Raw genomic sequence first — 85,104 nt, 5'->3', positions numbered from 1 at the left:
TGGTCGAATTTTAGCTCGAAATATTTATTTTTTTATTCCGACAAAAACCGATAAAGACAGAGAGACAAAATTAGATTATATTAAATTAGTGGGTACATTGGTCTGGGCGATCAAAGTTCATGTCAGAAAAGAAGATCTAGAAACTGAACTTAAAAATTTACTCACACCTAATCAGTTTATAGAACTTCAACAGATTCAGCAACGACCCTTAAGAATTGCCAATTGGTTAGCGGATTATTTAATCAGAATGTATGAACAAAATCTGATTAACTATCGCTTTTTAATTGAATTAAATCAGTCAATGGATCGAATTTTAGAGGCGATGATTGCTTGCGATCGCATTGCTTCGACTCCCCTACCCAAAGCTTATTCTATTCACTTAAAACATCTGTTGCTTATTTATTGTTTGAGTGTACCATTTACTTTCGTTGAGGAGTTGAACTGGTTAACAGTTCCTGCGGTGGGAGTGATTACTTTTTCTTTACTCGGAATTGAAGAAATAGGCTTAGAGATTGAAAATCCGTTTGGAAATGATCCCAATGATTTACCCTTAGAGAAGTTTTGTTATATTCTCCAAAGTGATATTGCTGAGTTAATCGAGTATGAAAGTCAATCAAGTTTCGATCAAATTATCAACGAATCGTCCGGAAAAGTATGATCAAAAAAGATAAATCAATCAGTCGAAAAAAATCTAAAAATAAACCCAATTCCTGGCTGTTTAAACTCCAACTCCAACTGCAAATAATTTGCAACTTTCCCTAAATTATCACCCTCATATTTAGCAGCCAAACAAAGCTTGAGTGAAAATCTTTAATCTTCCTCAAAAACAATCACCTATTCTTCACTCTCAAGTTCACTGTCAGGTTTGGCGTTTAAATCAGAAGGAGGTATTTTTTGTAGTCCAATTAAACCTTCCATCACGGATTTAACAATAGGCGCTGCCACCCTTCCACCACTGGCACCCGGAATCTGGGGTTCATCAACGACTGCAACCACAACATAACGAGGATTATTAACAGTTAAAATTCCGACAAAACTGGTAATTCGAGCATTTTCTGAGTAACCCCCGGTCGCAGAAGCTTTTTGGGCTGTACCCGTTTTTCCAGCGACTCGATAACCTGCAATACGTGCCGCTTTACCCGTACCATCTTCTGCGGCGACCACAGATTCCATCATTTCTAAGACTGTATTCACTGTTTTAGAGGAGAAAACTTGTCGAGATTCAGGTAAAGAAGTTTCCCAATAAAGTTGTCCTTTACTGTTATATAGTCCTTTGACAACATGAGGTGTGACCAGTTTTCCACCATTGGCTAAAGTTGCATTTAATTGAGCTAATTTTAGAGGTGTAATTGAAAGTCCTTGACCAAAAGCTGCGGTTGCAGATTCTACTGGAACATTAACAAATTGATGACGTGTTTTCAGTGTACTTGCGACTTCAAAAGGTAAATCAACACCGCTCAATTCTCCGAGTCCTAATCGTCTTAATCCCTCATAAAAAACTTCAGGTTCTATCTGCTGCATGATGTTAACCATGCCAATATTACTCGAATATTTAATCACATCAGTAATGCTGATTGAACCCCGAGTCCCAACATAATTGTAATCGGCATTTTGAATCGTCCATCGACCCATCTTAATCCGACCTTCATCATAAACCATAGTATCTTGCTGAATACCTCCTGCTTCTAAAGCAATCGCAACATTAATCGGTTTGAAGGTAGAACCGGGTTCATATTGATCAGATAACGCCCAATTTTTGAAGCGATCAAGACTCGATTTCCAATACTCATTTGGATCGTAGGATGGCTCATTGACTAATGTCAATATTTCCCCATTTCTGGCATCCATGACAACCACAGTACCGCGTTTTGCTTCATTTTTCTCAACATTTTCTTTGAGAATTTTGCGAGCCATTCTTTGAAGACGAGTGTCAATTGTCAGTCGCAATTCTAAGTCGTCAAGCTGAATAAACCCAGAAGCGAGTTGAGTCGGTACCCAATTACCATTGACTGAACGTTGAAACTCTAGAGAAGGCATGACTCGTTCGAGTAATTCTTGTTGACTATGTTCAACTCCGGCTTGACCTTTGCCTTCGCTATCGACATAACCGACAATATCGGCAGCAATATTTTGTTGAGGATAAAGGCGTTTTCGCTGTTGGATAAGTTCTAATCCATCAATTCCTAAATTGGCGATGTGATTGCCAACTTCTTCGCTAATAGACTCAGCAATTTTAATGCCACTATCTGCTTCTTGAAATTGTTCTAGGAGTTCGTTTGCTGTAGGATTTTTTAAATCATTTAGCACTAATACCTTAGATAATTTCTCCGCGATTTCCGCAGGAAGTTGTTGAAATAATTTAGGATGAGCGTAAAGTGTATAAACAATTTTATCAATGGCTAAAATATGACCATTAATATCACTAATCGGACGACGCGGAACAAAAGGAAGATCCCGTTGACTTTGTTGAAATTGGGCTTGCTGTTTGAGCATTGGCCCCATCGTAATTTGTAGGCGAAATAAATTCACTAATAGCCCGAATAATCCCCCCACCAAAATCAGCCACACTATTCGCAGACGGGAGGACTTGCATTTTTTGATTTTGGCAGGTTGACGAGCAAAGGGCTTGTGAGGATCACGACGATTTTCGGGAGGGCGAGGATTGAAATCTGAAAATCGAGATAACAAATTAGCAGGCTTTTTAGTCTGTATAGAACGAGAAACACGAGGTCTATTCAAACGTGATCTAGAAGGAAAATCCATGATAATTCAGTTAATCGTTTTTTCAGTGAATCGTCACCCCGGAGATAATTTTTGATTGATTTTTACTCTAATGATCTGGCTAATATCCTAAAGGTTTATTGGAGGTAGAAGTCGGACTTAAATTAAGTTCGAGGGGGGGAACTTCCGGCGAGACTTCTGGGCGAGGGGGTGCTGGACGTAAAAAGATCATATCTAGGGGTTCTCTTTCGACTAATCCGGTGTTGGGTTGTTGGGCGCCTTCAGCGATTTGATGCTTGAGAACTTCATTTGTGGCTCGGAGTTGTTGTTCTTGAGTTCGATAATGTTCTAGAGTCTGATATTCTTGAGTCCAAGCCGATTCTCGATAGGCTGTTAAGCTGTAGACGCTGAGAGTAATGCCGACAACAGCTCCAGTGACAATAGAGGAGACTTGTTGTAGAGTAGTCAGCGATCGCAACCAAAGCGGTTGAGGGGGTTGAGGAGGTAAAATTTCAACAACATCAAGCTCGATGATTTCCGGAGTCGAATTTGATTCGGGTTGAGCAAGCGGTTGAGTTCGCGGCTTCCGTTGAAGTCTGGCTCGTTCGAGGGGGATGATATTTCCCGGAGTCGTCGGCGTAGTCAGAGATGGAGACAGGCGCTTAGAAGTAGAACGGGTGGGTCGGTATGCAGTAGTCATAGCTCAGGTTAGACAATCACGATCGCTAGTCAGTTATCAAGTTCAGGTATTGAAGCTGAAGTCAGTCAAAAAACTCAGATCGGCAGTAGAATTTCTTTCTCATATTACCATTAGCAAGTTTCAAGCATTACAGCGGAATTGATAGTATTTTTGAGTCTGACTGTTTTTTTTAGATTTTCTCAAGCTTCAAGCTCAATCCTAACTCTCTATACTTATGCTGTTGTTACAATTCAGTACCTCTCATTATTGTCGTAAAGCCCGTTTAGCTCTGGGTTATAAAGGGATTTCCTACCAAGTTCAAAATTTAACACCCGGATTGCACCTTTTGAAACTCAAACCCATGACGGGTTTAACGACGGTTCCGGTATTAGTCCCACAATTAGACAATCAACCGAGTGTGATTGCAGATTCGAGTCGAATTTTCCAGTTTTTAGACGCTTATTGTCCGACTCCGCCCTTATATTTTGATGATCCACAACAGCAAACTCAGACGTTGATGCTGGAAGACTGGCTAGACGAAAGTATTGGCACCGCGACACGATTTGTTTATTATCAGTTTCGTGCAGGTGCAGGCAAACAGATCGATCCGTCTTGGTCTTCTCAAGTGGTGATTCAAGTGGTGCGTCGTCAATATGGGATTGATCAAGCGTCTGCGGAGTTAGCCACCCAACGCTTAAAAATCGCCTTTGAGGTGTTGCAGGTTTGGCAGGAGCGTCCCTATCTCGTCGGCGATCGCATCAGTGTAGCCGATCTAGCGGCGGCAGCATTATTGAGTCCTCTGGCGTTAATTCCCGACTATCGAGAAAACTATCCTTGGCTGTTTGAAAATATCACTCGGATTCATCAATTGTGTGGGGAAGCGTTACCACCGGGTTTATCCTCGCAAAGCTAGATTCCCCTTTTTTGTTACAGATCATTAATGCTTTATGCAATAATATCAACGACTTCCCAATTATCATCCGTATCGTTTAAAAGAAATATGAGAGAAACTTCCTATAGAGGTCATCTGAATTTGTATACTTGTGATCAAGCATTTGTGCATAGAGAAAGGCTTGATCCCCAATAGATCTGCCTAATTTTTTAAAGCTAGAGCTAGGGATAGATGACAAATTCCTGAAACTGGCTAAAAAATGTATTGTAATATAACCTGCCCGTTTGAGATTAACCTGTTTGTAGTAGTAGTAGCGTGTGAGACCCATGACCACTATCGCACATGATCAAATTGACCGGATTGTTTGGAATCATCATAGCGATCCCTTTGAAGTTCTCGGCCCCCATCAGATCGAAAAAGATGGCAAAACGGTATGGGTAGTGCGAGCCTACCTCCCCAATGCGGAAGCAGCCTGGGTCATTTTGCCGGAGCAACGAGAAGAATATGCAATGGAGTCGGTACATAACCCCCATTTCTTTGAATGTATTCTTGATCTCGATACCCCCAAACTCGCCAATTATCAAATTCGTTACAAAGAAGGAGAACATGAGCGAGTCACTTATGACACCTATGCTTTCCGCTCTCCGAAACTGACAGACTTTGATATTCACCTGTTTACCGAAGGAAATCACCATCGCATCTATGAGAAACTTGGCGCTCACTCGGATACGATTGATGGAGTCAATGGCGTTTACTTCGCGGTTTGGGCACCGAGCGCTCGTAACGTTTCTGTACTCGGTGATTTCAACTTCTGGGACGGTCGTAAACACCAAATGCGGAAGTTTGGGAATGGTGTTTGGGAACTGTTTATCCCGGAAGTCACAGTTGGCGCTCACTACAAATATGAGGTCAAAAACTGGGAAGGACACATTTACGAAAAATCTGATCCCTACGGTTTTCAACAGGAAGTCCGACCCAAAACCGCTTCGATTGTCACCGATCTCGATACTTACCAGTGGAATGATGCTCAATGGATGGAGGAACGTCGTCACACTGAACCCCTAAGTGGGCCGATTTCCGTCTATGAATGTCATATCGGATCGTGGAACCGGGCATCGATGTCTGAACCCCACAAGTTACCTGATGGCACGGTAGAACCTGCTATTCAAGCGATTGAACTTGATCCGGGTGGTCGCTTTTTAACCTATCGAGAAATGGCTGAGACGTTGGTTCCCTACGTTAAGGAACTTGGCTATACTCATATCGAAATGCTCCCGGTTGCAGAACACCCGTTTGATGGCTCTTGGGGTTATCAAGTTACGGGTTATTATGCTCCGAGTTCCCGCTTTGGTACCCCCGAAGATTTTATGTATTTGGTGGATAAATGCCATGAACAGGGTATTGGCGTGATTGTAGACTGGGTTCCCGGACATTTCCCCAAAGATGGACATGGTTTAGCTTTCTTTGATGGGACTCATCTCTACGAACACGGCGATCCGAGGATTGGGGAACACAAAGGTTGGGGAACCCTGGTCTTTAACTATGGTCGCAACGAAGTCCGTAACTTCTTGGTTGCTAACGCCATCTTCTGGTTTGACAAATTCCATATTGATGGAATGCGGGTGGATGCGGTGGCTTCGATGCTTTACCTCAACTATTGTCGTGAAGATGGAGAGTGGGTTGCTAATAAGTATGGCGGTTGCGAACATATTGAAGCGGCTGATTTCATTCGTCAAACCAATCATGTTTTGTTCGGCTATTATCCCGGTACATTGATGATCGCCGAAGAATCCACAGCATGGCCGATGGTCTCCTGGCCGACTTATGTGGGCGGTTTAGGGTACAACCTGAAGTGGAACATGGGTTGGATGCACGATATGTTGGATTACTTCCACATGGACCCTTGGTTCCGGCAGTTCCACCAAAATAATATTACTTTCAGTATTTGGTATCATCACAGCGAAAACTTCATGTTAGCCTTGTCTCACGATGAGGTCGTACATGGTAAGAGTAATATTTTGGGTAAAATGCCTGGGGATGATTGGCAGAAATTTGCCAACGTCCGCTGCTTATTTGCCTATATGTTTGCTCATCCCGGTAAGAAGACGATGTTTATGGGGATGGAGTTTGGTCAAAGGAAAGAGTGGAATGCTTGGGGAACTCTAGAATGGGAACTGCTGCAATACGAAGGTCATCAGAATATTCAGCGCTTCTTTAAGGATGTGAACGCTCTCTATCGTTCTGAACCTGCACTCTATGAACAGGACTTCGCTGAGGAAGGGTTCCAGTGGATTGATTGTACTGATAATCGTCATAGTGTGGTGTCGTTTATTCGTCGAGCCAAAGATACCGATGAGTTTATCGTCACAGTCTGTAACTTCACCCCTCAACCTCACAGTCATTATCGCATCGGGGTTCCAGAAGCGGGCTTCTATACGGAGTTGTTTAACAGTGATGCTCGTGAATATGGCGGGAGCAACATGGGGAACTTGGGCGGTAAGTGGACAGAAGAATGGTGGTTCCACAACTATCCCCAGTCGTTAGATTTGTGCTTACCTCCGTTGGGCGTGTTAATGCTGAAGTTAAATCGAGAAAAAACAACCGCAGCTTTAGCTGAAGGTCAAGCGTCTCAAGCTTAAGTATGCTACGTCATATGATCTAGACTTTGCTTAGGACAATTACCCAGTTTCTTGGAGAGGCTGGGTTTTTTTTGGGTTAATATTAGTGTTAATAATAATCTGATTGCGTCCTTGTTGTTTGGCTTGATAGAGAGCGCGATCCGCTGCATTGACTAACTGCTCTGAACTCATCTTACAACTCGGAATTATACTCGAAATCCCTAAACTTAGGGTGATATATGGACTAACATCAGACTTGACATGAGGGCTTTGAAGTTGTCGAATTTGCTCTTGAATCAATTGGGCGACTTGAACCGCCCCCGAACCATCTGTATTCGGTAAAATCACCACAAATTCTTCACCCCCATAACGAGCGACTAAATCGGCTGGACGTCTAACGACTTGACTGATGGCTTGAGCAACTTGGATTAAACATTCATCGCCTTGTAGATGACCATAATAATCGTTGTAGGCTTTAAAATAATCTACATCACAAAGAATTAAAGACAAAGGTTGTTGTTCACGAGTTGCTCGACACCATTCTCGATTTAGAGTTTCATCAAAGCTGCGACGATTGGCAATTTGAGTCAAACCATCAATATTCGCTAAATACTGTAACTTTTTGTTGGCTTCTTCTAAAGCGGTTTGAATTCGCTGACGTTCAGTAATATCAGTTTGAATACCAATATAGTGCGTAATATTTCCTCCAGCATCTCGCACCGGAGAAATCGAGACTTCATTCCAAAACAGAGTTCCATCCTTACGATAGTTCCGCATGATTACTAAACAATCTTTTTCATTTTTTAAGGCATTCCGAATAATGTCTAAATTGGGTTGATCTCGATCTTCTCCTTGTAAAAAACGACAATTTTTACCGAAAACTTCTGATGCCGAATATCCGGTAATTTTTTCAAAAGCTTGATTAACATAAATAATCGGATTATTGGGTTGAGTGGCATCGGTAATAATCACACCATTGCGACAAGTAAAGATGGCTTGATTAAATAAACTTAACTGAATTTCTACTTCCTGTCTTTTAGTAATTTCTTGTCGAAGTTTCTGATTTTGTTCTTCTAACTGTTGTTTTTGGTGTTGTAGTTGTAACTGAAGTTGAACTCTCGCTAAAACTTCTTTAGTCTGAAAGGGTTTTGTAATATAATCAACTCCTCCGACTTCAAAAGCTTTCACTTTATTAAAAGCTTCATCAAGCGCACTCATAAAAATCACAGGAATCTCAGATGTGATTGGATTTTCTTTGATTTGTTGACAAACTTGATAACCATCCATCTCGGGCATGACAATATCGAGTAAAATCAAATCAGGTGGCTTAGAAAAGGCTGAGTTTAAAGCCATTTTCCCATTAATTGCTTTTCGGATCTTATAATTTTGCTGAGATAGCATCTGAGTTAAAATTTTTAGATTTTCGGGATGATCATCAACAATTAAAATATTTTCAGGTTGGGAAGATTCTAAAGAGTTACTCATTTTGTATAACTTCAATTAAATCAATAATTTTATCCAAACGAAAATTCTTAACACAATAGGTTAAAGCAGTTGCCAGAGAAGCTTGATTTTCAGGAATTTGAGTAATCAGTGTGAAAACCCTGTCATTATCTAAATCCATTGAGGCTTGATAAAGTTCCTCTAACCAATCTGCGGGCATAACTTTTAAGCTGTCTACATCTAAAGTAGAACTCATTTCTTTTTTCGTAGAGACATGGATTTCTTCATAAATAAAACGAACTCCTAAATGTTTTTCCAGCATTTCAAATATTATAGATTCTTGAAAGGGTTTCCGCACAAAGTCATCACATCCGGCTGAAAGAATAATATTTCTATTATCTTCTAATACACTAGCCGTAATCGCAATAATAGCCGTTGCTTCTCCTTTGGTTGTGGTTTTAATTTGTTTTGTAGCCTCAAAACCATCCATTACAGGCATTCTCATATCCATCCAAATTAAATGCGGTTCCCAATCTTGCCAAATTGTAATAGCTTCTTTGCCGTTACTTGCCTCTTGGAGTTCAAATCCTAAAGGATTCAGCAGTTGAATTAACAGTTTGCGGTTAATCAAATTATCATCAACAATTAAAAGCTTATAACAAGGTTGATTGGGTTTGAGGGCAATAATTCGACGCTGAAAGGTTTGGGTTTCTACTTCTATAGATTGAACTAAGTTTACCTGAATATTAAAGCTAAAAACAGTTCCAACTCCGACTTGACTTTGAACATGAATATCACCACCCATGAGACGTACAAACTTCTGACTAATCGCCAATCCTAAACCTGTTCCAACCTGGGCTTTTTTTCCGCTTTGAGTCTGACTAAAGGCTTCAAATAGTTGACTGAGTTCTTCTGAGGCGATTCCTACCCCTGTATCTTCGACTTCAAAGTAGAGGGTTTGATTTGAGGGTTCTGTTTCGGGAGTTGATAAGCTTTTAACTCTTATGAATACTCCCCCTTTCTTAGTGAACTTGATGGCGTTACCGAGTAAGTTTATTAAAACTTCCCGTAACTTCAACTCATCAGTTTGTACATACTGAGGAACATCATCTCCGCGTTGAAAATCTAATTGTAATCCTTGATTGATAGATTTCAGCTTAAATAAGTCTTCAATTTCATCTAAGAGTCGATACAGATCAAAATTATTAAGATTGAGAGTAATTTTTCCCGCTTCGATTTTCGACAAATCTAAAATATTATTAATGAGTGTGAGCAAATATTCCCCACTGTGATTAATAATATTAATACTTTCTTGATGTTCACTTGGAATATTTTCTGAACGAGCCATAATTTGAGAAAATCCCAGGATAGCATTGAGTGGTGTGCGTAATTCGTGGCTCATATTAGCAATAAAGGTACTTTTGGCAAGGTTAGCAACTTCGGCTTTTTCCTTGGCTTCTGCGAGTTCGGAGGTGCGTTGAGTAACTTGTGCTTCTAAGGTGCGGTTGTAGTCTGCTAAGAGTTGTTCGGCTTGTTTGCGTTGAGTAATATCTTGAAAAGCGGCGATCGCATAAATAATCTTACCTTGTTCATTATAAATCGGAGTTGCCCAAACTTCTATGGGTAAAATTTGATCAAGGTAGTGAAATTCCAGATCTTCTGTGTAAACAATTTCTCCTTTTAAAGCCCGAACAGCAGGTAAAGCAGTTGTGGGATAAAGTTTTCCGGTTCCAGCTTGATAAATTTGGTAAGCTTGACTCAGTTCGTGGGCATCCGCATTCAGAGGTGCTTGAATGTTTAAAAGTTGTCTACTGGTTTGATTTGCATAATACAGTTTTCCGGTGATATCGTGAACAGAAACTCCCACAGGTAAGGCTTCTAGATATTGAAATAGGCGACTTTCACTATTTTTGAGTTCTGCAAAAGAAGCTTGCAGTTGATGTGCCATTGTGTCAAAAGAATGGGCGAGTTCTCCCAGTTCATCGCTGCGTTTTATGTCTGTCGTTTTATCCCATTTTCCCAGGGCGATATCTTTAGCAGCTTGGTTTAATTTTAGAATCGGTTTGATCACCCAACGAGTTGTGATCATGCCTAAAATTAGGGCTACGCTTAAAGCAAGAATACATAAAATAATGGTCGTGCGAGTATTGGCATAAATCCTTGCCATAAAATCCGATTCCGGCACAACAATTATAACTAACCAATCTAATCCTGATTGGTTTTTGAAAGGAAGAATTTGAGCATAATATCTCTTTCTTTTATCGGTATATGCTATCTGTTTTGTCGTTGAAATTTGGGATAAATCTTTGTAGTGGCTTTCAAGATACTGACCCGCTATTTTAACAATTGGAGTATTGCTGTCTTTGAGTTTTAATCGTTGATACTCTTTTTGAAGGTTTTGGGTTTCTTTAACTTTGAAGGGAGTTTCATTGTTTGAACTTGCAATCAGTAACCCATTGCGTTCAATAATAAAAACTTCTCCAGACTGGCTGACTTCAACAGAACTTAGGAAGTTACTAATATTGATTAAACTCAGATTGACAGAAAAAACCCCGATTAATTCAGAATTTTTTTGATCGTAAAATGGATGGTAAGCATTGATAGCGAGAGAGGGATCGGCACCAATTTGAAAGAGTTCGCTCCATCCATAACTTTGGGTTTCAATGGCGGCTTTATACCAAGGTCGATCTCGAACATCAAAGGGATATAATGTCTCCAAGGGAGCAATAGGCTGACCTTGATTAAAAAGATAAACATTTAATGTTTTAGGATTACTAGAGTCGGCTATTCCCAGTTCAATTTGACCCTCTTTTAAAAGATTTCGATGAATTGTTCTAAATTTTCCTTGAGAACTTCCAAACATAATGGAAGTTACCGAGTCAAATTGTAAAATTTGAGTATATAGATGTCGTTCTAATTGTGATAAATTTGTTAAGTCAAGCTGACCAGTACGAACAGCATCTGCATTAATGCGATTAATCAGTTGAGGAGTGGCTAAGTAAGTATCTAAATAGAGTTCAATTCGATCTCCCACCTCATCCATTAACTGCTGTGCTAAGTCTTCAACGGCTTTTTGTCCGTTTTTAAAAGAAAGATACCCCACCAGTCCAACTGTTCCGAAGATTTGCAGCACAAAGGGAACAATCAACACAATTCGCAGGGGTAGTCTAGTAAAAATCGGAGTCAACAGATGAGGAAACGGTTTCATTGACAGAGCTGCCAATAGATTTGATCGGATTTAATTATTCCTATGATAACCCTGAGTCATGGAGTTCAGGTGTTTTTCGTACAATCAAGAGAGAGTTGAGGCTATATTATAAAACAAAACTCCCAGACAATAATCCGAGAGAGTGGTACTGAACTCTAGAAAAAATCTTTAAGCTTTGCTATAAGAAGCAGTCGTTTGGGCGATAGAAACTAGAGGTAATCCGGGTGGATAATTTCCTTCTGATTTAATGCGTTTAATCTCACCTTCAGGCACCGGAACTTTCATTTCAGTTAACACAGCCCGAACAATATCACCGCGATCAATCATACCGGCTACAGCCCCAGCCGGAGATAAAACGGTAATCCGAGAAAGTTTGTGTATTTCTAGATAATTAATCACCTCAAATAAAGGTGTTTTTTCCAAGATCGTGACTAATTGATCGAGGGGAGTCACCACATCATGTAGGGTTTGAGTATTCCATTGACTACGTTCAATGACTCGTAGGGAATCAATCGAAACCAACCCTCGATAACGACCCTGAGAAGCAGCAAAATAGACGGGAACAGTGTCCGGTGTAATTAGATATTCGTCGGCAAATTCTCGTAGGGTTAAATCTGCATCAACGACTCTAAATTCTCGGGTCATTGTTTTTTCTGCGGTGACATTGATCAAGATTTCTTGCAAATCAGTCATGCGATTATAAGAGGTGGCATTCCGCACCGCAAACCATCCAATAAAAGCAATCCACAAACCGCCAAATTGATTTTCTAATAAGAAGATTGTTAGTCCTAAAGAGATGGCGATCCAACCGATAGCTTGACCTGTTCTCGCCGCCCAGCGAACCCCTGCAAAACGACTTCCTGTGAATTTCCAAACGGCTGCTTTTAACACCTGACCCCCATCTAAAGGTAAGCCGGGAATCATATTAAATAAAGCTAAAACGAGGTTAATTCCTGCCAGGCGACCCGCTAAAGCACCTGTTAAACTCGATTCAGGCAAAACCTGAGCCATTAAACTCAAAACAAAAAACAGTCCTAAACTAACTAAAGGCCCAGCAATTGCGACTTGAAAAGCTTGACCTGGTGTTGTGGATTCGCGATCAATAGATGCAATTCCCCCGAATAAAAATAAGGTGATAGAATTGACTTGAATTCCTTGAGATTTGGCAACTAAACTATGCCCTAGCTCATGCAATAATACAGAGCCAAATAGTAATAGTGAGACGGCAAACCCGGCACTCCACGACAGAATTTGCCCCCACTTCAAGTAATCCTGGCTATTGGCAAGGGTTACAAGTAGTAAAATCAAAAACCAAGAAGAATCGATATAGAGCGGAATCCCAAATATTGATCCAATTCGCCAACCTGCTTGCATGAGCTTTATATCCTTAACTCTCGCTATTCCTGTTGTTGATACCCAGGATTGATAATGTTCTCTTTCTAGTGTACCAACAACGCTCGTCAGCTTGGGTTTAGAGGACGCCAGCATTCCCTAATCCGAGAATCATTCCGGCACCTAACAAATGTCCGAAACTGGCTGTTGCTAACAATTCTGGAACACCGAAGCCTGCAAATAAACCGGGTAACTGTACCGGAAGATCGGGGCCTTTACCTCGATTTTTTTGAGGAATCGCATAAAATCCAATGGCGATCGCAAATAAGTTACAGAGAATCATAACGAGTGCTACTTTTGGCGACCACTGCGGTGTGGAAGGAACGGTAGATTGCACAGCCAGAAGTAAAGATGAGTAAATCAAATTGGGTTCTCCTTTGGAATTAACTGATGTTAAAAAGGTTGTCAAATCTAATGATTATTTAGTATTATAGGAACTTGTTTTTGATCAGTATCAATTTGTTGAAATAATTAACATATTCGTTAAAATTCGCAACAATTTCAGACTAGATTAATAAATTTTTTCATCTAACTTCCGATAGATTTATCAAGGTCGTGATTAGGATTTGAGTTTAAAATTAAAAAATAGAGACTCAGGTATTGAAATGCGGGTTAAAATTTGTGGAATTACGAAACCAGATCAGGGAAAAGCGATCACTGAGTTGGGGGCGACGACTCTGGGATTTATTTGTGTTCAGAGTTCACCTCGGTTTATCACTCCTCAAGACATTCAAGCCGTGATTGAACTTTTACCGATAACAGTGGAACGAATCGGGGTTTTTGCTAATGCTAGCCTAGAGGAAATTCGTCAAACTCTAACTGAAGCGGAATTGACAGGAATTCAACTGCATGGTAATGAAACTGTAGAATTTTGCGATCGCCTACGTCAATTATTTCCCCATTTAGAAATCATTAAAGCCATTCGAGTGAAAACACCAGAAGCGTTATTATTAGCCGAAACTTATATTCATCACGTTGATAGTTTGCTCTTAGATGCCTATCATCCTCAACAATTGGGAGGAACAGGTCACACTTTAGATTGGAATAGTTTACAACAATTTCGTCCGGCAGTCCCGTGGTTATTAGCAGGCGGTTTAACCCCAGATAACGTGTTAGAAGCGTTGAATTTATTAAAGCCGGATGGGATTGATTTATCGAGCGGTGTTGAACAGTCTCCCGGTGATAAAGATTTAGCCAAAGTTAGGCAATTATTTAAAGTTCTATCTGAGAATTAACGAGGATTCAAACTATATCTGAGAATTGATTCTCAATCCAGTCGGGGCGCTCTTGTTTGCGCCCTAAATCCCAAAACGGATTAAAATTAATCCAAATAGTCTTCTCCAACTTCTTCAATTGCGGGCGGTTCATCACCGGGAGTTCTTAACTCCTCAACCAACCTTTGAACTGACTCCGGTGGTGGTGGTGTTACGCGAGAAACCCCAAAGGTGACGATGAAGTTGAGAATCATCCCTAATGTGCCAATTCCCTCCGCCGAAACCCCAAAAAACCAGGGTTCCATGTTGTAGAATTTCACCCCAAGAATGTAGAACATTGTGAAGGCTAAACCGACAATCATTCCGGCAATTGCTCCTTCTCGGTTTGTGCGTTTATCAAACACTCCCAGAATAATAACCGGGAAGAAACTTGCTGCTGCTAACCCAAAAGCAAACGCCACAACTTGAGCCACAAATCCAGGGGGATTTACCCCAAAATATCCAGCAATTGCGATCGCAAATCCGACCATAATTCGACCCACCATCACCCGCAAAGATTCCGAGGCTCCGGGGTTAATCATGCGATAATAAACGTCGTGAGCAACCGAACTAGAGATGACAAGTAATAAACCGGAAGCTGTTGATAAAGCGGCGGCTAATCCTCCAGCAGCAACTAATGCAATTACCCAAGGGGCTAATTTGGCGACTTCTGGAGTGGAAAGAACGATGATATCCCGGTCAATTGTGATTTCGTTGGTTTCGGGATCAGGGGTGAGTTGAAAGCGTCCGTCTTGGTTTTTATCATCAAAGGCTAAAAGTCCGGTTTGTTCCCATTTATTCGCCCAATCTAACTGACGCACTTCTTGGATAGGTTGGTCATGTAAAGTGGTAATTAAGTTATAACGAGCAAAAGAAGCAAGTGCAGGTGCAGTAGTGTATAAAAGGGCAATAAATAATAACGCCCAACCCGCAGAATATCGAGCAGCACGAACATCAGGAACGATCTAAACCGGACGATAACATGAGGTAAACCTGCGGTTCCCACCATTAACGCAATGGTAATAAACAGCACGTCTAACATGGATTTATTCACAAAGGGTTGGGTGTATTCTTGAAACCCTAAATCCGTTTGAATTTGGTTGAGTTTGGGAATGATATCGCCGAAGGGAAAACTGACTTGGGGAATGGGATTTCCGGTTAGAAGCAGGGAAATGGCGATCGCCGGAATTAAGAAGGCAAAAATCAATACTACATATTGAGCAACTTGTGTCCAAGTAATGCCTTTCATTCCCCCCAAAACCGCAAAAAATCCGACGATAACCATGCCAATTACAACACCCGTTTCGATGTTGACTTGCAGGAAGCGACTAAAGACAATTCCCACCCCCCGCATTTGTCCGGCGACGTAGGTTAGGGAGACAAAAATTGCCGCAACAACAGCCACCAAACGGGCAATATTGGAGTAATAGCGATCGCCAACAAAATCGGGAACCGTGTACTTTCCAAACTTGCGTAAATAGGGGGCGAGAAGCAAGGCTAACAACACGTAACCGCCCGTCCATCCCATCAAATAAATTGAACCATCGTATCCCAAAAAAGAGATTAATCCCGCCATCGAAATAAATGAAGCGGCCGACATCCAATCCGCAGCGGTGGCGGCACCATTTGCCAGGGAAGGAACCCCTTGTCCGGCGACATAAAATCCTTTACTATCTCGAACTCTTGAACTCCAACCAATATAGAGATAGAGAATAAATGAGATGAGAACAAAAATAGTCGTCCAAACTTCTACAGACATGATTTAATCTCTCCTGTTAATATTATATTTGCGATCAAGTTTATCCATCTGATGAGCATAGACAAAAATCAGAATAACAAACACATAAATTGATCCTTGTTGGGCAAACCAAAAGCCTAACGGGACGTTACCAAGAGAAATGTTATTCAACACAGGAACCAGAAGAATTCCGCATCCTAAAGAAACAAAAGCCCAAATCAGTAGGAGTGTGATAATTAATTTGGTATTGGCACGCCAATAAGCTTGATGCCGTTCTTGAGAGTCTTGATTCATGGTATTCTAGAGAGTTGGGAAAAACGAACCCCGGAACTTTTTCAGGGTTCAATATTCTACTATTTTTAATCAAAGGGTTAATCGTCAGACTAAATACTATAAATCAAATTCAACTCTATTCAATACAATTTAATCAAATTTAATCAAATTCAGTCTTTCTAAAGCTCAAATTTGCACTCAATTTGCATCAAAAGTTGTTGAATTGTCCCATTGAGAACAACAATTCTACCCTTGAGGCACTATACTGATGGCTTATAATACCAGTAATCTGTTCTTGATTTACAAAAAAAACTGAACTGACCGGGGAATGGCTATGGAGAGAATTCTGAGACAAGGATACAAGGCACAGAGGTAATTTATGAATTCCTCTGACTGTTCACTTCCCACTCTCTATCAATCATTAGTCGGCAATATTTAAGTATTTTTTATTCAGAAACAATAGTCGGAATTTCTGATAAATTGTCTTTAACTGTAGAGAAACGTTCTATCGTCATCTGTTGCAAAACTTTTAAAATAAACTGAGGATGAAACAAAGCTGTTGGTGGCTTTAGCATATAAATAACTTTCATCTAGGTATAATAAAGATGATGATTTTCGTTGGTTATTTTAAAGAGTTGATCGATATATTTTTGTAAAATTAAAGTCGAGAGAGGAGATTGCATCACCTGTTTATAAACAATCTCCTCCTGAAAATTACCTGAATTGACTCATTTATAAATCTGGTTTATAGTAGTCTTCAGATTTAATATCTCCGATCAAATTCGGATCTTTATTAATGCACCCATTCTTTTTTACGAACTGACAAACCCGTGCTGATAACCTGGATCTTGTTCCTGGAGGCCCAGAAGAAAATAAGACTTTATCTCCTCCTGCTGCTTTAACGATTCTCACCTTACAAACAGGGCAAACTTGAGCTTGCTGGTCAGGCATAGATATTTACTCATCCATCTTGACGTTTGAGATATCCTAGCATGATTTATTGAAAATAATGTATATCTAGAGACAGATTTCAATAAAATTTTGCAAGTAGGATCTTATCTCTTGGGAAAATAATCTCTTATAATTGTAGCCATTGATTTAATATTTTATAAATTTTAACTAAGCCCCGTAAATGAGATTTATCCGAACGTCCGTAGAGAAAATCAGACAGACTCATTTTATAATTTTGTTGAACTGCTAAATCTAACCAGAGGTTATTAAAAGCTTGTCCGCGAACATAATTAGGAACGTTTTCTTGATAATAAGAATAGTGATCGAGACAGGTATTGAAAAAGTTTTTACGTCCTCGATTTTGAAGGTACGTTAAACGAGGTTTGAATGCTGTTTGATTTTTTAAAACCGTATGAATAGTATCCGCTAAAGATTCCGAATCAAACTTTGCATATAAACCTACTCCTTCAGGAAAGGCACCATCTTGACCTCGCAGATATTGATTAAACTCATCAAAACAAATTACCGGAAGATTACAACTCATCGCTTCACTCAAAAAGCGATTTTTTCCTTCTAAAAGAGAACCCAATACCCCAACTTTTGCACTAGAATAATAAACGGGCATTTGTTGATAATAATCAGCCCAAGGAACTAAATTAATATACTCAAATGGATCACCTAAAATGGCTTCAATTTGCCTCCATTCCCGGCGAGCATGAGAATCTAATTGCTCAACTCCGTTAAAATTATGTAAACCGGGAATCAAAGTCATCTTGATTTTTGTGCCATATTTATGATGATAAATTTTTAATGCTTTTGCAATAATTGGAATATTTTTTTCTGCTGACAGTCGAGAAACACATAAAACATCAATATCTTTTTGAGGAACAGATTTAGGTGCGATTACATATTCATTAATAAAATCGGAGTCATAGCAAGAAAAGAGAATTTTATTAGCCCGTTCAGGATAGGTTTGACGAAACCAATGATTTCGATGAGGATTATCATAAATAGAAGAATAGGAATCAGCCGTATTGGACCAAGGAAAAGCCGCATACATTGAATAAGCATGAGCGAAAAAATATTGCGACAGTTGGGGTAATACTTTGTTCAACAAATCGACTGATTCACTCAAATACAAACCTTTAATTAATCTTCCTTCATAGCGAACAGGAGGTAAAACGACAAAAAAACTAACAGTGTTAAAGCGATCAGGTTCATTTTCAAAAATTTCATAGGTATAAGCATCTAAATCTGCATAGATTTCTTCTAGAGGCTTATTTACATTCGGATTATGAAAATATTGGCGCAGACGTTCGTAATTTCCTTGTCCCATAAACTTTAACAATTTATGATTAATTTTAGGTAATAAAGTCGCTCAATAAATAATGTTATACATAAAACAATAATTTTGTCAACTCTCAAATTCAGTTAAAGTTAAACTGTTTCTCAGGTAAAACTCATCTAACTCATCTTAAATTGAAATTGTAATGTACCTAAATTTAGCATAGATTTGTGCAGCTTAGACTCAGTGCGAATTGTCCTCAAAATTTTCCCGAAGACCACCAGAATTCACTGGATTTAGATCGGGTGATTGTTATCATTCCAGTCTTGAATGAAGAAACCACAATTGCTACAGTAATTAAGTCCTTACAACAGTTGGATTTGACTCAAATCCGAGTGGTTGATAATGGGAGTATTGATCATAGTGTAGCAGAAGCAAAACAGGCTGGTGCAGAGGTTTTTATTGAACCTAAACCCGGTTATGGTCGTGCTTGTTGGCGAGGATTGCAACAACTTCCTTCTCATATTGAATGGATTTTATTTTGTGATGGAGATGGTAGTGATGATCTCAGTGAGTTACCGCAATTTTTTACCGATAAAACTACAGATTTTATTTTAGGAAATCGTCGGGCTACTTCTCAAGGACGGGCGGCGATGACTCCGGTTCAAAACTTTGGAAATGGACTCGCAACATTTCTGATTCATTTAGGTTGGGGTTATCGTTATTATGATTTAGGGCCTTTGCGATTAATTCGTCGTTCCGCTTTAGAATCTATTCAAATGCAAGATCGAGGCTTTGGATGGACAGTAGAAATGCAAGCGAGGGCGGTAGAATTGGGTTTAAGTATTCGGGAAATTCCGGTTAATTATCATCATCGCCAAGGAGGAAAATCTAAAATTTCAGGTACATTATCAGGAAGTTTAAAAGCCGGAACAATCATTCTCACAACGCTAGGTAAGTTGTATAGCAAAAATAGATTAGAAAACACCAAAATAGAAAAAATTAAAGTTAATTATCCTATTCTTAAGGTGTTAAGTTCTCTGCTATTAATACTCGGTTGTTTTTGGATTATTCCCTATGGAGACTTTCGCCAAGTTGGGGCAGTTCCTCAATTTTGGATCGGGATAACCCTGATGAGTCTCGGATTTATTTTGAGTTGGGGAATTGAATGTATTTATGGAATTTGGTTTTGGGCAATCGCAATTCTTTCTCGGTTGTTATTATTACCCATGTATCCCGGTGATGATGTCTGGCGATATCTCTGGGAAGGCTACATTCAAAACCTCGGATTTAATCCCTATCTTTTACCTCCTAATGCACCTGAACTTATTCCCTATCATACCGCTTGGTGGTCATTGATAAATCATCTTGATCACGCGGCAATTTATCCTCCTTTAACTCAGTTAGGCTTTAAGATTTTAGCTGCAATCTCTCCTTCAATTCTTTTGTTTAAAATTGCTTTTATTGGTGCAGATTTAGGGATCTGTTGGCTTCTCAGTCGTCGGTTTAACTATACAAAAACACTGCTGTATGCTTGGAATCCTTTAATTATTTATACTTTTGCAGGAGGCGCTCACTACGATAGTTGGTTCATCTTACCCTTGGTCGCAGGATGTTTAATTTCAAATTATAAAAATCAAAGTTGGATTGCGGTTTGGATTGGAATTAGTATTGCGATAAAATGGATGTCTTTACCCATTTTATGTTTATTAGCTTGGTTACAGCTTCCTCGGTTTAAATCTGCTATAATGGTATTATTATTAGGAACTTTACCTTTAATATTGAGTGCGATTCCCTTCTGTTCAACGGTAAGCTGTCCTATCATTCCTACAGGTTCCAGTTTTGTGAATAACGGACGCAGTGCAGAATTTTTTCCCTTTATTCTTCATTTATTTTGGCAACCGAAAACTCTAGCAAACTCCATTTATTTGATGCCGTTAACTTTAGTATTAATCGGGGGATTGTTATATTTCCAATCTCAAAAAAATAAACTATTTAATGGCTGGTATTTTTCCTCTAATCACTTATTTTACTTCTCTGAATTTTATCTAATTTCTTTACTCATAGTTTCTCCCATTATTCATGCTTGGTATTTTACATGGCTCGTTCCCTTTGCCGTTGTTAGTCGTAATTTAGGAACTCGTTTGGTGAGTATTTCAGCATTTATTTATTTCGTATTACAACACCGTAAAGCATTGGGAGATTTGAGTTGGTATTTGACGTTAAACGAACGACTTTTAATGTGGCTACCTTTTATTTTAGGTTGTGTATGGATGGTTTTTAAACCTCATCTGTTCAAGCCTAATCCATCAATTGACTCAAAATAATCTCAATCCAATTGAACCTCTACTCATAACGATGAATAACTTCAAAACTTTAATTATACTCATTCCAATCCTGTTTTTAATCTCCAGTTGTGCGACGGAAACTACACCCTTAAATCTGGACACAAATCATTCAAACTCAATCGAGTCTAGCGTAACTTTAGCTGCAACTAAACCCTTTAACTATCAAAAATATCAACAAGTTCTTTCTACCTATGTCGATCAAGAAGGAAAAGTTAACTACAAAGTCTTGAAAGAAAATCGTCAAGTATTAGATACATTTAATGCGTCTTTAGCGACTCTTTCTCCTGATACTTTTGCCAACTGGACAGAGAAAGAAAAAATTGCATTTTGGATTAATGCTTATAACTCATTAACGTTACTGGCTATTATTGAAAACTATCCTAGTAAAAGCATTCGTGACATTCCTGGAGTGTGGACAAGAATTCAATTTAAGGTCATTGGAAAAGAGGTGACATTAGATGAAATTGAACATAAAATATTGCGTGTTCAATTCAACGAACCTCGCATACATATGGGATTAGTTTGTGCTTCTATTGGTTGTCCGATATTACTTCAGGAACCCTATATCGGAGATAAACTTGACGAACAACTCAATAAACAAACCCGTAGATTTATAGCCCTTAATCAGAATTTTAAAATTGATAAACAAGACAATAAAGTTTATCTATCCTCGATCTTTAAATGGTTTGGTGAAGATTTTATTCCCAGTTTCAAGGTTCAAGAAAAATTTACAGGCAGTGATAAAGAACGTGCGGTCTTAAACTTTCTCAGTCAATATCTCGATGAATCAGAACAAGAGTATTTGATGAATGGAAAATATCAGATTAAATATCTTGATTATGACTGGTCACTTAACGATCAATAAATAGTTGATGTGGATGGGGTACATCAGAAGATGGAATAAGTAACTTTATTTTAACTTTCCAATCTGATGCCCCCTACAATAAGTTTTTATTCGGTAAAATAACTAAACGGTAGTTAATTCTCGATGTTCAATTGTTGTACCTAATACTTTCAGAAATTCCGCCAACCAACGAGGATGAGCAGGCCATGCGGGTGCAGTGACTAAATTACCATCAACCACCGCTTCATCAACAGGAATCTCTACATATTCTCCGCCTGCCATTTTTATATCAGGATGACAAGCCGGATAAGCTGAACAGCGTTTTCCTTGAATTACATTAGCTGCGGCTAACAGTTGGGCACCATGACAAATTGCGGCAATTGGTTTATCAGTTTGGGCAAAATGTTTGACCATTTCTATTACTTGTTGATTTAAGCGAATGTATTCAGGAGCGCGTCCACCGGGAATCACCAAAGCGTCATAATTTTTAACATTAATCTGATCAAAGGTGGCGTTTAATTTAAAATTATGACCGGGTTTTTCGCTGTAGGTTTGATCTCCTTCAAAGTCATGAACCGCAGTCCGAACCGTTTCCCCCGCTTTTTTGTTGGGACAAACCGCATGAACTGTATGACCAACCATCTGTAACGCCTGGAAGGGAACCATACATTCGTAGTCTTCCACAAAATCACCGACGATCATCAAAATTTGTTTTGCAGTCATATTAAACCTCTGCAATTTGGCACTGATTTATTCTTAGCACGAATTTCCGAAAATTGGCGATCGCAATTTGTAGTAACGTTTAGTTTATTTTCAGCTTGGGAATGACGACGAATTGAGAAAAAGCCATGAAACTCAGAATTTTAACCGCAATCTTCTTGTTCCCGTTGGCGTGGACTGAACCTGTTTTTGCAGAAACTTCGCCCGGACAACACTTTGATTCTTTAACTGCACAAAACTCAATAATACTGGCTCAAAATCCCTCTATAACGTTGGGAGAAGCGGCCGATTTGGTGAGTGAATGGTTGGACGCAAAATCTAGGATTTTTGCCCCTCCTTTTGACCGTCGAACTTTAGAACAGTTTACCACGGGCGAACTGTATCAAGATACTTTAAAATCCATTGATTTTTTAATTGAAAACGATGGCTATTATGAATACGGCGTGCAGAAAGTAGAAACCGTTGAACGATTTGCAGCGGCTGGAAATAAAGCAACAATTGAAGTTAAGGTAACAGAAGATACCACCTTTTACCAAAATGGTGAGGTCAAAGACAGTAATTTTAATACTCAAAAAGTTCGCTATAAACTTGAGTATCGAGATGGAATTTGGAAGATAGCTAATTTTCAAGTCCTTAATTAAATTCCATTTTTAAAGGGCTTTTTTCTGGGGTGTTTTGCTTCTATAATATGTTGATCGAGTAGAGTTAAATATTCATCTCTGAGCCATTCAATTAATTGGGGACGGTTATTTTTTAAAATCTCATCTAGATCACCTGACATTAGTTAGCGATCTCATAATCGATTTCACCTTGAGAAATTGTTTTCAGAATTTGTATGGATAAAGCATCCCCCGATGTGGCGGTTAAACTCCATTCTAAAAATTCTTCGACCAAACTTTCAGCAATCACTTTAAATTGAACTATCGGCTTCTGTAAATAACTGATTTTGAGATGCACTGACACTTTCTAAATAGTGAATTAATTGTTTATTTCCTGAGTCCAAAGCCTGATTAAATTGACTGACTAAATTTTGATAGTCACTCTCAACTCGCTGCACTTGTTCCTGTTCGGCTTGCAAAGAAACGTGCAACTGTTCAACTAAATTTTTATAAGTATTTTGCAGGCGTTCACCCTCGGTATGCAACTGTTCTACCAAGTTCTCATAGACGCTTTCAACCCGTTTAACTTCCTCTGCGGTGATCTTCGCCAACTCTTGCAATTGAGCCATGCGATCGCTTGCATTTAACCCCTTTAAATATGGGTTGTAATTGCCGATAAAAAAGCGGATACTATAATTTAGGGGATAGATTAGTGACTCAAGCTATCCCCGGATCGCCTATGAGAAAACAATCATAACAGATAACAATCGAGAAAGTTCATCTGACTGATATTAATTTACTATACAGTTGATAGAAATTCAAAAACCTTCTCCAGCTTTCAGATCCCTATACTCTATCTTCTGTTACCTCTATTTTCTGTAATTAACCCCCTATAAGGAGATATCGTAACTCCATTAACAAGTGCTGATTGCAGTCACCTTAGACGGAATATAGTCATAAATTGTCTCCTCATATCTCCCATCTAAATATTCACGGCGTAAGCGAATTCTTCGGATTTCGTAAACCGCTCTATCAGGAATAAATATAATCCAAACATCCCGAGTAAATGCCCCAAATGTCGGATCACAGTATTGCAGTTTATGGGTAATATTCCAGTTGTTTTCTTGATGGTAATAACAGTTTTTACCCGTTGGAATATGACTAAAGTTATAAAACGGATTTCGTCTTACACAGTTCATTCCTGTTCCGATAAACACTCGATCTTGTTCTGTAAAGTAATCCGTTAATATTTCTAAAGTTCTCATCCAAGAGGCTTTAGTTCGGAAGTCCAGAAGATATCCTAACTTTTGCATAACGGACTTAATATATGATGTCGTTATATCATCAGGATGACAGGCTAAAAGTTGGGCAATTTTTTTCTTGATATCATAGAGATTCATAACCCGTTTCTCTTACAACACTCCATCCTCATAATATACAGTATGAAGGAAAAAAATAGAAGCCTTTATTTAAAGATTTTTGATCGGATTTAGTCGGCTTGATCGTTGATCATATTTATTGGGATCAACTTTCAGAAAGCTGGATAAGTAAACGGGCCAATTCTCTAATTTATTCTATGATCATCATCAGCTCGATAATCAAGAAAGTGATTCATGCTTCCCGTTTGTTCTGGAGACATATAAGCCAAGGTTCCTTTTAATACACTTAGATTTTTGAGGGAAGGATTTTTGAGGGATAACAATGTGTAAATCTCAAAGTCATTCATAAAAATAGTGAAGACTTGTCCCTCACACGCTTCAATTCTTTTAGAGAGTTGCAGTTTGAATAAAGATTTTCAAAAAATCTTCATTATTTCCCTTCAATACCCATCCTGATACAATGCTCTCATACCCGGTTTTCATCCTCCTAATTTATATAATAGATAAAGCGACAGCTACACCCTGGCTAGTTTAGCTATCATACCAAACCTGTTCCAGGTTAGATCAAAAATTAATTTATCTCTGTGAGTCAATCCTTTCTCTATTCCGTAGCCAACTTAATAATATTGTTGTCCTTTATGATACAGAAATAATGAACCAACTTCCTCTGTTCTTAGCTGTTAGTATACTTTCCGCCAATCCAATATTGATACATCCTGTTCGCTTTGAAGGGCCGGCTGTGGGTAATTTTGTCTGTAAATATAAATATAAAATTGGCGACGGGGATTGGACATATGTTAGCAGTGGTGGTTCAACTCGCGCTCAAGCTAGAATCAGACGCACCAGAGATATTCAATACTTAGAAAGAAAAGCACAGGAGGCGGGTTTGAGTTTTGAGGCGCATAAACTTTTTTGTGAAAATCCTTGGGGGGGTGACAGCAATCGGGGAGATTGAGGATGAAGTGAGAAGGATGCCAGAAATTAGCCCCTTAAGCTTTTTGAGATAATTTTTAATTAAGTTTCAGATCAAAGATCTGTAGAATTATTTTCCGTATTTGATATAAGATAATTGAAATTGATTATCAATTGATAAAAATGTAATCTGAGGATAATTAGGTGTTGTTGTGACTCTATATCATCTAAAATCGGCACAGTTAGCGGGAATGGCAGCGGTTAACTCTATCTCTATCTTGAGCACTTTCTTTCAGAATCAGAGTAGATAAAATAGCATATTTTGCTCAGAAAAACGATCTCTATACAAATCGTGACATAGACAACCATTTTTCCCTTAAAACCCTTTGTAGGAGGGCATTCTCTCAATTAAATTTACTGTTGAAAATCCCTCAAAATCCCGCTCTTACGACCGAAGAAGCAAAGGACAATCAAAAGCTAAATTTTTATAAAAAATAAACTGAGTAGAAATACAGAGATGTTAATTTAATAAATACAGCTAGATAGGAATAGATTTCAAAAGGCTGACGCGAACTCTACTCAACAGGAGTTAAACAATTGAATAAGAATGAAAATCAGCCTCAACAGGGTCAAAAAGGTAAAAGCTGGAGCTTTAGATACTTTGGAGGAACTCGCACCCCCTCCCCAACCTCGGACTCACAGGAACCGACGGCGCCAAAGTCTTTCCCTCTAACTCAAGCCCGGTCTGGAACGCGGGTGTGGGTGGTGGGTTTTCGCGGCAAAGGCGGAATGAGCCGGATGTTGGGAATGGGACTCACTCCCGGTATCGAACTGCAAGTTTTAAGCACGCAAAACAGCGGCTCCGTCGTGGTAGCCATTGCCGATAACCGCCTGGGGTTGGGGGCGGGAATGGCAGAAAAAATCATGGTGACAGACGAACCCCTCAACACTCAACAGGAGGAACCCAAAATGGAAACTCAAGAAACTTCTATTTATCTGCGAGAAATCCCCTCGGGAACCGCCGGGCGCATCCTGGGCTACGAAAAAGCGTACCGGGCCTACAAAAGCAAACTGCTCTCGATGGGACTCACCCCCGGAACCGAATTTACGGTGATTCGGGTTGCCCCCTTTGGCGATCCGATCGAAATCAACGTGCGGGGGTTCAACCTCAGCCTCCGCAAACAAGAAGCCGATGCCTTAATTGTCGAAGTCCTCAGTCAAACCTAAACCCGAAAGGAGTTGAAGATGGCACCCCTCAAACCGATAATTGCCCTAATTGGCAACCCCAACTGCGGCAAAACAACACTGTTCAACGCCCTCACCGGATCGAACCAGCGCACCGGCAACTGGCCCGGAGTCACCGTCGATCGCAAAGAGGGACAATTCAAATATCAAAATACAACCATAACCGTCGTCGATCTGCCGGGAGTCTATTCCCTCGACGCCGAAGACACCGCCACCGGGATGGATGAACTGGTCGCCCGGGATTATCTCCTGTCGGGAGAAGCGGAACTGGTAATCAATATTGTCGATGGTTCCAACCTGGAGCGCAACCTTTATTTAACAACCCAGTTAATGGAAATGCGCCTGCCGATGGTGGTGGCCTTAAACATGATGGATATTGCCGAAAAAAGGGGCATTACCATCGATCCCGAACGGCTCGCCCAACGCCTGGAACTGCCCGTGATTCCCATTGTCGCGGCCGAAAGCCGGGGCGTCAAAGGCCTGATCGAAACCATCGGCCAGATGTTCAAACAATTAACGCGATCGCCCCATTATGTCGCGTATCCGGCGGTGATCGAAGACGCGATCAACGAACTGATCCCCTACATTACCGAACACAGCCACCTCCGCATCGTCGAACCCCGTTGGACGGCTTTAAACCTCCTCCAATACGATGAACGGGTCGCCCCGGAACTGGCAACGCCCCAACTGACCAATATTGTCGCCCGACACCGCCACACCATTCACCAAGTTCTGGGCGAAGATATCGATATATTAGTTGCTGACAGCCGCTACGGGTTCATCCAAAACCTCACCCAAGACGCCACCGAACGGGTCGGACAGGCCAGCGGCCACCTCTCAGACAAAATCGACAGCATCGTTCTCAACCGTTGGCTGGGGGTGCCGATTTTCCTGGGCGTGATGTACCTGATGTTTTTGTTTACCATCAACGTCGGCAGCGCTTTTATTGACTTTTTCGATATCCTGGCGGGTACGATTTTTGTCGAGGGTTTGGGGCGGGTGTACAACAGTATCGGTATGCCGGGATGGTTGGTGGCCCTGTTGGCTGACGGCGCCGGGGGCGGTATTCAAACCGTCGCCACCTTTATTCCCGTGATCGGGTTTATGTTCCTGTTTCTGTCGATGCTGGAAGATTCCGGCTACATGGCCCGGGCTGCGTTTGTGATGGATCGGGTGATGCGGTTTATCGGACTCCCCGGTAAGTCTTTTGTGCCGATGCTGGTGGGGTTTGGCTGCAACGTTCCGGCGATCATGGCAACCCGCACGTTGGAAAATTCTCGCGATCGCCTGATGACAATTATGATGAACCCGTTCATGTCCTGCGGGGCGAGATTGCCGGTTTACGCGCTGTTTGCGGCGGCTTTCTTCCCGGTTGGCGGTCAAAACGTGGTTTTCGGACTGTATCTTTTGGGCATTTTGGCGGCGATTTTTACCGGGCTGGTGATGAAACACACCATCCTGAAAGGGCAAATTTCGCCGTTTGTGATGGAGTTGCCCCCCTACCATTTGCCCCGGATGAAAGGCGTGTTGCTGCGAACTTGGGATCGCCTGCAAGCCTTTTTGTGGAGGGCGGGAAAAATCATCGTGCTGATGGTGATGGTTTTGGGTTTGTTGAATTCTTTGGGAACTGACGGTTCTTTCGGAAATCAGGATAGCAAAGATTCCCTTCTCAGTGTCAGCAGCCAGGCGGTGACGCCGATATTTGCGCCGATGGGTGTGACTCAAGAAAATTGGCCGGCGACGGTGGGGATTTTTACGGGCGTGTTTGCCAAAGAAGCGATGGTCGGGACTTTAGATGCAGTATACGGTCAATTAGCAATTCAAGACAATCCCGAACTGGCGGCCGAGGATGAATTTAGTTTTTGGGGCAATGTCGGGGAGGCGTTTGCGAGTATTCCCGCGAATTTGGCCGAACTTCCGAGCGCCGTACTCGATCCGTTGGGGTTAAATATTGGCAGCGTTGATAATACAGAAACCGCCGCCGCAGAACAAGAAGTTACCCTCGGAACGTTTGGGGCGATGGCGAAGCGGTTCGATGGCAAGGTCGGGGCGTTTGCCTATTTGCTGTTTGTATTATTGTATCTTCCCTGCGTTTCGGCGACGGCGGCCGTGTACCGGGAAACGAATCTGAATTGGACGGTATTTGTGGCATTTTGGACGACGGGAATGGCTTATATTGTTGCCACGAGTTTCTATCAAATTGCCCGCTTTGGCGAACATCCGGTTTTCTCTTCCCTCTGGTTGTTGGCGATGGGAATACTAACGGTTGGAACCCTGTTTGTGTTGCGGATGGCGCGTCCGGTTCGCCGTCAAACTTCCCCAGAGGCAACTGCAATGGATTTGTAATCAATTAAGGGAAAGTTACGATGATTTTAACCGAATTGCAAAATTATCTCGCCCAACGGGGTAAGGCGTCGTTATCTGAAATGGAAGTTCATTTTCGCACCGATGGCGAAGCGTTGCGGGGAATGCTGAACCGGCTCGTTCGTAAAGGTAGAGTTCACAAACAATGTATCGAAAAATGTGGCGGGTGTAGCCACTGTCAAACCGAAAGCTTTGAACTTTACGAATGGGTGGGAAAAAATAATTGATTTTTACCCCCTCGGCTTTTAAAGAATGGGTCTAATCGTCAGGCCCATTTTCGTTTTTAAAGATCGTTATCGATGTGGTTTGGGTATGAGTTGGAGAAGCAAAAACTACGTTTCTTTCCACTCGCTAAGAACTCCAACCCCACTTCAATTGTTTTTTAATCTTTCCTTTTTGACTTCCGTTCCAAATATTCAGAGAGTCGCTTAACCGCCGATTCCAACCCCGGCAAATAATTGGCTTGAGCATCCCAAACTCGCTCTAAATCAATGCCGTTCAAATAATCGTGGACTAAAACATTTCTAAATCCAGATCATGCCCGCCAATCAACATCCGGCGCTTCTGCTTTTCAATCATCCGAAAGCTGTTGTGTTGACTCCGCCATTGTTTGCAACCTTCTTAATACTGCATCCTGCACCAAAGAATTATTCATAAAATTTTCCCGAACGTTGCCTGTATAATCTCGAATGCGATCGATACACTCCAAAATATGCACCAAATAAACGCGATCGCGTTCCGGGTTCATAACGGTTTTGCCTCGCTCAATACTCGTTCTTTAATCAAAGGACTTAACCCTTGTTCCGTCACAATATCCACCCGACAGCCCAACAAATCCTGCAAGTCCATCAGTAACCCACCCGGAAACCAAGGAGTCGTTTTTTCCAAATCATAATCAATCAAAAAATCAATATCGCTTGTTTCTTTTTCCTCTCCCCTTGCTACCGAACCAAACACCCGCACATTAAACGCGCCATGTCGGGCGGAAATTTTGATAATTTCATCGCGTTTTTCTTGTAATAATCTCATTAATGACATGGCTTTTTTAGAAATGCAAAAAGTACACTACATTAACAATCTCAACTGGGAACCTGTGGGGGATTTTTCAACTTCTATTCGGGCTTGAAAGGCTTCTTTTAAATGGGGCATATGTGTCACAGTTAAAATGCAAGCAAAATCGGAAGAAATGGCATTAATAGCCGCAATTAAACGGCTACATCCTTCGGCATCTTGAGTGCCAAAACCTTCATCAATAATCAGCATTTGTAGAGCGGTTCCCGCCCGTTGAGCGAGTAATTTGGCGAGGGCTAACCGAATGGCAAAGTTAATCCTAAACGCTTCCCCACCCGAATAGGTTTCATAGGGTCGAGTTCCTTGGGCATCTGCAATTAAAATATCTAAAGTATCGATTAATTTCGCCGTTTTCTTTTTAGAAGATTTGTTACTGCGTCCAGCTCGCTGGGTGATAAATTGAATATGTAATTGATTAGCAGATAATCGTGAGAGAATTTGATTGGTTTCTGCTTCTAACTGTGGTAATATATTCTCGATCATTAAGGCTTGAATGCCATTTTTTCCGAAGGCTTGTGCTAGTTCACTATAAACGCGATATTGACGACGAGCAGTTTCAAGCTGTTGTTTTTGTTCACGTTGTTGAGTGTTTAAACTCTCTAAATAGGCTTGCTGCTGCTTCAGACTGCCCAACTGACTTAAGGTTTGATCCATCTGTTGACGACGTTGCTGAATTTGTCGTTCTAACTGCTGAATTTGTTCGTTTAAATCAGGCGTTTCTTTGAGCTTTTGTTCGAGAATGTAAATTTTAGTTTCAACCGCTTTAATATCCTGAGCTTTACTGGTTTTTAACTGCTGAATTTGTTCTAAGCGTTGTTGAACTTGTGGATATTGTTGTTGGGCTGAATTTAACTTTTCTACCCGAGTTAACCATTGTTGGGCTTGACGTAACTGTGATCGCACTTGATTATGTTCTTCTAAATTATATCCAATTTCAGCAAGAGAACGATCTAAAGCTACAATTTTTTGGTGTAATTCTGAGTGATTTTCTTGTTGAGTTAACTGTTGTTCTAATGCGGCTTTATTGGCTTCTAACTCAGGTTTTTTAACTTGAATATTTGAGAGCTTACTTTCAGCACTCTGGAGTTGACTTTGCTTAATTTCCGCCCAGCGCCAACGCTTTTCTTCATTCCGAGCTAAAACATGACTTTGTTCATGATAATTAAGCTGCTTTAACTGTTGATCAACCTGTCGCAATTCCCGATACAATTCTGCCGCAAACTCACCTGTTTGTAGCAATTGCTCAATTTCTTTCGCCTCTAATTTCAGTTTTTGAAACCTTAACTGAGATTCTTCTATCCCCTCTAATTTTGCCTGAATTTGACCTCGTTGTTCTCGACATTCTTCATACTGCGCTAATTCCCGATCTAACTGACGATACTCATCTCTAAACCCTTGAATTTCTCGCTCGGCTAAGGCTAACTGTTCATTCACAACCCACATTTGATCGCGAATTTCTTGCTGCTGATTACGATGTTTTCCAACAACTAAATTCCAGCCATGTTCATCTAGAGGGCGATCACATAACGGACATAAAGGCATCGAAGAATCATCAGTTTTCTGCCCATTTGACGGAATTCCTAACAGGCTAACTTTATGATCCAATTCAGAGAGTTGCATTTCATAATCTCGTTGTCGCGCACATAACCGCTCCATTAAATTATGCCGTTCTAATCCTTTTTCTCGGACTCGTTGTTGATAAACTTTCTTTTTTTCTAACTCTTTAATTTGAGTATTAACTTGTTGTAAAGTTTGCTGTAATTCGGGATGAGTTTGTAAACTGTGTTGCACTTGACGAATGGACTTCGATAACTCCTCCAAACGCGCACTACAACTCGCCGAAGCCCGATCAATTTGGCTTTGTAATTGTTGGCGTTGTTGTAATATAGGCGTCACCTTAACCTGAAGTTCATCGAGTTGACTTAAATGGTTACGAGCAGCTTGTAATTCGAGTAAAGCAGCTTCTACTTCTGAACGTTGCTTTAAGACTTCTAACTGTTCATTTTCTTGCTGGACTAACCCCTCCGACTGTATATTTATATTTTGTATTTTTTGCTGCAATTGCTGCAAAATTTGCCGCTGTTGTTCCTGAAGTTGCTGACGGTTTTGTTGGGCTTCTTGATAGGCTTTAAACTTTGTAGACAAGCATTCTTCTGTTGCTTGTAGAGTTTGAAATTGAGTGTATCCAGCTTGAATTTCTGAGGCTTGTTTTAAGATAGCTTCGAGTTCTTGCTGTTGCTGTTGAGTCGTATTAAATTCTTGCTGAAGTCGTTGATAATCTTGAGAGATTGTTTGATATTGTTGTTGTTCACCTTGACGCAATTTTTCCCAGGTTTGACGATGGTGTTGACTGGCTTGTAGCTGTTGTAATTGCTCTCGTTCGGTGTTTTGTTGGGTGTTGAGTTGGTTGAGAGTGGTTTCGAGTTGAGTAATCTTTTGAGTAATTTCATTTTGCTGTTGAAGCTGTTGCTTTGTATTGTCTATTGTTTGTTGCAACAGTTCAATTTTTCCTTTATATTGTCGAGAGAAATCTTTAGCACGATCGGCTAAATTATCATATTCATTAAGTTTCAGTAAAGTGGCTAAAATTTCTTTGCGTTCCGTCGGACGTTTGAGCATGAATTCATCCGCTCGTCCTTGACGCAAATAAGCCGAATTAATAAAAGTATCATAATCGAGTTTAATCTGATCTAATATCTTCTGCTGCGTCGCTCGCATTCCCCGTTCACCGATAGGGCGAAACTCAATTTTTGCACCGTTTTGAATTTCATTATAGGGTTTAGTTGCAACCTGAAAATCTAAGCTTCCAGACTGACCTCGGCGACGGTTACGAATCACTCGATAGAGGTTTCCTTCACCAATAAAAGCAAAGTCAACTTGAGCTTCCATTTCTCCGAGATGAATGATATCATCTTCTGTGGCGGCGCGACTACTGCCCCAAATTGCCCAGGCGATCGCTTCGAGTAGCGAAGATTTTCCCGCCCCATTTGGGCCGCAAATGCAAGCGGTGTGCAGTCCGCTAAAATCCAGGCTAGCTTCTCGATAGCTGAGAAAGTTTTTGAGCGTCAGTTTATATGGAATCATAGAGTGATTTTAAGACTATTTTTCGCCTGTTGTCACGAGTTTAATCCAGATTTTATAATTCTTTACAGTTTGGTTCAAGATTTGGGGAGTCTGATCTTTGCAGTTCAATCAGGGCAGGATACGCTATATTTAGAGTTGATATCCGGATAAAAACACTAAAATTAGTGTTACTTGACTCACATAACTTCTTAGTTTTATTATAACCGATGACTTCATTAACTCAAAACTCCATCATTCTGGAAAAAGCAATAAAATATGTCTTAAAAAAATCGCCGGACAAGCCTAAGACTGAAGCTGTTGTAGAGGCACTTATTGAACAAGAAAAAACCGCTAGCAAACTGAAAGAACCGTCAAACTTTAGTCAATTTTTGGGAACTTGGCGGTTATGTTTTATTACCGGAACCCAAAAAACTCGCCGCAAAATCGGTACCGCTTTAGGCCCCGGACGTTATCTTCCCAACTGGGTGAAAATTTATCTCTCTTATTCTGATTCTTCGGCTTCTCCTCAAGTCAATTTAGAACAAGCTTTTGAAGCGGGAAATGTTGAAAATTCGGTGAAGTTGGGGGGATTGAAATTAACACTCAGCGGGCCTGTCAAATTTCAAGAAAAAAAGAATATTTTGGCGTTTGACTTCACCCGCATGAAAGTGATATTATTCGGAGTGAAGTTGTATGATGGCTATATTCGTGGCGGCGCAGAAAGCGAAGAAAAGTTTTATAGCGATCGCATAAACAAACAAGCATTTTTCGCCTATTTTTATATCCAAGAAAAAGCGATCGCCGCCAGAGGACGCGGAGGTGGACTGGCCCTCTGGGGTCGGGAGAGTTAATTTTATCTTCTTCTGTTGTTGCCGCTTTTTTCGGCCATCACGAAGGCATTACCGACACTGCCAATCAACATTCCGGCGCTGCCAACAATAAACAGCCAAACCCCAGCATCTTTGTGAGATTAAAACAAGAATAAAATACTGCCAATCACAAAACAAGTATTACCTAAAATACCAATGGCGGTATGAATCCACCTGTACTTATAAATAATTTGCTTGAGCGGTTTCACGGTCGGCTTTACCCATTCAACATCGGTGATTAAGTTGATCAAAATTTTGATCGAGTTGGGATTAAATTGTCATTAAGTTTGGGCGTTAATTCGAGCTAAAAAAATTTAATTAATTAAATATACCCGGTTCATTCATTAAGCCTCTAACTCAAGTCGTACCTCTTATTATGAGTCGATATCTTCCTTAGGAGGGATGAAAACAGAGGGGAAAAGTTTAATATTATTTAATAAGAAGGTGAAATCAAGCAGAGTAGCCAGCAGCAAAGAAATTGAAGGAATTTACATCTCTCCTATTATGACTGGCATAGCAACATTTGATAGAACATTAGAACAAACTCACACATGGGTTAACGATATTGCCAAAATATTGGAGTGTGAAAATAAAGAACAGATATTTCAAGGACTGCGAGTTACACTACATAAATTGCGCGATCGCTTAACCGTAGAAGAAGCGACTCATTTGGGCGCCCAATTCCCGGTATTGCTGACCGGATTTTACTACGAAGATTGGAAACCCGCAACCAACCCCGATCAAACCCGTTCTCAAGGAAAATTTTTAGATTCCATAGAACAACAATTACCCGCATGGGAATCAACAAATATTAGCATTGAAAACTTAGTTCGGGCGGTTTTCAACGTAATCTCAAGTCGGGTTTCAGCAGGCGAAGTTAAACAAGTCATTAACATGATGCCGACAGAAATCAAACAGCTTTGGCCGCAACCCATGCAAGCTGAAGCCGCTAACCGATAGTCATTAACAAACACTAAACTCATGGTAGATAAAACCGTCAAAAAAGTAAATTCTCAATATTCACCCCAAGGTGAAATGGATCAGAAATATTTAGTTTCTGGTCGCACAATGTCGATGCGGTTGTGGGAAAATGAACAGCCCCACGAAGGAAAACCCATCGTTGAACGGGACTATGAAACGGTCGGTTTTGTAATCAAAGGTAAAGCGGAATTGTACCTGGAAGGACAGAAAGTCATTCTGGAAAAAGGCGATTCTTGGGTCGTTCCCAAAGGCGCCCGCCATACCTATAAAATCATCGAACCGTTTACCGCAGTAGAAGCCACGAGTCCCCCGGCAGAAATGTACGGACGCGACCAAGTTTAAAGTCAATATAAAATTCAAAAAAGGAGGACTAAATTTATGAGTACCAGCGAACAATCAAGAGAAATAATGACTCAAGAACGTCATAATTCTCAGCAGCGTAAAGAATCAATGGCGAAACGGGCAGAACCCCAAGCTAATAACGCGGACGAACAAGCGGACATCACTCAAGAAAAAGCGCGAGAACTGGTGAACGAAGCCCATCTCCAAGAAGAAAAACGTCAAGAGTCCATGTCAGAACGCATGGAAGAAGCGATAGAAAAATCTCCCGTTTCCAACCCAGATAATCCTGATTAATTGGTGATGAATCAAACTTCCGAAAAATATCAGCCGGGAACCGTTGTTTCTATCCGAGGTAGCGTAATTGACGTGAAATTTTCCCCGCCCTTACCGGAACTTTATACCCGCTTAAATGCGGGTGAAAATGATCGGATTGTGATCGAAGTTGTTTCTCATATCGATAGCGAAACTGTGCGGGGAATTAGCCTGACTTCAAGTTCGGGACTCGCCCGAGGTTCAAAGGTAAAAAACACCCAAAAATCCCTACAAGTTCCCGTCGGTGAACGACTGTTGGGGCGGGGGTTTAATGTATTCGGTGAAACCATCGATCATCAAGACCCAATTGAAGGGGGAGAATGGCGATCAATTCACCAGCATCCGGTGCCTTTGGACGAGCGTTCAACCCGTTCGGAAATCCTGGAAACGGGAATCAAAGCTATCGACCTATTAACCCCCTTAGAAAGAGGGGGAAAAGCCGGACTTTTTGGCGGTGCGGGGGTGGGAAAAACCGTGCTAATTACTGAAATGATTAATAACATGGTTTCTCATCACGAAGGAATCAGTTTGTTTTGCGGAGTGGGCGAACGCAACCGCGAAGCTGAGGAACTTTATCGGGATATGAAAGAAGCCGAAGTTTTAGACAATACGGTGCTGGTTTTTGGACAGATGAACGAACCTCCCGGCGCCCGTTTTCGGGTTCCTCACGCGGCGTTAACAATGGCAGAATATTTTCGGGATGACGCCAAACAAGACGTGTTATTGTTGATGGATAATATTTTTAGATTTATTCAAGCCGGACAGGAAGTTTCGGGGTTGATGGGGCGTTTACCGTCTCGCGTTGGCTATCAACCGACTCTCGGAACCGAACTTTCACAATTGCAGGAACGCATCAGCAACACGGCGACGGGGGCGATCACTTCGGTACAGGCGGTTTATGTTCCGGCTGATGATTTTACCGATCCGGCTGCGGTTCATACGTTTGGGCATTTATCGGCGTCAATTGTACTGTCTAGAAAACGCGCCAGTCAGGGTTTATATCCGGCGATTGATCCCTTACAATCGAGTTCTAAAATGTTATCTCCAACGGTTGTTGGGGAACGGCATTATCAAGTGGCTCAAAACGTGCGACAAACCCTAGCAGGTTATGAGGATCTTAAAGATATTATTGCGATGTTGGGGATAGAATAACTTTCGCAATCTGACCGACAAACGGTGGCTCGGGCGAGGCGGTTAGAGCGGTTTTTAACTCAACCTTTTTTCACCACAGAACAGTTTACCGGGAAGAAGGGAAAATTGGTGAGTACAGAGGAAGTAATAGAAGGATGCGATCGCATTCTTAATGATGAATTTTCTGATTATTCCGAGCGTTCTCTTTATATGATTGGTAAGATTGATGAAGCTCAGAAAAATAAAAATAATAACAAGAATAAAAAGAAATAATCCTAGGGTTGATTAACTTTTGCCCACTCTAGATTATGTTAATAATTAATGGAATTGACAATTTTGTTGCCGACCAAGATTCTGTTAGAAGAAACTGTTGATAAAGTAACCGCATAATGATAGATAGATGTATCCTATTTAGAGCCATGAATATAAGTTTACTTCAAAAATATAATTGGGTGATTGCTGTTATTGTCTTAGCGTTAATGGCTGTCGGTATTTTGCTCTTACCTGAACCGTTTTCGGCGGGCCAATTTGTTCGGAATTATTTTGCGGCGGGTAATTTTGCTGCCGGAGTCTTTGCTGCTGGTCAATTTTCTGTCGGAATCTTTGCGGTGGGTATTTTTTCGGCGGGTATTTTTTCGTTCGGTCTGTTTTCGTTCGGTCTGTTTTCAACAGGCTTGTTTGCATTGGGTTTAATTTCCTATTCGGTTTATGCCTCTCGAAAACTATCCGAGAGCGAAAATCAACAGTAACTTACTTTAGATCCTATGAAAAAATAATGAGATTGACGATTTTATTACCGATAAAAATTTTGTTAGAAGAAACCGTTGATAAGGTAACCGCAGAAGCCGAAAATGGGTCATTTGTTTTGCTACCGAATCATATTGATTTTGTCACCGCAATTGTGCCGGGAATTTTATCTTTTGAATCTCAGAAAGGGGAAAGGTTTGTGGCGGTAGATCGGGGGATTTTGGTTAAATGTGGGGGTGAGGGTTTTGTTTCGCTTCGCCAAGCCATACTGGGAGAAAATTTAGACAGCTTACAACAAACTGTTAACGAAGAATATCGCCGTTTAGATGATAAAGAAAAACAAGCTCGTTCTGCGGAAGCCCAATTAGAAGCCGGATTTATTCGCGGATTTATTAAGTCAGGAGGAAGCCAGTGGTAAAGCGATCGCGTCGATTATAACCCAAAAAGAAGGCTGAAGCTTACAAAGCGTTTAAACAGCAATTTGATCAAAAATATAACCGCAGAATTAAAGCCAGAACCGAAGAAGAACGGGGCATTTGGTACAGTTTGGCAATGTTTGGGTTGGTGGGTTGGGCGATAGCGATTCCCACATTAATTGGAATTTTTATAGGGGTTTGGATTGATACGAATTGGCCGAGTCCCTATTCTTGGACGCTCATGTTGTTATTTTTGGGTGTGATTTTGGGTTGTTTTAATGCCTGGTATTGGGTACAGCGAGAAAGTCAACAGGATTGAATTATTAGCTAAACACTAACTCTAGAGGAGGAATTTAAACATGGGTAGACTAGACAATAAAACGGCATTAATTACGGGTGGAGGTTCGGGAATTGGTAGGGCAACATCGATGTTATTTGCTTTAGAAGGTGCGGATGTTATCCTGAGTGATATCGATGAAAATCAAGGTCAAGAAGTTGTTAATGAGATCCAGAAAAGTGGCGGAAAAGCTCAATTTGTTTCTCAAAATGTTGCCAAAGAGGAAGATTGGCAGCGAGTATTACAGGAGATTTATAATCATCAAAAATTGCCCAAGATACTAATTAATAATGCGGGTCTGTTGTTGTACAAAGAGCTAGAAAATACGACCATTGAAGATTGGTACAAGCTCATGGATGTCAACGCTTTGGGGGTGTTTTTGGGGATGAAACATTGCGCTCCGGCGATGGCAAAAGAAGGCGGAGGTTCGATTGTAAATCTATCTTCAACTGCGGGGTTAGTTGGGGTCGCCCGTCAAACGTTGTACGGAGCCAGTAAAGGCGCCGTTCGCACGATGACAAAAGATGCTGCTATCGAATTGGCACCCAAAAAAGTCAGAGTCAACTCAATTCATCCGAGTATTGTTGATACTCAAATGGCCGATTATGGAGCCGAAGAACGGCATAAATCTAAAGAATAAATCGGCAAATTGTATCCACTGGGGCGCATTGGAGAACCCCTAGATGTGGCTTATGCCGCTTTATTTTTGGCTTCGGATGAATCGAAGTTTATCACGGGTTCTGAACTGGTGATTGATGGCGGTTATACTGCCCAATAATTGAGTGTAAACTTTAGGTTAGAGGTCTAAGAAATAACGATGAATACTTGGGATATTATCTTAGCTGGACTGGGGGGGATTGTCTTAGGAACCTTCTATTTTACCAGTCTTTGGATTACCGTTCAACAACTCCCCACAACGCTTTGGCCCCTGCGTTTAACCATTGGCAGTTTGCTCGGTCGTATGGGGATTGTTTTACTGGGTTTCTATCTAATCATCGATGGAGAATGGCAACGGGCTTTAATTGGATTAGTCGGATTTTTAGTCGCCCGCACCCTGTTAATTCGTCGTTGGCAACCGAACAATAAAATCAAATTTGACCTCTAGAATTAAAATCTAGAATTGAAACTATGGAGATTAGTCCTGACAATATTATTATCTGGCAATGGGGATTTATTGTTCTGAATGCAACCATTTTATATACTTGGTTGGTGATGGCAATTTTGGTGTTGGGGTCTTGGTGGGTGACTCGTCATTTATCGGTTGAACCGCAGATGTCGCCCTGGCAAAATGGCTTAGAAATTATCGTCAATACCATTAACACCCAAATTCGCGGTGCTGCCCAACAAGACCCCAGTAAATTTTTACCCCTAGTTGGAACGCTATTTCTGTTTATTGCCTTGGCCAATATTCTGACGATTTTTCCCGTTTATGAATCCCCCGCCGGTTCATTATCAACCACTGCCGCGCTTGCTCTGTGGGTGTTTGTTGCGGTTCCTTGGTTTGGGATTAGAAATAGCGGTTTAAAAGGCTATTTAAAGCATTTTATTCAGCCTTCACCCTTTATGTTACCGTTCCAAATTATTAGCGAAATCTCGCGGACAATTTCTCTGGCGGTTCGCCTGTTTGGGAATGTGATGAGTACAAGTCTTTTGGTCGCAATATTGTTATCAATTGTACCGCTATTTTTTCCGGCAGTGATGCGAATTTTTGGGGTGTTAGTTGGCGTGATTCAAGCCTACGTGTTCGCGATTTTAACGCTCGTTTATATTGCCTCCGGAATGCAAGCTCAAAAACAAACTCAACAACATCAAGAAAATGGATAATCTCGGATTAGTAGGAATGGTTTCGATTTTTACCGCAGGTTTGTGCATCGGATTGGGTGCAATTGGGCCGGCAATTGGGGAAGGACTCGCCCTCGCAAATGCCATGAGAGCCTTGGCTCAACAACCCGATAAAACGAATACCATTACCCGCACATTATTTGTGGGAATGGCATTAATTGAATCCACAGCAATTTACTGTTTTGTTGTGTCGATGATTTTGATTTTTGCCAATCCTTTTTGGAACCATTTTCAACAAGGAGGGGCATAACTCGTGTTAATCAATTGGTTTACAGTTATTGCCCAACTGATTAACTTCATCATTTTAGTTTTCTTGCTGAAACGGTTTCTTTATCAGCCGATTCTGAACACGATGCACAAGCGTCAAAAACATATAGAATCCCAATGGCAAGAAGCCGAACAGGAGCGAGAAAAAGCTAAAAAAGAAGCGAGTTCCTATCGCCGTCAGCAACAACAATTAAACGAACGACGGAACGCATTGATGTCGGAAGCGAAGGAAAAAGCCGAACAGCATCGCCAAACTTTGGTAAAAAATGCTCGAGATGAAGTCGATCAAATTCAAGCCAAATGGCAGGCTTCTGTTCGACGAAAACAGCGATTATTTTTTGATCGCTTGCAAGAAAAAGTCAGTGAAAAAACCGTCGAAATCACCCGAAAAATATTATTCGATTTGGCTGAAATTTCTCTAGAACAGCAAGTTGTATCCCGGTTTATCGGCAACTTGCAAAACTTAGAGAATTCCGAACGAGAAACCATCGCTCAAGCTTTAGAACAGTCCCCCGAACCGATTTTAATTCGCAGTCGGTTTGAACTATCTGAAGAAACCCAAAACCAGATTTTTGATCTGTTACAACAGCAGATTTTTCCCGATCAATCTCTCACGCTAGAACCGGAAGATATTGAAGATCAAAATAGCGAAGATCAAAATGGTCAAGCCGAACCGACAGAAGCGGAAGAAGAGGAGGAAGAAAAAATTTTGGTTCAGTTTGAGCCATCTTCCGATCTCATCTGTGGAATTGAACTGTTAGCGGGAGGCTACGAACTGGCTTGGAGTTTTCATGATTATCTCCAGCAAATACAGCGGGATATTTCTGAAGTTATACAGGCGGAAATACGGCAAGCCAATCAACAAAAAACAGCCCGTTCTTCGGAAGAAAAACTTCAGCAACAGTTGATCGAATATTCTTGTGAAGTTGCCCGTCACGCTTTAAAAGATATTGTTGATGCTTCCTTAGAAGAACAGGCGATCGCCACTTTCCTCAAACGTTTACAATCTGTGAACTTTCCCCAGCAACAACAACTCGCTCAAACTTTACAGCAGTCCGATTCAGATTTGATGATTCGCAGTAGTTTTGAAATTCCTGACGCTCAAAAACAAGAAATTATCCAAACTCTAGAGCAAGTAATGTTGTTCAACGGAAATGAACAGGAAATCAAATTTAAGCGATCGCCCGATCTCATCTGCGGAATAGAATTACAACTCGCCGGGAATGAGATTGTTTGGAGTCTCGATCGCTACGTTCAAAACCTGGATGAACGCTTCTCCATGCTTCTCAAGGAAGAGGATCGCGCTCCCTCTTTCCGGGGTTAGAGTACAATTTACCAATTTAGATAGATGGATCTAAATCATTATTTTCCTAAGATAAAGCTAATTGGGTTATCACGTTTAACCCTAGAATTTAGTTTTAACAATGTAGACAGGAGGAATTCATTATTATGAATCTTAACAGTTTAAAATCGGAAAACAAGGAAACGAATTTAATTAAACGGATTGTGACTAACTGGAAAAAGAGCGGATCGGCAGTGGCAATGGTCTTAATATCCGGCGTTTTAGTTGCTTGCGATGGGTACGAAAATAACGCTGTAAATACCCCAGATGACAATCTGATCACAAACGACACTGAAGCCGTAGAAACCGTAACCTCCGTTGAGGAAGTCAAAGAAAACACCGAAGAATATATCGGCGAAACGGTTACAATTAGCGGTGAAGTCGAAAACGTCGTCAGTCTAAATTCCTTCGTATTGGAGGATGAAGAGAACTTATTTGACGAAGATGAGGTGCTGGTGATCTCAGTCGAGAATCAATTAGAACCGATTGTTGATGGCGAAAACGTGCAAGTTACCGGAGAGGTTCGTCGGTTTGAAATCACAGAATTGGAACGCGATTACGATCTAACTTGGGACTTAGATATTCAACGAGAACTGGAAGCAGAATATAAAGATAAAACGGTTGTCGTAGCCGACTTTACTCGCGTTCTGTAGTGAATTTTATTAACACTGATGACCCCAAATTCTGAATCGTTGCAATCCATTTTAGATGAAACTTTTTACTCGTTTGATCGGGTGTTGCAGGAGCATGAACCCCAGCTTAAAAGTCAGGAAGTTGGTATCGTACAATCGGTTTATAGCGGGATTGCAACGGTCTCCGGCTTGCCCCATGTAAAAGTAGATGAACTGATCAGTTTCCCCGGCGATTTGCTCGGAATTGCGTTTAATTTAGACGCGGACAAAGTGGGGGTAATTCTCCTCGATGATAGCGAACATATCGAAGCAGGAAATAAGGTGCATCGAACCGGACGGGTGATGGATGTACCCGTCGGGGAAGGCTTGCTCGGTCGGGTGGTTAATCCGGTGGGCATTCCCCTCGATAACGGGGAAGAAATAGATGCCGAAGAACGCCGTTCTATCGAACAGGAAGCCCCGGCAATTATGGATCGCGCCCCCGTAAAAGTTCCCCTACAAACGGGTTTAAAAGTAATAGATGCTTTGATTCCCATTGGTCGCGGTCAACGGGAATTAATTGTCGGCGATCGCCAAACCGGAAAAACGGCGATCGCAATTGATACGATTTTAAATCAAAAAGATCAAGATGTAATTTGTGTTTATTGTGCCATCGGTCAACGGGCTTCTGCTGTTGCAAAATCGATAGAAAGTTTGCGTTCAAAAGGCGCGATGGAATATACATTTGTTGTTGTTTCAGCCGGAGAAAATCCCCCCGGTTTAAAATATATTACCCCCTACGCCGCCACCACAATGGCAGAATATTTTATGAGACAGGGGAAAGATGTTTTGATCGTTTATGATGACCTGACGCGCCACGCTTGGGCTTATCGATAATTATCATTATTATTGCGCCGCCCGCCCGGCCGGGAAGCTTATCCGGGGGATATTTTTTATATTCATTCCCGAATGTTAGAACGTTCAACTCATTTACGCGAAGAATTGGGGGGCGGTTCGTTAACAGCATTGCCAATTGTTGAAACTCAGGCGCAAAATATTTCCGCTTATATTCCGACGAATTTAATTTCAATTACAGACGGACAAATTTATTTATCGCCGGAATTATTTCAAAAGACAGTTTTACCCGCAGTTGATGTGGGAAAATCCGTGTCACGGGTGGGCGGAAAAACCCAACTCCCCGCTTATAGTGATATTGGCGGAGATTTGCGTTTATCCTATTCTCAATTTGAAGAAGTCGAAGTTTTTGCCCGTTTTGGGACTCAGTTGGATGAAGACACCCAACAAACCTTAGAACGGGGTCGGCGCGTGCGTCAAGTTCTCAAACAACCCGAGGCGCAACCGATGCCAGTTTCTCAACAAATTGCTGTATTATTTGCGGTTAATGAGGGTATTTTTGATGATATTTCCTTAGAACAAATGGATGCAGCCCAACAAGAAGTATGTCAAACGGTAATGGAACAATGTTCGGATATTTGCGATCGCATTGAAGCCGGAGAATCCCTAGAAGATCAAGACTGGGATAAGTTGCGTCAAGTCTGTGAAAAAGCGGTGGATTCTTTCAAACCCGAGGAGGAAAATCAAGGGGAAAATCAACAGGAAAATCAAGGGGAAAATCGGGAGGAAAAACGTGGCGGCGACACCGGAAGCTCTGAAAGCTAAAATTGGCAGTACCGAAGATTTACAGTCGGTTGTTAAAACAATGAAAGCGTTGGCTGCGGTGAGTATTCGACAATATGAACAGGCAGTTAAATCGCTTTATCAATATAATCGCACCGTAGAAATGGGGTTGCAAATTGTTCTCAAACAGCAATATTTTAACGGCGATTCTTTTGCTCCCCTCTCCCAAACGTTAACCCAATCCGCCCCAACAAATCGGGTGGGAGTTTTAATTTTTGGTTCCGATCAGGGGTTGTGCGGACAGTTCAACGAACAGATTGCTACCCATGCAATGGAACAGTTGGAAGACTTAGAAATTCCCGCAGAAAATCAACATATTGCCGCAATTGGGGCGCGAGTGGTTCCGGTTTTAGAAGCGAATAAAAAATCAATTGAAACCCTATTTTATGTCCCGAGTTCGGCAACCGGAATTACCGCAGTTGTACAGGATATTTTGCTGACTTTGGAGCAGTGGCGATTTGAAAAACAGGTGCATCGGGTGATATTATTTTATAATCAATCCACTTCCGGCGCTTCTTATGAATCCCGTCAATATAATCTTTTGCCTTTGGATGCGGAATGGTTAAAAGAGTTGGAAAATAGAGAGTGGCAAACCTCGATGATGCCGATATTTACGATGAACTGGGAAGCGTTATTTTCGGCTTTAATTCGCCAATATTTATTTGTATCTTTATTTCGAGCCTTAGCAGAATCTCTCGCCAGTGAAAATGCCAGTCGTTTGTCTTCCATGCAAGCAGCAGAAAAAAATATTCGCGAACGCTTATCGGATTTAACCGCTCAATATCGTCGTGAACGTCAAAGTTCAATTACCGGAGAATTACTCGATATTGCATCGGGATTTGAAGCCTTAACTTCGGGAGAATAAAATACTCGATTGATAACTTTCAAGGCTCAGAAATACTACACACTTGATTACGTCCTTTCGCTTTCGCTTGATACAAAGCATTATCGGCTCGTATCCACATTTTATCAAGTTTATCGTCATTAATATTATAAGTTGTGACTCCCAAACTAATTGTAATTTTAATTTTAAGATTAGAGGAAGAATTAGGGTCATTAATAGGAATATAAAAATCAGCGATTGCTTGACGGAGACGTTCTGCTATTTTCAGAGCTATTTTTAAATCAGCCATAGGTAAAATAATTGCAAATTCTTCTCCCCCAAATCGCCCACAACGATCCCTCTCTCGAAGTAAGCTTTGTACCTTTTGAGTGATTATTTTCAGAACTTGATCGCCGACTATATGTCCGTAAGTATCATTGATTTTTTTAAAGTGATCAATGTCAAGCATAATAATAGAAAAAAAACTGTTATAATTAACAGCCTTCTGATACTCTATCTCTGAAATCGACATTAGATAACGACGGTTAAAAATTTCAGTTAAGGGATCAGTAATAGCTAGCTTTTCAAAAGCGGCTGATTTTTTTTTGAGTTCATCTTTAGTATATTTTAGTTCCAGGTGGACTCGCACACGAGCTAAGAGTTCTGGAGCATAAAAAGGTTTGGTAAGATAATCTACAGCACCTTGTTTAAAGGCTTCTATTAGATGTTCTTTTTCTTCACTTGCTGTCAGAAATATAACAGGAATTTCACATAATTTTTTATCATCTTTTAACTTTTGACAAACTTCTAAGCCGTTCATCTTCGGCATCATCAAGTCCAGCAAAATTAAATCGGGTTCAGCAACTTTGGCTCGTTCTAGAGCTTGTTGTCCGTTGGTCGCAAATGTGACTTCATAGCTCACTTGCTCTAACATATCACCAAGCACTTGTAGATTTCGAGTGATATCATCAACCACTAATATGAGAAAATTCTGGGGATTAAAACTCATTCTTCTTACTATCAAGTTGTTTTAAAATTATAGAAAAATGTTCTATAGTTTCAGGAACTTTATTCCACTCAAAAGCCTCTAGTTGAGCAGATAAATCTTGTGCATAATCTAGTAATATCTGACATTGATGATCCATTCCATAGGTTTGTAAACGTTTAGCAAATTCTTTGACTTCACGCTTTTTTAGGGTGATTCGCAACTGTTCCCAAACGATTTCTTCTTGATTCAACGTCTCAAGCAATTGAGGAAGTTGTTGTATGTGTTCAGTTTTATTAACTTGAGAGATGGGAGGCTCAGAAGTAATAGTTGATTCGCACTTAGTAGAGGGCAGAACAGTTTTTAAAGCACTAACCAGTTGAGCGCGATTAGTCGGTTTGTGAAGCACACCTTGACACAATAATTGTACATCAAGATAGTCTTTTCTGAGAACAGAAGCCGTAACAATAAATATAGGAATATTTTGAGTTTTCTCATTTTCTTTGAGGGCATTAAATACACCTCGCCCATCAATATTTGGCATTCGCCAGTCTAGCAAAATTACATCCGGTTGTTCAGCTTGAGCAAGTTGAATTGCACTTTCACCATCCTGTGCCAACAGCAAACGATGTTGAGTTCCCTCAAAATAACCTTGAATCAGTTGTAAATTTGAGTATACATCATCTACAGCTAATATTGTGGAATTGTAAAATTGGCTTAAGTCTTCATCAACTAATGAAACAGTTTCAGGTTCTAGGGATGTATCACTAACCTCGATTTCTGGAAAGATAAAAATAAAGCTACTCCCATAACCAAGTTCGCTTTGCAGTACCAGCGTTCCCCCTAATAAAGTCGTCAGGCGACGAGTAATTGTTAATCCTAATCCCGTTCCTCCGTATTTGCGTGTACTTTGACCTTCACTTTGAACAAAGGCTTCAAAAATATCATCTTGTTGGTCTTGAGCAATACCAATTCCTGTATCTGTTATTGTAATTTCTAGCCAGACTTTTTTGATTTCTTCTTGAGTATAAACTTGAGCGCGAATCGAAATTTGAATCAATCCTTGCTCAGTAAACTTAATTGCATTTCCTAAAACATTAAAGAGAATTTGCCGCAAACGTATTCCATCAAAATAAATACCTTGTGGAACAGCATCATCAATTTGACTAATCAGAGATAATCCCTTTTCTTTAGCTCGATGGGTAAAAATTTGTTGAACTTCAGCAATTAACTGTCGCAAATTTAAAGGTTCATATTGGAGTTGTAATTTTCCGGCTTCGATTTTAGAAAGGTCAAGAATATCATTAATTAAATCCAGTAATGACTTTCCACTCGCTGCAATTAACTCTAGATAAGAACGCTGACGCGGCTCAGTTACTAATCCTTGAAGCAAGTCACAAAAGCCTAAAATAGCGTTCATAGGAGTGCGAATTTCATGGCTCATATTTGCTAAAAACTCACTTTTAGCTTGATTGGCAATTTCTGCCCGTTGAGCGACTTTTTCAAGAGCTAGCTGAGAAGACTGTAAAGCAGTAAGCATGAGTATATTTCTGAGTTCTAAAGCTGCATCAAGCTCTATTTTTTTCCAGGGAAGTGAACAGCCTTGCGTTGTCTCTTTCCATACTTCAAAGGAGCGACGTGGAGACAGGTGCATTGTCCCATCTTCAGCTAAAGTTACAGGTTTATTGGGATTTCCTGCCCAAGTTACAGTTTGAGTTCTTTCAGGTCTTAACCAAACAATTTGATAAGAAGTATTCATCGAAAAAATAGAGATCACTAAAATCCCACTCGCATTTTTTTTGTAAGGATAAAAGTCAGGGTAATATTCACTGATATTATTGGTTTGAAAGAGTTCGACTTGATGATTTTTTTTTAACCACTCTAATAATTTTTTGACTGCATTCGTGGGAGGCGTATTCCCAAAAACAATCAATTCATCCTCAAGAGCAATCAAAATTCCACTTGCATTCACTAAAGAGAGTAAACGATTTCCATCATTTTGAAGAAATTTGTTAATATTTGGAGGTATTGTTGACAAATTCTTTTTAAATTCTTTTTGCAATTCATTCACTTTTTGTTGATATTTTTCTAACTCTTTATAATGCTTTTTAAAAAGTTCAATTGACATGAATTGTCCCAAAAACTCACAAGCTTTTCGAGTTTCATAATTTACATATTTAGCTTCATAATGATGACAAACAATCATTCCCCATAATTGATCATCTTGAATTAAAGAAATACATAATGAAGCCGAAACACCCATATTTTGCAGATATTCTACATGGATAGGAGAAACACTCCTCAGTATCGAATTACTTAAATCTAAAGGTTGATTATTTAAGGGATTGAGAACTGGAACAATATCTACAGGTTTATAGTTGATATCCATAATCAGACGTAACCAATTTTGACAATATAACTTTCTCGCCTGTACAGGAATATCAGAAGTCGGATAATGTAAACCTAAATAGGATTCTAATTCTTCTTTTTTGGCTTCCGCAATCACGACCCCACTGCCGTCTTCTTCAAACTGGTAAATCATCACCCGATCATAACCGGTAATTTTTTTAACTTCCCAAACTAGCTGCTTGGTAGACTCTTGGAAATCGTTAACATGAACAATACTTTTTAGAGAAGCTTTGAGTAAATGATAAAAGCTGAGAGGATAACTAATTTTAGAATCAGATTTAACTTCTAACTCCAAACATAAAACATTATCGGTTCTATGAATAACGCCTTCAAATTGAGGATAACAAGAAGGATGTTTGAGTCTGACTTCAAAAGGATTAAAATAATCAAAGTCAAGATTTTTGGAAACCGCTTGTTTGATAAACTGAATATCCGCATCCACAAAAATATCATTTAACTTTTTTCCGAGTAGTGATTGAGCCTCAATCCCTAAAAAGTCGATAGTATTTTGACTGGCTTGTAAAATCGTTAGGTCAATTTCTTGGAACGTGAGGAGAACTCCATGAGGTTGAATCTGACCCGGAATATGGATAGGTTCGCGATCGCAGTTTGTTAAATCAATGGGTTCTGAATAAACAAAGTTGATATCCTGCATTATATTAAAGTTAAAGCTTAAGATTTGTATATTTTATGATAATTTTTAATTATAGCGCTTCGCGAATGTTACTGAAGCGATTTGCTTGTTTTGAGGAGAAGATTAAACCTGTCTAGATCAAAGATTAATCCACGGGTAAATTTGATGAGTTTCTCGGATTAATTAGGGAACCATCTAATGAATTCTCCGGACAATGAACACTCGGTTCTATAGAAATAATATCAGTGATATTTCGTTGCATAGTTTGACAAATGGCATCCAATTGTAGATCATTAGGATCATAGCCAAAGGGATTTTCAATCTCTCGACCTATTTCTTCGATACCAAATAATGTAAAGCTAATAATTCCCACCACAATGCCTGTATACCAGAGTAGATCGTCGGTTAATTGTAGAGGCAAAACCAAACAATAGATTAAGAGAATTTGCTTCAAATGGATATTGTAAGCCAGTGGGATCGGTGTTTTGATAATCCGTTCACAAGCACCTAATACATCAACCATGGTATCGAGTAGTTTAAACATGGCGGTTAACTGATAGGTGTTGAGACAGTTCCGATTATATTGACGTTGAAGATAATCTCCGATCCATAGGGCAATTTCTAGAGGCGGATGATTCATCTGTTTCAACATAGAATACTGTTCAGATGAGAGTAGATCTTCTATTTCTTGATTAATTTTTTCACCTCGTAGATGAAGTTTCATGGCAATTGCAAAGGCAATTAATAATTTTAAAGTGGCAATTTTTTCGGTAGTATCGTTGGGGTTATTTTCCTCAATTGTGACCCAAATTTGACGGGAAAAGTTGCGGACGGTATTGACTAAAGTTCCCCACAATTTTCGACCTTCCCAAAAGCGATCATAGGCTGTATTCGTCCGAAAGACAAGCAACAGCCCCAATACTAAATCAGGAACCAACAAGTTATCTAAAATTCTGGTCGGTAAGGAAAATCCCAAGTTATAGAGAATCGATAAGGCGACTCCAAAGAGAGTACAAAAAATCACCCGAGGCAAAATGGCGGGAATAAAAGAACCACTGACTCGAAAAGCAAGTTGAAACCAGTTTTTATTGTCATCAATCATAAGGGGAATTTAAAGCGAAATTGATGACGGAGAAAACCGAAACTTGACACTCATAATCTCTGTACGTCGATGTCAGGAGAAGATCGCCTTTTGAACTTGGAGTCGAACGAAATTAGGCTAATGTTGCCGTCTCCGGGACTGAAGAAACTTGAGCATTTGACTTCAGGTTCAATTCTCTGACCCGTCGCGAGAGCATTCGGATAATATTAATCGCAATACCGGGAGTTTCATCAATGGCATCATAAAGCTGCATTTGAGTCAACATCAAACAGTCGCAGGATTCTAGGGTACTGACAGAAGCCGAACGAGGTTCTGCATCAAACAGTGACATCTCCCCAAAACAAGCTCCTTTTCCCATTTTAGTGAGTTCGTGATCCCCAATGTGAACTCTCACTCGCCCAGAAACCACAATATAAAGTGATCGTCCTTCTTGTCCTTCAGTAAATATATTGTGATTGGGGGGAAAGGAAAGTTCATCCATCACAGAAGCCAAACGCACTAAAAAATCGTCCCGTAGCTCCTGAAAAATTGGGACTCCCCTAACAAACAATAAGCGTTCAACGCTGGTTAACATAATTTTAGAGTATCAATTGCAAATCAAAAGCCATTCACTATCAATAGCTTTAGGGTTCTAAGAAGAACGAATGCTAGCGCCATTAACTCCGAGTTCATTCATCATTTGCGCGACCTGAGCCGCAACTAAAGGATCATGATCATTTTGTAGCATTGGCAATAATTCTACCAAAGCCCGTCGAGAGGCAATTCTCAAATAAGCTAAAACGGCTTCTCGGACAAAACCAGTAGGATGACGCAGACACATTAGGGTTTGTTCGGCGGTCAGACTCCAGTGAGCCGAACGCGCTAAATGAAAGCAGCAAGCAAGCGTCCAATCTGAGAGGAAGTGACGTAATTCTAACAAACGACGCAGACGAGCGCTAGGCTTCAGGGGTCGATAGGGAATTAAGGGAGCCAGATATTCCAACTTTTCGAGTTCTGAATGCCGATCCAAAATATTAATCAGCGATCGCTTACTGGCAATATCGACGGTATTATCTAAAATTTCCAAACCCCGTGCAACATTTCCCACTTGATCGGAGCGAATATTAAACGCTGCTGCCTGAATTGATCCCAATGGATAGAGAAACTTCATCAGCAAGAATACTCGCTCGATCGCATCAAACTCTAATCCTCGTAGAGCGCGTCCGAGTAGCTGTTGAGGAGATTGAGATTGAGATTCACTCAAATCACCGCTAATACTTTCCCCATTAATCGTTGCAGTCGGAAGCAAAGATAAATCAATCAGGGCGGCATAAATCTGACCCATAAACATTAATTCTTGTTCAATTAATGTCTCGACCCCACTGCGGCCAATTCGATCTAAAACCCCTTCAATCCCGGCATCATCAGGAATTTTCAGCAGGATTCGCATAATATTGCGACGAGTAGTTCCCCAAGCGCCCATGAGATGATTAACGAGGGTATCAATGGCCTCTATCGTGCCAATATCTCCGATCGCATTCCAGGCTTGCAAGCGAACTAAATCACTTTTATGAATATCTTCAGCAACAGCAATTAATAACGGAATTGCTTCGTTATCGAGTCGAACCAGGGCTTGTCGGGCGGCTTCTCGGGTCGAACGGTAGGCAAGTGCTTTGACTAGAGAGGGGTAATATTCTTCCATGTGAGTTGAAGCGATCACATCGAGGAGAGCGCAACGCACCCGCAAAGATTCATCCTGCAACAAATCATCTAGATAGAGACGTAACCCTTGTAAGTAGTCCGCTTCTCCCAAGGCTCGCGCTCCCATGACTCGTTCTCGTTCTTGGCGATCGGTAATCATCCGACGAATCGTATTGGTGGCTACCGCTTTTTGTTCGCGATCGCCTCGTCGCATAATCAGAGCAGCAGCGGTTCCCCGCACCACCGGATCAACTTGGGGTTGTAGGTAGGGTCGGAGTTGTTCAATGTCGGGTTCGGTTTCGGTGAGCCAGATATAACGCAAGGCTAAAGCGAGGACTTCTGGGGGGAGGGCGCGACGAGATAAAGCCCGGATTTCACCTAAATAGCTCGGATTTGGGTGGTTGAGCATGATTTCCAGACTTTGACGCTGGAGGGTGGGCGAGAGGTCTTCTAGCAGGGGAACGAGGGTTTCACCGACATTTTTGGGATCGAGTTGACTGAGGAGTTCGATACAGGAGCGCTTATCGGCATCGGGTTTAGGTTGAGAGAGGGTTTCGGCAACCGATCGCTTTAAGGCTCGCATATTGACGTCTGTTACCCCTAAACGTCCCCGTTCGGCACTCCGGACGAGCAGACTAACGTATTGGGTGCGAATCGCTAAAACGACTAATAACCAAACTAAGGATAGACCAATAATAAAGGTGACAAAGACTAGACTTTGTTGACTCTCAAATTGGCTGGCAGGTTCGTCGGGGAGTAACCAGTGACTCAGGGCCAAGATGAATAAAATCAGGAAGCCGGAGACTCCGGTAGACATGGGTTCAAAGACGCCATTGACCAGAGTTTGAATGTCACTGCGAGTATTGTCGGGTAGAGGTTGAAAGAGGACGGCGCCAGTGGTTTCGATTAAGGTGTAGTGGAACAGTTCGTCTAAAAATCGCAGGATCACAAAGCCTAGAAAGACGGTAAATAGGCCTGTGATGCCGCCAATCAGGGAGAAGGTTCCCAATGCCACAATGCCAGCCGGGAGGATGCTAGCGGTGGCAAATACTCCGGTTCGTTCAACGAGGCGACTGGAAGCGAACCATTGGGTGGCAACCTGAAAGGTGCTAAGGATGCCTTCAAAGATCCCCAGGAAGCTGACAATACTATTGGCTCCTGCGGCCTGATTTTGGTATTCTAGCTGGCTGAAAAATTGGAAGTCTACAAGAACGTACAACACCTCTGCCATGACAAAAAAGGCGATCAGGGGGATGACGTAGCCTTGAAGTGGGCCTTTGAGGTTGCGGCTGCTAAATTCAGGCTGTTCGTCTTCTGGTGTCCAGCGTGAGGAGTCGGGAAAGGATTGTTGATGGCGTTGAGCCAGGTAAAAGAGGATACTTGCACCGACGAGAACCATGACCCCAGAAACAATGGTCACGTTTTTCAAGCCGACTATTTTCAAGACGAGGGGTAGAGAAAAACCACTGACAACTCCAGCGACTAAAAATCCACTACTGACGAGGGGATAAGTGCGCTTGATTTCACGAATATTAAAGAGTTGGTTGGCGGTAATGGAGGTATTGAGATCGTTGAGTAAGTAACAGGCTTCTACCCACAGCCACATTAAAAATAGGGTAATAAACTCAATACTCAGGCCAGCAATGGCAAATCCTTTTAAACCCAGTCCGACTCGAAATAAAAACAGGGGAACGGCCATCAGCAGTAAAATGACGACGATCACCTGACGTAGAGGCAGAATTTTTTGCAGCCAGGAATACACGACGCCCAAACTCGAACCAATCGCGGCGCTGGCAATATAAATCCAAGGTAAGTTTTCGGCTCCGTATTGATCGAGGAACAGACCGACTGTACTGAGTTCTAGCCAAATTAAACCGATTGATGTCATGGTATAGACCAAGAACATCAACAATGTTCGATCCACTTCTTCTGGACGTAGGTTTAGACCCCGCAGCAGCCCTTGACCCAAAACCGTAGAGCCACTGATTTGCTTTTCCATTCAGTGTTGAGACCCCTTGACGTAGATGTTTTTATACCCTTTATCTAAATTCTAATTGTTGTGACACCAAGTTTAGAGAGGGGAATCGGCGGCTGAGACTGATCAGATCCGATATAATTTTTTCGGTTGAGCCTATCCCCTTTGTCAGTTTTTACCAAAGCTTTCAGCAGTCACCATCGGGATAATTCATCAATCACCCGTACCCATTTTGTTTAGGGTTTACTGTTCAAAGAAGACTGGAGATTGTCTGCTGGGGATGGATATTCCCGCTTAGTATCTTACATTTCTAAGTTACGACTTCTTCGGAGACAACAACATCATCATCGTTCGCCCTTCTTGTTTGGGATATTGTTGCACTTCGGCTAATTCTCCTAAATCAGTTGCCATACGATTTAAGAGTTCTTTGGCGAGGTTGCTGTGTTGAATTTCCCGGCCCCGAAACATAATTGTTGCTTTGACCTTATCACCAGACTTGAGGAAGCGTTCTGCTTGTCTGACCCGCACTTGGTAGTCGTGGTCATCAATTTTATAACGCATTTTCACTTCCTTGACATCAGCGTTATGCTGCTTCTTCTTGGCTTCTCTGGCTCTTTTCTCTTGCTCAAACTTGTATTTCCCATAGTCCATAATTCGACACACGGGAGGGTCAGCCTTGTCACTCACCAGAACGAGATCGAGTTCTTTTTCTTCGGCGAGTCGTTGGGCATCCCGAGGAGCCAGAATACCCAGTTGACCCCCATCAATATCAATCACCCGGATTTCTGGAAATCGGATATTTTCGTTGATTTGGGGGAGATTGCGATTTCTTTTTTTGTCGATCAAAGGCATTGGCAAAGTTTTAGAAGCGATTAGTGAATAAATTAACGGTCTATACAGTGATATTTTACTCAGTCTGATTAAATTTTGGTGGAGATTTAACTTAAATTCTAGGAACGCTAAGATAAAAGGGTATAAATGTAAAGTTATGTTGTGAGTTTGTGTGGAATTGACTGCAAAAAATGGGTGTCCGCGACTCGGTTTTCAGCGGGATTGGGTTTGGCGAGGTTGGCAAGTTCGTTACACCTATATCAGAGCCAAGTCCAACGGCACAATAACTCCGAATGATTCTGCGCCCATGATTTTCTTACACGGGTTTGGGGCATCCATTGGACATTGGCGATATAGTTTACAGCAATTGAGTCAGTCTCATACGGTTTACGCCCTTGATCTGTTGGGGTTTGGATCTTCCCAAAAAGCGATCGCCTCTTACGATACCTCTCTTTGGGCTGATTTAGTTCACGACTTTTGGTTGACCTTTATTCGAGAACCCGCTATTTTGGTCGGCAATTCTGTCGGCTCTCTCGTGGCTTTGGTAGCAGCGGCTCAATACCCAGAAATGACTAAAGGTGTCGTTGCGATTAGTTTACCAGACCCGGTGGCTCAAACGGAAGCTATTCCTGGATGGATGCTCCCAATTGTTGAAGCGATTCAAAATACGGTTGCTTCTCCTCCGGTTTTAAGAACGCTTTTCTACATTATTCGGCGTCCGTCACTGGTTCGGGGTTGGGCTAAATTTGCTTACGAAAATCCAGATGCAGTTAACGATGAACTGGTTGATATTTTAGCAACACCTGCAACAGATCGAGGGGCTGCTCGCGCATTTTCGATTGTGTTTAAAGTGATGGGAAGTTCTCGTTTGGGGCCGGGAGTCAAGACGCTTCTTCCTCAGATTAATGTTCCTATTTTACTCCTTTGGGGTAAACAAGATCGATTAATTCCTGTGAGTTTTGCCAATCCGAAGAAATATCTTCAATACAATTCTAAGATTAAGTTTGTGGAATTGGAGCGCGGCGGTCATTGTCCTCAAGATGAATGTCCAGAATTAGTTCATCGAGAAATTTTGGATTGGATTGCTAGTTTTTCTCAGCTTTAAGTCAATTCAAAAAGTCAATTCAAAGGGAAATTCTGCTTTGATATTCCATCTTTTACCATTATGAACCAGTAGGGTTAACTGTGAGACCGTAAACTGATATTCTAAAGATTGATGTTCAAATTCAAGCCATGCAGCTCGAAAGTTTTGACGGGTTAAGTCTCTGAATGCAACGGTCATATGCGGCGAAAAAGGACGACGTTTAGAAACCTGATCCACAATGTTTAAAGTCGTTTCTAAATAAGACATTAACTCTTTTTGAAGGGTGAGTAATTCTGGAGTTTTGATCACGTTCACATAAATCACCCGAGGGGGAAATGCACCAAAACCTGATAAAGTTATAGGGAGGGGAGAATAAGCCTGAGAAAAGTTTACCAGACATTCTTCTAAGTGATCCAGCTTGTCAGTTGACCATTTAAACGGCGGTTGTAAGGTGACGTGGGGTGGAGATTTTAACGCATGACGACTGTCATACTTTTCGACAAAGTATTGTTTGATTTCAGTGACTTCATTTTGAATGTCTACAGTCGGAAGTAGAGCGATAAAAAATAACGATTCTGAGGACTTCATAGGACTCGGTTAAAATTAACCTCCATAAACGATAAAATTTGCCCAATAATAGGGACTTTCAAACGGATAGTCTTGCTGACATTTCCAAGCTAATAAAGTTCGCTGATCATTTATTTTTTGTTGATTTTTACTCTCCTTTTGTTGCTTGAGATAGGCTTGAATTTCGGGTTTATACTTTTGGTCGAGTTCTTGACCTGTTAAACTTCTGAGTTGAATTTGAGCTTGACGCAAAGCTTCACTACAGTTGTTTTCTTGCAAATTTTGATAATAAAACCAGACTAATAGTGAGGTTGCAATGTCTTCTAAAGACCAGAGTGGATAAATAACTCGCTGTATTCCTCTTTCTAAAAATCGGTTGAAAATTCTCAGATTTAACTCGGAGAAAGTCAGCGTTTTACTCTCCATTTTTACATAGGGAATACAGAGTTCTAATAAATCGGGTAAACGACTTTCTAACATTTGAGCCATAGAGATTTTACCCTCAACAAATTGCAGTTGAGCATCAACTTTGGGTTCAGAGGTACAACTCAACGGAGAAGCCATATACAGCAGTTTAACTTGTTTGATTAAGCTTTCAAACTGACTCACCATAGCTGTTTCACCGACTAAATAAAATTCTTCAGAGACTTGATAGAGTTCGGCTAGTTTTTGACCTTCATAATGGGTTAAAACAAAATCTCCTGTTGTATCTTCTAAAATTGCCATTGAGTTTGAGGAAATGGCTTGATTTCGTTGATGATTATAGTTGAGCATTTGACAACTTGAAATTGTCTGAATATTAAAGCGATCACATACATAGGTTGTTTGATCTTCAAGCTGAATGGGAATGGCTGCGAAGGGAATATGATGCAGTTGGAGATGAGGAATAATAATCAGTTGATGACAATCGAGTAAATGCTCAAAAATTAATTTATTGAACTGAAGTCGGTGAGATAAATTAGATAAAAATTCAATCATTTGATTCCGCCATTCGCGCAGGTTATTTTGATGATTTTTTATCCAAGATTTTTCAATCCAATTCTGGAGTTTTTCTCGACTCTCTCCCTCACAAGTATGCAAGACAATTTTATCTTTCAAGACAACAAAAATATAAGTATTTTCTTCGGTACTGTAAAAACTTAAAATTGCTGTTTTTGTATCGGGAAGTAAGGCTTGAATTTCTGCAACACTCAAGCTATTAGATCGGAAGAGCACACGTCTGACAGGATCTAAACGGTGAATATCTTCCCAAACTTTTTGCTTTTCTGTTTCCAAAGTATCCAAAATTTCTGACTCAGTTTTAAATGTTGCAGAACTGTTGAGTCGCACACCTGCTGTTGTCAACTGTTTCATTTCATCAGATTGACGTCGTATATGTAAAGCATGAATTTGCTGTTGTAAACGTTCATATTTTTTGAGATGAGGTTGAACTTCTCCCAATGGAAACAGAGAAGAATCTGTTAACTCTAGTCGTTGCTGACAACGCCATCTTTCCACCCAACTAAAAGCTTTTTCAGTTTCCTGAAGATGAATGCAAGCTTGGATCAGTTTAGGATAGATTATTTCTGATTCTTTTGTGATTTGTGAACGAACTTCAAGAGGACTAATACCACTGCAAATATGTTCAATTGCTTGAATGGCTTGTTCATATCCTTGAGAAGAAAGTTGCCAATTGTATGTGCTTAAACCCAGATCTCCTAGATGATGTCCGGCTGTTAAACATTCAGTGGGTAAGGCTTTTGGGGTGGCAATTTTTAGACAATCTAGCAAGGCTTGAATGGCGGTATCTGTTTGTTGTAACTCTTGATAAATTTGACCTAAACAACTCAGAGTAATTGCTTCTCCTTGAGGGTTTTGGGTTTGGCGATGCAGTTCTAAAGAGTCTTGATAGTTCGCGATCGCCGATTTAGAGTCACCCATAATTTTATAGGTATTGGCTAAGTGATGTAAAGCATTGGCTTCCATTTGTTGAGAGTCAATACTACGAATTAACTCTAAATATTGTTCAAAGTAAACAATTGCTTGATCGGGTTCTCCTTTCGCTAAATAAATTTTACCAATATTACTTAAAAAATAAGCCTCACCAAATCGATAATTTAAGGTTCTAGCTAACGTTAATGCCTGATCAACATAGGCAATAGCTTGTTCATATTGTTCTAGAGACGCATAAACATTTCCTAAGTTATTGAGAAAATTAACCGCTCCAAATCGATAATTCAAATCTTGAGCAATGGTTAATGCTTGTTGATAGTTTTTAACGGCTTCTTCGAGTTGACCTAAAACATAATAAACATTGCCTAAATTACCAAGAGTATTTGCTTCTCCGACTCGATATTTAATCGTTTTAGAGATTGACAAGGCTTGCTGATATCCTTCTATCGCTTGCTCGTATTGTCCAATAGAATAACAGACATGACCTAAACTACTCAGAGCATTAGCTTCAGCTTGACGATATTTAATCTGACGAGCAACTCCTAGAGCTTGTTGATGGCAAGTAATAGCTTGTTGATACTGTCCTAAAGACTGATAAACATTCCCTAATTTTCCTAAACAATTGACTTCTCCCCGTCGATTTTTGAGTTCTCGATAAAGTTGTAAAGCCTGTTGCCAGGATTGAAAAGCTGCGGTGTATTGATTGGCCTGAAATTGTTGAGTTCCTTGATTATAAAGTTGTTCTGCTGCTGACTCTTTTTCGGGTGAAGGAATTGCTGGAGTCTCTGGTTTTTTCTCTGGAGAAGCTACTTTTTTCGCCGGGGTTTCGGTTGCTTGTGGGGGTGCAACTTGTGCCAATAGAGTCGAACAACCGCCAGATTCTTCAATTTTTAGAACAACCTTATTTAGAAAATCTGCATCCTCTTGACAGTTTCGTTCTGCCAGAGTAGTTACAGTTTGGCGTAGAACTTGCAAAAAGTCATCATCAACCACCTGAGCATGAGTTTTCAGCACATCAAGGGCTTGATTGGGGGGATGAATTAGCAGGTTGTAGATAATTTCGTGATAGACTTGGTTAAGCAGTTCATCCATGTTGTTCGACTCACTTTTAGATCAGTTTAATCGATTCCACCCTGAAAGCAACTGAATTGTTTAATTCTTTCATCGTTTAATCACTGCAACAGCACTCAATCAAAATTTGTCCGGTGAACAGAGGCTAACGACACGAATTTGAGCTAGACTTTGCAATCATATCCGATATATAATACTTCTATCTTGTCGTTAGAATATCCGCAAGAGAGGAATGAAGGCTATAAAGCTTGTACAGTAACCTTTTTATCCTCTTGTCGCCCCCTGAACAGGGTGGCATAGCAACGGGGCTTGTCTCTTTTATGACGAGCTTCTCGACGTGAAACATTTGCCTGTAAAGAATTATACCTTGATTGTACTCTTATAATCGTTTAAGTTCCACTAATTTTTTATATACTTTACGAAGAACTTTTAGGAATTTCAACTACTATTTCTGTTCCCTCTCCAACTGTAGATTTAAAAGTTAACTGACCCCCATGTTTTTTAATAATTGCATAGCTGACAGATAAACCCAAACCTGTACCATTCCCAACAGGTTTCGTGGTAAAAAATGGATCGAATATGCGTTTTTGAATAGCGTCGGGAATTCCATTCCCATTATCAGATATTGAAATTCTTACCCACTCTTGTTCTATCACCTCTGTCCGAATCCGAATTTGAGGTTTTTTTATGGTTTTATTCAGACTTTGAACCGCATCAAGAGCATTACTAATAATGCTCAAAAATACCTGATTGAGTTGACTAGCGTAACAGGTAACTTTAGGTAGGTTGCCATACTCTTTAATCATCTCAACCTTGGGTTGATTATTGCTGTCAAGAAAGCGGTTCTGCACAATCAGTAAAGTGCTTTCGATTCCGGCGTGTAAATCAACAGATTTCATCTCAGCTTCATCTAAGCGAGAAAAATTACGCAAACTCAGAATAATTTGCCGAATTCGTTCGCTTCCTGACTTCATCGAATCCAAAATTTTAGTTAAATCTTCCTCGATAAATTCCCAGTCTATTTCGTCAATTTTAGCTTGAATAACTGGATTTTGTTTAGGATATTCTTGGCGATAAGTTTCTAACAAACTCAGCAGATCTTTAAAGTAATTTTCGGTTGGATAAAGATTAGCATGAATAAAAGTGATGGGATTGTTGATTTCGTGAGCAATTCCCGCTACCAATTGACCGAGGGCTGACATTTTTTCGCTGTGAATTAATTGGGCTTGGGTTTGTTGTAAATTTTTCAAAGCTTGCTCTAAATCAACAGCTTTTTGCCTTAAATCTTGAGTTTTGCGCTCGACTTCGGCTTCTAAAGTTTGAGAATAGTTTTCGACTTGTTGATACAAACGGGCATTTTCTATCGATATTGCAGCTTGAGAAGTTAGCATTTGCAGTATTTTCAGGCGATCATTTGTAAATGCTCCCACTGTTAAATTATTCTCTAAATACAAAATCGCGATTAATTTTCCTTGCTTGCTAATGGGCATACATAAAACCGATTTGGGTTGGTGGCTAATAATGTAGTGATCGCTTACAAATTGAGAAGTCGCACTTAAATTATCAAACACTGCGGTTTTTTGACTTCTGGCGACAGAATAAATCAAACTTTGAGGTAATTCTTGACATTCAACGAGAGGAATTTGTAAGTTTTCTGTCTGGTTTTGACTGGCTTTAGAAACAACTAACCATTCGGCTTGTTGATGAATCACTAAAAATCCGGTTTCTCCTCCTGCATTGGCGATCACAATTTGCATCAAAGTAGCTAAGAGTTTCTCTAATTCTATTTCTTCAGAAATAGCTTGTGCTGCTTTGATCACAGCCGGAACATCTAACCAAAAATTTGAATGTTGACTATGAGTAGTCCGATTGACGCTTTTCGTTAGGGAAGAAATCGTTCCTCCATATCCGCTCGTTAGTTGAGTGGATTGTAAAATTATTTCTAATAGTTGAGGATATGTTTGTTCTAGGTGGGCGACTTTTCCTTTGGCTCCCCATCGGGTATAACAGTAGTAAGCTTCTTGCATATATCCGGCAGCAACTTTTTCTTTTCCCCAATTCAGATAAAATTTAGCTGCTAACTCATTTGCTAAGGCTTCTTCGTTAAGATATTCATTTTCTTTTGCTCCGTAAATTGCCTGATCGTACCAATCTCCCGCTTCATAATTCTTGCCTAAAACCCGACATTTTTCTGCTTCTAATAAATCTACTTTATGTTGATGATTCATTGGCACATGATTCGCCCATTCCGCCAGAGTCGTTTGATGAATTTTCACTTCCTCAAGAGAGTTAGCTTGCTCAATTTCTGACTGGGTAGAGTAGAGATATAAGTAAGTTAACCCGGCATAAAAATGAAAAACAGGAGTGTGAACTTGTCCTGCTTTTGTAACTGAAAACTGTTCAGCTTGGGCGATATAATCTCGGGCATTTGTGTAGTTACCAAAAAGATAGGCAAGTATCAATTTGAAGGCATAGATAAAACCCAGCAAATTCAACTCATTATCTTCATGGCACTTAGGAATCATCAAAGCTTCATCATAAGCTCTGCCAATTAATAAATCTGGTTGATTTCTAATTTCTCTCAAGTTCAGCACGGTTTGTTGTTGCATCTTCAGGTAAGCCAAAGCCGAATCTTGCTTCAAATTTGCTAAGATAACGCAGTAATTTTCGATTTCGGGTTCCCAATCATCGAGAGTCACTCCTGCAAATAAATTATAAAGAAAATAATTAAATATGCTGTAGCCGGCATAGAGAAAATTACCAATTTCCATACTGGCTAAATAAGCCTCTTTTCCCGTTGGAATGGTTGCCCTCAATGTTTCTTGACGCTGCTGAAGAAAAGCACCAAATAACAGTAAAGTTATACACCTGAATTCTCGGACATTTAATTGATTAAGTAAGTTCAGTGCAACTTGCCCAAAATAATAACCCTTTTCTACTTCTTCTAAAAAAGTAGACAGCACTAAGCCATAGGTTACATATCCTATACTTGATGCGGGTGTATTGCCAAATTTTAGGGATAAACTCACCATTGTCGCACCCAATAGAGGCAGAAAGGCAGGGCTTGCATGGAGGATAGGCGGAAACAACATTCCTAACAGTTGCATGGCGGCAATAATCCGAGGTTCACTCATCACAGGCTGGTTAATTAATTCCTCTAGTTGTTTACCTTCGAGTTGCTTGGCTAGGGTTTCTAGTGTTCCCTCTATTAAGGCTTCGTCTGCTTCGGATGGGAACTCAACCCCCAATTCTGCTAAGACATTTCTTCCGAAAGCAATTGCTTCTAATTGTTGGGCTTTAGCTGTGAGTGCGGTGATTTGAATCTGATAAATTTTTACTTTGTCTAGTATGGTTTTAGCTGATTGTAACACCAGTGCTGCTATTACTTCCATCTTCTCAAACTCACCATTCAAATAAGCGGTTTCTGTGGCAGTTATATACAGATTGAGGGTTAATTCATACTGACTTTGCCAACAGTCGGTGGGAAGCAAATGAATCCCGGTTTTCACAAAATTTATAGCGGCAACATAAGCTGTAGAATTTCTGGCTTTTTGTGCGGCTGCTAAGTTAAGTTGAGCTAAAATTTCCCGTTCTTTGGATTGAGTAATTAACTCAATTGCTATATTAAAATGGCTAACAATCTCAAAGAGTTTTTCTTCTTTTTCTGTCTCTGATAAGTTCTGTTGGAGTAGTTGACCAATTTGCAGATGAGTTGACTGTTTTTGCTCGTCAGGAATTAGGGAATAAGCAGCCTGTTGAACGCGGTCATGCAAAAATTTGTATTTTGCGTTTTGTTTATTATAATTTTGATAGTCTGGGCTGAAGTTATTGTTGTCCTCAAGCTGATAAAACTTATACACATCACTAACAGGTAAAATTAAACCTTCTTGCAATGCTTTCCATAATAAAGTTGCTATGTTTATTTCTGATTGTTGGGCAACAATTGCCAAAGTTTGTAAATCAAACTCAGCACCAATACAAGCAGCCAACTTTAAAGCATCCTGAGTTTTTGTTGGCAATTTCTGTAATTGTAATGCCATAAATTCTACTACATCATTAGTAATTGCTAATGCTTTAACTTGAGTAATATTGCATTGCCAATGTTGGATATACCAACTAAAGGTAATTAACTTTTCCTCATATAATACTTTAAGAAACTGAGTAGCAAAGAAAGGATTTCCTTTGGTTTTTTTATAGACTAATTGGGTTAAAGGTTGGGCAAGGGGTGATTCACAATTAAGTGTATCTGCTACTAACAGATTTAGATCGGATTCGGTTAACGGAGGCAAAGTTATTGTATTTACCGTTGCCTGAGTTTTAACAAGTTCATTTACAGTTAAAATAAAAGGATGCACTGGGGAGACTTCATTATCTCGATAAGCACCTAATAATAATAAATATTTTGTATCTTGCACCAATAATTTTAGCAAATTTAGGGAGGCAGAATCAGCCCATTGCCAGTCATCTAAAAACATCACCAAGGGATGTTCTTTACAGGTAAAAACGTTAACAAATTTTTGGAACAGTAAATTAAAGCGATTTTGGGCAGCAATTCCCGATAATTCCAAGGCAGGGGGCTGTTTCCCGATAATGTTTTCTAACTCAGGAATTACATCAATTAAAACTTGTCCATTTTCACCTAATGCCCCAAGAATATTATTTTTCCAGATTTCTATTTTGGCTTCTGGTTCTGATAATAACTGCCTCATTAAATTCCGAAAGGCTTGTACAAAGGCATAAAAAGGAATATTGCGATTAAATTGGTCATATTTGCCTTGAACAAAATAGCCCTGTTGACGAACAATAGGTTTATGAACTTCATTAACAACTGCCGTTTTTCCAATCCCTGAAAAACCTGCAACTAGCATAATTTCGGTTGTACCATTGGCAACTCGATCAAAGGCTTTTAATAAAGTTTGCACTTCTGTTTCCCGACCATAGAGTTTTTCGGGAATCATAAATCTGTCGCTGATATCTCGCTTTCCGAGTTCAAAATCTTCGATTGTTCCGTTTTGTTGCAGTTGAGTTAAACATTGCTCTAAGTCATGCTTAATTCCCAATGCTGTTTGATAACGTTGTTCGGCATTCTTTGCCATTAATTTGCTGACTAATTTTGATAAAACTGGAGGAATTTGTGAATTAATTTCATGGATTTGTATTGGTTTTTTTGCTAAATTAAAATGCAATAACTCCATTGCATCTTCTGATATAAAAGGTAATTTTCCTGTCAATAATTCATAAAAAGTAACACCCAAGGAATAAAAATCGCTGCGATAGTCTATGCCTCGATTCATTCTGCCTGTTTGTTCGGGAGAAATATAGGCTAACGTGCCTTCTAAGATATTTGGATTCTGAATTTCTTGGGTTTCTCTGGGGAGGAGAGAAGCAATACTAAAGTCAATTAATTTGATTTCTTTAGTTTCGGGATTAATCAGAATATTGGCGGGTTTTATATCTTTATGAATAACTCGTTTTTGATAGAGATAGTGCAGAGTTTCTGTGAGTGAAATTGCGATTTCTAGAAATTCTGTTAAAGGTAGGTATTTATCTTGAGATTTTTCATCTGTCGATATTTCAAGATAATCAGATAGGGAAATTCCCCCAAAATCTTCCATTATTAAGGCATAGCTATTATCATAGACTTCTAAGCTCAATAGTTTGATAATATTTGAAAATTCGAGATTTTTGGCAATGGTATATTGGTTGCGAAATTGGATGATTTCGTTAAAACTGGGGTATTTGTATCGCAGTAGCTTAATAACGACGGGTTGGTTGTCGCTGTTACGGATACCTCGATAGACTAGAGTGCGGATACCTGCGTAAAGTTGCTTTGTAATTTGATAATTAGGTAAGTTGCTGATCATGTTTGTAACTTATTTCTCCTGTATTAAAAAATTTCTTCTAGTTATTTTACTATTTTACGGTTAGGAAAATTCTAAATTGTGTTGCAATACCAATTCATGTTTAATTTTGGGTATTGATATTTTTTGATGATAATTAATGGGGTGACGGCTTCCCGTTGACTCTTCTATTTTGGGCCATAAGTCTAAAGTGTTTCGGCTAATGTTAAACAAACGGGCGACTGGAGTTTTCTTTTGTCGGCTTTTGACCACCCTGATCGCTGTTTCGACAAGTCGTATGATCCCTTTCCGTGCTTCATTTATATTAATTATACGTCTTAACCTACTCTCGTCGTGGTATAGTAATCATTTCTTAGGGAAAATTTACCTTTAATCTTTCGTTGAAGCTTCATGTTTTTTTCTAAGTAATACAGGGAAAAAAGTTTAACCTTCTCTGACGATGTATTACTTGGCTAATCCATCCCCATTGTTTCGCTAAAAATTTTTTTGTACTTTCGGCATGAAATACACTTAGATGACTTTCGCCAACAGCATCTTCACCAACAGTATATTCAAAGGCTTCAGCCCTACAAAACGCTTTTTTTTATCACCTCCAACGATTGATAAACTGATTAGCAGTTCTTATTTTTTTTCAACTTTTCCCACAATTTAACTCAATCTTTAGGCTCAAATTGGAGGTTTTCCGATAGCTTTAATCCTTAAGAATGGTTTAACAGTACCATGTTACTAAAAACTGAAAACTGTAACAACTGGAGACTGATGACTGTAAAACTGGAGACTGATGAGCTAGTGCGGTAAGCGCGGGTTTCCCCCATAAGCAACTAGCGTTCGCTAAGCATCTCCGTTAGCAGATACCCGAAGGGTGACTGTTGAGTGAGTGCTACTCTACCTAGTGAGAGTAAACTTGTGGGAAAAGGAATAAAATCGACAATGAAAACTGCATTTCTTGGTTTAGGAGTCATGGGTGGTCATATGGCGGCGAACCTCGCCAAGAGTGGCTACTCCGTCAACGCCTGGAACCGTACTCCAAACCGCCCAGGAACCAAAATAGCAGCATCTGGCGGTGCCAACATCGTCTCATCCATTAACGAAGCGATAGAGTCAGCAGATGTGATTTGTATTTGTGTTGGGGATGTTCCCGATGTCGAAGAAGTGGTTTTGGGGAAAAATGGCGCTGTTCGATCGGCTAAACCCGGAGCGATTATTATAGATTTTAGTACCATTGGCCCGGAAGCGGTACGCCGGATTTCTTCTCAAGTTCAGTCTCGCCAACTTTCTTTTCTCGATGCACCGATTTCTGGTGGAGATATTGGAGCAGAAAAGGGTACACTAACGATTATGGTTGGAGGCGATCGCGAAGCATTTGAAACCTGCAAACCCATTTTAGAAACGATGGGAAAAACAATCTTTTATTGTGGGCCGAGTGGTAGTGGTCAAGCGGTTAAATTGTGTAATCAAGTCTTATGTTCTCTGCATATGGTCGGGTTATGTGAAGCGATGTTGTTGGCAAAACGACAGGGAATAGATCCTCAAATGGTGATTGAAATTTGTAGTACCGGGGCAGCGGGTTCCTGGGCGTTATCAAATTTAGGCAAAAAAGTTGCTAATTCTGATTTTGCACCGGGGTTTATGATTCAACATATTCTCAAAGATTTGCGATTGGTTCAAGATGTTTTACCGTCAGAAAATGCTTTACCGGGTGTAGAATTAGCCGATAAGTTATTCCAAGTTGTCAGTGATCTTGATGAAGAAGGGGCTTCTCAAGGTACACAAGCCATGATCCGAGCTTATTTGGAATCAGTATCAGAAAACACCGCAGAGTAATCGATTGTTTGTCTAGAAGTCAGAGGTCAGCAAAGCTCGGTTAATGCTTGGCTTTGCTTCCTCCATATTTTGTCTCAAATCGGCATTTCTACCGCAATTTTTTGTTTGATCTGGCAACCTCATTCTTTTTCTTAAACCAATCAATCTGATCGTGAAAAGCTTTAACTACAACGGTTGAATGTCGTTGAAGCGAATCAAAAGATCGGCTGTCAGTTTATCTTCAGGATTTTCATCCTCAGCATAGCGAATGGTGCGATTTGTTAATAGGTAGTATTTGCCGATTTTTTCATGGAAGTCTCGAACATCTTCTCGTTCTAAAAGATCTCCGGTATTGGCATTATAAAAAAAGGTTTGAAAATGACTGACTAAATAACCTTCGGGTGTATTAGTTGTGCCTAACGTATCAACTTTAACGGCAATTTGCCCAAAAACTCGATTCACTTGAGTAATTTGGTTGTCTTTGACTTGATAATAAGATTCGGGGCGTTCGTCTGCAATTTCTTCAATATTAATCACGCCCGTTTCTTCTTGTCCATCGAGTTTAAATTGATGTTTTCCATGGAGTTGATCAAAGGAAACAGATCGACGGTGAATCGCTTCCATTTGCAACTGACTTTGAATAATTTCTGCGACTTCTTCATCTTCAAGATTACTTACTGATATACTCAGATCGGGTTCAACTCGAATCAGTCCTTGATCCAGATTTCCGCGATAATTCACCGAAACTTCAGCCGTGTAACCGGGAAAATTTTCATCCCAAGTATAACGGTTTTCATAAGCTTGACGAAAGAGACTTTGTGCAGATAGATTAGACTGAGGTGCTGCGATCGCTCCGGGAACCCAACTCCAACTTAATCCAATCAAAAGTAGACCCAGAATCCAAAATTGTTGCTGATTCCATTTATTAATCATACAAAAAAATCCATACAATTGTTTAATTTTAAACCAGAGAACCCAGCAACCGACGTCTGACAACACAATTCTACGATGGGAGCCAGTCTCAGAATTTATATTATAATCTGATCAATATCGTGTTGAAAAATATAATCGTGAAAATCCTACCCCCGAAGCGAAGTGTTGGGGGCAGGACTTTCATAAATAATCATCTTTAGTGACACATTAAACTAGCTCATGGAAGCGTGACTACGATCATAGCTGCTACGGAAGCTTTCAGTCGGCTTACCTTGAATCGTGCTGTGATAGTCACCGACTTCAATACCCACTTCATCGGCGACGCGATTGAGCATTGCTTGTTGACGATTTTTCACCATCATGTGATGGCGCATCATTAAAGAACGTGCTTGATCTTGAGTACCCATTTTGATTTCTCTCCTCAGATTTGAATTAATCTTGATTTTTTCTTAAAGAATTGTAATGAATTCTCAGAGTAACCCTAGCTCACTTTTAGCTCATGGAAGCATTGCTGCGATCATAGTTTTGGCTGAAAGTGGGGTGGGGCTTTCCTTGAATGTGATTCCAGTAATTTCCGGCTTCTAAACCGACTTCATCGGCGGTGCGATTCAGCATCGATTGCTGACGGTTTTTGATCAAGTGGTGGTGGCGCATCATCAACGCCCGTGCTTGGTCTTCAGTACCCATTTTTTGTTTCTCCTTTAGGGGGTTAATACGGTCTAGTGAGTCTGTTTCTTTTACTCACTCTTTCATCATACACGAAAATTCTGTAGCGTATTTTACAAAATTAGCTTTGAGTACAAATCTTTACAAAAGTTTACATAAAATTAAAATAAACGCTATCCTCTCTCCTGTTTATTGCTCAAAAAAAAGCTCCTGGCTGCTCACACAGAGAAATGGCTTGAAGTCGTGAAGTCAAGATCTCCTCCCCACCTCCCCATCAGGGCCGTGCGCGTTAAGGCCCTAAAACTTGATTTGTGGGGGGTGGGGAGGTAGGGAGGTAGGGAGGTAGGGACGATTTTTATTAATATAGCGCTACTTGAATCGGGAACAGGGAACGACGGATCAGGGAACAGTAGACTGGGAAGGGGTTTTAGGATTTAGAAATGTCAAACACGTATTCGCGTAGTGCTATAAAAAGCTATTTTTCCTCGGAAAAAACTCCTCTCCCCACCACCCCATAACTCTTTCTCCCCATCACCCCACCACCCTATCCCCCCCGGCAATTTTTAACTCGGGAATCGAGTCAACCGCAGGCTCCGGCTTTTCAAGCAGGGGAACGGTTGACTGAGAATGAAACAGCCCTGCTTTCAACTGGGGGGAGGTGTCAAAGGAGAGGTCTATAGACGTGATAATCAATATTGGGAAAAATATTGTCAATGGCTTCGACTTTTTGCAACCAACCGGAGTCGATTTTACCTTGTAGAACATCCTCAAAGAGCTTATTAAAGCGCATCAGGTGAGATTGAGTCCGACGCACTGCATAGGGAACCATCGTTCCGGTACTCATAATAAACGCCCAGTCCGAAGATTGAGCTAAGAGCAATTCCCGTGCGGCTTGGTTGAGGGCGCGACGCTCAAGTTCATCAGTGGGTTCTCGACAAGCCATCGTAATCATCCGTTCAGCCGCTTTGTGAAGGTGGGGATAAATCCAACTATTAGTATGGTTGAGCCAATATTCATGGAACCCTTTGTAACCCCAACTCGACTGAGCAGGTTTGCAGACTTGATTGGTGGGATGTTTTTTGAGATAATCGGCCAAGTGAATCATGCTATAGGTTTTTTGGTCAAACCAGGTCTTGCGGAATAAAGAATCCAAGAACCAGGGGCCTTCATACCACCAATGTCCAAACAGTTCAGCGTCATAGGGCGAAACAATAATCGGAGGACGCTGCATAATACTGTAGAGATGCTCAACTTGATGCCCACGGTTGTGCATAAAGTTTTCAGCGTGTTCGGTTGTTTTTTGTCGCGCCCAGTAGGGATCATACAATTCTTTCTCAGACAGTCCAACCCCACGACCTGTAATTTTGTGATATTTAACGCCCGTATTTTTCCGTTGGCCATTGGGCATAATATAAGGCTTAATATATTCATATTCGGCTTCCCAGCCCAAATCTTTATAAAATTCCCGATATTCCGGCGCCCCCGGATAGCCAACCTCCGAAGACCACACCTGTTGAGAAGATTCATGATCCCGTGCAAAAACAGCAGTACCCGATTCTGTAAAAATAGGAGTATAAGTGCCAAAACGGGGACGAGGACGGGCGTAGAGAACCCCATGACAATCGGTGAGAAAATAGCGTAAACCTGCATCGGCAATTTGGCGGTCTAAACCATCAAAATAGGCACATTCCGGGAGCCAAATTCCCCTCGGTGGACAACCAAAATTTTCCTCATAATGTTCACAGGCGACTTTGATTTGCGCCCAAACCGCCTGGGGGTACATTTTCATTAATGGTAAATAACCATGAGTTGCCCCGCAGGTGATAATCTCTAGATTATTGGTGTCTTGAAATTGCTTAAAGGCTGCAACTAAGTCTCCCTGGTAGCGTTCCCAGACTTCTCGAACTTCAATAAATTCTTGAATATAGTGTTCCGCTAAGTAGCGAAGATGACCGTGATGTTTGTTGCGGGTGGCTTCTTGTTCGACGAGGTGTTGAAGTTGTCTAAGATGCTTGTCAAAACGGTCTTGTAAGAGGGGGTCGCGTAACATTGACACTAAAGGCGGTGTCAAACTCATGGTCATTTTAAATTCAACCCCATCCCGTTTTAACCCTTCAAACATTTTGATCAGGGGGACATAGGTTTCTGAGATCGCTTCAAACAGCCATTCTTCCTCTAAGACATAATCGCTCTCTGGATGTCGGACAAAAGGCAGATGAGCATGAAGAACCAGAGCGAGATAGCCAATAGCCATAGTAATTTAACTTGAGTAGAGAGAAAACAGATAGGGGCTTGCTGATAACTTTACAATATCTTTGGATTTTAAAGCGAAACAGACACACATAGGGATAATGGATGCGGACGGATGATCCCAATATTGCTGTTTTTGCTCTCAAATTCCTTAACCAGAGGAGACAAAATGTAAAATATTCTTGACTTTTGACTTCTGAGTTGTGTCTTTTTCAGGGTGAAAACACGATAGGGCTATCTCTATCTGTTTTGGTGGATGAACGGTGATCGCTTTATAACCGATTGGATCAATCAACATTTTGTCAAAACCGCCCCTAACTGACTGTCTGCGGGTCACAGTTCTAGATTCGCTAATGCTTAGAATATCATTAATTGGCTCATCGATGGTAATCTTTTGACTTGGACTTTACTCAGCGAGATCGAATAATAATATTTCCGCTTCTTGTGTTGCTTCGAGGATAATTTGTCTTTGATCACTGATTGCAACTCCATCCCCTGATTTTAAAGCCATACCATCGAGAAGGAGTTCACCCCGAACCACTTGCACCCAGGCGTGGCGTTGAGGAGAGAGGGAATAGGTATTACGACTCCCGGACGGTAAAATAGTACCATACAAGTTTACATCTTGATGAATGGTTAACGAGCCATTGGAAGGGTTTGCAGATCCAATCAATTGAAATTGACCTGGAGTTTCTAATAGGTTAAAGACTTTTTGTTCGTAGCTGGGCTGGAGTCCGGTTTGATGGGGAAGTATCCAAATTTGTAGCAAATGAACGGGTTCAGTTTGAGAAGCGTTGAACTCACTGTGAAAAATCCCCGTTCCGGCACTCATCCGTTGAACTTCTCCTTTCTTTATGATTGTACCCGTTCCGGTGCTATCTTGATGTTGGAGTGAACCTTCTAAGATATAAGTAATAATTTCCATGTCTTGATGTCCGTGGGTGCCAAAGCCTTTACTGGGACGAATTCGATCTTCGTTAATCACTCGTAAAGCATGAAAGCCCATCTGTTTTGGATCATAATAATGACCAAAAGAAAAGGTATGAAAACTGTTTAACCATCCTAAGTTTGCCTGTCCTCTTTCTTGAGATTTACGAAGGGTAATCATTGTTTAAAACTCCTAAAATTTAGGGAGATCAATCTTTCTACTTTGAGAGTAGATCAAGTTGGGGTAAACTGTGAAGTAGGCACTTTGAAGTAAGACCGTATCCAAAAAGTAACTATGCAAGCTCCCAAAGAACAGTCTAAGAAAGAACATTGTCCGGCTGAGACGACACTGGCAATGATGAGTGGGCGGTGGAAATTGTTGATTTGGCGAGAATTGTTTTCCCAGGTAAAACGGTTTAATGAACTTCAGCGATCGCTAACTGGAATTACTCAAAAGATGTTAACACAACATCTACGAGAAATGGAAGCCGATGGTCTGGTTAATCGAAAAGTGTATGCAGAGATTCCCCCAAAAGTTGAATATTCGCTAACCCCAAAGGGAGAGAGTCTTCAACCTTTAATCGAACAAATGCACATCTGGGGAATCGAGTTTCAACACACTCAAGAATAATCTAGAGGAGTTCAGGAATGTTGTTTTTTCTGTTGATCAACTCCATGAGAAGCAAGTTTCTTTTTTTCTTTTTTAGTGAAAAATTCAGGCACAACAGCCGGAAGTTTAATGCTAAAGGTGGAACCAACCTTTATTATACTTTCAACGGTAATTTTACCCATCATCATCTCACAAAAACGCTGACTGATGGATAATCCTAAACCTGTCCCACCATATCGCTTCGTGGTGGAATTATCAGCTTGAACAAAAGGATCAAATATCTTTTCAACTTGTTCGGGAGTCATCCCAATTCCTGTATCTTCCACCGAAAAGATTACCCAATCTTCAGACAATCTTTTTTCAGAATGATGAGAATGATTGATAGAATTTTTGTCAGAGTGAGTTTGACCATTTTGAATCGTGAGTAGAGTGCGAGTTACTTTTAAAGTCACCGTTCCTTCTTTGGTAAACTTTGCCGCATTACTCAATAAATTTAACAACGCTTGCTTTACTTTGGTACGATCAGCATACATAGAACCAATCGACTGAACACAGTCGAGCTTAAATTGATTCTGGTTTTGATTAACTAAGGGTTGAATAATCGCTTGAACTTCATTGATCAACGTTGCAATATCAAAATGTTCCAAATAAAGATTCATCTCCCCCGATTCTAATTTAGAAATATCTAAAATATCTTGAATCAGAGACAGCAAATGTAAACCGGAAGATTTAATCTGTACTAAGTCAGGAACAAAATCAGTATAACCATAATCTTCAGCATCTTCTCGGAGTAGATCACTATATCCAATAATTGCATTTAAAGGAGTCCGTAACTCATGACTCATACTGGCTAAAAATTCACTTTTTGCTTGGTTAGCCGCTTCAGCCGCTTCTTTAGCTTGTTGTAACTCAATTTGAGCTAACTTATTATCCGTAATATCTCGGACAATTGCCAGCACTTCATCGCGACCACTCACAACAATTCGAGCTTCAAAATGGCGTCGCTTTCCCTCGATAAACCATTCATATTCAAAAATTTGTATTTCATTCGTTCTCAGAGTCTCTAGAACGTATTCCGTATACTGTTGAGCGACGTGTTGTGGCAAGAGATCATAGACTGTTTTATTGAGATGCTTACTCAAAGACGGAAGCAAATCTCCATTGCGAGAGGCTTTAAAATCCAGAAAAATACCTTCTCGACTGAAGCGAAACATTAAATCTGGAATTGCATTCAGCAAGGCTCGATTTTTAGCTTCACTTTGACGGAGAGCTTCAGCCCGATGTTCCAAACTTTGAATCAATTTTTCCTTACTTTCAATCAGTTCTCGCAACTGATCCGTCATCCGATTAAAAGAACCAGCGAGTAACTCCAATTCATCTTGAGTGTGGAGCGTAATTTTTTGAGTCAAATCCCCCTTAGCTAGACGTTGGGTGGCAGAAGTCATTTGCTTAAGAGGCTCAGTGATCGAACGACTCATAATCAACGCCAGAGCAGTTCCGGCTGTTGCTGCCGTCAGAGCAACGATCAACCCTTGGTTACGAACGGCTGCCATTTTTGCTTCTAAAGGATCTGTCGATAAGCCAACACTAACCGCTCCTAAGCGTTGACGCCCGACTTTAACCGCTTTTCCAGCAAGTAACTGATCTTCTTCCCACCGAAATATCGTCTGATTGCTTTGAACCAACATTAGACCAAATGGATCAGCTTTAACTCGATGCACCAAGACACTATCACTGTAGGCATCAGCAACAATCCGGCCCTGTTTTTCATAAATACGTCCGGCGGAGAGAACTTGATCGGCTCCAAGTTGCTCCATAATTTCTTCCATGAAGTCAGCATTGAGCGTATACAGAGAGTCCGCTGTTGTCACCGCCAACGCATCTAAAAGAATTCTGGCTTGTTGTTCAAGTTCTTTGCGAAAGGTTTGTTGTTCACGACGTAGGGATAGCCAAGTAACGCTGACCACAGCAACAATGACCAAGCTTGTCATCGCCAATGTTAACTTGGTTGCTAGCGACACCCGTCTGATCCCAAAAAGGCGCATCCAACTCACTTGTTTTTGACCTTCTCATACAATTCTCGCATTCTGTCGATATCTCCCTCGGTGGGGAAGTTATCAAATTTAGTTGTTTCTTCAAATTTCTCCATCACCTCCCGTCCTTCAGGAGACTGATCCATATTGAGTAGAATTTGTTTGATTTGTTCAACCAATTTCGGATCAAGTCCACCTCTGACTAAAACGACGTGACGGGCGACTTCTTCAGTTTCCGCCAATACAGTCATGGCCTCACGACTTTCTGCGGGAATATTTAAAAAACTGCGATGGTCGATAGCTGCCGCATCAACTCGATTACTGATCACCCATTGAATATTGTTTTGGTCATCTTGACTAAAGACATAACCCACCTGATCAGCTTCTACGCTTTCATCAGAAGATTCTTTCTTGACCATATTTAAACCCGCTTCCATCATGTGAACCATCGGTAACACATAGCCAGAAGTGGAGGTGGGGTCATCAAACGCGATCTTGCGACCGGTTAAATCCTGTAAACTGGTAAATCCACTGTCTGTCATCGCGAAGATGATCGTATAATAAGCCGCATCGCCTCCTTTCCACCGTCGGAGAATGGGTTGGGCATTTGAGAGTTCGCTGACAAGCATGGATGGATAGGGACTGTCGAAGTAGATATCAACCTGACCTGACTTGAGCAAGCTTGCCATTGCTTCTACATCTGGGGCAACTTTGACTTCGCCAATACCTATACCAAATTCTCCCAGATTCGCAGCTAAATAGTCAGCTAAGGGTTGAAAACGCTTAATTTTTTTGGCCGGTTGACTGGTGACATCTCCAACGATGATGGTTCCTGTTAACTCCGAGTTGACGGGAGGTTCAGTTGATTCTGGGTTTTCCGCCGTTGTCTGAGTATTACAACTCAGTAAAAGAGTTGCTATCCCTACGAGTAAAGTTTTTCCAAAGAAGGTGCGTAGCATAGGGTTTATTGGTGTAGTGGTCAGTCAACAAGAGTCTTTACTTCAAGTATGACATTTGCGTAAAACGATACTCGGTTCGTGAGTGTCAGAAGTAGATGCAGAGTATTTTTGGGAGTAGGAGCGTAGTACCGAGTAGGAATCGTGAAATAATGATGAAGTTCAGTGAACCTATCTTTAACTAAACAACACAATAAATCATCATCATAGCTTACCGCTAGGGTGATTTCCGCAAACCCCCACCCGCTCAAAGGCTTATGGAGATGTAGAGTTTCCTTTACAAGGCCGTTTTGATCAGAAATTTTTTTGGAGTTCTTTTTTAAAGATTTAGTAAAAATTCAGTAAATACTCGGAAAAAGCTTGTCATTTACCCGATAGAAATGCAAGAATTCTGTATACTTGCGGATGTAGATCAAATCGAATTCCCTCGTTATTGCTAGGTATACAGTTGGTGATACATATACAATGTTATATTTTCAGGGGATCTGTTCTCACTCAACAGATTGTTGCATCTTATCTGGAAGGGGTTATGGGGTCAAAGTGGTGAAAACCTAAGAAGCGTTAGAAATTGAATAGGTCTGTTTGGTCAATATATCCAGCGGTCAGATTATCTTTTTTCTTTCAAGGTTTTGATACATTTTGACGTAATATGTCTGCAAAATAGACTTAAATTCGGAGGTTTTTGAATGAATAATTGTGATCGGGGAAGCCGCATCTGCTACCCAGCTGTAAAACAGTTTATTTTCTCAGCAATCCAGTCCACATTTTTACTCGGTTTTCTTTCGGCTTCAGCCACGGCTGCCACTCTGAATCTTGAACCCATTGGAAGCTTTTCCACGGGAATTTTTGATGATGAAGCCGCTTTTATTTCTGCCTTTGATCCCTTTACCCAAAATTTATTTGTAACAAATCGTAGCAATCAATCCATTGATATTCTCAACCTATCCAATCCCATGAACCCCTGGAAAACGGGTCAGGTTAGTATTCCGGATCTCAATCCGGATCTGTTTGAGAATGTGCTTCATGTGCGTTCATTTAGCTATGAAACTAAAAGTTTGTTTGCCGTTAGCGTTGAAAATGTTAATCGCCAAGCCAACGGCAGTCTGTTATTCTTCAACGGCGACGGTAGCCTGTTTAATGGCAGCTTAGAAACTTCTTCGATCATGGCTGGCCCCTTACCCGATATGTTCACCTTCACCCCCGACGGAACTAAACTTCTTGTCGCCAACGAAGGAGAGGCTAACGATGAGTATACGATCGATCCTGAAGGTTCAGTCAGCCTAATTGATTTAGAAAATCTGTTTGCAGGTTTAGCCCCCACAGAGACAAAAATTGGCTTAACAGACTTTAATGTTGGGGGTTCTAAAGCAGACCAACTCACAGGCGAAGGAATTCGGATTTTTGGGCCAAATGCCACCGTTGCCCAAGACCTCGAACCTGAGTATATCACCGTCTCAGAAGATGGCAAAAAAGCCTGGGTCTCTTTCCAAGAAAATAATGCCATTGGTTTGTTGGATTTAGACACTCGGGAATTTACCGAAATCGTTGGACTCGGGTACAAAGATCATCGTTTACCCGGTAATGCTTTAGATCCCAGCGATCGCGATGATGGGATTAATATCAAAAATTGGCCTGTATTTGGGATGTATCAACCCGATGAAATTGCCTCTTATACAGCGAATGGCAAAACCTATATTGTGATTGCCAATGAAGGTTCAGGTCGTGAATTTGATGGGTATAACGAAGAATTTGCGGTTGAAGATTTAACCCTCGATCCTGATGCGTTTCCGGCTGATATTCAAGATGAAGACAAACTCGGTCGTTTAACAGTTACCAATGCCACAGGCGACACTGATGGTGATGGTCTGTTTGAAGAACTTTATGCCTTTGGTGGACGTAGTTTTTCGATCTTAGATGAAGACGGAAATATAGTGTTTGATAGTGGCGATCAAATTGAACAAATTACCGCTAAAATGTTCCCTGAATACTTCAACGCCAGTAACGACGAAAATAACTTCGATAACCGCAGTGACAACAAAGGCCCTGAACCTGAAGGGGTAACAATTGGTAAAATTGCGGGTCGTACCTATGCCTTTATTGGTTTAGAACGAATTGGGGGGATTATGACCTATGATATTACTAACCCGGAAAATCCTTCCTTTGTGAGTTACGATAATAACCGGGATTTCTCGGTTGAATTTAACGTTGATGAGGAGGGAGATCCTGATCCAACTCCTGAACAATTAGCCGCAGTCGGTGATTTAGGCCCAGAAGGATTGCTATTCATTGATGGAAAAAATAGCCCCAACGGACAAACGCTATTGATCTCGACTAATGAAATCAGCGGAACCACAACTATTTACAGTGTTGAACGAGTTCCTGAACCGGGTACAATTTTAGGTCTTTTAGGTGCGAGTGCGTTAGGCGGTGGAATACTCAAACGTAAGCGTTCAAATCAAGCTTAAAAGTTGATTCAACTCGAAAGAGTTACAATTCTCATTTTCTTTGCCCCCGTGACCCCCAAAATTGGGGGTAAAATTGATGACAAATTAAAAGCCTCTCATCTTTTAAAGTCCCCCAGAATTGGGCAGGGCCGTTTCGTTCTAGCCCACAAATCAAGTTTTAGGGCCTTAACGCGCACGGCCCTGCTTCTATCCGGGCTTCCCGGCAATTGGAGCTAAGGGTAGTGACAGAGCTAGCCAGAATGTACCCAGTAGCCGCCATCGGTTACGAGCGGGTCGCGGCGGACGTAGACCAAACAAAAAGGAAGACTGCCAAGTCAGGCAAAGGATTCTCCCCCGTTATGGTTGGACAAAATTGGGCAATATCCCAGATGGAGAAACTTGCTCCTGTCTACGTCCGGCATGGCTGGCAGAAGGATGGAAACGGCACCTCTCAAATCCGAAAACAGCTTGGGTTAGAGAAAGATAAGAAAAACAAGTCCGTAGCCAAACCGAATACTCACGCGGTCGATGGGGTGGCCTTAGCGTGCGGATACTTCCTTAAATACGTCCGCTTTACTGGCTCTAATTCCCACGGTTACGTCTGGAAAGGCAAAGTTACCGTTACCCCATCCCCTTTCAAAATCATCACCCGTCCTGGTGCTGTCAAACGAGGGAAAGAGTATGGCTTCTTCCGTCGTCAACTTCATTTCGAGGTTCCCGACAAATCAGGGAAGAGGAAAAGAAAGGGCGGAACCATTACACCGTTTGGGCTAAGAGTCGGTGACCTAGTTAAAGCCACGAAGAAAGACAAGCAATTCATTGGATACGTTGGAGGATTCACTAACACCGACAAATCCAAGAAAGTATCTGTTTGCGATTACACATGGAAACGAATTGGTCAGTTTACGCCTAGCAAAGTGAAATTACTAAGGAGAAGCAATGGATTATGTATTGCCTGAGTGTTTGGGCGACTCCATACCTTCCGTCGCCCCGCTTACCTCTCCGCCTTACTGGGTTGAAGACGGAGATTCACGCGAATCATGTTGAACTTTAGTGACTGTTTTTGAGGGGTTTAACGAGTGAATATGACGATTCATTTGGTCTAAATATCGAGATAAAACTGAGTATTCGCTTTGAGGGAGGAGAGGATCATTTTTTTCGGTGACTGTCTTTTCTAAGGGTAAAATCCGAAAATTGTATTTGTTATTTGCTGAGTAACGATGTACCCAAGTGGGAAGGGCTTGAATTTCTGTGAATTCGATAGTTTCTTCGGGAAAATATTTACGAATATTGACTTTAAAAATTACCCCGAGATCTTTATAGTCTCCCCGTTGGTTAGAGATAAAATTTCCCATTGAATAAATAGCAACAGCTTTTTGAATGTTTCCAGATTTATCGGTTCGTTCAAAAACTTCATAGGGTTGTACCACATGAGGATGACTCCCTAAAATAATATCTGCACCTGCATCCACTAAACTTTTCACTAATTGTTTTTGCTGTTGATTGGGTTGGCGTTGATATTCTGAACCAAAGTGCAATGCAACAGTCACAACATCAACTCCTAAGTCTTCAGCGGCTTGAATATCTTCGATAATTTCTGCTTCGTCAATCAAATTGACTAAATAATCTTTTCCTTCTGGAATGGGGATACCATTGGTTCCATAGGTATAAGCTAGAATTGCCATCGAAATTTCGTTTTTTTCGAGAATTAAGATTTCTTCGTCTTCTTCTGCCGATGCAGCAGTTCCAACGGGTTCTATCCCCCGACTCCGAACATTTTCTAGGGTTTTTAAAACACCTGCTTCTCGACGATCTAAAGAATGATTATTTGCTGTCGTTAACACATTAAATCCGGCGTTTTTAATTGCATCTGCGAGGGTATCGGGTGCATTAAACATGGGATAGCCTGTATAGCCTGTTTCAGATCCGGCTAACGTTGTTTCTAAGTTTCCAATTGCCCAATCTCCCTGAGAAATGATCTCTTTGACTTCTGTAAAAAAGTTATCATAATTATAGGTTTTGGTGCTAGGATTATAACCGGATTTAATCTGAGATCCGTGCATCATAATATCCCCAACCGCGACTAATTTTGCTTCACGAGTGTAAGGTTGAGGGGGTGGGGGTTCAACGGGTGGCGTCGAGGCGGTTTGTTCGATAACGGTGGAGTTGGAATTAGACGGGCGATCGCATCCAGAAATGCAAAAAACACCTAAAATTAAAATTCCGGTGAAAAACTTTATCGGTTTTTGAGTTATTTTCATGGGTTCACTCCTCAAATCTCAATCAGACTTGTCAATTTTAGAATAGGAGTGATGCTTTTTAGAAGCTAAATTATTTAGACGTGAACCCAACAGCAAAACTTGATATCAACCCAATAAAAAGAGCTAGATGAATAGAGAGTCTAATCGAAACCCCAAAAGTTAGGTGTTTGCGATCGAGTGTTGAGGGATTACAGGGAACGGATCTCTGGTCTAATCAATATCAGACTTGGGAAAAATTGCATAAATGCAGTGAGTCGATCCTAATACTAAAGTAGAGCAGTCCGGGTCAGGCTGCTCAGAGGACACAACATTCTGTGTGTGATAAACTACTTTTCAAGCGACTTTCTCCTCCGGTTGGGGGGAACACTGTTGCTCTTTGACGACGATCCATCGACCCGTTTCCGGATCGCGATAGGTGGTAAAGGGGTTGGTTTGTAAGGGCTTTTCGCAGTTTTTCATGGTCATGTGATTGCTCTACCAAAGATGACAAAGCTCATTTTTGTGGTCATACTGTGATAATGACCTGAACACTGACAATTTTCCGTGATTTATTTTGCAATCAGGTTGTGAAATAGATCAACAAAACGTTGTGATGACAAACACTTACAGTTGTGATATAATATCCTCCATAAGCACCGACCAATTTCATAGTCCAAAAAACCGACTAATCGTTGGGAACCATTCTTGGCATTGTTGAACCAACTTCGCAACAGTCGGTAACTCTGCCATCAATCCCTTGAGGAGTCGTAATGCACCCTTGGCTTGTTGCTGCATGGTGTTATTTTGGGGATATTGACCCGCTTCGGCGAGGGTTTTAACCTGTTCTAACGCTTGGGCTTTGTCGGCGTCATCAAGTTCGGGACTCTCGGAAATAGCCGTTTGCAGTTGTTCTGACGGAAGTTCCGTTATACCATTTCGCAGTCAAATCTGCACTTTTTCGCCCCCCGGCCCATCTCTCCCTAGCCCCCTTTGAAAGGTGGGAAAAATAGGGAAAAGGAAGAAAGTTTTTGATGACAATGGGGAGTTATTAATAGTTTTAGAGATTTAATCATCCTCAAAATTCTCCCCTCACCGCCTCACCCTACCCTCTCCTAGAACGTGAGGAACTAGAGGTAAGAGACTAATGTCCGACTAACTTATCTCGTAACAGTTTAATCCGATCGCGTAATTTAGCGGCTTCTTCAAACTCCAGCTTTTTCGCGGCTACTTTCATTTGTTGTTCTAGCTGATCAATAAAGTTCGGAATTTCTTCTAGGGGTAATTCGTCAACTTGTTCATAAACTTGTTCTAACTGTTGAGCATTTAAGCGCCGAGAAACATCCAAAAAGTCTAAAATAGCATTGCTAAACTTTTTAACAATAGTTTGGGGTACAATTCCATTCTTTTCGTTATATTCTAGCTGAATTGTGCGTCGTCGTTCGGTTTCATCAATTGCTTTGATCATGCTATCGGTGAGGTTATCGGCATATAAAATCGCTTGACCTCGGGTGTTTCGCGCCGCCCGACCAATGGTTTGAATTAAGGAACGGGTCGCCCGCAAAAAGCCTTCTTTATCTGCATCCAAAATCACCACTAACGACACTTGAGGTAAATCTAAACCTTCCCGTAATAGGTTCACTCCAATCAACACGTCAAACACCCCTTGTTGTAAGTCGCGGATAATTTCAATCCGTTGAATGGATTTAATTTCTGAGTGTAGATATCGGACTTTTACACCTCTATCTTGTAGATATTCAGTTAAATCCTCTGCCATCCGTTTCGTCAAGGTCGTAATTAAAACCCGTTCATCTCGTTGGACTCGTTCCTGAATTTCTCCAAATAAATCATCAATTTGTCCTTCGGTTGGACGCACAAAAATCTCTGGGTCAACAACACCCGTCGGTCGAATAATTTGTTCAACCACTTCACCTTGAGACTGTTCAATTTCCCAATCTCCGGGTGTGGCTGAAACAAAAATACATTGATTCATTTTCTCCCAAAATTCTTCTGCTTTTAACGGACGGTTATCTGCTGCACTGGGTAAACGAAAACCATGTTCAACTAATACTCGTTTTCGGGATTGATCTCCGTTGTACATTCCCCGAATTTGAGGAATAGTCACATGAGATTCATCAATCACTAATAACCAATCTTTGGGAAAATAATCAATTAAACATTCTGGCGATTCTCCGGCTTGGCGTCCGGCTAAATGACGAGAATAGTTTTCAACGCCGTTGCAATATCCCACTTCTCGCAACATCTCTAAATCATAACGAGTCCGTTGGTTTAAGCGTTGGGCTTCTAATAGTTTGCCTGCATTTTCTAGGGCTTGAACTTGCTCTTTTAGTTCTGCTTCGATCTCATTACAAGCAACTTCTAAACGATCTTCTGGGGTAACAAAGTGACGGGCGGGATAAATATTTAAAGCTTCTACACTTTGTAAAACTTCTCCTGTTACCGGATCAATATAACGAATGGCATCGACTTCATCCCCAAAAAATTCGACTCGAATAATCCGATCTTCATAAGCGGGTCCTATTTCTAAAACATCTCCCTTAAGGCGGAAGCGCCCGCGAGTTAATTCTGTATCATTGCGAGTATATTGAACTGAGGCTAAATCTCGTAAAAGTTGACGTTGATCGAGTTCTTCTCCAACTCGCAGCGGAATAGCAGCTTTTAGGTATTCAGTCGGAATTCCTAACCCATAAATGCAGCTAATTGAAGCCACAACAATCACATCCCGACGTTCAAATAAGGATCGGGTAGCAGAGTGTCGCAGCATATCGATTTCGTCGTTAATAGAAGCGGTTTTTTCAATATAGGTATCGGTAACGGGAAGATAGGCTTCGGGTTGATAATAGTCGTAATAGCTGATAAAATATTCTACGGCGTTGTTTGGGAAAAATTCTCGTAACTCATTGCACAGTTGAGCCGCGAGGGTTTTATTATGGGCCAGTACCAGGGTGGGTCTACCAATTTTCTCGATCACTGCCGCGATTGTAAAAGTTTTTCCAGTTCCCGTTGCGCCTAATAATGTGGTAAATTGAGAGTTGGCTTGAACACTGTTAACCAGTTTGGCGATCGCTTGTGGTTGATCGCCCATAGGCTGAAAGGGTGACTGTAGATGGAATTGCGCCATTTTTCAGGAGGCAAGTGAGGTTCAACTTGGATGGTAGCACTTCTGCTGAGAATTCGGTGTTACCAGAGATTGTTATTTTTTTACTTATCGTTACAATATGTTATTTTTCTTAGTCCGCTATTTACTTAAACCCCAAAATATTTTATACTTTGTTTAGCATTCATCACAAAATAGATCTTAACCTCTACCAAAATGGCCGAGGACTAAGTTTGAAAAATGAGGTGAAATCTGGGGTTTAGTCGGCAAAGATCAAAGATTTAACGATTGATCGGGTCAGTCTAACCCATTTAATAAATAAAAGGTATTCAAACATGGCTGTTAGCTCTTCTACGACAGGAAGGAGGACTGCGCGAACCCGTCGAACTACAGGAAAGCGTATGAGTAAAGCTCAAGAAGACACTGTAAAAGCAGAAAACACAGAAAATAATCAGGAAAAAAATATGAGTAAGGACTTAGAAATGGAAAGCAAACCCACAAAAGCAGAATCATCAGTTCATTCTGCTCCGACTCAAATTCAGGTCGCTCATTCGGCGATGATTATGCCCAATCGTCCGATTGAGGAAAGTCATCTGGAAATCACCGGAACCATTATGGGCAACCGTCCGATTTTCAAAACCGAGAGTGCTTCAGGAGTTAGTTTTGTCCATTCAGAAGACTCTGTAGGGGCGATGGCAAACCGTCCGGTGGCAACAACCCAGTTACAAATTACATCGATGCTGGTTAACCGCCCTGTCGCTTCTAACGAAGTAGATGATCCCTATGCGTTAATGGGATATCTCGACTAAAGGACATTTTCTGAGGTAGCAAAAGCTTTAGAACTGTTGTTAGAGTTATCAATTTTCAGTCGTCATTCTGAGTTCAAAGAAGGGTATTGAGATACTACTTGATCTACTCAGTGTGACGAATATTTTTAGAGGTTAAATTTTAAAAAACTTTTTGTTATCACCCTAAATTTATAGTTGTCACTGTCACTCTGAATGAAATGTAGAGTCTCCAAAGATTCTTTGCTTTGCTCAGAATGACAAGCAACATAATAACAAATATTCTGGTTCAAAATGAGCAATTAGCCAACATTTTTATTGATATTTTTTCGCCAACGTCGATAACCATACACTGCACCCCCAAGCAAGATGAAATAGGGACTAAAGGCGAGTAACCAAACCACTACACCGAACAAACCAAACGTCAATTCTGTTACTGCGTGAGTGGCTTTCCCCCACGTTTCTCCAACTTGTAATCCGAAGTTAGATTGAGAGGGCGAAGAAGCAGAAACAGCGACTTCTAGATTTAAAGTAATCGTAGAATAAGCAACTTGATTTTGAAGATTGCGAAGTTGGGCGTCGAGTCGTTCTATTGATTCTCGAATATTGCTGAGTTCGTTGGCGACTTGCAACACTTCTCCGACAGAACCCGAACGTTCCATAATTTTTAAAATCATTTCTTCTGATTTACGAAGATTTCGGAGTCGCGCCTGAGTATCAACAAGTTGATTGGAAACATCTTCAGTCGTAATTAAGCGATTTTCAACTGTTCCTAATTGAATTAAAGCATCAAGGGTTGATTCGAGTTTAGCTTGAGGAACCCGTAATTCTAGATTAGCCGTATGACGACTCGAATTATTTTGAGGTTGATAGTCTGCAAATCGTAGAATATCACCTTGTTGTCGTTGAACCAAAACGGTGACTGATGACAAGGTTTCATCTAAAGATTGAACAACGAGGGTGAGTTCAGCCCGTTTAATCAATTGGGGTTTTTGTTGGGGAATAGAGTCAGGAGAAGATGGAGGAGAACCCGCTACAGATTGAGGTACCGCTTGTTCTAACTGGGGGGAACTCGTCATTTCCTCTGAGAAGCTCGAAGGGGCAGAAGCACAGCTTGTCAGGGCAAAAATTGATAAAAACGCCCAAAGAAAACGTATTTTGTGGTTATCGTTATTCATCGCTAGATTGATCTCGATCAGGATTGCTTGGGGGGATCTTCAACGTCAACTTGCGTAACTCCGGATCGGGAAAAAGTAATATTTTTCTGTTTAAACAGAAGTTAGATTGATCTAAGTTTTTCACAAGATTCGGTATTTTCTCGGATACATATTGTAAATATAGAAGACAAGTTGGTGAATAGGAGTTAAAATTTAGGTAGAATTTCGGAATCGATCAAATAATTCAATTCATCAACTTTGGGAGCATTTACGGATGGAGTTCGGAGTTCAGCCAAGCCTAAGCTACACAGCAGAAAATTTAAGGGGTTATGACGATG

At 40.8% G+C, this 85,104-nt stretch carries 71 protein-coding genes and 6 pseudogenes (1 of these 77 running past the window's edge); 35 read left to right on the top strand and 42 right to left on the bottom strand.

From position 1 onward, the window contains the following. On the top strand, positions 1-658 hold a 658-nt coding region (locus M595_RS01835; protein WP_023064261.1), incomplete at its 5' end, for a bestrophin family protein. Positions 659-834: 176 nt separating this feature from the next. Here M595_RS01835 and M595_RS01830 read toward each other — a convergent pair. Together M595_RS01830 and M595_RS01825 are read right to left on the bottom strand one after the other, a co-directional pair. Further along, a complete protein-coding gene (locus M595_RS01830; protein ID WP_040483419.1) occupies positions 835-2,763 on the bottom strand; it encodes a peptidoglycan D,D-transpeptidase FtsI family protein in 1,929 nt (642 codons plus the stop codon). A gap of 79 nt (positions 2,764-2,842) precedes the next feature. Continuing rightward, on the bottom strand, positions 2,843-3,421 hold the full coding sequence (locus tag M595_RS01825; RefSeq protein ID WP_023064104.1) for a hypothetical protein: 579 nt from the start codon (positions 3,419-3,421) through the stop codon (positions 2,843-2,845). 214 nt (positions 3,422-3,635) lie between these two features. On the opposite strand from M595_RS01825, the gene M595_RS01820 reads away from it, so the two are divergent. Then, positions 3,636-4,313, top strand: a complete 678-nt coding sequence (locus tag M595_RS01820) for a glutathione S-transferase family protein (protein ID WP_023064235.1) — start codon at positions 3,636-3,638, stop codon at positions 4,311-4,313. 305 nt (positions 4,314-4,618) lie between these two features. Continuing rightward, a complete protein-coding gene (gene glgB / locus M595_RS01815; protein ID WP_040483418.1) occupies positions 4,619-6,931 on the top strand; it encodes a 1,4-alpha-glucan branching enzyme in 2,313 nt (770 codons plus the stop codon). Positions 6,932-6,970: 39 nt separating this feature from the next. Here glgB and M595_RS01810 read toward each other — a convergent pair whose 3' ends face one another. The 4 genes from M595_RS01810 to psaK form a co-directional block, all read right to left on the bottom strand. Further along, positions 6,971-8,395: a diguanylate cyclase domain-containing protein gene (locus M595_RS01810; RefSeq protein ID WP_023064197.1), complete on the bottom strand. Its 1,425-nt coding sequence runs from the start codon at positions 8,393-8,395 to the stop codon at positions 6,971-6,973. Further along, on the bottom strand, positions 8,388-11,561 hold the full coding sequence (locus M595_RS01805) for an ATP-binding protein (protein ID WP_023064172.1): 3,174 nt from the start codon (positions 11,559-11,561) through the stop codon (positions 8,388-8,390). Before M595_RS01805 ends, M595_RS01810 begins: the two co-directional genes overlap by 8 nt. 168 nt (positions 11,562-11,729) lie before the next feature. Continuing rightward, positions 11,730-12,935, bottom strand: a complete 1,206-nt coding sequence (locus M595_RS01800) for a site-2 protease family protein (protein ID WP_023064118.1) — start codon at positions 12,933-12,935, stop codon at positions 11,730-11,732. 97 nt (positions 12,936-13,032) lie between these two features. Continuing rightward, positions 13,033-13,317 carry a photosystem I reaction center subunit PsaK gene (gene psaK, locus M595_RS01795; protein WP_040483441.1) on the bottom strand — a complete coding sequence of 95 codons (285 nt, stop codon included), beginning with the start codon at positions 13,315-13,317 and terminating at the stop codon, positions 13,033-13,035. A 241-nt stretch (positions 13,318-13,558) separates the two neighbouring features. Here psaK and M595_RS01790 point away from each other — a divergent pair, with 241 nt between their 5' ends. Further along, positions 13,559-14,188 (top strand): phosphoribosylanthranilate isomerase, encoded by a 630-nt coding sequence (locus tag M595_RS01790; protein ID WP_023064096.1) that lies wholly within the window; start codon positions 13,559-13,561, stop codon positions 14,186-14,188. Positions 14,189-14,274: 86 nt separating this feature from the next. On the opposite strand, the gene M595_RS32840 is transcribed toward M595_RS01790, so the two are convergent. From M595_RS32840 to M595_RS01770, 6 genes are all read right to left on the bottom strand, one after another. Further along, a complete protein-coding gene (locus tag M595_RS32840) occupies positions 14,275-15,117 on the bottom strand; it encodes a VC_2705 family sodium/solute symporter (protein WP_338041578.1) in 843 nt (280 codons plus the stop codon). Beyond that, entirely contained in the window at positions 15,060-15,965 is a 906-nt protein-coding gene (locus M595_RS32835; protein WP_023064187.1) for a VC_2705 family sodium/solute symporter, read from the bottom strand. Before M595_RS32835 ends, M595_RS32840 begins: the two co-directional genes overlap by 58 nt. 3 nt (positions 15,966-15,968) lie before the next feature. After that, entirely contained in the window at positions 15,969-16,238 is a 270-nt protein-coding gene (locus tag M595_RS01780; protein WP_023064184.1) for a DUF4212 domain-containing protein, read from the bottom strand. 425 nt (positions 16,239-16,663) lie between these two features. Further along, on the bottom strand, positions 16,664-16,792 hold the full coding sequence (locus M595_RS32645) for a hypothetical protein (RefSeq protein WP_023064125.1): 129 nt from the start codon (positions 16,790-16,792) through the stop codon (positions 16,664-16,666). 157 nt (positions 16,793-16,949) lie between these two features. Then, positions 16,950-17,168 (bottom strand): NblD family protein, encoded by a 219-nt coding sequence (nblD, locus tag M595_RS33115; RefSeq protein WP_023064071.1) that lies wholly within the window; start codon positions 17,166-17,168, stop codon positions 16,950-16,952. 127 nt (positions 17,169-17,295) lie between these two features. Beyond that, positions 17,296-18,504 (bottom strand): glycosyltransferase, encoded by a 1,209-nt coding sequence (locus tag M595_RS01770; RefSeq protein ID WP_023064218.1) that lies wholly within the window; start codon positions 18,502-18,504, stop codon positions 17,296-17,298. 179 nt (positions 18,505-18,683) lie between these two features. Between M595_RS01770 and M595_RS01765 the strand changes: the two genes are divergently transcribed. Continuing rightward, entirely contained in the window at positions 18,684-20,780 is a 2,097-nt protein-coding gene (locus tag M595_RS01765) for a glycosyltransferase family 2 protein (RefSeq protein ID WP_023064200.1), read from the top strand. Positions 20,781-20,811: 31 nt separating this feature from the next. Beyond that, positions 20,812-21,666 (top strand): DUF547 domain-containing protein, encoded by an 855-nt coding sequence (locus tag M595_RS01760; protein WP_023064146.1) that lies wholly within the window; start codon positions 20,812-20,814, stop codon positions 21,664-21,666. Between the two features lie 102 nt (positions 21,667-21,768). On the opposite strand, the gene M595_RS01755 is transcribed toward M595_RS01760, so the two are convergent. Next, positions 21,769-22,368 carry a DJ-1/PfpI family protein gene (locus M595_RS01755; protein WP_023064095.1) on the bottom strand — a complete coding sequence of 200 codons (600 nt, stop codon included), beginning with the start codon at positions 22,366-22,368 and terminating at the stop codon, positions 21,769-21,771. A gap of 125 nt (positions 22,369-22,493) precedes the next feature. Here M595_RS01755 and M595_RS01750 point away from each other — a divergent pair, with 125 nt between their 5' ends. Then, complete coding sequence (locus M595_RS01750) at positions 22,494-23,006, top strand: ARC6/PARC6 family protein (RefSeq protein WP_023064258.1); 513 nt, start codon at positions 22,494-22,496, stop codon at positions 23,004-23,006. Here the strand turns inward: M595_RS01750 and M595_RS30960 are convergent. The 4 genes from M595_RS30960 to M595_RS01740 all read right to left on the bottom strand — a co-directional run bounded on the left by M595_RS30960 (position 23,003) and on the right by M595_RS01740 (position 24,364). Further along, positions 23,003-23,146 (bottom strand): hypothetical protein, encoded by a 144-nt coding sequence (locus M595_RS30960; RefSeq protein ID WP_023064078.1) that lies wholly within the window; start codon positions 23,144-23,146, stop codon positions 23,003-23,005. The genes M595_RS01750 and M595_RS30960 overlap by 4 nt on opposite strands. Beyond that, a complete protein-coding gene (locus tag M595_RS32640; RefSeq protein ID WP_023064093.1) occupies positions 23,146-23,274 on the bottom strand; it encodes a hypothetical protein in 129 nt (42 codons plus the stop codon). Before M595_RS32640 ends, M595_RS30960 begins: the two co-directional genes overlap by 1 nt. A 1-nt stretch (position 23,275) precedes the next feature. After that, positions 23,276-23,593, bottom strand: a complete 318-nt coding sequence (locus tag M595_RS01745) for a hypothetical protein (RefSeq protein WP_023064260.1) — start codon at positions 23,591-23,593, stop codon at positions 23,276-23,278. 285 nt (positions 23,594-23,878) lie between these two features. Then, positions 23,879-24,364 (bottom strand): hypothetical protein, encoded by a 486-nt coding sequence (locus M595_RS01740; protein WP_023064264.1) that lies wholly within the window; start codon positions 24,362-24,364, stop codon positions 23,879-23,881. A gap of 631 nt (positions 24,365-24,995) precedes the next feature. On the opposite strand from M595_RS01740, the gene M595_RS01735 reads away from it, so the two are divergent. The 4 genes from M595_RS01735 (at position 24,996) to M595_RS01720 (ending at position 29,091) form a co-directional block, all read left to right on the top strand. Continuing rightward, complete coding sequence (locus M595_RS01735; protein ID WP_040483417.1) at positions 24,996-25,298, top strand: hypothetical protein; 303 nt, start codon at positions 24,996-24,998, stop codon at positions 25,296-25,298. Between the two features lie 554 nt (positions 25,299-25,852). Then, positions 25,853-26,482 (top strand): FeoA family protein, encoded by a 630-nt coding sequence (locus M595_RS01730; protein WP_023064257.1) that lies wholly within the window; start codon positions 25,853-25,855, stop codon positions 26,480-26,482. A gap of 18 nt (positions 26,483-26,500) precedes the next feature. Further along, a complete protein-coding gene (gene feoB, locus M595_RS01725; protein ID WP_023064114.1) occupies positions 26,501-28,846 on the top strand; it encodes a Fe(2+) transporter permease subunit FeoB in 2,346 nt (781 codons plus the stop codon). Between the two features lie 20 nt (positions 28,847-28,866). Then, positions 28,867-29,091 carry a FeoC-like transcriptional regulator gene (locus tag M595_RS01720; protein ID WP_023064225.1) on the top strand — a complete coding sequence of 75 codons (225 nt, stop codon included), beginning with the start codon at positions 28,867-28,869 and terminating at the stop codon, positions 29,089-29,091. A 155-nt stretch (positions 29,092-29,246) separates the two neighbouring features. Here M595_RS01720 and M595_RS32055 read toward each other — a convergent pair. From M595_RS32055 to sbcC, 3 genes and pseudogenes are all read right to left on the bottom strand, one after another. Further along, positions 29,247-29,612: pseudogene (locus M595_RS32055) on the bottom strand (HepT-like ribonuclease domain-containing protein). Further along, positions 29,609-29,902 carry a nucleotidyltransferase family protein gene (locus M595_RS01710; protein ID WP_023064152.1) on the bottom strand — a complete coding sequence of 98 codons (294 nt, stop codon included), beginning with the start codon at positions 29,900-29,902 and terminating at the stop codon, positions 29,609-29,611. The pseudogene M595_RS32055 and the gene M595_RS01710 overlap by 4 nt, the downstream one beginning before the upstream one ends. A 27-nt stretch (positions 29,903-29,929) precedes the next feature. Continuing rightward, positions 29,930-33,019, bottom strand: coding sequence for an exonuclease subunit SbcC (gene sbcC / locus M595_RS01705; RefSeq protein WP_023064237.1), 3,090 nt, complete (start codon positions 33,017-33,019; stop codon positions 29,930-29,932). Between the two features lie 206 nt (positions 33,020-33,225). Between sbcC and M595_RS01700 the strand changes: the two genes are divergently transcribed. Continuing rightward, the gene (locus M595_RS01700) at positions 33,226-33,849 is read left to right on the top strand and encodes a hypothetical protein (RefSeq protein ID WP_023064238.1); all 624 of its coding nucleotides are present in this window, start codon (positions 33,226-33,228) and stop codon (positions 33,847-33,849) included. 2 nt (positions 33,850-33,851) lie between these two features. Here M595_RS01700 and M595_RS32960 read toward each other — a convergent pair. Next, positions 33,852-34,076: pseudogene (locus M595_RS32960) on the bottom strand (YrhK family protein). A 235-nt stretch (positions 34,077-34,311) separates the two neighbouring features. Between M595_RS32960 and M595_RS01695 the strand changes: the two are divergent. The 16 genes and pseudogenes from M595_RS01695 (at position 34,312) to M595_RS01625 (ending at position 44,758) form a co-directional block, all read left to right on the top strand. Beyond that, positions 34,312-34,827 carry a DUF2267 domain-containing protein gene (locus M595_RS01695; protein WP_203418988.1) on the top strand — a complete coding sequence of 172 codons (516 nt, stop codon included), beginning with the start codon at positions 34,312-34,314 and terminating at the stop codon, positions 34,825-34,827. Positions 34,828-34,848: 21 nt separating this feature from the next. Further along, a complete protein-coding gene (locus M595_RS01690) occupies positions 34,849-35,190 on the top strand; it encodes a cupin domain-containing protein (protein ID WP_023064142.1) in 342 nt (113 codons plus the stop codon). A gap of 36 nt (positions 35,191-35,226) precedes the next feature. Next, positions 35,227-35,484: a hypothetical protein gene (locus tag M595_RS01685; protein WP_023064222.1), complete on the top strand. Its 258-nt coding sequence runs from the start codon at positions 35,227-35,229 to the stop codon at positions 35,482-35,484. 6 nt (positions 35,485-35,490) lie between these two features. Beyond that, positions 35,491-36,906 (top strand): annotated as a pseudogene (gene atpD, locus M595_RS01680) (F0F1 ATP synthase subunit beta). A gap of 146 nt (positions 36,907-37,052) precedes the next feature. Then, on the top strand, positions 37,053-37,382 hold the full coding sequence (locus M595_RS01675; protein WP_023064220.1) for a hypothetical protein: 330 nt from the start codon (positions 37,053-37,055) through the stop codon (positions 37,380-37,382). 26 nt (positions 37,383-37,408) lie between these two features. Then, complete coding sequence (locus tag M595_RS01670; RefSeq protein ID WP_023064251.1) at positions 37,409-37,798, top strand: F0F1 ATP synthase subunit epsilon; 390 nt, start codon at positions 37,409-37,411, stop codon at positions 37,796-37,798. 35 nt (positions 37,799-37,833) lie between these two features. Next, a pseudogene (locus M595_RS01665) lies at positions 37,834-38,115 on the top strand (AtpZ/AtpI family protein); the annotation flags it as partial. A gap of 40 nt (positions 38,116-38,155) precedes the next feature. Further along, positions 38,156-38,911: pseudogene (locus M595_RS01660) on the top strand (SDR family NAD(P)-dependent oxidoreductase). A 39-nt stretch (positions 38,912-38,950) separates the two neighbouring features. After that, complete coding sequence (locus M595_RS01655) at positions 38,951-39,238, top strand: ATP synthase subunit I (protein ID WP_023064070.1); 288 nt, start codon at positions 38,951-38,953, stop codon at positions 39,236-39,238. A 23-nt stretch (positions 39,239-39,261) separates the two neighbouring features. Beyond that, positions 39,262-39,957 (top strand): F0F1 ATP synthase subunit A, encoded by a 696-nt coding sequence (locus tag M595_RS01650; RefSeq protein ID WP_023064094.1) that lies wholly within the window; start codon positions 39,262-39,264, stop codon positions 39,955-39,957. Next, on the top strand, positions 39,950-40,225 hold the full coding sequence (locus M595_RS01645; RefSeq protein ID WP_023064188.1) for a F0F1 ATP synthase subunit C: 276 nt from the start codon (positions 39,950-39,952) through the stop codon (positions 40,223-40,225). The genes M595_RS01650 and M595_RS01645 overlap by 8 nt, the downstream gene beginning before the upstream one ends. A gap of 3 nt (positions 40,226-40,228) precedes the next feature. After that, positions 40,229-41,566 (top strand): F0F1 ATP synthase subunit B, encoded by a 1,338-nt coding sequence (gene atpF, locus M595_RS01640; RefSeq protein WP_023064168.1) that lies wholly within the window; start codon positions 40,229-40,231, stop codon positions 41,564-41,566. A gap of 125 nt (positions 41,567-41,691) precedes the next feature. Next, positions 41,692-42,237, top strand: coding sequence for a hypothetical protein (locus M595_RS01635; protein WP_023064162.1), 546 nt, complete (start codon positions 41,692-41,694; stop codon positions 42,235-42,237). 18 nt (positions 42,238-42,255) lie between these two features. After that, positions 42,256-43,356 (top strand): annotated as a pseudogene (locus M595_RS01630) (F0F1 ATP synthase subunit alpha); the annotation flags it as partial. Then, entirely contained in the window at positions 43,351-43,875 is a 525-nt protein-coding gene (locus M595_RS32635) for a F0F1 ATP synthase subunit alpha (protein ID WP_275044455.1), read from the top strand. The pseudogene M595_RS01630 and the gene M595_RS32635, both read left to right, overlap by 6 nt. Beyond that, complete coding sequence (locus M595_RS01625) at positions 43,844-44,758, top strand: F0F1 ATP synthase subunit gamma (RefSeq protein WP_023064075.1); 915 nt, start codon at positions 43,844-43,846, stop codon at positions 44,756-44,758. The genes M595_RS32635 and M595_RS01625 overlap by 32 nt, the downstream gene beginning before the upstream one ends. 19 nt (positions 44,759-44,777) lie before the next feature. Here the strand turns inward: M595_RS01625 and M595_RS01620 are convergent, their stop codons facing one another. From M595_RS01620 to infC, 6 genes are all read right to left on the bottom strand, one after another. Next, positions 44,778-45,725, bottom strand: coding sequence for a diguanylate cyclase (locus M595_RS01620; protein WP_023064250.1), 948 nt, complete (start codon positions 45,723-45,725; stop codon positions 44,778-44,780). Next, the gene (locus tag M595_RS01615; RefSeq protein ID WP_023064194.1) at positions 45,715-48,765 is read right to left on the bottom strand and encodes an ATP-binding protein; all 3,051 of its coding nucleotides are present in this window, start codon (positions 48,763-48,765) and stop codon (positions 45,715-45,717) included. Before M595_RS01615 ends, M595_RS01620 begins: the two co-directional genes overlap by 11 nt. 124 nt (positions 48,766-48,889) lie before the next feature. Next, entirely contained in the window at positions 48,890-49,846 is a 957-nt protein-coding gene (locus tag M595_RS01610) for a bestrophin family protein (protein WP_023064158.1), read from the bottom strand. A 112-nt stretch (positions 49,847-49,958) separates the two neighbouring features. After that, entirely contained in the window at positions 49,959-50,420 is a 462-nt protein-coding gene (locus tag M595_RS01605; RefSeq protein ID WP_023064221.1) for a Crp/Fnr family transcriptional regulator, read from the bottom strand. Positions 50,421-50,477: 57 nt separating this feature from the next. Continuing rightward, positions 50,478-53,525, bottom strand: coding sequence for a HEAT repeats family protein (locus M595_RS01600; protein WP_023064205.1), 3,048 nt, complete (start codon positions 53,523-53,525; stop codon positions 50,478-50,480). 291 nt (positions 53,526-53,816) lie between these two features. Then, positions 53,817-54,353 carry a translation initiation factor IF-3 gene (infC, locus tag M595_RS01595; protein ID WP_023064112.1) on the bottom strand — a complete coding sequence of 179 codons (537 nt, stop codon included), beginning with the start codon at positions 54,351-54,353 and terminating at the stop codon, positions 53,817-53,819. A 151-nt stretch (positions 54,354-54,504) separates the two neighbouring features. On the opposite strand from infC, the gene M595_RS01590 reads away from it, so the two are divergent. Continuing rightward, a complete protein-coding gene (locus M595_RS01590; protein ID WP_023064130.1) occupies positions 54,505-55,437 on the top strand; it encodes an alpha/beta fold hydrolase in 933 nt (310 codons plus the stop codon). 6 nt (positions 55,438-55,443) lie between these two features. Here the strand turns inward: M595_RS01590 and M595_RS01585 are convergent, their stop codons facing one another. The 3 genes from M595_RS01585 to M595_RS01575 all read right to left on the bottom strand — a co-directional run bounded on the left by M595_RS01585 (position 55,444) and on the right by M595_RS01575 (position 64,850). Next, entirely contained in the window at positions 55,444-56,004 is a 561-nt protein-coding gene (locus M595_RS01585; RefSeq protein ID WP_023064153.1) for a 2'-5' RNA ligase family protein, read from the bottom strand. 15 nt (positions 56,005-56,019) lie between these two features. Continuing rightward, the gene (locus tag M595_RS01580) at positions 56,020-59,007 is read right to left on the bottom strand and encodes a CHAT domain-containing protein (protein ID WP_023064127.1); all 2,988 of its coding nucleotides are present in this window, start codon (positions 59,005-59,007) and stop codon (positions 56,020-56,022) included. 395 nt (positions 59,008-59,402) lie between these two features. Then, a complete protein-coding gene (locus M595_RS01575) occupies positions 59,403-64,850 on the bottom strand; it encodes a trifunctional serine/threonine-protein kinase/ATP-binding protein/sensor histidine kinase (RefSeq protein WP_023064199.1) in 5,448 nt (1,815 codons plus the stop codon). 927 nt (positions 64,851-65,777) lie between these two features. Here M595_RS01575 and M595_RS01570 point away from each other — a divergent pair. Beyond that, positions 65,778-66,671 (top strand): NAD(P)-dependent oxidoreductase, encoded by an 894-nt coding sequence (locus M595_RS01570; RefSeq protein ID WP_040483415.1) that lies wholly within the window; start codon positions 65,778-65,780, stop codon positions 66,669-66,671. 165 nt (positions 66,672-66,836) lie between these two features. On the opposite strand, the gene M595_RS01565 is transcribed toward M595_RS01570, so the two are convergent. The 5 genes from M595_RS01565 to M595_RS01545 all read right to left on the bottom strand — a co-directional run bounded on the left by M595_RS01565 (position 66,837) and on the right by M595_RS01545 (position 71,607). Beyond that, a complete protein-coding gene (locus M595_RS01565; protein ID WP_040483414.1) occupies positions 66,837-67,583 on the bottom strand; it encodes a DUF3386 family protein in 747 nt (248 codons plus the stop codon). A 212-nt stretch (positions 67,584-67,795) separates the two neighbouring features. Then, the gene (gene gifA, locus M595_RS01560; RefSeq protein WP_009786446.1) at positions 67,796-67,990 is read right to left on the bottom strand and encodes a glutamine synthetase inactivation factor IF7A; all 195 of its coding nucleotides are present in this window, start codon (positions 67,988-67,990) and stop codon (positions 67,796-67,798) included. Between the two features lie 85 nt (positions 67,991-68,075). Then, positions 68,076-68,270 (bottom strand): glutamine synthetase inactivation factor IF7A, encoded by a 195-nt coding sequence (gene gifA / locus M595_RS01555; protein WP_009786445.1) that lies wholly within the window; start codon positions 68,268-68,270, stop codon positions 68,076-68,078. A gap of 640 nt (positions 68,271-68,910) precedes the next feature. After that, a complete protein-coding gene (locus M595_RS01550) occupies positions 68,911-70,503 on the bottom strand; it encodes a glycoside hydrolase family 57 protein (protein WP_023064136.1) in 1,593 nt (530 codons plus the stop codon). A 402-nt stretch (positions 70,504-70,905) separates the two neighbouring features. Then, on the bottom strand, positions 70,906-71,607 hold the full coding sequence (locus M595_RS01545; RefSeq protein WP_023064234.1) for a pirin family protein: 702 nt from the start codon (positions 71,605-71,607) through the stop codon (positions 70,906-70,908). A 114-nt stretch (positions 71,608-71,721) separates the two neighbouring features. Here M595_RS01545 and M595_RS01540 point away from each other — a divergent pair, with 114 nt between their 5' ends. Next, entirely contained in the window at positions 71,722-72,057 is a 336-nt protein-coding gene (locus M595_RS01540) for a winged helix-turn-helix transcriptional regulator (protein ID WP_023064215.1), read from the top strand. Between the two features lie 11 nt (positions 72,058-72,068). Here the strand turns inward: M595_RS01540 and M595_RS01535 are convergent, their stop codons facing one another. After that, positions 72,069-74,027, bottom strand: coding sequence for a sensor histidine kinase (locus M595_RS01535; RefSeq protein ID WP_238987007.1), 1,959 nt, complete (start codon positions 74,025-74,027; stop codon positions 72,069-72,071). Between the two features lie 59 nt (positions 74,028-74,086). Further along, entirely contained in the window at positions 74,087-75,028 is a 942-nt protein-coding gene (locus M595_RS01530) for a phosphate/phosphite/phosphonate ABC transporter substrate-binding protein (RefSeq protein ID WP_023064240.1), read from the bottom strand. 683 nt (positions 75,029-75,711) lie between these two features. Here M595_RS01530 and M595_RS01525 point away from each other — a divergent pair. Both M595_RS01525 and M595_RS01520 read left to right on the top strand, forming a co-directional pair. Then, positions 75,712-77,490 (top strand): choice-of-anchor I family protein, encoded by a 1,779-nt coding sequence (locus tag M595_RS01525; protein ID WP_023064219.1) that lies wholly within the window; start codon positions 75,712-75,714, stop codon positions 77,488-77,490. A 221-nt stretch (positions 77,491-77,711) separates the two neighbouring features. Continuing rightward, a complete protein-coding gene (locus M595_RS01520; protein WP_023064246.1) occupies positions 77,712-78,428 on the top strand; it encodes a hypothetical protein in 717 nt (238 codons plus the stop codon). 48 nt (positions 78,429-78,476) lie between these two features. Here M595_RS01520 and M595_RS01515 read toward each other — a convergent pair whose 3' ends face one another. The 4 genes from M595_RS01515 to uvrB all read right to left on the bottom strand — a co-directional run bounded on the left by M595_RS01515 (position 78,477) and on the right by uvrB (position 82,848). Beyond that, positions 78,477-79,730, bottom strand: a complete 1,254-nt coding sequence (locus tag M595_RS01515; protein WP_023064067.1) for a CapA family protein — start codon at positions 79,728-79,730, stop codon at positions 78,477-78,479. A 333-nt stretch (positions 79,731-80,063) separates the two neighbouring features. Continuing rightward, on the bottom strand, positions 80,064-80,189 hold the full coding sequence (locus M595_RS32630) for a hypothetical protein (protein WP_275044453.1): 126 nt from the start codon (positions 80,187-80,189) through the stop codon (positions 80,064-80,066). Positions 80,190-80,375: 186 nt separating this feature from the next. After that, entirely contained in the window at positions 80,376-80,504 is a 129-nt protein-coding gene (locus tag M595_RS32625; RefSeq protein WP_023064117.1) for a hypothetical protein, read from the bottom strand. A 346-nt stretch (positions 80,505-80,850) separates the two neighbouring features. Continuing rightward, on the bottom strand, positions 80,851-82,848 hold the full coding sequence (uvrB, locus tag M595_RS01510) for an excinuclease ABC subunit UvrB (RefSeq protein ID WP_040483412.1): 1,998 nt from the start codon (positions 82,846-82,848) through the stop codon (positions 80,851-80,853). 311 nt (positions 82,849-83,159) lie between these two features. Here uvrB and M595_RS01505 point away from each other — a divergent pair, with 311 nt between their 5' ends. Continuing rightward, on the top strand, positions 83,160-83,633 hold the full coding sequence (locus M595_RS01505; RefSeq protein ID WP_152983521.1) for a hypothetical protein: 474 nt from the start codon (positions 83,160-83,162) through the stop codon (positions 83,631-83,633). Between the two features lie 278 nt (positions 83,634-83,911). Here the strand turns inward: M595_RS01505 and M595_RS01500 are convergent, their stop codons facing one another. Continuing rightward, positions 83,912-84,787, bottom strand: coding sequence for a DUF4349 domain-containing protein (locus M595_RS01500; protein ID WP_023064243.1), 876 nt, complete (start codon positions 84,785-84,787; stop codon positions 83,912-83,914). A gap of 314 nt (positions 84,788-85,101) precedes the next feature. Between M595_RS01500 and M595_RS01495 the strand changes: the two genes are divergently transcribed. Next, positions 85,102-85,104, top strand: the beginning of a protein-coding gene (locus tag M595_RS01495) for an ATP-binding response regulator (RefSeq protein WP_023064159.1). It continues 702 nt past the right edge of the window; 3 of the gene's 705 nt are visible here — the first part of the coding sequence; its start codon is at positions 85,102-85,104; its stop codon lies off the right edge, out of view.

Origin of the sequence: Lyngbya aestuarii BL J (assembly GCF_000478195.2) — a bacterium.
Lineage (GTDB): Bacteria > Cyanobacteriota > Cyanobacteriia > Cyanobacteriales > Microcoleaceae > Capilliphycus > Capilliphycus aestuarii.
The sequence above is the reverse complement of the archived record's forward strand: the minus strand, read 5'-3'. Positions and strand labels throughout refer to the sequence as shown.

What these genes read in the sequence shown, in the direction of transcription:
- M595_RS01570 (WP_040483415.1), top strand. Translation starts at nt 65,778, where the DNA reads ATGAAAACTGCATTTCTTGGTTTAGGAGTCATGGGTGGTCATATGGCG.
- M595_RS01735 (WP_040483417.1), top strand. Translation starts at nt 24,996, where the DNA reads ATGAACCAACTTCCTCTGTTCTTAGCTGTTAGTATACTTTCCGCCAAT.
- M595_RS01605 (WP_023064221.1), bottom strand. Translation starts at nt 50,420, where the DNA reads ATGTTAACCAGCGTTGAACGCTTATTGTTTGTTAGGGGAGTCCCAATT.
- M595_RS01710 (WP_023064152.1), bottom strand. Translation starts at nt 29,902, where the DNA reads ATGTCATTAATGAGATTATTACAAGAAAAACGCGATGAAATTATCAAA.
- M595_RS32645 (WP_023064125.1), bottom strand. Translation starts at nt 16,792, where the DNA reads ATGCTAAAGCCACCAACAGCTTTGTTTCATCCTCAGTTTATTTTAAAA.
- M595_RS01575 (WP_023064199.1), bottom strand. Translation starts at nt 64,850, where the DNA reads ATGATCAGCAACTTACCTAATTATCAAATTACAAAGCAACTTTACGCA.
- M595_RS01780 (WP_023064184.1), bottom strand. Translation starts at nt 16,238, where the DNA reads ATGAATCAAGACTCTCAAGAACGGCATCAAGCTTATTGGCGTGCCAAT.
- M595_RS01770 (WP_023064218.1), bottom strand. Translation starts at nt 18,504, where the DNA reads ATGGGACAAGGAAATTACGAACGTCTGCGCCAATATTTTCATAATCCG.
- M595_RS01825 (WP_023064104.1), bottom strand. Translation starts at nt 3,421, where the DNA reads ATGACTACTGCATACCGACCCACCCGTTCTACTTCTAAGCGCCTGTCT.
- M595_RS01755 (WP_023064095.1), bottom strand. Translation starts at nt 22,368, where the DNA reads ATGACTGCAAAACAAATTTTGATGATCGTCGGTGATTTTGTGGAAGAC.
- M595_RS32835 (WP_023064187.1), bottom strand. Translation starts at nt 15,965, where the DNA reads ATGTCTGTAGAAGTTTGGACGACTATTTTTGTTCTCATCTCATTTATT.
- M595_RS01515 (WP_023064067.1), bottom strand. Translation starts at nt 79,730, where the DNA reads ATGAAAATAACTCAAAAACCGATAAAGTTTTTCACCGGAATTTTAATT.
- M595_RS01600 (WP_023064205.1), bottom strand. Translation starts at nt 53,525, where the DNA reads ATGGAAAAGCAAATCAGTGGCTCTACGGTTTTGGGTCAAGGGCTGCTG.
- gifA (WP_009786445.1), bottom strand. Translation starts at nt 68,270, where the DNA reads ATGGGTACTGAAGACCAAGCACGGGCGTTGATGATGCGCCACCACCAC.
- M595_RS01650 (WP_023064094.1), top strand. Translation starts at nt 39,262, where the DNA reads ATGGAGATTAGTCCTGACAATATTATTATCTGGCAATGGGGATTTATT.
- M595_RS01655 (WP_023064070.1), top strand. Translation starts at nt 38,951, where the DNA reads ATGAATACTTGGGATATTATCTTAGCTGGACTGGGGGGGATTGTCTTA.
- sbcC (WP_023064237.1), bottom strand. Translation starts at nt 33,019, where the DNA reads ATGATTCCATATAAACTGACGCTCAAAAACTTTCTCAGCTATCGAGAA.
- M595_RS01700 (WP_023064238.1), top strand. Translation starts at nt 33,226, where the DNA reads ATGACTTCATTAACTCAAAACTCCATCATTCTGGAAAAAGCAATAAAA.
- M595_RS01805 (WP_023064172.1), bottom strand. Translation starts at nt 11,561, where the DNA reads ATGAAACCGTTTCCTCATCTGTTGACTCCGATTTTTACTAGACTACCC.
- M595_RS01685 (WP_023064222.1), top strand. Translation starts at nt 35,227, where the DNA reads ATGAGTACCAGCGAACAATCAAGAGAAATAATGACTCAAGAACGTCAT.
- M595_RS01550 (WP_023064136.1), bottom strand. Translation starts at nt 70,503, where the DNA reads ATGGCTATTGGCTATCTCGCTCTGGTTCTTCATGCTCATCTGCCTTTT.
- M595_RS01530 (WP_023064240.1), bottom strand. Translation starts at nt 75,028, where the DNA reads ATGCTACGCACCTTCTTTGGAAAAACTTTACTCGTAGGGATAGCAACT.
- M595_RS01675 (WP_023064220.1), top strand. Translation starts at nt 37,053, where the DNA reads ATGAATATAAGTTTACTTCAAAAATATAATTGGGTGATTGCTGTTATT.
- M595_RS01800 (WP_023064118.1), bottom strand. Translation starts at nt 12,935, where the DNA reads ATGCAAGCAGGTTGGCGAATTGGATCAATATTTGGGATTCCGCTCTAT.
- M595_RS01500 (WP_023064243.1), bottom strand. Translation starts at nt 84,787, where the DNA reads ATGAATAACGATAACCACAAAATACGTTTTCTTTGGGCGTTTTTATCA.
- M595_RS32625 (WP_023064117.1), bottom strand. Translation starts at nt 80,504, where the DNA reads ATGCAGCAACAAGCCAAGGGTGCATTACGACTCCTCAAGGGATTGATG.
- M595_RS01645 (WP_023064188.1), top strand. Translation starts at nt 39,950, where the DNA reads ATGGATAATCTCGGATTAGTAGGAATGGTTTCGATTTTTACCGCAGGT.
- M595_RS01740 (WP_023064264.1), bottom strand. Translation starts at nt 24,364, where the DNA reads ATGAATCTCTATGATATCAAGAAAAAAATTGCCCAACTTTTAGCCTGT.
- M595_RS01615 (WP_023064194.1), bottom strand. Translation starts at nt 48,765, where the DNA reads ATGCAGGATATCAACTTTGTTTATTCAGAACCCATTGATTTAACAAAC.
- M595_RS01535 (WP_238987007.1), bottom strand. Translation starts at nt 74,027, where the DNA reads ATGACAAGCTTGGTCATTGTTGCTGTGGTCAGCGTTACTTGGCTATCC.
- M595_RS01810 (WP_023064197.1), bottom strand. Translation starts at nt 8,395, where the DNA reads ATGAGTAACTCTTTAGAATCTTCCCAACCTGAAAATATTTTAATTGTT.
- M595_RS01830 (WP_040483419.1), bottom strand. Translation starts at nt 2,763, where the DNA reads ATGGATTTTCCTTCTAGATCACGTTTGAATAGACCTCGTGTTTCTCGT.
- M595_RS01540 (WP_023064215.1), top strand. Translation starts at nt 71,722, where the DNA reads ATGCAAGCTCCCAAAGAACAGTCTAAGAAAGAACATTGTCCGGCTGAG.
- M595_RS01620 (WP_023064250.1), bottom strand. Translation starts at nt 45,725, where the DNA reads ATGAGTTTTAATCCCCAGAATTTTCTCATATTAGTGGTTGATGATATC.
- feoB (WP_023064114.1), top strand. Translation starts at nt 26,501, where the DNA reads ATGGCACCCCTCAAACCGATAATTGCCCTAATTGGCAACCCCAACTGC.
- M595_RS01790 (WP_023064096.1), top strand. Translation starts at nt 13,559, where the DNA reads ATGCGGGTTAAAATTTGTGGAATTACGAAACCAGATCAGGGAAAAGCG.
- M595_RS01545 (WP_023064234.1), bottom strand. Translation starts at nt 71,607, where the DNA reads ATGATTACCCTTCGTAAATCTCAAGAAAGAGGACAGGCAAACTTAGGA.
- M595_RS01750 (WP_023064258.1), top strand. Translation starts at nt 22,494, where the DNA reads ATGAAACTCAGAATTTTAACCGCAATCTTCTTGTTCCCGTTGGCGTGG.
- M595_RS01690 (WP_023064142.1), top strand. Translation starts at nt 34,849, where the DNA reads ATGGTAGATAAAACCGTCAAAAAAGTAAATTCTCAATATTCACCCCAA.
- M595_RS01820 (WP_023064235.1), top strand. Translation starts at nt 3,636, where the DNA reads ATGCTGTTGTTACAATTCAGTACCTCTCATTATTGTCGTAAAGCCCGT.
- M595_RS01610 (WP_023064158.1), bottom strand. Translation starts at nt 49,846, where the DNA reads ATGATTGATGACAATAAAAACTGGTTTCAACTTGCTTTTCGAGTCAGT.
- M595_RS01565 (WP_040483414.1), bottom strand. Translation starts at nt 67,583, where the DNA reads ATGATTAATAAATGGAATCAGCAACAATTTTGGATTCTGGGTCTACTT.
- M595_RS01745 (WP_023064260.1), bottom strand. Translation starts at nt 23,593, where the DNA reads ATGGCTCAATTGCAAGAGTTGGCGAAGATCACCGCAGAGGAAGTTAAA.
- uvrB (WP_040483412.1), bottom strand. Translation starts at nt 82,848, where the DNA reads ATGGCGCAATTCCATCTACAGTCACCCTTTCAGCCTATGGGCGATCAA.
- M595_RS01505 (WP_152983521.1), top strand. Translation starts at nt 83,160, where the DNA reads ATGGCTGTTAGCTCTTCTACGACAGGAAGGAGGACTGCGCGAACCCGT.
- M595_RS01585 (WP_023064153.1), bottom strand. Translation starts at nt 56,004, where the DNA reads ATGAAGTCCTCAGAATCGTTATTTTTTATCGCTCTACTTCCGACTGTA.
- M595_RS30960 (WP_023064078.1), bottom strand. Translation starts at nt 23,146, where the DNA reads ATGTCAGGTGATCTAGATGAGATTTTAAAAAATAACCGTCCCCAATTA.
- nblD (WP_023064071.1), bottom strand. Translation starts at nt 17,168, where the DNA reads ATGCCTGACCAGCAAGCTCAAGTTTGCCCTGTTTGTAAGGTGAGAATC.
- M595_RS32630 (WP_275044453.1), bottom strand. Translation starts at nt 80,189, where the DNA reads ATGAAAAACTGCGAAAAGCCCTTACAAACCAACCCCTTTACCACCTAT.
- M595_RS01525 (WP_023064219.1), top strand. Translation starts at nt 75,712, where the DNA reads ATGAATAATTGTGATCGGGGAAGCCGCATCTGCTACCCAGCTGTAAAA.
- M595_RS01760 (WP_023064146.1), top strand. Translation starts at nt 20,812, where the DNA reads ATGAATAACTTCAAAACTTTAATTATACTCATTCCAATCCTGTTTTTA.
- glgB (WP_040483418.1), top strand. Translation starts at nt 4,619, where the DNA reads ATGACCACTATCGCACATGATCAAATTGACCGGATTGTTTGGAATCAT.
- M595_RS01635 (WP_023064162.1), top strand. Translation starts at nt 41,692, where the DNA reads ATGAATCTTAACAGTTTAAAATCGGAAAACAAGGAAACGAATTTAATT.
- M595_RS01670 (WP_023064251.1), top strand. Translation starts at nt 37,409, where the DNA reads ATGAGATTGACGATTTTATTACCGATAAAAATTTTGTTAGAAGAAACC.
- M595_RS01720 (WP_023064225.1), top strand. Translation starts at nt 28,867, where the DNA reads ATGATTTTAACCGAATTGCAAAATTATCTCGCCCAACGGGGTAAGGCG.
- M595_RS01580 (WP_023064127.1), bottom strand. Translation starts at nt 59,007, where the DNA reads ATGGATGAACTGCTTAACCAAGTCTATCACGAAATTATCTACAACCTG.
- gifA (WP_009786446.1), bottom strand. Translation starts at nt 67,990, where the DNA reads ATGGGTACTCAAGATCAAGCACGTTCTTTAATGATGCGCCATCACATG.
- infC (WP_023064112.1), bottom strand. Translation starts at nt 54,353, where the DNA reads ATGCCTTTGATCGACAAAAAAAGAAATCGCAATCTCCCCCAAATCAAC.